Source organism: Bacillus sp. V26, from assembly GCF_034296245.1.
Taxonomy (GTDB): domain Bacteria; phylum Bacillota; class Bacilli; order Bacillales; family Bacillaceae; genus Bacillus; species Bacillus halotolerans.
Genome location: NZ_JAXKQF010000001.1, coordinates 402,423 through 515,939, shown reverse-complemented (window position 1 = coordinate 515,939; position 113,517 = coordinate 402,423). Strand labels below are relative to the sequence as shown.

At 39.1% G+C, this 113,517-nt stretch carries 123 protein-coding genes and 22 pseudogenes (1 of these 145 cut by a window edge); 36 read left to right on the top strand and 109 right to left on the bottom strand.

Going from position 1 to position 113,517, the window contains the following annotated elements; translation table 11 throughout:
• The 8 genes from UJ203_RS02785 to rpsU all read right to left on the bottom strand — a co-directional run.
• Window positions 1–915 carry the 5' portion of a PhoH family protein gene (locus tag UJ203_RS02785; RefSeq protein WP_105953588.1) on the bottom strand. 45 nt of this gene lie to the left of the window's left edge, so only the first 915 of its 960 coding nucleotides appear in the window; the start codon lies at window positions 913–915; the stop codon falls past the left edge of the window.
• On the bottom strand, window positions 912–2,108 hold the full coding sequence (yqfD, locus tag UJ203_RS02780; protein ID WP_024122092.1) for a sporulation protein YqfD: 1,197 nt from the start codon (window positions 2,106–2,108) through the stop codon (window positions 912–914). The genes UJ203_RS02785 and yqfD overlap by 4 nt, the downstream gene beginning before the upstream one ends.
• An 18-nt stretch (window positions 2,109–2,126) precedes the next feature.
• Window positions 2,127–2,408, bottom strand: a complete 282-nt coding sequence (gene yqfC, locus UJ203_RS02775) for a sporulation protein YqfC (RefSeq protein WP_024122093.1) — start codon at window positions 2,406–2,408, stop codon at window positions 2,127–2,129.
• A 55-nt stretch (window positions 2,409–2,463) separates the two neighbouring features.
• Window positions 2,464–2,889: a hypothetical protein gene (locus UJ203_RS02770; RefSeq protein ID WP_322008553.1), complete on the bottom strand. Its 426-nt coding sequence runs from the start codon at window positions 2,887–2,889 to the stop codon at window positions 2,464–2,466.
• Between the two features lie 27 nt (window positions 2,890–2,916).
• Window positions 2,917–3,912, bottom strand: coding sequence for a flotillin-like protein FloA (gene floA / locus UJ203_RS02765; protein ID WP_024122095.1), 996 nt, complete (start codon window positions 3,910–3,912; stop codon window positions 2,917–2,919).
• Window positions 3,913–3,933: 21 nt separating this feature from the next.
• Window positions 3,934–5,247 (bottom strand): nodulation protein NfeD, encoded by a 1,314-nt coding sequence (locus UJ203_RS02760; protein WP_322008552.1) that lies wholly within the window; start codon window positions 5,245–5,247, stop codon window positions 3,934–3,936.
• A 130-nt stretch (window positions 5,248–5,377) separates the two neighbouring features.
• Complete coding sequence (locus tag UJ203_RS02755; RefSeq protein ID WP_010334989.1) at window positions 5,378–5,824, bottom strand: GatB/YqeY domain-containing protein; 447 nt, start codon at window positions 5,822–5,824, stop codon at window positions 5,378–5,380.
• A gap of 14 nt (window positions 5,825–5,838) precedes the next feature.
• The gene (rpsU, locus tag UJ203_RS02750; RefSeq protein WP_003152957.1) at window positions 5,839–6,012 is read right to left on the bottom strand and encodes a 30S ribosomal protein S21; all 174 of its coding nucleotides are present in this window, start codon (window positions 6,010–6,012) and stop codon (window positions 5,839–5,841) included.
• A gap of 172 nt (window positions 6,013–6,184) precedes the next feature.
• Between rpsU and UJ203_RS02745 the strand changes: the two genes are divergently transcribed.
• Window positions 6,185–7,111 (top strand): Na/Pi symporter, encoded by a 927-nt coding sequence (locus tag UJ203_RS02745; protein WP_105953584.1) that lies wholly within the window; start codon window positions 6,185–6,187, stop codon window positions 7,109–7,111.
• Window positions 7,112–7,152: 41 nt separating this feature from the next.
• Here UJ203_RS02745 and mtaB read toward each other — a convergent pair whose 3' ends face one another.
• The 12 genes from mtaB to gpr all read right to left on the bottom strand — a co-directional run bounded on the left by mtaB (window position 7,153) and on the right by gpr (window position 21,085).
• Window positions 7,153–8,508, bottom strand: a complete 1,356-nt coding sequence (gene mtaB / locus UJ203_RS02740; RefSeq protein ID WP_322008551.1) for a tRNA (N(6)-L-threonylcarbamoyladenosine(37)-C(2))-methylthiotransferase MtaB — start codon at window positions 8,506–8,508, stop codon at window positions 7,153–7,155.
• Entirely contained in the window at window positions 8,508–9,278 is a 771-nt protein-coding gene (locus UJ203_RS02735) for a 16S rRNA (uracil(1498)-N(3))-methyltransferase (protein ID WP_322008550.1), read from the bottom strand. Before UJ203_RS02735 ends, mtaB begins: the two co-directional genes overlap by 1 nt.
• A 22-nt stretch (window positions 9,279–9,300) precedes the next feature.
• The gene (gene prmA / locus UJ203_RS02730) at window positions 9,301–10,236 is read right to left on the bottom strand and encodes a 50S ribosomal protein L11 methyltransferase (RefSeq protein ID WP_268509458.1); all 936 of its coding nucleotides are present in this window, start codon (window positions 10,234–10,236) and stop codon (window positions 9,301–9,303) included.
• 24 nt (window positions 10,237–10,260) lie between these two features.
• Window positions 10,261–11,388, bottom strand: coding sequence for a molecular chaperone DnaJ (gene dnaJ / locus UJ203_RS02725; RefSeq protein WP_024122101.1), 1,128 nt, complete (start codon window positions 11,386–11,388; stop codon window positions 10,261–10,263).
• 196 nt (window positions 11,389–11,584) lie between these two features.
• Window positions 11,585–13,420 carry a molecular chaperone DnaK gene (gene dnaK, locus UJ203_RS02720; protein WP_305934810.1) on the bottom strand — a complete coding sequence of 612 codons (1,836 nt, stop codon included), beginning with the start codon at window positions 13,418–13,420 and terminating at the stop codon, window positions 11,585–11,587.
• Window positions 13,421–13,443: 23 nt separating this feature from the next.
• Window positions 13,444–14,007: a nucleotide exchange factor GrpE gene (grpE, locus tag UJ203_RS02715; RefSeq protein ID WP_024122103.1), complete on the bottom strand. Its 564-nt coding sequence runs from the start codon at window positions 14,005–14,007 to the stop codon at window positions 13,444–13,446.
• A 72-nt stretch (window positions 14,008–14,079) separates the two neighbouring features.
• Window positions 14,080–15,111 (bottom strand): heat-inducible transcriptional repressor HrcA, encoded by a 1,032-nt coding sequence (gene hrcA / locus UJ203_RS02710; protein WP_024122104.1) that lies wholly within the window; start codon window positions 15,109–15,111, stop codon window positions 14,080–14,082.
• A gap of 80 nt (window positions 15,112–15,191) precedes the next feature.
• On the bottom strand, window positions 15,192–16,331 hold the full coding sequence (gene hemW / locus UJ203_RS02705) for a radical SAM family heme chaperone HemW (RefSeq protein WP_322008549.1): 1,140 nt from the start codon (window positions 16,329–16,331) through the stop codon (window positions 15,192–15,194).
• 55 nt (window positions 16,332–16,386) lie between these two features.
• Window positions 16,387–18,222, bottom strand: coding sequence for a translation elongation factor 4 (gene lepA / locus UJ203_RS02700; RefSeq protein WP_044154493.1), 1,836 nt, complete (start codon window positions 18,220–18,222; stop codon window positions 16,387–16,389).
• A gap of 133 nt (window positions 18,223–18,355) precedes the next feature.
• Window positions 18,356–18,694, bottom strand: coding sequence for a YqxA family protein (locus UJ203_RS02695; protein ID WP_044154492.1), 339 nt, complete (start codon window positions 18,692–18,694; stop codon window positions 18,356–18,358).
• 16 nt (window positions 18,695–18,710) lie between these two features.
• Window positions 18,711–19,916, bottom strand: coding sequence for a spore autolysin SpoIIP (gene spoIIP / locus UJ203_RS02690; RefSeq protein ID WP_305934812.1), 1,206 nt, complete (start codon window positions 19,914–19,916; stop codon window positions 18,711–18,713).
• 62 nt (window positions 19,917–19,978) lie between these two features.
• Window positions 19,979–21,085: a GPR endopeptidase gene (gpr, locus tag UJ203_RS02685; RefSeq protein WP_044154490.1), complete on the bottom strand. Its 1,107-nt coding sequence runs from the start codon at window positions 21,083–21,085 to the stop codon at window positions 19,979–19,981.
• A gap of 203 nt (window positions 21,086–21,288) precedes the next feature.
• On the opposite strand from gpr, the gene rpsT reads away from it, so the two are divergent.
• Window positions 21,289–21,555: a 30S ribosomal protein S20 gene (rpsT, locus tag UJ203_RS02680; protein ID WP_010335003.1), complete on the top strand. Its 267-nt coding sequence runs from the start codon at window positions 21,289–21,291 to the stop codon at window positions 21,553–21,555.
• A gap of 14 nt (window positions 21,556–21,569) precedes the next feature.
• Here the strand turns inward: rpsT and holA are convergent, their stop codons facing one another.
• On the bottom strand, window positions 21,570–22,613 hold the full coding sequence (holA, locus tag UJ203_RS02675; protein WP_305934813.1) for a DNA polymerase III subunit delta: 1,044 nt from the start codon (window positions 22,611–22,613) through the stop codon (window positions 21,570–21,572).
• A gap of 39 nt (window positions 22,614–22,652) precedes the next feature.
• A complete protein-coding gene (locus UJ203_RS02670; protein ID WP_125825438.1) occupies window positions 22,653–22,802 on the bottom strand; it encodes a hypothetical protein in 150 nt (49 codons plus the stop codon).
• A gap of 40 nt (window positions 22,803–22,842) precedes the next feature.
• Here UJ203_RS02670 and UJ203_RS02665 point away from each other — a divergent pair, with 40 nt between their 5' ends.
• On the top strand, window positions 22,843–22,977 hold the full coding sequence (locus UJ203_RS02665) for a YqzM family protein (RefSeq protein ID WP_010335005.1): 135 nt from the start codon (window positions 22,843–22,845) through the stop codon (window positions 22,975–22,977).
• 38 nt (window positions 22,978–23,015) lie between these two features.
• Here the strand turns inward: UJ203_RS02665 and UJ203_RS02660 are convergent, their stop codons facing one another.
• The 3 genes from UJ203_RS02660 to UJ203_RS02650 form a co-directional block, all read right to left on the bottom strand.
• Window positions 23,016–25,346 (bottom strand): DNA internalization-related competence protein ComEC/Rec2, encoded by a 2,331-nt coding sequence (locus UJ203_RS02660; RefSeq protein ID WP_305934832.1) that lies wholly within the window; start codon window positions 25,344–25,346, stop codon window positions 23,016–23,018.
• Between the two features lie 3 nt (window positions 25,347–25,349).
• Window positions 25,350–25,919, bottom strand: coding sequence for a ComE operon protein 2 (locus tag UJ203_RS02655; RefSeq protein WP_010335007.1), 570 nt, complete (start codon window positions 25,917–25,919; stop codon window positions 25,350–25,352).
• 66 nt (window positions 25,920–25,985) lie between these two features.
• Entirely contained in the window at window positions 25,986–26,603 is a 618-nt protein-coding gene (locus tag UJ203_RS02650) for a helix-hairpin-helix domain-containing protein (RefSeq protein WP_322008548.1), read from the bottom strand.
• Between the two features lie 83 nt (window positions 26,604–26,686).
• Between UJ203_RS02650 and comER the strand changes: the two genes are divergently transcribed.
• The gene (comER, locus tag UJ203_RS02645) at window positions 26,687–27,508 is read left to right on the top strand and encodes a late competence protein ComER (protein ID WP_024122113.1); all 822 of its coding nucleotides are present in this window, start codon (window positions 26,687–26,689) and stop codon (window positions 27,506–27,508) included.
• Window positions 27,509–27,572: 64 nt separating this feature from the next.
• Here the strand turns inward: comER and UJ203_RS02640 are convergent, their stop codons facing one another.
• The 8 genes from UJ203_RS02640 to UJ203_RS02605 are packed head-to-tail and all read right to left on the bottom strand — an operon-like array spanning window position 27,573 to window position 32,583.
• On the bottom strand, window positions 27,573–28,316 hold the full coding sequence (locus tag UJ203_RS02640) for a class I SAM-dependent DNA methyltransferase (RefSeq protein WP_227597810.1): 744 nt from the start codon (window positions 28,314–28,316) through the stop codon (window positions 27,573–27,575).
• Window positions 28,313–28,669: a ribosome silencing factor gene (rsfS, locus tag UJ203_RS02635; protein ID WP_044154484.1), complete on the bottom strand. Its 357-nt coding sequence runs from the start codon at window positions 28,667–28,669 to the stop codon at window positions 28,313–28,315. Before rsfS ends, UJ203_RS02640 begins: the two co-directional genes overlap by 4 nt.
• A 17-nt stretch (window positions 28,670–28,686) precedes the next feature.
• Complete coding sequence (gene yqeK / locus UJ203_RS02630) at window positions 28,687–29,247, bottom strand: bis(5'-nucleosyl)-tetraphosphatase (symmetrical) YqeK (protein WP_322008547.1); 561 nt, start codon at window positions 29,245–29,247, stop codon at window positions 28,687–28,689.
• On the bottom strand, window positions 29,237–29,806 hold the full coding sequence (locus UJ203_RS02625) for a nicotinate-nucleotide adenylyltransferase (protein ID WP_010335014.1): 570 nt from the start codon (window positions 29,804–29,806) through the stop codon (window positions 29,237–29,239). The genes yqeK and UJ203_RS02625 overlap by 11 nt, the downstream gene beginning before the upstream one ends.
• A 10-nt stretch (window positions 29,807–29,816) precedes the next feature.
• Complete coding sequence (yhbY, locus tag UJ203_RS02620; RefSeq protein WP_024122118.1) at window positions 29,817–30,107, bottom strand: ribosome assembly RNA-binding protein YhbY; 291 nt, start codon at window positions 30,105–30,107, stop codon at window positions 29,817–29,819.
• Window positions 30,107–30,943, bottom strand: a complete 837-nt coding sequence (gene aroE / locus UJ203_RS02615) for a shikimate dehydrogenase (protein ID WP_322008546.1) — start codon at window positions 30,941–30,943, stop codon at window positions 30,107–30,109. Before aroE ends, yhbY begins: the two co-directional genes overlap by 1 nt.
• Before the next feature lie 18 nt (window positions 30,944–30,961).
• On the bottom strand, window positions 30,962–32,062 hold the full coding sequence (gene yqeH, locus UJ203_RS02610) for a ribosome biogenesis GTPase YqeH (protein ID WP_024122119.1): 1,101 nt from the start codon (window positions 32,060–32,062) through the stop codon (window positions 30,962–30,964).
• 2 nt (window positions 32,063–32,064) lie between these two features.
• On the bottom strand, window positions 32,065–32,583 hold the full coding sequence (locus tag UJ203_RS02605; protein WP_003226126.1) for a YqeG family HAD IIIA-type phosphatase: 519 nt from the start codon (window positions 32,581–32,583) through the stop codon (window positions 32,065–32,067).
• Between the two features lie 361 nt (window positions 32,584–32,944).
• Here UJ203_RS02605 and UJ203_RS02600 point away from each other — a divergent pair, with 361 nt between their 5' ends.
• Window positions 32,945–33,085, top strand: coding sequence for a sporulation histidine kinase inhibitor Sda (locus UJ203_RS02600; RefSeq protein WP_003226124.1), 141 nt, complete (start codon window positions 32,945–32,947; stop codon window positions 33,083–33,085).
• 137 nt (window positions 33,086–33,222) lie between these two features.
• On the opposite strand, the gene UJ203_RS02595 is transcribed toward UJ203_RS02600, so the two are convergent.
• From UJ203_RS02595 to UJ203_RS02585, 3 genes are all read right to left on the bottom strand, one after another.
• Window positions 33,223–33,357, bottom strand: a complete 135-nt coding sequence (locus tag UJ203_RS02595; protein ID WP_010335019.1) for a hypothetical protein — start codon at window positions 33,355–33,357, stop codon at window positions 33,223–33,225.
• Window positions 33,358–33,434: 77 nt separating this feature from the next.
• The gene (locus UJ203_RS02590) at window positions 33,435–34,166 is read right to left on the bottom strand and encodes an SGNH/GDSL hydrolase family protein (RefSeq protein ID WP_105953571.1); all 732 of its coding nucleotides are present in this window, start codon (window positions 34,164–34,166) and stop codon (window positions 33,435–33,437) included.
• A gap of 246 nt (window positions 34,167–34,412) precedes the next feature.
• Window positions 34,413–35,165 (bottom strand): N-acetylmuramoyl-L-alanine amidase, encoded by a 753-nt coding sequence (locus tag UJ203_RS02585; RefSeq protein ID WP_322008545.1) that lies wholly within the window; start codon window positions 35,163–35,165, stop codon window positions 34,413–34,415.
• A gap of 194 nt (window positions 35,166–35,359) precedes the next feature.
• Here UJ203_RS02585 and UJ203_RS02580 point away from each other — a divergent pair, with 194 nt between their 5' ends.
• The gene (locus tag UJ203_RS02580) at window positions 35,360–35,986 is read left to right on the top strand and encodes a TVP38/TMEM64 family protein (protein WP_024122122.1); all 627 of its coding nucleotides are present in this window, start codon (window positions 35,360–35,362) and stop codon (window positions 35,984–35,986) included.
• Window positions 35,987–36,006: 20 nt separating this feature from the next.
• On the opposite strand, the gene gnd is transcribed toward UJ203_RS02580, so the two are convergent.
• Window positions 36,007–36,900, bottom strand: a complete 894-nt coding sequence (gene gnd, locus UJ203_RS02575) for a phosphogluconate dehydrogenase (NAD(+)-dependent, decarboxylating) (RefSeq protein ID WP_322008544.1) — start codon at window positions 36,898–36,900, stop codon at window positions 36,007–36,009.
• A 320-nt stretch (window positions 36,901–37,220) separates the two neighbouring features.
• Between gnd and UJ203_RS02570 the strand changes: the two genes are divergently transcribed.
• Window positions 37,221–37,949: a DUF308 domain-containing protein gene (locus UJ203_RS02570; protein WP_322008543.1), complete on the top strand. Its 729-nt coding sequence runs from the start codon at window positions 37,221–37,223 to the stop codon at window positions 37,947–37,949.
• 33 nt (window positions 37,950–37,982) lie between these two features.
• Here UJ203_RS02570 and UJ203_RS02565 read toward each other — a convergent pair whose 3' ends face one another.
• Window positions 37,983–38,408 carry a NucA/NucB deoxyribonuclease domain-containing protein gene (locus UJ203_RS02565; protein WP_305934820.1) on the bottom strand — a complete coding sequence of 142 codons (426 nt, stop codon included), beginning with the start codon at window positions 38,406–38,408 and terminating at the stop codon, window positions 37,983–37,985.
• A 176-nt stretch (window positions 38,409–38,584) separates the two neighbouring features.
• On the opposite strand from UJ203_RS02565, the gene sigK reads away from it, so the two are divergent.
• Window positions 38,585–39,313 (top strand): RNA polymerase sporulation sigma factor SigK, encoded by a 729-nt coding sequence (gene sigK, locus UJ203_RS02560; RefSeq protein ID WP_013308023.1) that lies wholly within the window; start codon window positions 38,585–38,587, stop codon window positions 39,311–39,313.
• Between the two features lie 155 nt (window positions 39,314–39,468).
• On the opposite strand, the pseudogene UJ203_RS02555 reads toward sigK, so the two are convergent.
• The 22 genes and pseudogenes from UJ203_RS02555 to UJ203_RS02455 all read right to left on the bottom strand — a co-directional run.
• Window positions 39,469–39,660: pseudogene (locus tag UJ203_RS02555) on the bottom strand (recombinase family protein); the annotation flags it as partial.
• Window positions 39,618–39,796, bottom strand: a pseudogene (locus UJ203_RS02550) (hypothetical protein). The pseudogenes UJ203_RS02550 and UJ203_RS02555, both read right to left, overlap by 43 nt.
• Window positions 39,797–40,483: 687 nt before the next feature.
• Window positions 40,484–41,368, bottom strand: a complete 885-nt coding sequence (locus tag UJ203_RS02545) for an SDR family NAD(P)-dependent oxidoreductase (RefSeq protein WP_322008542.1) — start codon at window positions 41,366–41,368, stop codon at window positions 40,484–40,486.
• Window positions 41,369–41,461: 93 nt separating this feature from the next.
• Complete coding sequence (locus UJ203_RS02540; protein WP_322008541.1) at window positions 41,462–42,400, bottom strand: NADP-dependent oxidoreductase; 939 nt, start codon at window positions 42,398–42,400, stop codon at window positions 41,462–41,464.
• Window positions 42,401–42,526: 126 nt separating this feature from the next.
• Window positions 42,527–43,006: a MarR family winged helix-turn-helix transcriptional regulator gene (locus tag UJ203_RS02535; protein ID WP_322008540.1), complete on the bottom strand. Its 480-nt coding sequence runs from the start codon at window positions 43,004–43,006 to the stop codon at window positions 42,527–42,529.
• 8 nt (window positions 43,007–43,014) lie between these two features.
• Window positions 43,015–44,085, bottom strand: coding sequence for an alkene reductase (locus UJ203_RS02530; protein WP_415859181.1), 1,071 nt, complete (start codon window positions 44,083–44,085; stop codon window positions 43,015–43,017).
• A gap of 1,726 nt (window positions 44,086–45,811) precedes the next feature.
• On the bottom strand, window positions 45,812–46,144 hold the full coding sequence (locus tag UJ203_RS02525) for a thioredoxin family protein (protein WP_322009445.1): 333 nt from the start codon (window positions 46,142–46,144) through the stop codon (window positions 45,812–45,814).
• Between the two features lie 18 nt (window positions 46,145–46,162).
• Window positions 46,163–46,273, bottom strand: a pseudogene (locus tag UJ203_RS20870) (glycine cleavage system protein H); the annotation flags it as partial.
• A 430-nt stretch (window positions 46,274–46,703) separates the two neighbouring features.
• A complete protein-coding gene (locus tag UJ203_RS02520) occupies window positions 46,704–47,165 on the bottom strand; it encodes a GreA/GreB family elongation factor (RefSeq protein WP_322008538.1) in 462 nt (153 codons plus the stop codon).
• A gap of 377 nt (window positions 47,166–47,542) precedes the next feature.
• Window positions 47,543–48,745, bottom strand: a complete 1,203-nt coding sequence (locus tag UJ203_RS02515; RefSeq protein WP_322008537.1) for an MFS transporter — start codon at window positions 48,743–48,745, stop codon at window positions 47,543–47,545.
• A gap of 149 nt (window positions 48,746–48,894) precedes the next feature.
• Complete coding sequence (locus tag UJ203_RS02510; RefSeq protein ID WP_322008536.1) at window positions 48,895–49,395, bottom strand: OsmC family protein; 501 nt, start codon at window positions 49,393–49,395, stop codon at window positions 48,895–48,897.
• Window positions 49,396–49,534: 139 nt separating this feature from the next.
• Window positions 49,535–50,194 (bottom strand): carboxymuconolactone decarboxylase family protein, encoded by a 660-nt coding sequence (locus UJ203_RS02505; RefSeq protein WP_322008535.1) that lies wholly within the window; start codon window positions 50,192–50,194, stop codon window positions 49,535–49,537.
• Between the two features lie 96 nt (window positions 50,195–50,290).
• The gene (trxB, locus tag UJ203_RS02500; protein ID WP_322008534.1) at window positions 50,291–51,226 is read right to left on the bottom strand and encodes a thioredoxin-disulfide reductase; all 936 of its coding nucleotides are present in this window, start codon (window positions 51,224–51,226) and stop codon (window positions 50,291–50,293) included.
• Window positions 51,227–51,269: 43 nt separating this feature from the next.
• Window positions 51,270–51,611: pseudogene (locus UJ203_RS02495) on the bottom strand (thioredoxin family protein); the annotation flags it as partial.
• A 36-nt stretch (window positions 51,612–51,647) separates the two neighbouring features.
• Window positions 51,648–52,082 carry an OsmC family protein gene (locus tag UJ203_RS02490; RefSeq protein ID WP_322008533.1) on the bottom strand — a complete coding sequence of 145 codons (435 nt, stop codon included), beginning with the start codon at window positions 52,080–52,082 and terminating at the stop codon, window positions 51,648–51,650.
• Between the two features lie 54 nt (window positions 52,083–52,136).
• Window positions 52,137–52,472 carry a thioredoxin family protein gene (locus UJ203_RS02485; RefSeq protein WP_322008532.1) on the bottom strand — a complete coding sequence of 112 codons (336 nt, stop codon included), beginning with the start codon at window positions 52,470–52,472 and terminating at the stop codon, window positions 52,137–52,139.
• 141 nt (window positions 52,473–52,613) lie between these two features.
• Window positions 52,614–53,342: a DsbA family oxidoreductase gene (locus UJ203_RS02480; RefSeq protein WP_322008531.1), complete on the bottom strand. Its 729-nt coding sequence runs from the start codon at window positions 53,340–53,342 to the stop codon at window positions 52,614–52,616.
• Window positions 53,343–53,367: 25 nt separating this feature from the next.
• Window positions 53,368–53,732: pseudogene (gene gcvH, locus UJ203_RS02475) on the bottom strand (glycine cleavage system protein GcvH).
• Between the two features lie 84 nt (window positions 53,733–53,816).
• Complete coding sequence (locus UJ203_RS02470) at window positions 53,817–54,341, bottom strand: OsmC family protein (RefSeq protein ID WP_305934100.1); 525 nt, start codon at window positions 54,339–54,341, stop codon at window positions 53,817–53,819.
• 96 nt (window positions 54,342–54,437) lie between these two features.
• Entirely contained in the window at window positions 54,438–55,010 is a 573-nt protein-coding gene (locus tag UJ203_RS02465) for a TetR/AcrR family transcriptional regulator (protein ID WP_010788730.1), read from the bottom strand.
• 1,018 nt (window positions 55,011–56,028) lie between these two features.
• Complete coding sequence (locus UJ203_RS02460) at window positions 56,029–56,154, bottom strand: hypothetical protein (protein ID WP_322008530.1); 126 nt, start codon at window positions 56,152–56,154, stop codon at window positions 56,029–56,031.
• Window positions 56,144–57,274 (bottom strand): aspartate phosphatase, encoded by a 1,131-nt coding sequence (locus UJ203_RS02455; RefSeq protein ID WP_322008529.1) that lies wholly within the window; start codon window positions 57,272–57,274, stop codon window positions 56,144–56,146. The genes UJ203_RS02460 and UJ203_RS02455 overlap by 11 nt, the downstream gene beginning before the upstream one ends.
• A gap of 186 nt (window positions 57,275–57,460) precedes the next feature.
• Between UJ203_RS02455 and UJ203_RS02450 the strand changes: the two genes are divergently transcribed.
• From UJ203_RS02450 to cdiI, 5 genes are all read left to right on the top strand, one after another.
• Window positions 57,461–59,188 carry a T7SS effector LXG polymorphic toxin gene (locus tag UJ203_RS02450; protein WP_322008528.1) on the top strand — a complete coding sequence of 576 codons (1,728 nt, stop codon included), beginning with the start codon at window positions 57,461–57,463 and terminating at the stop codon, window positions 59,186–59,188.
• On the top strand, window positions 59,188–59,742 hold the full coding sequence (locus UJ203_RS02445) for an SMI1/KNR4 family protein (protein WP_069704079.1): 555 nt from the start codon (window positions 59,188–59,190) through the stop codon (window positions 59,740–59,742). Before UJ203_RS02450 ends, UJ203_RS02445 begins: the two co-directional genes overlap by 1 nt.
• 115 nt (window positions 59,743–59,857) lie before the next feature.
• Entirely contained in the window at window positions 59,858–59,971 is a 114-nt protein-coding gene (locus tag UJ203_RS20865; RefSeq protein ID WP_080481045.1) for an HNH endonuclease, read from the top strand.
• Between the two features lie 21 nt (window positions 59,972–59,992).
• Window positions 59,993–60,433: an SMI1/KNR4 family protein gene (locus UJ203_RS02440; RefSeq protein WP_151268164.1), complete on the top strand. Its 441-nt coding sequence runs from the start codon at window positions 59,993–59,995 to the stop codon at window positions 60,431–60,433.
• A 117-nt stretch (window positions 60,434–60,550) separates the two neighbouring features.
• On the top strand, window positions 60,551–60,916 hold the full coding sequence (gene cdiI / locus UJ203_RS02435; RefSeq protein WP_019715070.1) for a ribonuclease toxin immunity protein CdiI: 366 nt from the start codon (window positions 60,551–60,553) through the stop codon (window positions 60,914–60,916).
• Between the two features lie 422 nt (window positions 60,917–61,338).
• On the opposite strand, the gene UJ203_RS02430 is transcribed toward cdiI, so the two are convergent.
• The 6 genes from UJ203_RS02430 to xepA all read right to left on the bottom strand — a co-directional run bounded on the left by UJ203_RS02430 (window position 61,339) and on the right by xepA (window position 65,842).
• Entirely contained in the window at window positions 61,339–61,944 is a 606-nt protein-coding gene (locus UJ203_RS02430; RefSeq protein WP_138921986.1) for a hypothetical protein, read from the bottom strand.
• Entirely contained in the window at window positions 61,919–62,542 is a 624-nt protein-coding gene (locus tag UJ203_RS02425; protein WP_322008527.1) for a hypothetical protein, read from the bottom strand. The genes UJ203_RS02430 and UJ203_RS02425 overlap by 26 nt, the downstream gene beginning before the upstream one ends.
• 2 nt (window positions 62,543–62,544) lie before the next feature.
• Window positions 62,545–63,339 (bottom strand): hypothetical protein, encoded by a 795-nt coding sequence (locus UJ203_RS02420; RefSeq protein ID WP_019715074.1) that lies wholly within the window; start codon window positions 63,337–63,339, stop codon window positions 62,545–62,547.
• A gap of 270 nt (window positions 63,340–63,609) precedes the next feature.
• Complete coding sequence (locus UJ203_RS02415; protein WP_322008526.1) at window positions 63,610–64,428, bottom strand: N-acetylmuramoyl-L-alanine amidase; 819 nt, start codon at window positions 64,426–64,428, stop codon at window positions 63,610–63,612.
• 43 nt (window positions 64,429–64,471) lie between these two features.
• Window positions 64,472–64,894: a holin family protein gene (locus UJ203_RS02410; RefSeq protein ID WP_322008525.1), complete on the bottom strand. Its 423-nt coding sequence runs from the start codon at window positions 64,892–64,894 to the stop codon at window positions 64,472–64,474.
• Between the two features lie 45 nt (window positions 64,895–64,939).
• A complete protein-coding gene (xepA, locus tag UJ203_RS02405) occupies window positions 64,940–65,842 on the bottom strand; it encodes a phage-like element PBSX protein XepA (protein WP_322008524.1) in 903 nt (300 codons plus the stop codon).
• A gap of 189 nt (window positions 65,843–66,031) precedes the next feature.
• Here xepA and UJ203_RS02400 point away from each other — a divergent pair.
• From UJ203_RS02400 to UJ203_RS02390, 3 genes and pseudogenes are all read left to right on the top strand, one after another.
• A pseudogene (locus UJ203_RS02400) lies at window positions 66,032–66,580 on the top strand (MBL fold metallo-hydrolase).
• Window positions 66,581–66,627: 47 nt separating this feature from the next.
• Window positions 66,628–67,041: an ester cyclase gene (locus tag UJ203_RS02395; RefSeq protein WP_322008523.1), complete on the top strand. Its 414-nt coding sequence runs from the start codon at window positions 66,628–66,630 to the stop codon at window positions 67,039–67,041.
• 170 nt (window positions 67,042–67,211) lie between these two features.
• Window positions 67,212–67,640: an OsmC family protein gene (locus UJ203_RS02390; protein ID WP_305935247.1), complete on the top strand. Its 429-nt coding sequence runs from the start codon at window positions 67,212–67,214 to the stop codon at window positions 67,638–67,640.
• Between the two features lie 273 nt (window positions 67,641–67,913).
• Here the strand turns inward: UJ203_RS02390 and UJ203_RS02385 are convergent, their stop codons facing one another.
• The 8 genes and pseudogenes from UJ203_RS02385 to UJ203_RS02350 form a co-directional block, all read right to left on the bottom strand.
• A complete protein-coding gene (locus tag UJ203_RS02385) occupies window positions 67,914–68,690 on the bottom strand; it encodes a sulfite exporter TauE/SafE family protein (protein ID WP_322008522.1) in 777 nt (258 codons plus the stop codon).
• Window positions 68,691–68,752: 62 nt separating this feature from the next.
• Entirely contained in the window at window positions 68,753–68,980 is a 228-nt protein-coding gene (locus UJ203_RS02380) for a sulfurtransferase TusA family protein (protein WP_268477860.1), read from the bottom strand.
• A gap of 33 nt (window positions 68,981–69,013) precedes the next feature.
• Window positions 69,014–70,148 (bottom strand): annotated as a pseudogene (locus UJ203_RS02375) (MBL fold metallo-hydrolase).
• Between the two features lie 30 nt (window positions 70,149–70,178).
• Complete coding sequence (locus tag UJ203_RS02370) at window positions 70,179–70,574, bottom strand: DsrE/DsrF/DrsH-like family protein (RefSeq protein WP_305935249.1); 396 nt, start codon at window positions 70,572–70,574, stop codon at window positions 70,179–70,181.
• A 21-nt stretch (window positions 70,575–70,595) separates the two neighbouring features.
• Entirely contained in the window at window positions 70,596–71,153 is a 558-nt protein-coding gene (locus UJ203_RS02365) for a sulfurtransferase TusA family protein (protein ID WP_305935250.1), read from the bottom strand.
• 64 nt (window positions 71,154–71,217) lie between these two features.
• Window positions 71,218–71,586, bottom strand: coding sequence for a rhodanese-like domain-containing protein (locus UJ203_RS02360; RefSeq protein WP_322008521.1), 369 nt, complete (start codon window positions 71,584–71,586; stop codon window positions 71,218–71,220).
• A 42-nt stretch (window positions 71,587–71,628) separates the two neighbouring features.
• Window positions 71,629–72,111 (bottom strand): DsrE/DsrF/DrsH-like family protein, encoded by a 483-nt coding sequence (locus UJ203_RS02355; protein WP_322008520.1) that lies wholly within the window; start codon window positions 72,109–72,111, stop codon window positions 71,629–71,631.
• 166 nt (window positions 72,112–72,277) lie between these two features.
• The gene (locus UJ203_RS02350) at window positions 72,278–72,538 is read right to left on the bottom strand and encodes a metal-sensitive transcriptional regulator (protein WP_024122213.1); all 261 of its coding nucleotides are present in this window, start codon (window positions 72,536–72,538) and stop codon (window positions 72,278–72,280) included.
• A gap of 359 nt (window positions 72,539–72,897) precedes the next feature.
• Here UJ203_RS02350 and UJ203_RS20860 point away from each other — a divergent pair.
• A pseudogene (locus UJ203_RS20860) lies at window positions 72,898–72,999 on the top strand (AsnC family transcriptional regulator); the annotation flags it as partial.
• A 309-nt stretch (window positions 73,000–73,308) separates the two neighbouring features.
• Here UJ203_RS20860 and UJ203_RS02340 read toward each other — a convergent pair.
• The 4 genes and pseudogenes from UJ203_RS02340 to UJ203_RS02325 form a co-directional block, all read right to left on the bottom strand.
• Window positions 73,309–73,449: pseudogene (locus UJ203_RS02340) on the bottom strand (recombinase family protein); the annotation flags it as partial.
• Window positions 73,407–73,584 (bottom strand): annotated as a pseudogene (locus tag UJ203_RS02335) (hypothetical protein). The pseudogenes UJ203_RS02340 and UJ203_RS02335, both read right to left, overlap by 43 nt.
• 61 nt (window positions 73,585–73,645) lie before the next feature.
• Window positions 73,646–73,801, bottom strand: a pseudogene (locus tag UJ203_RS02330) (ATP-binding protein); the annotation flags it as partial.
• Between the two features lie 129 nt (window positions 73,802–73,930).
• Window positions 73,931–74,476 (bottom strand): TetR/AcrR family transcriptional regulator, encoded by a 546-nt coding sequence (locus UJ203_RS02325; RefSeq protein WP_305935253.1) that lies wholly within the window; start codon window positions 74,474–74,476, stop codon window positions 73,931–73,933.
• Between the two features lie 230 nt (window positions 74,477–74,706).
• On the opposite strand from UJ203_RS02325, the gene UJ203_RS02320 reads away from it, so the two are divergent.
• The 8 genes from UJ203_RS02320 to UJ203_RS02285 all read left to right on the top strand — a co-directional run bounded on the left by UJ203_RS02320 (window position 74,707) and on the right by UJ203_RS02285 (window position 81,787).
• Complete coding sequence (locus UJ203_RS02320; protein ID WP_305935254.1) at window positions 74,707–75,834, top strand: alpha/beta hydrolase; 1,128 nt, start codon at window positions 74,707–74,709, stop codon at window positions 75,832–75,834.
• Window positions 75,835–76,245: 411 nt separating this feature from the next.
• Complete coding sequence (locus UJ203_RS02315; protein ID WP_305935255.1) at window positions 76,246–76,761, top strand: cyclophilin-like fold protein; 516 nt, start codon at window positions 76,246–76,248, stop codon at window positions 76,759–76,761.
• 85 nt (window positions 76,762–76,846) lie between these two features.
• The gene (locus UJ203_RS02310) at window positions 76,847–78,016 is read left to right on the top strand and encodes an MFS transporter (RefSeq protein ID WP_322008519.1); all 1,170 of its coding nucleotides are present in this window, start codon (window positions 76,847–76,849) and stop codon (window positions 78,014–78,016) included.
• Window positions 78,017–79,128: 1,112 nt separating this feature from the next.
• Entirely contained in the window at window positions 79,129–79,206 is a 78-nt protein-coding gene (locus tag UJ203_RS02305) for a hypothetical protein (protein ID WP_305935265.1), read from the top strand.
• A gap of 200 nt (window positions 79,207–79,406) precedes the next feature.
• Entirely contained in the window at window positions 79,407–79,709 is a 303-nt protein-coding gene (locus UJ203_RS02300; RefSeq protein WP_322008518.1) for a carboxymuconolactone decarboxylase family protein, read from the top strand.
• Between the two features lie 116 nt (window positions 79,710–79,825).
• A complete protein-coding gene (locus tag UJ203_RS02295) occupies window positions 79,826–80,689 on the top strand; it encodes an aldo/keto reductase (RefSeq protein ID WP_322008517.1) in 864 nt (287 codons plus the stop codon).
• 19 nt (window positions 80,690–80,708) lie between these two features.
• Complete coding sequence (locus tag UJ203_RS02290) at window positions 80,709–81,113, top strand: cupin domain-containing protein (protein WP_305935258.1); 405 nt, start codon at window positions 80,709–80,711, stop codon at window positions 81,111–81,113.
• A 365-nt stretch (window positions 81,114–81,478) separates the two neighbouring features.
• Window positions 81,479–81,787, top strand: a complete 309-nt coding sequence (locus UJ203_RS02285; RefSeq protein WP_322008516.1) for a cyclophilin-like fold protein — start codon at window positions 81,479–81,481, stop codon at window positions 81,785–81,787.
• Window positions 81,788–82,785: 998 nt separating this feature from the next.
• Here the strand turns inward: UJ203_RS02285 and UJ203_RS02280 are convergent.
• From UJ203_RS02280 to UJ203_RS02230, 11 genes and pseudogenes are all read right to left on the bottom strand, one after another.
• A complete protein-coding gene (locus UJ203_RS02280) occupies window positions 82,786–84,198 on the bottom strand; it encodes an MBL fold metallo-hydrolase (RefSeq protein WP_305935260.1) in 1,413 nt (470 codons plus the stop codon).
• A gap of 66 nt (window positions 84,199–84,264) precedes the next feature.
• Window positions 84,265–85,464, bottom strand: coding sequence for an FAD/NAD(P)-binding oxidoreductase (locus UJ203_RS02275; RefSeq protein ID WP_322008515.1), 1,200 nt, complete (start codon window positions 85,462–85,464; stop codon window positions 84,265–84,267).
• A gap of 148 nt (window positions 85,465–85,612) precedes the next feature.
• Window positions 85,613–86,257 (bottom strand): response regulator, encoded by a 645-nt coding sequence (locus UJ203_RS02270; RefSeq protein ID WP_305935261.1) that lies wholly within the window; start codon window positions 86,255–86,257, stop codon window positions 85,613–85,615.
• Entirely contained in the window at window positions 86,232–87,320 is a 1,089-nt protein-coding gene (locus UJ203_RS02265; RefSeq protein ID WP_322008514.1) for a PAS domain-containing sensor histidine kinase, read from the bottom strand. The genes UJ203_RS02270 and UJ203_RS02265 overlap by 26 nt, the downstream gene beginning before the upstream one ends.
• A gap of 18 nt (window positions 87,321–87,338) precedes the next feature.
• Window positions 87,339–87,511 (bottom strand): annotated as a pseudogene (locus tag UJ203_RS02260) (thioredoxin); the annotation flags it as partial.
• Between the two features lie 127 nt (window positions 87,512–87,638).
• Entirely contained in the window at window positions 87,639–88,418 is a 780-nt protein-coding gene (locus UJ203_RS02255) for a sulfite exporter TauE/SafE family protein (protein ID WP_322008513.1), read from the bottom strand.
• Window positions 88,419–88,852: 434 nt separating this feature from the next.
• On the bottom strand, window positions 88,853–89,119 hold the full coding sequence (locus tag UJ203_RS02250) for an ester cyclase (protein ID WP_322009443.1): 267 nt from the start codon (window positions 89,117–89,119) through the stop codon (window positions 88,853–88,855).
• Window positions 89,120–89,127: 8 nt separating this feature from the next.
• A complete protein-coding gene (locus UJ203_RS02245) occupies window positions 89,128–89,265 on the bottom strand; it encodes a hypothetical protein (RefSeq protein WP_322008512.1) in 138 nt (45 codons plus the stop codon).
• 47 nt (window positions 89,266–89,312) lie between these two features.
• Window positions 89,313–90,074, bottom strand: a complete 762-nt coding sequence (locus UJ203_RS02240) for an MBL fold metallo-hydrolase (RefSeq protein ID WP_322008511.1) — start codon at window positions 90,072–90,074, stop codon at window positions 89,313–89,315.
• Window positions 90,075–91,635: 1,561 nt separating this feature from the next.
• Window positions 91,636–92,481, bottom strand: a pseudogene (locus UJ203_RS02235) (BglG family transcription antiterminator).
• 75 nt (window positions 92,482–92,556) lie between these two features.
• Window positions 92,557–93,123, bottom strand: coding sequence for a cysteine dioxygenase family protein (locus tag UJ203_RS02230; protein ID WP_305934490.1), 567 nt, complete (start codon window positions 93,121–93,123; stop codon window positions 92,557–92,559).
• 217 nt (window positions 93,124–93,340) lie between these two features.
• Here UJ203_RS02230 and UJ203_RS02225 point away from each other — a divergent pair.
• Window positions 93,341–93,517, top strand: a pseudogene (locus tag UJ203_RS02225) (ImmA/IrrE family metallo-endopeptidase); the annotation flags it as partial.
• Window positions 93,517–93,915, top strand: a pseudogene (locus UJ203_RS02220) (sigma-70 family RNA polymerase sigma factor); the annotation flags it as partial. The pseudogenes UJ203_RS02225 and UJ203_RS02220, both read left to right, overlap by 1 nt.
• Before the next feature lie 133 nt (window positions 93,916–94,048).
• Here the strand turns inward: UJ203_RS02220 and UJ203_RS02215 are convergent.
• The 3 genes and pseudogenes from UJ203_RS02215 to UJ203_RS02205 form a co-directional block, all read right to left on the bottom strand.
• Window positions 94,049–94,283: pseudogene (locus UJ203_RS02215) on the bottom strand (recombinase family protein); the annotation flags it as partial.
• Window positions 94,241–94,418: pseudogene (locus tag UJ203_RS02210) on the bottom strand (hypothetical protein). The pseudogenes UJ203_RS02215 and UJ203_RS02210, both read right to left, overlap by 43 nt.
• A gap of 529 nt (window positions 94,419–94,947) precedes the next feature.
• Window positions 94,948–95,505: a helix-turn-helix domain-containing protein gene (locus UJ203_RS02205; protein ID WP_024122190.1), complete on the bottom strand. Its 558-nt coding sequence runs from the start codon at window positions 95,503–95,505 to the stop codon at window positions 94,948–94,950.
• A gap of 143 nt (window positions 95,506–95,648) precedes the next feature.
• On the opposite strand from UJ203_RS02205, the gene UJ203_RS02200 reads away from it, so the two are divergent.
• Window positions 95,649–96,866: a CynX/NimT family MFS transporter gene (locus UJ203_RS02200; RefSeq protein ID WP_322008510.1), complete on the top strand. Its 1,218-nt coding sequence runs from the start codon at window positions 95,649–95,651 to the stop codon at window positions 96,864–96,866.
• Window positions 96,867–96,993: 127 nt separating this feature from the next.
• Here the strand turns inward: UJ203_RS02200 and UJ203_RS02195 are convergent.
• Together UJ203_RS02195 and UJ203_RS02190 are read right to left on the bottom strand one after the other, a co-directional pair.
• A pseudogene (locus tag UJ203_RS02195) lies at window positions 96,994–97,172 on the bottom strand (recombinase family protein); the annotation flags it as partial.
• Window positions 97,173–97,212: 40 nt separating this feature from the next.
• Window positions 97,213–98,595 carry a PLP-dependent aminotransferase family protein gene (locus UJ203_RS02190; RefSeq protein WP_322008509.1) on the bottom strand — a complete coding sequence of 461 codons (1,383 nt, stop codon included), beginning with the start codon at window positions 98,593–98,595 and terminating at the stop codon, window positions 97,213–97,215.
• 348 nt (window positions 98,596–98,943) lie between these two features.
• On the opposite strand from UJ203_RS02190, the gene UJ203_RS02185 reads away from it, so the two are divergent.
• Window positions 98,944–99,642, top strand: a complete 699-nt coding sequence (locus UJ203_RS02185; protein ID WP_305934493.1) for a GNAT family N-acetyltransferase — start codon at window positions 98,944–98,946, stop codon at window positions 99,640–99,642.
• Window positions 99,643–99,741: 99 nt separating this feature from the next.
• Window positions 99,742–100,086 (top strand): annotated as a pseudogene (locus UJ203_RS02180) (GNAT family N-acetyltransferase); the annotation flags it as partial.
• Between the two features lie 271 nt (window positions 100,087–100,357).
• Here UJ203_RS02180 and UJ203_RS02175 read toward each other — a convergent pair.
• The 3 genes and pseudogenes from UJ203_RS02175 to UJ203_RS02165 form a co-directional block, all read right to left on the bottom strand.
• Complete coding sequence (locus tag UJ203_RS02175; RefSeq protein WP_322008508.1) at window positions 100,358–101,527, bottom strand: MFS transporter; 1,170 nt, start codon at window positions 101,525–101,527, stop codon at window positions 100,358–100,360.
• Window positions 101,528–102,184: 657 nt separating this feature from the next.
• Window positions 102,185–102,460, bottom strand: a complete 276-nt coding sequence (locus tag UJ203_RS02170; protein ID WP_010789289.1) for a barstar family protein — start codon at window positions 102,458–102,460, stop codon at window positions 102,185–102,187.
• A 17-nt stretch (window positions 102,461–102,477) separates the two neighbouring features.
• A pseudogene (locus UJ203_RS02165) lies at window positions 102,478–102,741 on the bottom strand (ribonuclease domain-containing protein); the annotation flags it as partial.
• Window positions 102,742–102,916: 175 nt separating this feature from the next.
• Here UJ203_RS02165 and UJ203_RS02160 point away from each other — a divergent pair.
• A complete protein-coding gene (locus tag UJ203_RS02160) occupies window positions 102,917–103,183 on the top strand; it encodes a hypothetical protein (RefSeq protein ID WP_322008507.1) in 267 nt (88 codons plus the stop codon).
• A gap of 629 nt (window positions 103,184–103,812) precedes the next feature.
• Here UJ203_RS02160 and UJ203_RS02155 read toward each other — a convergent pair.
• The 3 genes from UJ203_RS02155 to UJ203_RS02145 are packed head-to-tail and all read right to left on the bottom strand — an operon-like array spanning window position 103,813 to window position 105,660.
• Window positions 103,813–104,373, bottom strand: a complete 561-nt coding sequence (locus UJ203_RS02155; protein WP_322009440.1) for an ABC-2 transporter permease — start codon at window positions 104,371–104,373, stop codon at window positions 103,813–103,815.
• 49 nt (window positions 104,374–104,422) lie between these two features.
• Window positions 104,423–105,283: an ABC transporter ATP-binding protein gene (locus UJ203_RS02150; protein ID WP_322008506.1), complete on the bottom strand. Its 861-nt coding sequence runs from the start codon at window positions 105,281–105,283 to the stop codon at window positions 104,423–104,425.
• Window positions 105,283–105,660 (bottom strand): GntR family transcriptional regulator, encoded by a 378-nt coding sequence (locus UJ203_RS02145; RefSeq protein ID WP_059293556.1) that lies wholly within the window; start codon window positions 105,658–105,660, stop codon window positions 105,283–105,285. The genes UJ203_RS02150 and UJ203_RS02145 overlap by 1 nt, the downstream gene beginning before the upstream one ends.
• 781 nt (window positions 105,661–106,441) lie before the next feature.
• On the opposite strand from UJ203_RS02145, the gene UJ203_RS02140 reads away from it, so the two are divergent.
• Both UJ203_RS02140 and UJ203_RS02135 read left to right on the top strand, forming a co-directional pair.
• A complete protein-coding gene (locus tag UJ203_RS02140; RefSeq protein ID WP_202853929.1) occupies window positions 106,442–106,558 on the top strand; it encodes a YjcZ family sporulation protein in 117 nt (38 codons plus the stop codon).
• Between the two features lie 169 nt (window positions 106,559–106,727).
• Window positions 106,728–106,817, top strand: coding sequence for a YjcZ family sporulation protein (locus tag UJ203_RS02135; RefSeq protein ID WP_024122253.1), 90 nt, complete (start codon window positions 106,728–106,730; stop codon window positions 106,815–106,817).
• 201 nt (window positions 106,818–107,018) lie between these two features.
• On the opposite strand, the gene UJ203_RS02130 is transcribed toward UJ203_RS02135, so the two are convergent.
• Both UJ203_RS02130 and UJ203_RS02125 read right to left on the bottom strand, forming a co-directional pair.
• The gene (locus UJ203_RS02130; protein ID WP_322008505.1) at window positions 107,019–107,390 is read right to left on the bottom strand and encodes a YrdB family protein; all 372 of its coding nucleotides are present in this window, start codon (window positions 107,388–107,390) and stop codon (window positions 107,019–107,021) included.
• 46 nt (window positions 107,391–107,436) lie between these two features.
• Window positions 107,437–107,592 (bottom strand): hypothetical protein, encoded by a 156-nt coding sequence (locus UJ203_RS02125; protein ID WP_180950485.1) that lies wholly within the window; start codon window positions 107,590–107,592, stop codon window positions 107,437–107,439.
• Between the two features lie 194 nt (window positions 107,593–107,786).
• Here UJ203_RS02125 and UJ203_RS02120 point away from each other — a divergent pair.
• Both UJ203_RS02120 and UJ203_RS02115 read left to right on the top strand, forming a co-directional pair.
• Window positions 107,787–107,858 (top strand): annotated as a pseudogene (locus tag UJ203_RS02120) (transcriptional regulator); the annotation flags it as partial.
• Between the two features lie 221 nt (window positions 107,859–108,079).
• Window positions 108,080–108,439, top strand: a complete 360-nt coding sequence (locus UJ203_RS02115; RefSeq protein WP_322008504.1) for a hypothetical protein — start codon at window positions 108,080–108,082, stop codon at window positions 108,437–108,439.
• Window positions 108,440–108,516: 77 nt separating this feature from the next.
• On the opposite strand, the gene UJ203_RS02110 is transcribed toward UJ203_RS02115, so the two are convergent.
• The 5 genes from UJ203_RS02110 to UJ203_RS02090 all read right to left on the bottom strand — a co-directional run bounded on the left by UJ203_RS02110 (window position 108,517) and on the right by UJ203_RS02090 (window position 111,904).
• Window positions 108,517–108,927, bottom strand: a complete 411-nt coding sequence (locus UJ203_RS02110) for a hypothetical protein (RefSeq protein ID WP_322008503.1) — start codon at window positions 108,925–108,927, stop codon at window positions 108,517–108,519.
• A 247-nt stretch (window positions 108,928–109,174) separates the two neighbouring features.
• Window positions 109,175–109,930: a ZinT family metal-binding protein gene (locus UJ203_RS02105; RefSeq protein WP_322008502.1), complete on the bottom strand. Its 756-nt coding sequence runs from the start codon at window positions 109,928–109,930 to the stop codon at window positions 109,175–109,177.
• Window positions 109,931–110,223: 293 nt separating this feature from the next.
• Entirely contained in the window at window positions 110,224–110,580 is a 357-nt protein-coding gene (locus UJ203_RS02100) for an SH3 domain-containing protein (RefSeq protein WP_322008501.1), read from the bottom strand.
• Between the two features lie 58 nt (window positions 110,581–110,638).
• Window positions 110,639–110,983 carry an SH3 domain-containing protein gene (locus UJ203_RS02095; RefSeq protein WP_415859180.1) on the bottom strand — a complete coding sequence of 115 codons (345 nt, stop codon included), beginning with the start codon at window positions 110,981–110,983 and terminating at the stop codon, window positions 110,639–110,641.
• Window positions 110,984–111,253: 270 nt separating this feature from the next.
• The gene (locus UJ203_RS02090) at window positions 111,254–111,904 is read right to left on the bottom strand and encodes a VOC family protein (RefSeq protein WP_322008499.1); all 651 of its coding nucleotides are present in this window, start codon (window positions 111,902–111,904) and stop codon (window positions 111,254–111,256) included.
• A 373-nt stretch (window positions 111,905–112,277) separates the two neighbouring features.
• Between UJ203_RS02090 and UJ203_RS02085 the strand changes: the two genes are divergently transcribed.
• Window positions 112,278–112,628 carry a CotD family spore coat protein gene (locus UJ203_RS02085; RefSeq protein ID WP_322008498.1) on the top strand — a complete coding sequence of 117 codons (351 nt, stop codon included), beginning with the start codon at window positions 112,278–112,280 and terminating at the stop codon, window positions 112,626–112,628.
• Between the two features lie 199 nt (window positions 112,629–112,827).
• Here the strand turns inward: UJ203_RS02085 and UJ203_RS02080 are convergent, their stop codons facing one another.
• Together UJ203_RS02080 and UJ203_RS02075 are read right to left on the bottom strand one after the other, a co-directional pair.
• Window positions 112,828–113,106, bottom strand: coding sequence for an HPr family phosphocarrier protein (locus UJ203_RS02080; protein ID WP_322008497.1), 279 nt, complete (start codon window positions 113,104–113,106; stop codon window positions 112,828–112,830).
• 135 nt (window positions 113,107–113,241) lie between these two features.
• Window positions 113,242–113,463 (bottom strand): annotated as a pseudogene (locus UJ203_RS02075) (aldo/keto reductase); the annotation flags it as partial.
• Window positions 113,464–113,517 lie beyond the last annotated feature (54 nt).

The window sequence follows — 113,517 nt, the reverse complement described above, 5'->3', positions numbered from 1 at the left end:
ATGTCTGACCACGTCTGTCTGGTCCAGTTCAATCACAGAAATGCCGTCGATTTCTTTCAGCATCTCTCTCGCTACTGCAAGTCCCGATTTGACGCCTTTCGGCAGATCAATTTGGCTAACGTCACCTGTAATGATCATTTTAGAGCCAAAACCCAGTCTCGTCAAAAACATTTTCATTTGGGCAGGCGTAGTGTTCTGTGCTTCATCAAGTATAACATAGGCATCATCAAGCGTCCGGCCTCTCATATAAGCGAGCGGAGCGATTTCAATGACTCCTCTTTCCAGCAGCCGTTCTGTATGATCAGTTCCAAGCACATCATGAAGAGCGTCATACAGCGGGCGCAAATAAGGATCTACTTTCTCTTTGAGGTCACCTGGTAAAAAACCGAGGCTTTCACCGGCTTCTACCGCAGGTCTTGTTAAAATGATTTTTTTAATATGTCCGTTTTTCAATGCGTGGACTGCTTTTACGACAGCAAGGTACGTTTTTCCGGTTCCCGCCGGGCCGATGCCAAATACAAGATCATTTCGTTTCATGGCGGCTACGTATTCCCGCTGTCCCATGGTTTTCACACGAATCGGTTTGCCTTTAGCGTTTTTTGTAATTTCTTCTTCATACATGCTTTCAAAATATTCAAGTTCATTCTTTTTTGCCATCTTGATGGCGGAAATCACATCACGTTCAGAGATCTCTATCCCCTTGCGAATTAATGCGAGAAGTGATCCCAGAAGCCTGTCGGCAATCTGAAACGATTCTTCATCGCCTGAAATATAAATCGTTTCGCCTCGCGTAATGATATTTACATCCAGATCTTTCTCCATCAGTGTCAAAAAAGAATCTTGATTCCCGAACAGTGAAAGCGCCTCGTCCGGGCTTTTCAGTTTTTGATTCATCGCAAGTAAATGTTCTGTCATTCTTCAGTCTCCCTGACAATAGGTGTGGTTTGAACGATATCTTCTATAACTTGGTAGAGAATAATCAACTTTACTTTACCATTCTCGACTGTCTGGTGCAAAACTTTTTCACTTTTCACCTCGCCGTCCTCGCCTATTTTACTCTCTACATCCCGTTTACCCATTTTGATTCCTTCTTGAACTGCTTCTTCTTTCGTATATTTTCGCAAAGCCTCTTCACTTTCTCTCGTTTGCTCTTTGATATAAGAAACAGGGAGCTCCAAACCGAGAAAATGAAGCGAATGCTTCTCTTGTTCTGTTTTTGGATGTTTTAATTCTTCTTTTTTAAGCGTTATCCCCCAGATTGGGAAAGCCCATGAGCCAAAAGAAAGCTTGTGCTTTGTCCTTACTTTGCCCGTATAGACGTTAAATAATGTTTCAAGGGGCACTGTTACTTCAGATCTGTACCAGGTCTCGCCGTAAATTTCAGCTTTAGAGGCGACTTCCTGCTGCTCATCTTCGCTTCCGATTAAGCCGGAGACAAGCATTTGCCCCTTTTCCACATGATCATGGATTGCGGCCATGGGCTGTCCTTTCTGGACAAACATTCTTGTAATGGTTGCTTTCTTTTTGGCGACAATGTGGCGCGGACTGACATACTTTTCTTTTTCAGGCTCATTTTTCTCTACAACTTTCATGTGGATGGTCGTGCCTTTCAAATCGACTCCGACCCACGTGATATTGTCTATTCCGTTGGTTAACGATTTTTGTATTTTTTCGGGAGACTGCATTAAAAATTGCAATCGCCCTTTTTTGACGCCGATTTCCTTCAGATGCTGCATCATTTGGTGCTCCGTTTCAGGCTTTGCACCAGTCACTTCAATTTTCCACACCATATTGGAGAGCAAAAACAATAGGATAAAAAAAAGCGCAAAACCAATGGTAAAACCTAAATTCAGTTTGGATTTCAGCAATAAGAACGGGAACCCTTTTCGATTGATAAAACGGGCTTTACAGTCAAATTCTCTTCTGACACGCCGAAAGGCATGTACATCCTGAAGCTGTATATATAACAAGACGGCTTCTTTCTTTTTTTTCAGATGAAAGATTGGAATCCCTCTTCTTGTGCATTCATTAAGGAGCCGTTCAATGCCTCGTCCCGTCACTTCAAGCTGGACCTTACCACCAAAAAAAGACAGCCATTTATTTTTCACAACATTTCCCCCTCGGCTTTATGACTCAACATATCGAACGACATCAATCGTACCCTCCAAAAGTATTTCTTCCGGAAGGATCGCTTTGATAACAAAGTTTTTTCCAGATATGATGCACTGGCCCTGCTTCAGCATCAGCCTCACTTCATTCTCACTGAACAGCAGAAGGCCTCTGTGGTTTTCTATGTAGATATGAAGTCTGCCGACCATTGTGATCCGCGGCAGATCCATCATAACGTCCGGGGGAATTTCCAATGCTCTTGTCAGCCAAGCTTTTAAACGATTCTTTCTTTGCCCCATACAAAAAGAACCCCCTTTCATCTCATATGTATGATTTGAAAGAGGGTTCTAACACTTAATTTTTGCGGGCTGCACGCATTGTGTGATGAGGTTTTTTTGCCCTTGGCGGACCGAATACCTCGCCTAAGACAATGCCTTGCACCACCGTGTCTTTATTGACCTGGAGCAGTTTTTGCTTGGTATACACAGCTTTATGTTTGGCGGCAGTAAGATCCCGCTCAAGCCCTTTCAGGTTTCTTTCCGTTTCCTTCCGTCTGTCTTCAGCTTCTTGTCTCATCTGTTCCAAGCGGTTTGGAATAAGAGCTGGCGTTTCTTCAGCTGATTGTTTATTTTGAACAGAAGCAGGTTTCATTGTCTGCGGCTTTTTTCTTTTTTGATTTTGATTGTTTTTTTCTTCTTCTTTTTTCACTTTGCCGAAAATCGTGGAAATAATTCCGATAATCGCTGCAATAACAAGCGGATTCGTCAGTATATCTTCCATCACTATTCTCCCTTCTGCATAGAGAGATTATGATTTGCGGTCTTCATCCGATTGGTCTTTCGTTAATTTACCGAATGAATCACGCATATCTGTGTCTGCATCAATGTTTTTAATATTCATGTAGTCCATGACGCCGATATTTCCTTCGCGCAGGGCTTCCGCCATCGCAAGCGGCACTTCCGCTTCGGCTTCAACCACTTTAGCTCGCATTTCTTCTACACGTGCGCGCATTTCCTGTTCTTGAGCAACAGCCATTGCACGGCGTTCTTCGGCTTTGGCCTGTGCAATATTTTTGTCGGCCTCTGCCTGGTCCGTCTGCAAGATTGCCCCAATATTTTTACCAATGTCAACATCAGCAATATCAATCGAAAGAATTTCAAAGGCGGTTCCTGAATCCAGGCCTTTACCGAGAACCGTTTGAGAAATCATATCAGGGTTCTCCAGCACTTTTTTGTGATTTTCGGATGAACCGATTGTAGAGACGATCCCTTCGCCTACACGGGCTACAATCGTTTCCTCACCCGCACCCCCGACGAGGCGGTCGATATTGGCTCTTACTGTAATTCTCGCTTTCGCCTTCACTTCAATTCCGTCCATGGCAACACCTGCAATAAACGGTGTTTCAATGACCTTCGGATTAACGCTCATTTGCACGGCTTCCAATACATCACGGCCGGCAAGGTCGATGGCTGCACAGCGTTCAAATGTAAGCTCAATATTAGCACGCTGAGCTGCGATAAGTGCGTTAACGACTCTATCTACATTCCCTCCGGCAAGATAGTGGCTTTCAAGCTGGTTTGTTCCAACGTCGAGTCCCGCTTTATGCGCTTTAATCAGCGGATTAACCACCCGGTTCGGTATGACGCGGCGAAGTCTCATCCCTATTAGAGTGAAAATGCTGATTTTAACTCCGGCTGCTAAAGCTGAAATCCAGAGCATAACAGGTACAAATGTAAAAAATACAGCTAAGACAATGATCCCTACTACGACAATAGCCAGTATCATTAATGTTGATGGGTCCATGCTACTTCTCCTCGTTTCTGTTTAAATTTCTCTCACGACAATGCGCGAGCCTTCCACTTTGATTACTTTTACTTTTTTATCTTTCTCTGTAAATAATCCTTCAGATACCACATCAAGACGTTCGTCATCGATAATGACGGTTCCCGCGGGGCGCAGCGGCGTAAAGGTCACGCCCTCCTTGCCGATTAAGTCCGTGCGCGTTTGGTTTGATACATAACCGCTCTCTGTATTTGTAGAATCATTTAATATAAACTTCTTAAAGAATTTCATACGCTTTCCCAACACCCTTGTCAGTAAAATGAAAGCTGTAATGGAAACAGCTGAGGCGATCAAGAGAGAAACCGCCATGACTGTGAAGCTTCCCGCGGCTAAAAATAAGCTCGCAACAATTGCTCCCAAGCCAAGTAAACCAATAATTCCTCCGGGGAGGAATATCTCCATCAGGATCAGAATCACCCCTGCTATAAAGAGAAGAACCGTTTCATATCCGGCTAGACCCGTTGCAAGATGTCCGTAAAAAAACAGGATCAAAGCGATAAATCCTGCTGTTCCAGGCAGACCGACACCAGGAGAAAAAAGCTCAACAGTAAGACCTAAAAAGGCAATTGTCAATAAAATAGGAACAACAATCGGACTGGTCAGCCACCTTGCTGCCTTTTCTGCAAAGCTTTCCTCAGCATAGCTGATATGTGCATCTTCGTATCCAAGCTTCTTCACAAGCGCGGAAAGATTTTTAACAGTTCCTTCTGAATAGCCTACGTCAACAGCTTTTTCCGCATTCAGCGTAAGCAGATCTCCCTTCGGCGCGCCCGCTTCTCTTGCATCTACATCAGGGTCTGCCATGGCACGCGCGTATTTTGGATCACGGTTGTTTTTTGCTGCAGCATCTTCCAGCTCCGCAAGCCAGAATGATTCAGCTTTTTTGTCAGCAGCATTGCCTTTACCGTCTATGATCGCCGCGGCTCCCATCTTTCCTCCGGGCGCCATATAAATGGCGTCAGCCTGTAACGCGATATATGCACCAGCAGACAATGCCCGTTTGTTTACATAAGCAGTTATCGGGATATCCGTTCCATTGATCGTGTCCGCTATATCAATAGCTGATCTCACCAGTCCTCCCGGTGTGTTGATATCAAGAATAATATGGTTTGCATGCTGAGCCTCTGCATCTTGTAGCGAACGCGACAAAAACGAGGCGAGACCCTGTTCGACATTTTTTTCAACGGGAATGACGTAGACGGTTTGTTTTTCTGCTTTTGTGTGCAGCTGAACTCCTAATAATGATAGTAGAAATATGCTCAAAAGAGCCGCTCGGAATCCTTTTGTTTGAAGCAAGGGCGATGTATCCCTCCTTCCTCGTATATTAAGTGCCTTCTCTTCATACGTAACAAATGTATCAAAGGTTTCATTTTTTTATGTATAAAAAAAGACATCTCTCTTAGAAAGATGTCCTTTTCTTCGCCATTTAAGACAGTTGACTGCTCACAAGCTTATTAATTAAACTTCCGTCAGCTTTACCTTTTACTTTAGGCATAATTGCCCCCATCACTTTGCCCATGTCCGCTTTTGAGCTCGCACCGACCTCCGCAATGGTTTCATTTACGATTGTACGCAGCTCTTCTTCTGATAGCTGCTGTGGTAAATAAACTTCTAAAATGTCCAGCTCTTTTTGAACTTTATCTACTAAATCTAAACGATTAGCGTTTGAAAATTCCTGGAGGGAGTCTTTACGTTGCTTAAGTTCACGAGAAAGGACAGTGAGTTCCTCATCCTCGGTCAAACTGTCTTTCTTAAGCTTAATTGCTTCGTTTTGAAGTGAAGCCTTAACCATTCGAACGACAGTCAGTTTGTCTTTCTCACGGCTTTTCATATATAGCTTCATATCTTGGTTAAGTCGCTCAAGAAGACTCATAAATCCACCCTCTTTTAGAATTTGCGTTTTCTAGCAGCTTCAGACTTTTTCTTGCGCTTTACGCTAGGTTTTTCATAAAATTCGCGCTTTCTTGCTTCTTGCAAAGTACCTGTCTTTGATACACTGCGTTTGAAGCGACGAAGAGCATCTTCAAGCGATTCGTTTTTTCTAACGACCGTTTTTGACATTCTCTTTCCCTCCCTCCGAATACACCAATCGACTACCTTTAAGTTACACATATAAACATGTACTTTGACATTATAATATAAGCCTTCAGTCAGGTCAACTAAGTGAGTTCACTTTTCCGTCATGAGCGGGACTGCCTGTCTATATAATGATAGAAAGGGGTTGGTGAATAAAATGTTGCTTCTGATTAGTTTTACTGCTCTTATATTATTCTTTCTCGCAGGAATGAACATGCTTCGGAAAGGTTTAATTTCGCTGACGTATTCAAAAATTGAAGAGCAGCTGCTGATTTTTACGGATCATCCATTAAAAGCATTCCTCATCAGTATTGTTTTTACAGGATTTCTCCAAAGCAGCTCCGCCTTTATGGTAATTGTCATCGGATTTGTAAGTGCGGGGGCCCTTTCTTTCAAACGGACAATACCGATGATCCTTGGAACAAATGTCGGATCTACCTTTACAACCGAATTTCTTGCAATCAAAATGGATGTGTTGATTTGGATTCTATTGATTGGCGGTTTGCTGTTTTTTCTGACTGGCAGGTATCCGTTCAAGCAGCTGGGAACAAGCTTCCTCGGACTCGGAATTATCTTTTTTTGCATCAGCGGCTTCAGCCGTCTTGCAGAACCGCTTACTCAGCTGAAAACAGGTGCAGGGATTCTTCATCATGTAAACGACTCAAACTGGTCTGCTTTGCTTATCGGCATGGTGTTAACTGCAATCATTCACTCAAGTTCTGTCTGCGTCGGCATTTTAATGAGCTTTATGAATGAAGGCGTTATTGGACTGACACAGGCAATGAGCGTTGTGCTTGGGTCAAACATCGGGACATGTATTACAGCTGTCATGGCTGCTGTATCCGGCGGATATGCCGCAAAACAGACAGCGTGCGCCCATGTTTTGTTTAACATAATCGGCGTAGCAATTGTATTCCCGTTTTTGGCAGCAGCGACCGGCTTTGTTGAACAGCTCTCGGCAGACCCTGCCCAAAGAATCGCCCATTTCAGCCTGCTATTTAATGTCGTATCAGCTCTTTTGTTTTTGCCGCTTACCAACTTGTTCTACAGCTTTATTAAACTGCTTATTCCAGCTAAAAACTGAACATAAAAAACCGGCACATTCAGATGCACCGGTTTTTTAGATTAAGAAGACATACGCATTTGTTCTGTTATGTCATCCTCAACAATACGGACAAACTGTCCTTCGTTGTATGGATAGCCTGCTTTTAGTATTTTTACTTTCACGATTTTTCCGATCATGTCTTCTGTACCTTTGAAAACAACTTTCATGTAGTTGTCTGTGTAGCCGACATACATGCTTTCTTCATCTGATTCTTTAAATGCTTCCTCAGGGATAATTTCAAGGACTTCATTTTCATAATCAGAGGCATATTCCTTCGCAAGCTGGTCAGAAAGTGCAATCAGGCGGTGTACACGTTCGTTTTTGACGTTTTCATCCACTTGGTCTTCCATCCGCGCAGCTGGCGTTCCCGTACGTTTGCTATAAGGGAAAACATGCAGTTCAGAGAATCTGTTTTCTTTGATAAAGTTATAGGTTTCCATAAATTCTTCTTCTGTTTCACCAGGGAAGCCTACAATGACATCGGAGGTTACGGCTAAGCCCGGAAGTGCTTTTTTCAGCTTATTTAAACGGTCAGCGAAAAATTCCATAGTGTATTTGCGTCTCATCCGTTTAAGCACTGTGTTTGATCCGGATTGAATCGGAATGTGCAAATGGCGCACAATCTTATCTGAACGGTCTAAAACTTCAATCACTTCGTCTGTGATCTGGCTTGCCTCGATGGACGAAATTCTGATCCGTTTCACACCTTGAACACGGGCGTCAAGTTCTCTCAAAAGCTTGGCAAAGTTGTAATCTTTCATATCTTCACCGTAGCCGCCTGTATGAATACCAGTAAGTACGATTTCTTTATAACCCGCATCAACAAGCTGCTGTGCTTGTTTAATAACTTCCTCCGGGTCGCGTGAACGGAGAAGTCCGCGCGCCCACGGAATGATACAGAACGTGCAGAAGTTATTGCAGCCTTCCTGTATTTTTAATGACGCTCTTGTCCGGTCTGTGAAAGCCGGTACATCAAGCTCTTCATATACTCTAGCTTTCATAATGTTGCTGACGCCATTGATCGGCTGACGCTCTTCACGATATTGATCGATGTAGCCAAGCATTTTTTCACGATCCTGAGTTCCGACTACAATGTCTACACCCGGGATTGCCATAATCTCAGCTGGCGAGGTTTGCGCATAACAGCCTGTGACGCAGATGACGCCGTCAGGATTTTGACGAATGGCGCGTCTGATCACTTGGCGGCTTTTTTTATCTCCAGTATTTGTTACCGTACATGTATTAATGACATATACGTCAGCTGTTTGTTCAAAGTCTCTTCTTTCATAGCCCGCATCTTTGAAAAGCTGCCAGATTGCCTCTGTTTCATAATGATTGACTTTGCAGCCAAGCGTATGGAACGCAACAGTTGCCATTATTGATCACCTCTTAATAACTCTGTATGATAAGAAATTGCGCTCAGCGCGTATAGCGGAGCGGTTTCTGTCCTTAAAATTCTCGGTCCGAGGCCGCACGGAACAGCGTTTTTCGCCGTGAGCCGCTCAACCTCCGCTTCTGTTAAACCGCCTTCGGGACCGAATACGATCAAAAGGGATGATCCTTTCGGAAGGCTGCTTACAACTGCGCTGAACGAGCTTGTTTCTCCTTGCTTCGATGACTCTTCGTATGCAACGACACATTTATCGAAATTCTGCACCTTTTCAAGAAGCTGCTGAAAGGAATGGATATCCAGCACTTGCGGCACTTCGTTTCGGTACGATTGCTCCGCCGCTTCCTTCGCAATTTTTGTCCATCTTTCCCGCTTTTTCATAGCTTTCTTGTCATCCAGCTTGACAACAGAGCGTGCGGCTTGCAGAGGAATAAAGGCATGAGCTCCCAGCTCAGTCCCCTTTTGGATAATCCATTCAAGTTTATCCCCTTTCGGGAGGCCGCTTGCAATATAAACCTTTATCGGAAGCTCTCTGTTTTCATTCGTCCATTCTATCATAAGACAGGACACTTTTTCTTTGGAAACAGATTGAAGTTCACATTTTGCTTCGAAGCCGTCCTGAGAGCAGCAGATAATCTCGTCTCCCTCGTTCATTCTCATGACATTTACAATATGATGAACATCTTCTCCGGTAATTGAAATAGCCGGCGCTTCCTCCATTTCCTGCTTCGTGAGCTCGATAAAATATCGTTGCATACGCTGTGACACCTACTAACTGTTATTTTTTCGCAATAATGCTGACCCAATCTTCCATTGAGAGAATTTCCACAATGGTAAAGCCAGCCTGTTCCAATGCTTCTTTTACCTCTTGCTTTTTATGGCTGATAATTCCTGAAGTAATAAAATGCCCGCCGTCTTTCAGCAGGTGGTATGCCTGTGAAGTAAAACGAAGAATGACTTCAGCCAAAATGTTGGCAACAATTACATCATGTTCTCCTTCAATCCCGTCTAACAAATTGTTTTGCTTCACTTGTGCAATATCGCTCACTTTGTTCAGCTTGAGATTGAGGCGTGCGCTTTCTACAGCAACGGGATCAAGATCATAGGCATGAACCGATTCGGCCTCTAGCATTGCAGCCGCAATACTTAAAATTCCGGAACCTGTACCGACATCAATCACCTTATCACCCTTTTGCACAAAGCGTTCAAGCGCCTGAATACAAAGTACGGTTGTCGGGTGTGTGCCTGTTCCAAATGCCATTCCCGGGTCCATTTCAATAATCAGCTCATCCGTATGTACCGGCGTATATTCCTCCCACGTCGGCACAATCGTAAACTTTTCAGAAATTTTCACAGGGTGGTAATACTTTTTCCAAGCAGTCGCCCATTCCTCTTCGTTCACTTCAGAAATGGTGATATGGTTTCTGCCCAAATCAATATCATAAAGAAGCAGATTATTAATTGTTTCTTTAATGCCCTCTACCGTTTCTCCAAGAAAGCTGTTGACCGGCAGATACGCTTTGACAATGACACCCTCGTTCGGATAATCATTGGGGTCGAGCTGGTAGATTTCCCCGTACACATTCTCACGTTCTTTAATTAAATCAAGCGGGTCCTCTATCACAACCCCACTCGCACCAGCTTCATGCAAAATATTTGAGATAGGTTCGACCGCTTCATGTGTTGTGTGAATGCTTAATTCGGACCATTTCAAAACTACCAACTCCTCATCCAATAATTAATCGCCTTTAAACGCGCGTTTTACCTTATCAAAGAAACTCATTTCCTGTTCATCAGGCAGATTTCCGCTGACTTCGGCAAATTCGCGGATAATATCTTTTTGTTTATCTGTCAAGTTTGTCGGAGTGACAACGCGGACGACGATATGCTGGTCACCCTGTCCATAGCCTCTGACATTTTGAACGCCTTTGCCTCTTAATCTGAATTTTGTTCCTGTTTGTGTACCGGCAGGGATTTTCAATTTCACTTTCCCGTGAAGCGTCGGAACTTCCACTTCATCTCCAAGCGCGGCTTGGGCAAACGTTAACGGCATTTCACAGTAAATATCATCTCCGTCGCGCTCAAAGAATTCGTGGGCGCGCACGTGGAATACGACAAATAAATCCCCGGCAGGGCCGCCGTTTACGCCTGGTTCACCCTGACCTGAAAGACGCAGCTGCTGCCCGTCATCTACACCGGCAGGAATTGTGACGTTGATTTTTTTGCGTTTTTTGATTTTTCCTTTGCCGCCGCAATCCGCACATTTGTTTTTAATGATTTTACCTGTACCTTCGCAGTGGTGGCAGACTCGTCTGTTGACAACTTTACCAAACGGCGTGTTTTGCTCCACATTTAGCTGACCGGAGCCTCCGCAGTGTGAGCACGTTTCCGGATTTGTACCAGGTTTCGCCCCTGAGCCTTTACATGTATCGCATGTTTCCTCACGCGGAATCTCGATGGTCGTTTCTTTTCCGAAAACGGCATCCTCAAATGACAAAGTCATCGTATATTGCAGATCCGCCCCTTGGCGCGGTGCATTCGGATCTCTTCGTCTAGTGCCGCCGCCGAAAATACTTGAAAAAATATCATCGAAACCAAAACCGCCGAAGTCGCCGCCGCCAAAACCGCCGCCGCCGAAGCCTTGGTTAGGATCAGTATGGCCAAATTGGTCGTAATGAGACCGTTTTTGGTCATCAGACAGCGTTTCGTATGCTTCTTTGACTTCTTTAAACTTTTCATCTGATCCGGCTTCTTTGTTAATGTCAGGATGATATTTTTTTGACAGCTTTCGATAAGCCTTTTTTATTTCATCCTTTGAAGCGCTCTTACTTACACCCAGCACTTCATAGTAATCACGCTTACTCATCTACTTCACTCTCCCGAATTTCTCACATAAATTAGATTGTATCATTTTGAATTATGATTTTTCAATTCCTTTTATCCCGGGCAAGAAAAAAAGTCAAAGCCAAGAGATGCCTGACTTTGACTTTCTAACCATTGAATCAGATTATGAAATATGTTCTTTTCGGCCAGCCCAAAAGCGGGCTGACTCAGAAAGAAACTTATTTTTTGTTTTGGTCGTCGTTTACTTCTTCGTATTCAGCGTCGACAACGTTGTCATCAGCTTTGCCTTCAGCGTTTGCTCCTTCTTGAGCTTGCTGTGCTTTAGCAGCTTCTTCATAAAGCTTCATAGAAAGCTCTTGAACGATTGCTTGAAGCTCATCTTTTTTCGCTTTGATCTCTTCAAATTCGTTTTTCTCAATCGCTGCTTTTAATGCGTCTTTGGCATCGTTGGCTTTTTTCACTTGTTCTTCGTCCACTTTGCCTTCAAGATCTTTTAATGTTTTCTCAGTTTGGAAAACAAGCTGATCTGCTTCGTTGCGGACTTCGATTTCTTCTTTTTTCTTCGCATCAGCGTCAGCATTTTCTTCCGCTTCTTTTACCATGCGTTCGATCTCATCATCAGAAAGACCTGAAGAAGATTTGATTGTGATGTTTTGTTCTTTTCCTGTGCCTAAGTCTTTTGCTCTTACATTTACGATACCGTTTTTGTCAATATCGAAAGAAACTTCGATTTGAGGCACGCCGCGCGGTGCTGGCGGGATATCAGTAAGCTGGAAGCGGCCGAGTGTTTTGTTGTCGGCAGACATTGGGCGCTCACCTTGAAGAACATGGATATCAACAGCTGTTTGGTTATCAGCAGCAGTTGAGAACACTTGTGATTTGCTCGTCGGAATTGTTGTGTTGCGGTCGATCAGTTTTGTGAACACGCCGCCCATTGTTTCAATACCGAGAGAAAGCGGTGTAACGTCAAGAAGAACAACGTCTTTTACGTCACCAGTGATAACGCCGCCCTGAATCGCAGCGCCAAGCGCTACAACTTCATCCGGGTTTACGCCTTTATGCGCTTCTTTTCCAGTTTCTTTTTTGATTGCTTCTTGTACGGCAGGAATACGAGTTGATCCGCCGACAAGGATGACTTTGTCGATTTCGCTTGCAGAAAGTCCTGCATCTTGAAGCGCTTGACGGACAGGGCCCATTGTGCGCTCTACTAAATGAGCAGAAAGCTCTTCGAATTTAGCGCGAGTTAATGTAAGTTCAAGGTGAAGCGGTCCTGCTTCTCCAGCTGTGATAAACGGTAAAGAAATTTGCGTAGAAGATACGCCGGAAAGATCTTTTTTCGCTTTCTCAGCTGCGTCTTTCAAACGCTGAAGCGCCATCTTGTCTTTTGACAGATCAATGCCGTTTTCTTTTTTGAATTCAGACACAAGATGATCGATGATGACTTGGTCAAAATCGTCTCCGCCCAGACGGTTGTCACCGGCAGTTGAACGAACTTCGAATACACCGTCGCCAAGTTCAAGGATGGAAACGTCGAATGTACCGCCGCCAAGGTCGTATACTAGGATCGTTTGATCTTCATCTGTTTTATCAAGTCCGTATGCAAGCGCTGCTGCAGTCGGCTCGTTGATGATACGTTCTACTTCAAGACCTGCGATTTTACCAGCGTCTTTTGTCGCTTGACGCTCAGCATCGTTAAAGTATGCAGGAACTGTGATAACTGCTTTTGATACTGTTTCGCCAAGATAGCTTTCAGCGTATGATTTAAGGTGTTGAAGGATGATAGCAGACACTTCTTGAGGAGTGTAATCTTTTCCTTCAATTTCAACTTTGTAATCTGTACCCATATGGCGTTTGACAGACATAATTGTGTTAGGGTTTGTGATAGATTGGCGTTTAGCCACTTCCCCTACTTGGCGTTCGCCGTTTTTGAATGCGACAACTGATGGAGTTGTGCGGTTTCCTTCAGCGTTAGCAATAACTTTAGGCTCGCCGCCTTCAAGCACTGCCACACATGAGTTTGTTGTACCTAAGTCGATTCCGATAACTTTACTCACTTGAATAACCTCCTGCTATGTAATTATTGATTCACTTTTACCATGGAAGGGCGAATGACGCGATCCTTCAGCTTGTAGCCTTTTTGCATTTCCTCAACGACAATGTTGGAGCCGTAGTTTTCATCTTCAGCCTGCATAACGGCTTGGTGAAGGTTCGGATCAAATTCCTGTCCTACAGCTTCGATTGCTTCTACGCCTTCTTTATTCAAGGCTTCTACGAGCTGGCGGTGGACCATTTCCATTCCTTGGAGCAAACTTTTCGTCTGTTCATTGTCGGCTTCAACCTGAAGCGCTCTTTCAAAGCTGTCAAGAGCCGGCAGCAATTCAGTAACGATGTTTTGAGAACGGTATTTCTGTGACGCTTCCATTTCTAAGCGGCTGCGTCGTTTATAGTTTTCAAAGTCTGCTTGAACACGCAAAAGTTTGTTTTCCTTTTCCTCAAGCAAACCTTGCAATTCGTTAATTTGATTTTGAAGAAGTTCGCTTTCGTTTGTTTCTTCCTGCTGTTCTTCAGCGGCAGCTTGTTCTTCAATTACTTCTTGCTCTTCTGTTTCGTTTTGTTCCGCGGTTTGTTTTTCTTCTGACATTGTGTTCACCTCCCTCAAAAGTGTAAGGAGAAGGGCGGGTGATGCCCTTCGATAAAATTTGCCAAATTTCCCTTACTCATCATACAAACTTGTTAATGCTTTTGACAAGTCTGAAGTCACATGCTGAAGCAGACTGACGACCCGTGAATAATTCATGCGGGTTGGTCCGATGATCGCAATTGAGCCTATTTGCTTCTTATCTACTGAATAAGAGGCTGTAATCAGGCTGCAGTTTTCCATCTCTTCATAGTCATTTTCTTTTCCGATTTTAATCGAAATGCCTGTATCTGAAGATTGGACGAGCTTCAAGACGTCCTGCTCCTTTTCGATTAGAGAAAGCAGCGACCGCACCCTGCCGATATCATGGAACTCGGGCTGGTTCAGCATATTGATTTTCCCGCCGAAAAACAATTTTTCAACGTGACTTGTCGAATGAAATGTTGACCGCAGCGCTTCAAGGATGTTGTCGTAGTTCTTAATGTGCTGCCTTAAGTACATGACAACTTCTTTAAAAATGCGTTCATTCAGTTCATCCATCGGAACACCGGTTAAACGGTCGTTCAGTATATTTACCAGCTTTTCAATATCAGACAGATCCATTTTGGTTGGAAAATTAATCGTTTTATTTTCAACATGCCCCGTATTGGTAACGAGAATGGCTACCGCTTTATCAGGCTGAATCGGTATGATTTGAATCTGTTTAAGATAATTCTCGCTCAACTTCGGCCCGAGTACGATAGACGTATAATTCGTAAGATCGGACAAAATTTTTGCTGATTTTTGAACTGTCTTTTCCAGCTCGAATATTTTTTCTTTGAAGATCGAGTGGATTTGGTCTAGGTCGGTTTTTGTCAGTTTGACGGGCGACAGCAAATGATCCACATAATACCGGTACCCTTTTTCCGACGGAACACGTCCTGAGGAAGAGTGGGTTTTCTCAATAAAGCCCAGTTCCTCCAAGTCAGCCATCTCGTTTCTTATTGTTGCAGAGCTAAATGTGATTTCATCTTTTTTCGAAAGAGTTCTAGATCCGACCGGCTGCGCCGATTTAATAAAATCGTTGATTATGACCTGAAGGATCAGCAGCTGACGATTTGTTAACATCATCATCACCTCTGTTAGCACTCTCAACAAGCGAGTGCTAAATCTATAACAAAAGTATCAAACCACAAGAAAAATGTCAATTATAACTCACCCAAAAAAGCGCCAAAAACTTCATTACCCAATAATTTTCCCTGATGAGTCAAACAAACGGCAGATTCTGTGTTAAGAATCAGTCCCTTTTCAGAAAGCTCTTTTAAAACGCCGGGAAAAAGTTTATCAAGAGAACGACCGTATTTCTCTTCAAACCGTTTTTTGCTGACTCCGGATGTTTTTCTTAATCCCAAAAACATCTCTTCTTCAATTTGTTCTTCCATCGTCACTTCATGTGTATCGCGATAAGGAAAACCTTTTTCAGCTATCAGGTCAATGTAATGTTTAACAGGTCCGACGTTTACCGTTCGAATTCCGCCGATATACCCGTGGGCACCTGCTCCGAAACCGAAATATTCCTCGTTGCTCCAGTACGTCAGATTGTGCTTAGATTCCATGCCTTGTTTTGCAAAATTGCTGATTTCATATTGATGAATACCGGCAGCTTCCATCCGGCTCATCACCGTTTCGTACATTTCGGCTTCCTGTTCCTGCGCCGGCAGATGAAGCCGCCCTTTTTGCATCAAATTATAAAATACCGTTTTCGGTTCTACAATGAGAGAGTAAACGGAATAATGCTCTGCGTTCAGGGATAAAGCAGTTTTTAAAGAATGATCCAGATGTTTAAGCGTTTGTCCGGGAAGACCGAACATCAAATCGAGACTGATATTATCAAAACCAATTTCCCTTGCACGTTCAAAAGATGTAAATACGTCTTTTTGTTTATGCACCCGTCCGATTTTTTCTAGAAGGTCATCTTCGAATGTTTGCACACCGAAGCTTAAACGATTAACGCCCGATTCCTTGAGTATTTTCAGTTTTTCTGCCGATAGGTCGTCCGGGTTCGCCTCAACAGCGAATTCCTTTAAAGTGTCTGAAGGCTTCAGTACACGGCTGACCATGTCCATCAATTTTTTGAGCTGGTCCTCTGAGAGGGATGTCGGCGTGCCTCCTCCGATAAAAATCGTATCCAAATCAGGCTGCCCCGTTTTTTCTATCGTATTTATCATTTCCTTCTCGAGTGCGTTTAAATACTCGCCGACGGGCTGGCTTTGAATAAAATATTTATTGAAATCGCAGTAGTGGCAAATATGCTCACAAAATGGAATATGGATATAAGCTGATTTCAATGTATTCACCTTCTTTACAGAAAGAAGCCGCAGTACAGGACTGCGGCGGCTTCTATTATTTTTTCGGACTGTCGTCCATTTTCAGGACCGCCATAAATGCTTCTTGCGGCACTTCAACTGAGCCGACCTGCTTCATTCGGCGTTTTCCTTCTTTTTGTTTTTCAAGAAGCTTCCGTTTCCGCGAGATGTCTCCGCCGTAACATTTAGCCAATACGTTTTTACGCATCGCTTTAATGGTAGAGCGGGCCACGATTTTCTGGCCGATCGCCGCTTGAATCGGTACTTCAAAGTGCTGGCGCGGAATAAGCTCTTTCAGTTTTTCTACAATTACTTTTCCGCGTTCGTACGCGTAATCGCGATGCACTATAAATGAAAGGGCGTCGATTTTTTCTCCGTTCAGCATAATGTCCATCTTGACAAGTTTAGACGGTTTGTAGCCGATCAGTTCGTAATCAAAGGACGCGTAGCCTTTTGTGCTTGATTTCAGCTGATCAAAAAACTCATAGACGATTTCCGCTAAAGGCATGTCATAGACAATGCTGACACGATTTGCGTCTAAATATTGCATGTCGATAAAATTGCCTCGTTTTCCTTGGCAAAGCTCCATCACCGCACCGACATAATCGTTCGGCACCATCATTGTCGCTTTTACATACGGCTCCTCGATTCTTTCGATCTTTTGTGGGTCAGGCATGTTGGACGGGTTGTCGACTACAACCTTTTCGCCGTCTGTCATATACACGTCGTAGATAACACTCGGTGCCGTTGTGATCAGATCGATTTTAAACTCACGCTCAATCCGCTCCTGGATGATTTCCATGTGAAGCATACCTAAAAATCCGCAGCGGAAACCGAATCCGAGCGCTTGGGATGTCTCTGCTTCATATTGAAGCGATGAGTCATTCAGCTCAAGCTTTTCAAGAGCTTCCCTTAAATCGTTGTATTTGGCCGTATCGATCGGATACAAACCGCAATACACCATCGGGTTCAGCTTGCGATACCCAGGCAATGCTTCGGCAGCCTGATTGGCCGCGCTTGTTATCGTGTCACCGACGCGTGTGTCACCGACATTTTTGATCGCAGCAGTTAAAAAGCCTACATCACCGACGGTCAGTTCATCTGTCGGAGTTGCTTTCGGCGTGAACACACCGACTTCTGTCACTTCAAACTCTTTGCCGGTTGCCATCATTTTGATTTTTTGCCCCGGCTTTACCGTTCCTTCAACAACTCTTATATAAGCCACGACACCGCGGTAAGCGTCATAAAGCGAGTCGAAGATCAGCGCTTTAAGCGGCGCTTCTGGATCTCCGGTCGGAGCAGGCACCTTTTCCACGATCTGCTCTAATATCTCCTCAATCCCGATCCCGGCTTTTGCTGAAGCGAGCACGGCTTCCGATGCGTCAAGGCCGATGACATCCTCCACCTCTTGGCGAACTCGTTCCGGCTCTGCGCTTGGCAGATCGATTTTATTAATGACTGGAAGAATTTCAAGGTCATTATCAAGCGCCAAGTAAACGTTCGCAAGCGTCTGCGCTTCAATTCCTTGCGCCGCATCCACGACAAGTATCGCACCTTCGCAGGCAGCAAGGCTTCGGGATACTTCATATGTGAAATCGACGTGTCCCGGTGTGTCAATCAGGTGGAAAATATATTCCTCTCCGTCTTTCGCTTTGTATTTAAGCTGAACAGAGTTTAATTTAATGGTGATGCCCCGTTCGCGTTCAAGATCCATAGAATCAAGCAATTGTTCTTTCATTTCTCGTTGAGTGATTGCCGACGTTTTTTCTAAAATACGATCCGCTAAGGTCGATTTTCCGTGGTCAATATGGGCGATGATGGAGAAATTCCGAATTCTCGACTGCCTCTCTAAACGTTTTTCTTTATCTGTCACAATCTATCACTCCTACTATTAAACGCAAAATACACTAGCTTAGATTATATCAATAGGATTGTAAAGATTCAATGTAAAACAAGAAAGAGAAAAGTTCCCTCTCATACTGGGGCTGCTTTTCTCTTTCAAGCACTTATTTTCTCATATCCCGTACCCATTCATACATCGATTGGGCTGTGTTGGTCACTGTGTCAGAAAGCGTTTTTCCGGCTTTAGAGAAAACGTTAAAGGTTTCCACCTGTTCCAGCTCTTTTTGTTTCTCTTCTAAATCTTTCGAGGTTACTGTTTCCCCTAAAACGGTCGCTTCTTTTTCATTATTTTCTCCGTCTGTGAGCGTAAACGCGCCTTTCAGTGAAGGATCATGATAGCCTTTCATGCTCAGCATGCCGTTATTCGCCTGCTGCATGCCGAACAGGACGCCTATAAACATCATCGTCACAAGAAGCAAGCATTTGCCAAGATATGCAATCAACTCGACCACCTATTTCTTATTGTTTTTTCGTCTCGCCGCTTTCAGCATTAACCTTTTCAGCATCCCAGTACATTTCGCTGAATACGTCAGCGGTTGCGTCAGCCGCCCGCTGCAGCTCTTCGAGATTGTTATCCACTCCGCCGAATTCAAGCAAAAGCGCTCTGTCGTTTAAGTCTTGGTTGTAAACTCCGTTATCGCCTGGTGAGCCTTTAGAAAAGACCCCTGTGCTGAGTCCCGGGTATTTTTTCTCCATCAGATTGTGAAGCTCACTTGCAATTTTGTAGTTTTCTTCGAAATTCTTGCTTTTTTTGCCGACCACAAACGCCACCCGGGCATAGCTTTTCCCTTTAATGGTTGCCGTCGTATTTTTCTTGCGCCTGGAGTCTCTATGGATGTCAATGATATATTGCAGATTTTTGTTTGACGCAAGGGCTTCCTGTACGACCGGCCTTGATTCATCGTAGGATCTGGCATAATTCAAACCTTTTTTGCTCAGTTTTGCCTGTATATCCGTTTTGTTAACTGTGGCTCCGATACCTTGAGATTGCAGCGCTTTTCCGAACATGTCCCCCACGAGGGTGACGTTAGCTTTAGAATGACGCGCCATATCGGGGTCGGTTTCACCTTTTAATAGCGGGAGATAAGATTCCGTATTATGCGTGTGATAGATAAAGACAACCTTCTTATCGCCGGTTGTTTGTTTTGGCGGGTCTTTTTGCGTATTGTCTGTTTGCGTCTGCTGTTTTTCAATCTCCGCCAAATTCGCTTCTCTTTCTTCCTGCATCACCTTTGAAGGCGGCGGGGATTCCGACGGCATGTTTGTATAATCGGTGCCCTGTCCCGCTAAAAGAATTTCTGTGTCAAATTGCGCAAACCCAGGCAGCTCGCGTCCAAGAAAACTTCGCGGATCTTCGAGATTAATACTTGTCGCCAGCTTTAAAGAAAGACGTGATAGATGAAATGAGCTGTCGGTTTGAGAAAGGTCAGAAGCGAAATAATGGTTTTCCATCCGCAGCAAGTGTGCAAATACGTCACCCGGCAGTTCGTCGGCAATCCCGTAAAAAGAGTCAGACGAAGGCCTGAGTTCCGGCCGGAGAGACGTCAGCACACCAGATAAAACAAAAATCACTACTAGGCTTGCGATAAATAGAAAGATCGCCTTTATCGCTTTCCCGCCATTCACCGCAACAACAATTTGTCTGTTTCTGCGTTTATTTCTCATTGAATCCCTCCAGCGCTTGTCTAGTAATTACTCTATGAACAAGCTAGAGGAAGTAGAACCGTTTAGTGATTATAGGAGCCTTTGTTTTCTTGAGACACCTTTTCATGAAGCGCTGTATTTAATCCGTTTGCCAGCACATTTGCCATATCGTCAATAAATGAATCGACTTCCTTCGGCGTGACCATCAAATTATGGCCCAGAGGCGCCAGCACCTCATGAATGAGCTGCCGCTTTTCGTTTTCTTCAAGAGTCCCGACAATGCCGAGAAACGATTGACGCTGTTTTGGGTCGGGAAGATCCTCTTCAGTAAGCACTTTCTTTTTCCCAAACGTCATCCCCGCCGGAACAAGCGATCTCGACGGACTGTCATCTCTCATTTCTCTGCCAAAATGCTTTAATATGTAGTCAACCGTATCGCTGGCAATTGTTACCGCGTCAACGACCGTCGGTACACCGATTGCAATGACAGGTACGCCCAGGGTGTCCTTGCTCAAGTCTTTACGTTTATTTCCGACGCCTGACCCCGGGTGAATTCCTGTATCTGATATTTGAATGGTTGTGTTGACCCTTTCTACCGCACGTGCCGCAAGTGCATCAATGGCAATCACAAAATCAGGTTTTGACTGTTCGATTACCCCTTTAATAATGTCGCTTGTTTCGATACCTGTAATTCCCATAACACCAGGAGCAAATGCGCTGACAGGCCTGTAGCCCTCCTGCACATTTTCAGGCTGGAGTTTAAATAAATGTCTTGTCACCAATAGATTTTCTACAGCCATTGGACCGAGCGCATCAGGTGTCACGTTCCAGTTGCCGAGGCCGACAATTAAACAGCTCGCATCCTTTGAGATCTTAAGGCTTTCCAGAAAGGCTGAGAATTCTTCCGCAAATACAGCAGAGACTTTCTCTTGCATTTCCGAGTCATTTTCTCTGATCCCTTGGGCCTCAATCGTTAAATAACGTCCTTCTTTTTTTCCTGAAAGCTCAGCGCCTTCCTTCGTGATATCAACAGTGCGGATTTTTATTCCGCCATGATCGCGTTCTTTTTCGATAAAACCTTTTATCTCTTTTGCAGGCACAGCCTGCTGATTAGCCATGGCTTCCTTTGTTTCAACCGCTAAATCCGTACGTACCAAATACTGATTTACATCCAGCTCACTCTTTTTCATACAGGGCCTCCTTCGATATTCAGTATCCATATTGTTTCCATTTATAAAATGAATCATGCTTAAAAGCATTCCTTCAATGAAAAATACTTTACATTTATATTGCAATCTAAAGGTGTGTTTGATAGAATACAATTTGTTCTATTGTGAAGAAGATTTAACCTTAAGACACTGTGCTACAGGTTGTATCTTAGGAGGTGAAACACATGCCAAACATTAAATCAGCGATTAAACGTACAAAAACTAATAACGAACGCCGCGCTCATAACGCGACAATCAAATCTGCTATGCGTACTGCAATCAAACAAGTTGAAGCTTCTGTTGCAAACAACGAAGCTGACAAAGCGAAAACTGCTCTTACTGAAGCAGCTAAACGTATTGATAAAGCAGTGAAAACAGGTCTTGTACACAAAAATGCCGCAGCTCGATACAAATCAAGACTAGCGAAAAAAGTGAACGGACTTTCTGCATAAAACAAAAACGATCCTCAATTATGAGGATCGTTTTTTTCATTTCTTTTTAACAGCTGCAAGAGAAAAAGCTCTAGTAAAAGCTGCTTGTCCTTTTTCCCGGTTTTCATCTCATAGTCCATAACGGCAAGCTGTTCAATAATAGACCGGAGCTCGGCTTCTGAAAAAAGCCTCGCTTGATCCATCGCCAGCTTTACCCGGAATGGATGCACCTTTAAATTAGAGGCAATCTGTTTTTGGCCGTACCCTTGTTCCGCGAAATATTTCGTCTGCAGGATCAGCCGGAACTGGTTCGATATAAGAGCCATAATTTTGATCGGTTCTTCATTTTGTTTGAGCAAATCATAAAAAATTTGCAGACTCTCAGTTCGTTTCCGATTGACGATTTTATTAATCAGTTCAAAGATATTTTGTTCCAGGCTTCTCGCCACAAGCATTTTCACATCATCCAGCTTAATTTCTTCACGGTCTCCAATAAACGTGCAGAGTTTCTGAATCTCCTGAAAAAGAGATGACAGATGCCCGTTTACAAGCAAAACCAAATGCTCTGCCGCCTCGGTGCCGATCGTTTTCTGCTCGGTTCTCGCCAGATTGATCGTAAAGTCTGTCGTTTCCTTCGCGTTTAATTCCTTTGCCTCCATCATGAACGCCTGCTTTTTTAGCGCTTTGGTCAGTTTTTTCCGCTCATCCAGTTTTTCATAAGGCGCAAGCAGAACAAAGACCGTATATGGTGCCGGTGATTGTATATACGATTCAAGCGCGCTGATGTTGTGCTCAACTTTTTCTTTCTTTTTCTCACCCGTTAAAAAATATGGATTTTTCACAATGACAAGGCGCCGCTCCCCCATAAACGGGAACGTTTCAGCGTCGGCAATCGCCTGATCCAGCGGGTCTTCTTCCAAATCAAAAACAGACAGGTTGAAATCTTTTGTCTCTTGATCAATCACCGTCTGTCTGATCCTGCTGACGGTTTCTTGGAGCAGATACGTCTCTTTTCCGTATAAACAATAAACCGGATGGACTTCTCCTTTTTTCAGGCTTTTCCACACATCAAATACCATTGTTGTACGACTTCCTCTCTTTCATCATCCCCTTCTATCCTAAATTGTGTTTGCAAAATAGTAAAGAGGAAGCCTGACAGCTGCTTCCCCATTTATATTAAACGCCTGTTCGCAAGCCCCCGGGACAGCTTGTAAAAAGGCGATAATCACCAGAACAGAAAACGTTACCTTAGCTTCTAGATTTTTCAAAACGATTCCATTATACTTAAGTCAGTCAGGGGGGATGAAATTGAATGATTTTGAAAAAAACGTTCAAAGCAAACGAAATGATGCTGTAGATTCAGCGGTTGGTTTTGTTGTGTCCTTCGGATTTTTCGCCTTATTGTTTGTCATGGCAACGGTTATTCACCTGGTTGGTTCATAACACGACTGCCCGGGCTGCTGATTTCTCGGCAGTCTTTTTTAATTCGTCTCTGTCATATCTGATGTATCATATGGAGGATAAACAGAAAAGGTTCCAGATCCGCTTTTGTACGTGTATTGGATCGTGCCGCTTTGATCAGTGCGCAGCACACGGATGGATCGGCTCTTTAACAATTGAAGAACTTCTTGATGCGGATGATGGTACCTATTGTTTTCACCCACTGAGATGACCGCCGTTTTGGGCTGAAGCTGTTTGATGAATTCTTCACCGGTCGAGCCTTTGCTTCCATGATGCCCCACCTTTAACACATCCGCTTTTATATTCGGGAACACATTGATAACCTCCTGTTCCCCCTCTTTTTCCAGATCACCCGTCAGGAGCCAGCTGAGCCTGCCTGTTTTCATCCATAGAACGAGAGAAGAATTATTTTTACTTGCCGGATCAGGCGTTTCCGGTGACAGCACATGAAACTGTAAGTCCTTTATTTCCAATACATCACCCCGCTTCACCTCTTCAATTGCCACACCCTCCTGTCTGGCAGTCCGCAGCACCTTCTCATCATGAGATTCAGAAACAAATCCTTTCGGAATGATGAGGCGCTTTACTTTATGATGCTTCAGCAAAACCTCTGCCTCTCCCATATGATCTTGATCTGCGTGCGTCAGTATCAGCGCATCAAGCTGCTTGATGCCCTTTGCCGTTAAAAAAGGGATCAGCACCTTTTCCCCCAGTGAAAAAGGATGCTGTTTTTCCCGCCAAGGCTCTGACGAATAAGACAAAGTGCCTCCCGTATCAATTAAGACACGGCCTCTCTGATACGGTGCACTGACAAACATACTGTCACCTTGTCCGATATCAATCATATCTACTTCTCCCTCGGAACTAACATAAGGGAAAACAAAGAGCAGGATAAGTGTTGCACAAAAAAGGCTTGTGGACACTGTCAGCTGGGGAAACGAGGGTTTCTCAATATTCATAAGCAATATGATGACAGTGAGCGTGAACAAGAGAAGAAGAGCAGGTGCAGGGCGAGAGATGATGATTGTGAATATTTCTATATCAGCGATTTTAGTGATCAGTCTGTTGGTCCAGGTCATCATTACATCAAACCAATAGAACAGAAATTGACCGACGGACGCTGAAAAAAATAATAGAATAACCCCTATAATAGCAGCCGGTAAAATACAGAATGTATAAAAAGGCACCAACACCATATTCATCGGAATGCTAATGATAGAAAACTGCTGAAAATGATACAGAAGAATGGGTAGTGAGCCTAGCTGGGCAATAACAGATACAATCGTCAGCTGTCCCAGACTCGTTTTGATATGCTGAAAAATAGACGATGAGAGAATTAAAGAAAAACTGACCGCAAATGAAAGCTGAAATCCAGCTTCACAAAGGTAGTAGGGATTAAAAAGCAAGAGGACAATATACGAAAGACAGATTATCCCGGCAGAATTTACCCGCTGCTGAAAAAGGCTTCCCGCTAAGTAGATGCCCGACATCAGAGCGGCTCGGAGAACAGAGGGCGCTGCACCTGTCAAAATAACATAGATCGGCAGAAACAAAAGCAATAGGATTGACGCATTTTCTCTTGATAGGCCCAGACGGATCATTGCGTAAAAGAGGCCTGCTGTCAAAATCCCGATATGAAGTCCTGAGATGGCTAACAGATGGACAACACCTAGACTTTGGTAAGCATTAAGCACATCGTCATCCAAATAAGATCTTTCACCTACTGTAAGCGCCTGTACGATTCCTGCTGAATCTGGCGGAAGCTGTGTGTTCGTGAATGATACGATGTATTTTCTCAAACTGAGAAGCTTATACCGGACACCTGAAGGCTCGCTGCAACTTCCAATAGATGTGACAGAATAGCTCCAATGAATATGCTGCCGGTAAAGATACTGTTGATAATCAAATGTTCCCGGCACTGTTGCTTGTTTTGGCTTCTCCAAAGCACCAGTCAATTCGCATGCCATACCCGGCTCTAGATGTGACAGTTTGTCTTTTTCAGCTAAAGACTGAATCCGATAAGAGGCAGCCCATTTTTCGCCATCGGGCGTCTTGATCAGCATAGACATCCGATCCCCGTCAATTTTAGGAATACTATGAATGACCGCCTTGAAGTGATAGCTGCCCTGCTGATACGAAGAAGTATTTTGAGAATCTGTGATCTTAAACAGGGCAAAATTGAGTACAAAAGAGAATAAACAAACAAAAATGAGTGGAGCGTGCCTTGTTTTGATTGACACAATAAGGAGAAAGAGGAAGAAGAGAAAGACAGCGGAGAAATAAGAGGCGGCAGCAATTCCAGCCGTTGCTGAAGCTGCCGCCAAAGGCAATAATAGACGCGAATTCCGCATCAATCACACATAACTCGTAAAAAGTTTATTAGCCTGTTCATGTATTTTCTTCAAATCTTCCTCTGCAAGACCGGCATCCGCTAATTTTTCTAAAAGCCCCGCTACAAATGAAAGCTTTTCTCTGTTTTTCAGATCAACGATCATTTCATCGAGTTCAACCTGTTCAACCGTAACGCCTGATTGCTCAAATAGCTCCTGGGCATATGGATGTGTTTTATAATCCTCAGCGTAATATACTGTTTTGATACCGGCTTGAATGATAGACTTACAGCATTGAATACACGGATAGTGCGTGACATATATCTCCGCTCCATCTGTCGGCACTCCAAATTTAGAGCATTGAAGAATCGCATTCATTTCCGCGTGAATCGTTCTCGCGCAATGATCGTCTATCATTAAGCATCCTTCGTCCGCGCAATGTACGCCGCCTGCGATTGATCCGTTATAGCCTCCTGCAATCATGCGTTTATCTCTGACAATGGTAGCACCGACAGACAATCTCGGGCAGGTGCTGCGCAGTGCCAGTAAATGGCTTTGAGCCATAAAATATTGGTTCCATGAAATTCGTTCCACGTTGTTCCCTCCAAATGTTGTGTTGCCTGTTCTTTAGTTTACCTATCATCATGCATGACCGTCAATTCACTTTACTGTAATGGAAGACTTTATTTTTTCAAAAGATTTTTCGCCAATTCCCGAAACCTTTGTGATATCTTCAATTGTTTGGAAACGTCCGTTCTCTTCCCGATATGCAATAATCGCTTCAGCTTTTGAAGGCCCTACTCCCGATATGTTTTGTAAATCCTCTAATGTTGCTGTATTGATATTGACCAATGTCTCCTTCCCCTTACTGCTTTGTACAGCGCCGCCGGCCGCTTGCTGTGCCGCCTCTTCTCCCTCACTCGGTATATACACCACTATACCGTCCTGTAAAAGTTCCGCCAAATTCACTTGCGTTTCATCTGCTTTTTCACCAATGCCGCCTGCTTTCTCAATAGCCTGCGATACTCTGTCTCCCGTATGCATTTCATAAACGCCGGGATGCTTAACAGCGCCTTTTATATCAATTACAATATTTTCTTCCACTTTGTCTTTTACCGCTTTCTGCTTGACCTCCGCATTTTCCTTTTCATTAGATACAACTTGTTTTACAGGCTCTTTGTTATGTCCGCTGAAAAAAAAGAGGCAAAGAACTGCAATGAGAACAGCAGCAGAGCCAACTGACATGATTATCGTTTTATGTTGATTCAACCAATTCAACTTGCATGCGCCCCGCTTTCGTCATATTTTGTTTCTTTATCACATATGGTTTAGAGGATAATAGCTCAAAGGAGGGGAAATTATTGAAGATTGGCTTTATCGGCACTGGAAATATGGGTACGATCCTTATAGAATCATTTATTGAATCACAAGCAGCCGATCCCTCAAACATCACAATCACAAACCGCACAATTGAAAAAGCGTTGAAGATAAAAAACCGCTACAACAGCTTAAACGTAACAGAGAGCCTTGAAAAGCTTGTTGCAGAAAATGAGATCATTTTCATCTGTGTAAAGCCGCTTGATATATATCCATTATTGTCAAGGGCAGTCCCTTATTTAACAAAGGATCACATTCTCATTTCAATTACAAGCCCGCTTCAGACTGATCAGCTGGAACAGTATGTGCCATGTCAAGTGGCACGAGTTATCCCGAGTATTACAAACCGGGCGCTTGCTGGCGTTTCTCTTGTCACCTTCGGTAAAAGCTGCGGGGAGGCAGCAAAAACAAAAATCAACGAGCTGATGAAGCACATTTCTAATCCGCTGCAAATTGAAAGTGACATCACAAGAGTAGCGTCAGATATCGTAAGCTGCGGACCCGCTTTTATGAGCTATCTGGTTCAGCGGTTTATAGATGCAGCCGTTACGGAAACGTCAGTGTCTAAACAGGACGCTATACTCATGTGTAAAGAAATGCTTGTCGGTCTGGGAAAACTGTTAGAAACCGAATTGTATACCCTTCCTGCATTACAGGAAAAGGTTTGCGTAAAAGGCGGCGTGACAGGAGAAGGCATTAAAGCACTCGAAAGCGGTGTACAGGATATGTTTCATCGGGTGTTTCAAAATACGCATTTGAAGTACGAAGAGGATATTTCCGCGGTGAAGAAGCAGTTTCATGTGTAAACGAGTATGTCATAGCCGTTTGTTGTATGCAAAAGGGTAAAAAGGCATTTTAAAAACCATCGTCTTAGTAAACGATGGTTTTTGATTTCTGTGCTTTAAAGAACAGGCGTTCAGATTGTGATGACGGCGCTGAATCGGTAAAATCAGCGGTGACCTTATGAAGCTGAAAGCCGCAGCTTGCCAGCATTTCTTCGTATTCATCCACTCGGAACGTTCTTTGCTCATGTGTTTCATCAAAGCGGTCGTACGCCTCTCCGTTCCAAACAAAAAACGACATATCATGAATGGCGGAAAGCTCTTCACTTCCGGCAAAGCTTTGCCAAATATAGCTGATATCTTCGTCCTGATCAGCAAACGTGCTCCCAGGAAAAACCTCGGTTATTTTATACGGTGAATGAACATCAAACAGCAATATGCCGTCCGGCTTCAGCACCTGAAATACACTTTTAAAGGTATTCATTACGTCATTTTTCGTTTTTAAGTAATTCAAGGAGTCACAGCAGATCACAACCGCGTCAAACTGGCCTTCAAATCCGGTAATCTCTCTCATGTCCTGCTGAAGGAAAAGAATCGGCTGTTTAGCTGGTCCTTTTTGCTGGGCGTAAGAGAGCATTTCTTCACTGAGATCAATCCCGGTGACTTCAAAGCCTTTTTCGGCAAGCCGGATTGAAATCTCTCCGGTGCCGCATGCCAAATCGAGAATACGGCCTTTTTCCGGTAGAGATGCTTCAATCCACTTTGTCCATTTGTCGTAAGGTGCGTGAGACATTAACTCGTCATACACGCTTGCAAAGCCTTGGTAAATCATTGGTTCAATCCAAGTTCCAGGTCTGCGAGCGGAGCGTCTCCCCACAGTTTTTCTAGGTTGTAATAGCTTCTTTCATCCTTATGAAACACATGGGCAATGACATCCCCAAGGTCAACTAATACCCATCTTGCTTCATCGAAGCCTTCCATCTTTTTGACTTCAATGCCGTTTTCTTCAGCCTGGTCCTTGATTTCACGCGCAATGGCCTGCACTTGTTTGTCTGAATTACCATGGCAGATCAGAAAATAATCAGCAACCAGAGAAATTCCTTCCATATCCAGTGCTAAAATATCCTCTGCCCGCTTATCGTCGCAAGCCGCAGCTGCAATCTTTAAAATGGACGTTTGATTCATTCACATATTCCTCCTGTTCATTTGCCAGACACAAGCCAGTTATAAGTTAAACATGTATCTGGGAAAACCTGTTGATTTTTTTTCATTAGAAAAATCATTGTATTTTTGATCGACTGAATCAACGCTTGATTCAAATCCGTTTCTGCAAGTTCACGCACCTCATCGACACCGGGAAATTTACGGCCTGGTTCAATATAATCAGCAACGTAAATGACTTTTTCCAAAAGCGTCATGCCCGGACGCCCAGAGGTATGATATCTGATCGCGTCAAGAATATCTTCGTCATGAATTCCCGCTTCTCTCTGGACTAGGTAAGCGCCGACCGGAGCATGCCACAGCTCCGGGTTGTGATCCAACAGATGCGCGGGCATTTTTTCTCTGGCTATAATTTGTTTCATTTCTTCTTTCGGGCGGAATTTGGCGTAATCATGAAAGATAGCCGCCGTTTCCGCTTTTTTGGAGTCGGCGCAAAAGCGCTCCGCAAGTTCAATCGCCGTGTTCATTACGCCAATTGTATGGATATATCGATGCTCGGTCAATTGCTGCTTAACGCAGGCAAGTGCCTCCTCACGATTCATATAAACCATTCTCCTCTACATACTTCTTCACTTTATCAGGGATTAAGTAGTCAGTGGGCTTCTTGCTTTTAAACCGTTCCCTTATCATAGTCGATGATACCTCAAACTCCGGAACGTCTGCAAAGAGAAGCGGATAAGGGGTTTCAACATGAAAACCGGGGCGCTTTACTCCGATAAATTGAATAAGGTTCAGCAGCTCGTCCAGCTTATACCATTTAGGCAGGTATTCAATCATGTCAGCACCGATAATAAAGAAAAGCTGATCATTCGGATATCGCTGCTTTAGTAAAGAAACGGTATCAAAAGTATATGACGGCCCTTCTCTTTCCATTTCAGCAAGCTGCAGCTTAAAGGATGGATTAGACTGAATAGCAAGCTTCAGCATTTCCACCCGATGAGTGCTGTCTGTATAGTCTTCATCCTGTTTATGCGGAGGAATTTGATTGGGCATAAACCAAATTTCGTCGAGCTCCGCCTGATACAGCACCTCATTCGCCATTAAAAGGTGACCGTTATGCGGAGGATCAAACGTGCCTCCGAAAATTCCGATTTTCTTCATTTCAACCACCTTAAGGAAGCTCGATTTGTTTATTTTCCTTTGATTCCTTATATAAAACAATCGTATTGCCGATCGTCTGAACCAACTGTGCGCGGCTTCCTTTTACAAGAGCTTCCGCAACATCATTTTTATCGTCTTCGCAGTTTTGAAGAACGCTGATTTTAATCAGCTCTCTCGCTTCAAGCGCTTCAGAAATTTGTTTAATCATGTTGTCATTGACTCCGCCCTTTCCTACTTGAAAAATCGGGCTTAAATGGTGCGCTTTTGAACGCAAGAAACGTTTTTGTTTTCCTGTTAACATTATTTTCCTCCTAATTTCCCTACTACAATAGATCTCATTTTTTCAACATCAGGCTCGCGTCCCGTCCACAAGCGGAAAGACAATGCCGCCTGCTCAACAAACATGCCGACTCCATCCAGTATTTTCAGACCTTTTTGCTTTGCTTCTTTTAATAGTGAAGTCTGAATCGGATTATACACGATATCGCAAACAACCGCACTGCTTGCAGCACGCTGCAATGAAAGCGGAATATCTTCCACGTTTGGATACATGCCTACAGATGTTGTATGGATAATTACATCATACTGCTCAAGCCGTTCTTCTGCTTCTTTTATGCTTAACACTTCAACATTGCGGAACGAGGGAGCAGATTCTGCGAGCTGTTTGGCTTTTTCTATCGTTCGGTTGCAAATATCAAACTTTTCCGGATTGTCGCGGACGATCGTTGTAAAAATCGCTCTCGCTGCCCCGCCCGCGCCGATCATTAAGAAAGACAGTTCGGAGATTGGTTTGTCCAAAATTCTCATTAAAGATTTCACAAAGCCTTCTCCGTCTGTATTATATCCGACAAGCTTGTCTCCTTCTCTTCTGACAGTGTTAACGGCACCAAGCACTTTTGCGCTCTCATCAATATGATCGAGATGATCCATGATGGAAACCTTGTGCGGAACAGTCACATTGATGCCTTGTACACCAAGAGCTCTTATCCCTTTTACCGCATCTTCCAGACGATTCTCTTCCACCTTAAATGCATGGTAGTGTCCGTCCAAACCAAGATCCTTCAAAGCCGCGTTATGGATATCCGGCGACATGGAATGCGCAATCGGATTTCCGATAACCCCGTACAGCTTCTTCATACTCCTCTCCCCTTTTTGTTAAATTAATGAACGCCGAACAAATACGTGAACGCCTTTTGGCGCATAAGCCGTTATTTTCTTATTCGCGTCATGCACCGTTACCCAGCCTAACCCAGAGAAAACGATATCTGTCTTTTGCTCTTTCATCGTAAACGTATGGGCAACCAGCTCTGGAAACTCATCCATATCATCTTTTCCCGGCGGTGTGAGCAATTCTCCTGCGTGCTTTTCATAAAGCGCGTCTGCATTTTCCAGTTTCGTTCTGTGAATCATTAATTCATTCGGCATATAGCAGACAAAGGCAGCTCTTTCACCTGAAACATAATCAAACCTTGCCAGTCCGCCGAAATACAGCGTTTGCTGATCGTTTAGCTGGAATGTGCGCGGCTTCAGTTCCTTTTTGGGCGAGAGTACTTTTAAATCCTTTTTGTTTACATAGTGCGCCATTTGATGGTGATTGATGATTCCCGGTGTATCATAAAGCGCAGAGCCGTCATCTAACGGAATTTCAATAGCATCAAGAGTTGTGCCCGGGAATTGGGATGTCGTGATAATGTTGTCTTCACCTGACACTTCTTTAATAATACGGTTAATGAACGTTGATTTTCCTACATTGGTACAGCCGACAACGTAAACATCCTTGCCGTTACGGTAATGCTCAATCGCATCAATGACTTCTCTGATTCCCTGGCCGCGTCCCGCACTGACCAAAAATACGTCAATCGGTTTTAAGCCAAGCTCTTTCGCCTCGCGCTTCATCCACTGGATCAGCCGTTCTCTTTTGAGCGATTTAGGCAGAATATCTGCCTTGTTTCCGACTAACAATATAGGATTGCCTCCGACTAAGCGCTGCAATCCATTAATCCAGCTGCCGTTAAAATCGAAAATATCAACAATTTTAACAACAAGAGAATCAGTTTCTCCAATTCCATGAAGGATGTTTAAAAAGTCATCATCCGTTAAGGAAACGTCTTGTATTTCATTGTAGTTTTTCAGTCTGAAGCAGCGCTGGCAAATCACACTTTCTTTAGAAAGCGAAGCCGGCGGCGCGTATCCCAGACCATTTTTGTCTTCGGTTTGGATTGTGACTCCGCAGCCGATACAAACAACCTTTTCCATTCTTACTCCTCCCACTGAATGTGCCCTTTTCGTTTAAGAGCACTCAGTATTCTGCGTTCGACCTGGCGGTTAAAGCGCGTAATAAAGCCATCCGAGGAAGCGACAGGCACGACCAGGATCGTATGGTAGCCGTTACGGTTCCCGCCGAGTACATCAGTCAGAAGCTGGTCTCCGATGACAACACAGTCCTCTTTTTTCAGCTCCATATTGCGCACTGCTCTATTAAAGGCTTTGCCCATCGGTTTTCTTGCTTTATAGATGAATGGTATGCCGAGCGGTTCCGAAAAAAGTTTTACTCTTCGCTCATTATTATTAGAGACAATCGTCACTTTAATGCCGTGCTCTTTCATTTCTTCAAACCACTCGATCAATCGCGGTGTCGCGTTTGGTCTGTCCCATTCAACAAGTGTATTATCCAGGTCAGTGATAATTCCTTTTACATTTCGTTCCTTTAATTTTTCAGGTGTAATATGAAAAATATTTTTAACAAACTCGTCAGGTAAAAAAAACTTTTTTAACAAAACCCGCACCCTTCCCTTTTCTTTCTCTTAAAATTCATGTCGAAAAAAATCGAACTTGCGCTTAAAGAAAAACTGAGCAAAAAAATTTCGACAAAAATTGGGTTTCTTCACCAGGTGTGGATAAATTTACACACACTATCCACTCTTATTACATCACTCTTTAGACAAATTATAAACACGATACTCACAAGTTATCCACTTTTTGGTGTGGATAACAGAACGATTGTTCTTATATGCAATTCATGGTAGATTAAAGATAATCTTCAGCTTCAGATGAACGCAACCTATAAATGTATGTCACAAAGTCATGAATGATTCCAACTATGAAGGAGGTGTCTCTCCCATTAATTGGGTTCCTAGCATGAGAAAATTGTCTGATGAATTATTAATAGAATCTTATTTCAAAGCCACCGAAATGAATTTAAACCGCGACTTTATCGAGTTAATCGAAAACGAAATAAAAAGAAGATCGCTCGGACATATTATTTCGGTATCTTCTTAATAGGAATTTATCTATTTTTTCCGGGCGTATTTCCTTTTTTTACTCAGATGACTGATATTATATCACTTCAGTTACGCGCTTTACTACTGTTTTCAGCAAAAAACACCCCTAAAAAGAGGTGTGTCCAGGGCTGGATTTCATGTGAACCAATACACTCCGCCCACAATCAGGAGAACAACAATCAAAACAACGATAAAAGCGTATCCGTATGCTCTGCTTGCGCCATATGGCCAGCCGCCGAAAGGATACGTGTATAAATAACCGCTGTACATGTGAAGCGCGCCTCCTTAAAAATGTTTCTATAACAGCCTATGTAGGAGAAATAAAACGGCTTAGGCCTTTGTCCGGATCAGCGCTTCAGAACCTGCCCATCTTGTATTCCTTCATAAACTATCCTTGCTCCTTTAGGTGTCATATGATTGCCTGAAGGATCTATCAAGCCGGATTGGATCAGCGCTTCATCAGTAGCTTTTCCGCCGTCTGCTTCTATAAAGTGCTTCCAGTTGTCTACAAGAGGCACATTCATATGTTTCGCGACATCTCTTGTAATATCATTGTATGAGTTATGCCACTTTCTCGCCCCGCCTTTTGATTCAAAAGCAGCCGCTTTATACCTGGAATAGTAAAAGAGGTGATGCTTCCCGTTTCCTTCAATAATAGGGATACACGTCATTAAAACAGGCTTGATGCCGTGTTTTCTGCTTTCTTTTATAAAGTAAACCAGATTCTCTCTGAAACGCAGCTTTGACACTCTTGGCTTTCCTTCAGCCAGAATCCCAGCGTCATTAGTGCCAAACATAATAAAAAGATGCTTAGGTTTTTGATCGAGTACATCTGTTTGAAACCGTAAACGGGCATCTTCAGTCGTTTGTCCCCCAATTCCTGCATTGAGGATATCAAGATTCCCGCGTTCAGCCGTTTTTAAAATATTGACCCACTGCTGCGCTTTTGGATAGTCACGATAATCCCAATTAGAGCCGCGTGTATTGCTGTCACCAAATGCTACCACGTCTTCGTATCCCTTTCCTTCACATCCTGCTGTAACGAACAGCAGAAGGAAAAGGATGAACATATACTTCATCTTTACACCCCCAAAAGCTTCATCTTTATGTTATACCTCTGTTCTGTTTCATTCAACGCAGAGTTTTTTCGTTATAGCGTTCTCTTTATTGTTAACGTGTCCCTCTCAACTAAAATCATTCTGTTTCCAGTAAGGGGTGAGATATCTATTTCAGTTCCCGTCTTTTTCTGCGAAAAAACACCTCAGAGAGTTGAATGCAATAACCTGCTTCCGCCAGAGGAAACAGGCTACTGATTACCTCTGCATTTATTTTAATTTCGCTTTAAGCTTGGCCTTTGTTTTTGGTCCGTAAATACCATCAGCTTTTAATCCATTCATCAGCTGAAAACGTTTCACGGCATTTGCTGTTTTCGGTCCATAAATGCCGTCAATACCGTTATTCTTCGCGCCTTTATCGGGGTAAAAATGAAGGGCGGCTAAAGCCTTTTGCAGCTGAAGAACTTTAGTGCCTTTTCTATAAGGCGCAGTGAGTTTTATTACTCCTGAAGGCAGAGGATAAGATTTGGGTGATTCTTTAGATGGCGTATCAGAGGAAGAAATTCCGTTTTTGAAAGCACTCCATTGATGTAAGAGTTTGCGGGGACATTCTTTTCCAGACCATTTTTTATGGGGAACAACACGATCCAGCGAAATATTGTGATCCTTCATTAATTTTTTGATCAGCCACTGCGCATTAGCTACTGCTTTGTCAAAATCGCCGTCTGCATTTTCACAGATTTCAATCCCGATTGATTTGCGATTCCCTGTCCCATTGGTGCCGTCGCCAGCATGCCACCCGTTTTCAGTAAGAGGTAGATGCTGATAGATGTCTGAATCGTCTACTGTAAAATGCCAGCTGACAGATGTACTTGGGTTTTTCACATAATCAGCGTGCATTTTTGCATCGGCACCTTGGGCGGTATTTGCTGTATTGTGCACGGTAATATATGCAGGTGTCATCGCATAGCCGGGACGGTTATCGTTTGATTTTGGTATAAAATCCTTTTTTATCGCTACCATTTCTATCCCTCCCTGCTATTAAAGAATGCAGCAACAAGAGAAATGGACAGCCTATTTTACTAGATAAAAAAGAATTGTATTTCCCCCCACTGGTATTACAGTTGAACCATCGAAACGGTACAAGTTATACTAACGTAGATGCCGGAGATTCTGCCTCCTGACATCGCCACAAGTGTTGGGAGTGGATAATTGATATGTTAAAAAAGACTTTAGGTATAATCTTGATCATCGCCGTTATTGCAGTCGGTTTCTATCAGAAAGAAGCTTGGCTTGATGCTATAAAAGCAGGCGGATTGATCTCCGTTTTATGTAGTATGCTGCTGATAGCCGCCGACGTCTTTTTCCCGATTGTGCCGTTTGCAATCATTGCAGCTTTAAATGGCGCTGTGTTCGGAATTGCAAATGGTGTTTGGATTACACTGGCCGGTTCAATGCTTGGCACGATATTGCTGTTTTTTCTTGCGAGGTACAGCTTTCGAGATTGGGCCAGAAAAAAAATAAAAGCTTATCCTGCTATACAAGGCTACGAGGCTTCATTCGATAAAAATGCGTTTACCGCTGTTTTATTGGGAAGGCTTATCCCTGTTATCCCTTCTCTTGTCATGAACGTTGTATGCGGACTAAGCAGTGTTCGGTGGCATGTTTTTTTCTTCGCCTCTTTAATAGGAAAAATTCCTAACATTTTAGTTGTTACCATTGCCGGCGCCAATTTCTCCAGCAACAAATTGCTTTCTTTCAGTATTTACGGGGCCTACGTTCTGATCCTGATGCTAATCATATATATAAAGTTTCCTCATCTAGTGAAAGCGTCAAAAAAATAAGGGCGGCCCGCTTCGCCCTCTTACTTTTTTTCTGTTGCATGTCCTCCAAATTCATTACGGAGCGCAGCAACGACCTTTCCTGTAAACGTATCGTCTGTTAACGAACGGTATCTCATCAAGAGGGACATCGCGATCACCGGAGCTGCTGTCTGCAGATCTAGTGCCGTTTCCACTGTCCATTTCCCTTCCCCGGAGGAATGCATGACGCCTTTGATCTGATCCAGCCTCGCGTCTTTAGAAAAAGCGCGCTCAGTCAGCCCCATAAGCCACGACCTTATGACAGAGCCATGATTCCATACCCTTGCAACTTTCTCATAGTCAAATTCAAACGGACTGTTTTCCAGCACTTCAAATCCTTCACCAATGGTAGCCATCATTCCGTACTCAATGCCATTATGAATCATTTTCAAAAAGTGGCCGCTGCCCGCTTCTCCGGCATATAAATATCCATTTTCAACAGCAGTATCCCGAAACAGCGGCTCCGCGATACGCCATGCTTCCTGGTCTCCTCCAACCATATAACAAGCCCCGTGACGCGCTCCTTCCATTCCGCCCGAAGTTCCGGCGTCGAGATAATGAAGACCGGCTTCTTTCAATTGATTGTAGCGCCGTATCGATTCTTTATAATGAGAATTTCCAGCCTCAATGATAATATCCCCTTCGTTTAATAACGGTGCCACATCACTCAGTACAGCATCTACAACGCCATGCGGCACCATCACCCACAGAATTCGCGGCGTATCTAATAAAGAAATCAATTCTTTTATATTTGTTGTCCCCTCAGCTCCATATGATATCAGTTCATCAACAGCCGCTTGATTCACGTCATAACCGATTGCTTGATGATTGCGGTCGATCAATTGTTTTCCTATGTTTATGCCCATTTTCCCTAAGCCGATCAATCCTATTTTCATGTGAGTTCCTCCTGGTTGTCTAAACTCTAAAGCCATTACTCTTTATGTTCCCTGTGAACTGCTATGTGATACGTCCTGTTTTCTCAAATAAAAAACAAAAGCGGGCCGCGATCAGCAAGAGTATTTCCTTTTATCCCCAGAAACTTACTGCTCCGTGTCATATCGTTTCTGTATGATCTTTATCATAAAGAAGGCTTGATAATCATTTGGCGGCTTCATGCATGACAGCAAAAACCGCGGAAACATTCTTGATTTTCTCTCTATTTAAGTTAAAATATGGGAAGGGAATTCAACTTATGTCTAGCTAAGAAGGTGACAACTTGCAGGATCAAACACAAACTATCATTGGAATTACGAAAACCGCGAAATGTTTATTATACGGTACACTTGCAATCATCGGTCTTCTCATTGGTTATTTTTTTCATCAGCTTGCGAAATGGGCATTATCCCTGCCGTGGATTCCATTAGAAAGCCCTCTTCGGCTTGTTACCTCTTTTCACGGATCACCGGTTAAGTTTATCACCGCGCTGCTTGGCCTGATTGCCGGTATATGGTTCGCTCATTCAATCATGAAATTGCTATTAACTGTACAGATTACAAACGACTCCGTAGCATTAATGAAAGGCAAGCATGTTCAAACGATCAACTCCGAAGACATTGCTCTGGTATTTATTGATCACAAACGGCTTGTCCTCTTAGGAACAGACGGATATGAACTGGCACGTGAAGAAATAGATGAAAAACCTAAAATCATTGAGCAGGCCTTTAAAAAGCACCATTACGTGTGGTCGGCTGAAGGTGACCCGTTTAAAGACAAATTTCGGCGATGGGTACCTGAATCACCCGATCTCTCTCCAAGCGCTCATGCTATATTGAAGGCTCGTCAGAAAGCACTGAAAGAAGAGGAAACAGACGACATTGAAGATTTCCGTCTTGAACTTGCAAAGATCGGGATTGTTGTACGTGAAGAAGGAACACGCCAGTATTGGCGAAAAGCAGAATCGTATCCTCCTCAGGAAAATCAGCCTAGCGGCAAAATAGGATCATAGCAAAAGAGGCTCAGAATTGAGCCTCTTTTTTTATTACTGAACAATAAACAACACTTTGGTGCCATCTGGATAACTGCTCATTTGATTTCCTACCCATGAACCGGCACCGCGATTATCAGAAGGCGTTACATATCGGACATCGGCTTCAGCGCCTCCTTCTTCACAAACTGCCATCGGCCATTCATCCCGATCGTAGCCAGGCTTCGTCGGAATTCCTTTTAATGATTCCTCCCGCCTTTTGTCCGCTCCATCACGATCAATTGTACATATATCAGAATGTCCTTGGGCAATCGCATCTCTTATATGATCCCCGGTTTCCGGATAACGAGACAACGGAAAGTATAAAATTTTGTCATATAAAGCAGCCCCCTTGACCTGTTGCGGAGCCGTCATATCCTTTCCCAACAAACAAAGAAAAACTGCTGCCGCCAGAAAAAGCATTGCCATCCATCTTTTCATCCTCATCCCCCCATACAGTTTCGTTCATTTAAATGTATGGGAGCAGCGTAAAGATTATTTTAAAAAACAAAACCTCAGCTCTCCATTGAGAAATTTCCCGGTACAGACACAGACAGCCTTCCGATCACATACATTGACATATAGGCTTTTGCCTACATAATCATGTGGAGGTGACGATGGTGACAGGTGTTTTCGCAGCGCTCGGTTTTGTAGTTAAAGAGCTTGTCTTTTTAGTATCTTACGTGAAAAACAATGCCTTTCCACAACCGCTCTCAAGCAGCGAGGAAAAAAAATACTTAGAGCTCATGGCTAAAGGGGATGAACATGCCAGAAACATGCTGATTGAGCATAATCTTCGCTTGGTCGCCCATATTGTAAAAAAGTTTGAAAATACAGGTGAAGACGCAGAGGACTTAATCTCCATCGGAACAATCGGGCTGATCAAAGGAATTGAAAGCTATTCCGCCGGAAAAGGGACAAAACTGGCGACGTATGCTGCGCGGTGTATTGAAAATGAAATCCTCATGCATTTGCGCGCACTGAAAAAGACAAAAAAAGACGTCTCCCTTCATGATCCGATCGGGCAGGATAAGGAAGGGAATGAAATAAGCCTGATTGATGTACTAAAATCAGAAAATGAAGATGTGATTGATACAATCCAGCTCAATATGGAGCTTGAAAAAGTGAAGCAATACATTGACATTTTAGATGACCGTGAGAAGGAAGTGATTGTCGGGCGTTTTGGGCTAGATTTGAAGAAGGAAAAAACACAGCGTGAGATTGCCAAAGAACTCGGTATCTCGCGCAGCTATGTATCGCGGATTGAAAAGCGGGCGCTGATGAAGATGTTTCATGAGTTTTATCGGGCGGAGAAGGAAAAGCGGAAGAAAGCGAAAGGGAAATGATGTGGAAGAGGCCGGATCTGACATTCCGGCTTTTCTCTATTATATATACATTTCTATATAGGCAGAATAGATGAGAAAGAGACGTAGCAGTGATGAGAATTTTTTTCAGCTTGCTGCCGCAATGCGGTAGCACCACTGGCTCAACGATCTACTTCCGAGAAAGACGGTGGACCGTAGCAGATGACTTGACTTATATGTCCTTTGCTTGCATCCTCCCTCAAGCGATTCAAAGCCGGACGTTCTAAAAGCTCTCCAGAAAATCCTTCATCGGCATACTTCAGCACATCCTTAGTCCCTGCTTTCTTTATGCAGGCTTCGATCTGGCTGTCGATGCTCGACCCCTTGATCGCTTGTTCCTCGGTCGATACCCTTACATATATTGCTATCACCCTGGATCTCCTTCCTGTAAAGTTTTATTAAATAATGATAGCAATCGTTAATGCATTTGTCAGCTTGCGGTCTCTCGGTGATAATTACCTTCATAAAAATGCATCACCCCTTGGGTAATGCTATGTAATAACTGTTTGTCCTAATGAGGTGATTTTCAGTGAGTATGGAAGCAAATAAAAAAACCGATGGTTTGAATCATCGGTTTCTTTTCTGACATATACCACGCCCACTAGTTCCTCAACATAGTAAACCCATACCACTGGTTATGAAAGCTTGTTTTCATTACACTTCTTATATTCATTTGCCATCATTTCTCTATACGTTTATATTAATTATGGTTAAAAATGGTGAGCCAAAACAATAAACGTCCGTCCAAGAGTTTTGATATCGATGCCAATCATTCCATTAACAAGGACAGAGAATTTCTTTGAAGGCACCTGATTGGTGCCTTTTTTTTCGTAAATTCGGTGTAACGTGTAACGCTCGTAACGATGCGGTTTGAGTCACGTCGTTACTGCTGTTTAGGTATGATTGGGATTATGAGGATTTATCGGCTAAAGAGTTTTTACATAAAGCGTTTGAGCGAGTAAAAGGGCTGGAAGTATTACGCTAACGGATGAGCATACTGCCGCAACGTTCTGACGTAAAGAGCATATAGTGTAATATCAAACGTTTCACATCGTTCCTGACTTTACCAGAAAATAAACAAGACCCTAAATAGGGTCTTGTTTTGATTGAGAAGTTTATTCGCTATTAGGCCAAGCAAGATTGTTACTATAGTCAATTAGTTTTAACACGATCAACAAGTTCTTCGGAAGCTTTTATAAAAGCATCAACATACTCATTAGTCATCGTAGTTGATGGATGAATTGCAAGAGCCTTTCGATTAAACATCGCACCGTTGTAGCCTTCAATCTCAAGAGTGAAAAGTAGTGGCACGATTCGCTCAGCATATGCCTCTGGACTTTGCGACAAAAGACCAACTAGAGACTCAATAAATCGAAATTTTATGCTGTCTTTACCTAGCGTATTGCTGCGAATATTTGTTTTAATTAGTCCAGGATTTAGACCATAAAAGTTAATGTGAGGATACCGTTTCGCGGAATCAAGAACGAGTGCTTCGTTACCAATTACAGTATTCATATGTGCAACAATGGGTTTGTAAGTGCGTTCGGAATTTAGATCATCTATGCTCGCGGATTGGTTTGAACCTGGAAAACCCATAATAAAGACTCGGGGTTTACTTTTAGCGTTTAATCGATCATTGCCAAGCCGTGGGGCAATTTTCCGAAGCAATACAAGCCTGTTTAAAAAACTTACAGCCATATCTCGTTCGAGACCCTCGCTTGTTTCTTGGCGTTTCGGGGCGGCCATGATTCCTGTAGTCAGGACAAGTAGGTCGAGAGTTTCCACAGGTAACAGATTGCTGACACGTTCCGCTTCTGAAAGTAGACTCAGGTCGGCCTTGATGAACGAAATGCCTTTTATATCTTTATCTCTGAATGTTTGTCCTACTACAGTAACATTCGCACCTCTTAAAGCCATCAGGCGACTGAAGGCTCGACCTAAGCCGCCAGTTCCACCAACTACTGTAACGTTTTTCCCTTTTAGGTCAAGTTTATTTGCAGCAATTGCATTCCATGTAATGTTTTTATTTCGTTTCATATTGAACACCCTTATTTCATTTAAGTTAGGTACTGAAAGTGGACCGGAGGCAGCGCCTCAAGTTTTTTAATAGGATGGGACGTTTTGGAATTATCAGAGTGAGTTGATACGCAGCAAAATTCTTCCACGTCCATGTCTTGCTTCACTTTTCTCTAGTGCTTTGTTGGTTTGGCTTAGCGGGAATATAGAATCGATTTCTGCTTTGATCGTACCGTCGGCAATTAATTGCGCTATTGTTTGCAAATCCTCGTAGGTTGGGAATTTGGTGTTGAATTTGGCTGTAACGCCATGCTTTTGAGCGTTCTCTTGAGACGGAGGCTGCGTCAAGGAAACGAGAATACCGTCTTGTTTCAGAACGCCCCATGACCTGTTCTCGGTATCTCCTCCAACGGAATCAACGACCAGATCGACTTCTTTGATGACATCTTCAAAAGCCGTTGCAGTATAATCGATAACTTGATCCGCGCCCAAAGACTTGACGAAATCTAAGTTTCCAGTTGAAGCAGTACCAATCACATTGGCTCCCTTCCATTTGGCCAACTGAACGGCAAATTGTCCCACGCCACCAGCGGCGGCATGAATGAGGACGGTTTGACCGGCTTCCAGCTCGCCTTCGGTAAACAAGGCTTTCCACGCTGTATCAGCGCCGGCCCCAATCGAGGCTGCATCCTCGAAAGATAAACCGTTCGGCATTTTTACAAGTTCATTCACTTTTGCAATGCCATACTCCGCATAGGCTCCATCAACTTGTCCGAAGACACGGGCGCCAACAGGAAATTCAGTCACTCCCGGGCCAACTGATGCGACAATTCCGGATGCGTAAACCCCAGGAATGTAGGGAAAGGTCTTAGGGTATACGTCCTGTAACCATCCGTTGCGAATTTTCCAGTCTAGGGGAATGACTGCCGCGTAATGGATGTTGACAAGAACTTCTCCGGCTGACGGGTTAGGGCGATCGACTTCTTCGAGTTTCAATACTTCCGGACCGCCGTATTCATGAATAAGTATTGTGTTCATCTTGGTTTCAGACATCGTATTTTCCTCCAATGTATATCGTTATTTTTCATTTCGTCAATCTTAATTGCTACTTTACCAAATTACTCCACAAATAACATTATTTTGTACTCCATATTAGTGATCTTGATGGATTAATTACAATTAAAACGGAGATTCAACATTGGACACCATTTTCCATACCAAATTGAGGAATAACGTCTTTTCTTGTTCTGTAAGTCCATCAGTGGTGATTGTTTCAAGTCTGCTCCAAGCATCTAAAATTTTCGCCATCAAATCACGGCCAGCTTGTGTAAGAGAAACGATCGTGACACGTTTATCTTCCTGCGATCGGCTTCGAGTGACGAGGCCCGAATCCTCTAGTCGTCGAACGGATTTTGCGACAGTTGAATGGTCGAGGCATAATGTTTTTCCTAAGGAGTTCTGAGACTGGTTGTCTTTCTGCCATAACTGCATTAACATAATTTCTTGTCCAGGAAACAATCCCATCTCCCGAAGCAGATTTGCCGCTAGGGCTCGGTGAGAACGTGCAAGAGCAAATATTGAAAAGCTAACTGGAAATTCAGGGGAGTTAAACCCTCCCTGAATTCCCCTTGTATCCGGCATGTTTTTATCTTTATTCATTCATACACTCAACTTTCCTGGGTTCCTAGTTCATTCAGTGTTGGATAATCGGTATAGCCTTTGGTACCTCCACCGAAGAAGGTCGTCCGATCTGGCTCGTTTAGCGGAGCATCGTGTTTTAGCCGATCAACCAAATCCGGGTTCGCCAGCGCCCATACACCGATTGGTGCAACATCCGCAATTCCAGCTTCAATATCAACATCAATATCCTCAAGAGGTCTTCCTGAACGATTCACCAACAACGCATTCGGCCAAAGGGAACGAATTTCTTGGAGAAACTCATCATTTCCGAAATGCATAACATGCAAATAGGCAAGATTAAGTTTCGCTAATTCCGGTATTAGATATCTGTAAAGGTCTGGGCCACTTTGTCCCTCGTCAATGCCACCGTACGTCATACCAGGAGAGATCCGGAAACCCGTACGGTCTGCTCCGATTTCCTCTGCCACTGCCTTAGCCACCTCAATGGCGAATCTAGAACGGTTCATGATCGAACCACCATAGTTGTCCATGCGGACGTTTGCACTTTCAGCAATGAACTGTTGAATTAGGTACCCGTTTGCTCCGTGAATTTCAACACCATCCGCTCCAGCACGAATCGCTGCAGCCGCGGCTTTGCGAAAATCGTCAATAGTGGTTTTAATCTCTGCTGTGCTCAATTCACGTGGCACGGGAATTTCCTGCATACCTTTGGCGGTGAAAATTTGATCACCCGGTGCAATCGCCGAGGGTGCAACTGGTTGACGATGATGAGGGGTATTGTCCGGGTGAGCCATTCTCCCCGCATGCATTAACTGAATGAACATGTAGCCACCTGCGGCGTGTACGGCATCAGTTACCTTTTTCCACCCTTCAATATGCCTATCGGTGTAAATACCAGGTGTCCACAAATAACCTTGTCCATCATCAGATGGTTGTGTTCCTTCACTAATAAGCAAACCAAGTGATGCTCTCTGTGCATAATAAAGAGAACTAAGTTCGCCCGGAGTACCATCATCTAGCGCTCTACTACGGGTCATCGGGGCCATCGCTAGACGGTGCGGTAGTCTTAATCGTCCAACGTTCACTGCATTCCACATCTTTTTCAAATTCAACACTCCTTCAAAAGAAAATATGTTTCCGACCACATATATAATATAACATCATTTTACGTTGCCGGCAACATAAAATGATGATGTTTTTGATTGAACACAAAAAGTGCCACTGCATTGCTGTAAAAATGCTGGACAACATGGGAGTAATTAAGGAACAATTTCGATCAGTAAGGTTAAACGAGCATTTAGACTCCAATTTGGGTATTTTACCAGCGTAATCTATTAGCAGTTAGAGCCAATTTATATTGAACAAACGAGTTCGAAAGCTCAAAGCCAGTTGCTTTATTTTCGTATTTGACAGCCCTTTTTAAGGAGGGATTGAGCAGTATAATACTTATTTTTCTAAGGAAGAGCTTTTTTATTCTCCACATTTACTTTGCGGTCTACAGCAAGAACCCTTCACTCCTGCAACGCTTGTCTTTCTGTTAACATTTATATCTCCACTTTATTTCGGGATAGAACCAGCAACTGAACGATAAAGCGCAGTTTCAAAAAAATAGAAAACCAATGTCAAGTTAATTTTTTTAGGCTTGATGATGATTTTCATCATTTAACATTTATTATGGGCAGCAAATGGGCACTATCTCCTTTACTTAATTCTTCTTTCATTTGTTTCTTCAACGTTATTAATTTATTCTCAATAAAATAATATCCATTTTTTACTATACAACTTACTACTATTGGAAATTTGTAAATATGCCATTTGAGTTCCATAAATATCTTTATTCACATCTATTATTTCTTGAGTAATATTAGCGATTTCATCACTAATATAAAGTTCATTGTCCGTAAAAAATATAAAAGCTTGCTCAACGGCAATAAACGCTTTCTCTAATTTTTTATGATCAATTATTTGCTTTACTTCTGTTTTTATAATCTATGCTTGTTAGGTAAGTGGACAGTTTGTGGGCGGTAGGTCATTTAAAAATAAGCACAAAAAAATACAAAGGTACTCAAAACCCTTGGTATCATTAATGCGGCCGAGAGAACTTGAACCTCCACGGGTTATTCACCCACTAGGCCCTCAATAAAGGGAAAGCTTATCATCATTTACAAGAGACCAGCATTTCATGTCAGTCATTCATCTATTTACACCGTTTTATATCCATTTTGTACGCAAAATCGGCACAGAATGTGGATATTTTTCAGCATTGATTGGTGTATCAATTGCACCTGACCAGTATTATTTACACAAATACCTTTTGATGCATATTCTAAAGCTAGAGTTTTTAAAATAAGGACATGTTTGTATTTGAATGGCTCTAGAGGATTAGTCTCCAATAGTTTTTAGAAAAGAAACATCAATATCATATAGACAACCAAACGACCATATGAAAGACTCAACTCGAAAAAGTTTCCATTCAAACCTTAAAAAATCATTCACTAAAATATAAATAATAGTGTTATGGGATCTTTATCTGAAAGTAGCTAAAAAGAACCCATTTTGAAAAAAATCAATCAAATGGGTTCTTTATTATTTTTTAAGCTATTTAATATAATATTTCAATTGCTCACGCGTAAACGGAATTAATTCTTCTGTTCGTCCATCTCGTATTTTGTTTGCCCAGTCAGGCTCAGCCAATAATGCGAGCAACTTCTTCTTTGGAATCTCTATGTTTTTTAACTTGTTTAACATCGTCTTGACTAATAATTCTTCCCTCTAATTCCTTTTATTTGTACCTTCCGTTCGGTACAATTTTATGTTAGCAGATTAAGCGGACAAGCTGTTAAGAAATGTTTCGATTTCTTCTTGTGTTTTCCGAGCCTTGCTAACAAACCGCCCTGCTTCTTCTCCGTTATGATAAGCGATAAAACTTGGAATACCAAATACATTCAATTCGATGCACAAATCAATAAAGTCATCCCGGTCTACATAAATAAACTGATATTCCAAATAATTTGCTTCAATATCCGGCAAAATTGGCTCGATCGCCCGACAGTCTGGGCACCAGTCCGCTGAAAACATAAAGACAACACGCTCTGTTTTTTTAAACTTCTCATATTGATCCATTGATTGTAATTTTTTCATCATGATTCCCTCCATTTTTTCATATACATAATCTTTGTATTCTTTAGCACGTATAAGATGTTGGATATCATCTATATTATCCATTTGAACTTCTCGCATCCATCCTGAATCATAAGGGGATTCATTTACATATTCAGAGACTATCCTCTAATTCTGTGTTTACTTTTAGAATTTAAAGGATAGATAAGTTCGGAGTAGTTTTAATGGACTCCACATCACCACAGCTATTGTTTATCGTTAATGAATTCCCTTCCTTCTGGGGATCTAAGAATACAATTTCATCAAATCGTTGTTTGAGCATAATCTGTAATCCCTAAACGTACTCGATCTTCAACTTTTGCCCAAATAGGGTCCTTGGAATAATACAGTTCTGTTGGTGTAATCACTTAACCTCCTTCTATCAACAACTAAACTTTTATACTATTAGTATGCCTTTTTAGATTTCAACCCTGTATCTTTAAAATAAAAAGACTAGTATTCACCATTTTCATTTACAAAGCACAATTGTTACTACCAACCATCAATTATCTACCTTATTTAAAATAGAGTACAACAGAGTAGCTTAAGAAAAAAATCACTGTATTTCAGTGATTAATAAATGCATCATTCCAGAAGGGGTCATGACTATTACATCATCATTTAATTTGTGACCAATTAGACTTTTTCCGATTGGAGACTCATCTGATATATAGTTTTCAGATAAATGTGATTCTGCGGGACTAACAAGTTTAAGATGCATTTCATATTTTCCTGTCATTTCTTTAACAGTGACAATGGATCCGATCCCTACTTCTCGTATTTTTGCATTTTTAATTATTTTTGCTTGCTTTATAATGTATTCTAAATCATTTATTTTCTTTTTAAGTGTAGCAAATTCATCTACTGAAATTTGATACTCAGGATCTTTATTAAAATCACAAAAATTTCTGCTCTCTTGAACTTTTTCACTAACTTCTTTCCATCTTTTTTTCTTTAAACAAAGTAATTCTTTCTTCAACGCATTATAACCAGCTTCCGTAAGTAACTTCTTGTCCATCAATCATTCACCCTCCTTTACCCAAACTACTTTTCTCGGCACTTATGCGATAATCAGTAACGGTAGGGAAATCCGGAAAATCCATTGCTAAGTTAAAGTTTTTAAAATTAAGCCTGATACAGTACTGTTAGTCCAACAGTTGGTTTGACCTTAAGCTCCATAATTCCATGGAACTTCCGCACTTATGCAGTGGAATAATAACAAGAATGGTGTTAAATTAAAGGGGGAAAGTAAAGCTGTTCCTATTCAACTAAAGGATTGCTTTAATTAAAGAATAAAGATTAAACAGGTAAAAATGGAAAGAGAATCAGTCAAGTTCTCTTAAAAACGAAAAATACAAGCCATTACTGTGCTAAAAAACAAAATGAGTACATCGTTTAATGTTTATAACGGATAAGAGAAATCATTGCCCAAACTCCTATAATAGGACCGATCGCTAGGATGGAGAATGCCCATTTCCACCCTACGATATCTTCAAAGACCGGAATCAAATAAATAGAAAAGACGGTAATAAGAAAACCTATAGCCATTTGAAATGTCAAGGCAGTTCCTGCACATTCTGATTTTGCGAAATCTGCAACCATTGCAGAAAATTGTGCTGAATCTGCAACAACTGATATCCCCCAAATGATTGCTACAATAACGGTAATCCATATAGAAAGACCAAAGGTAAGTCCGATACATAAAGAAGATAGAGCACTCACAATCATGGCAATCATAGAAAGTCGTGCTTTCCCAATTTTATCAGCATATAATCCACCTATTATCGAACCTATAGCCCCCGAAATTCCAATTGTTAAAAATGCGAACAGTGTACTAATCTCTTGTAAAATTGTTCCCTTTAAGGATGCTTTAAAGCTGGCTGTTAAGAAATATGGAAGCCATGTCCACATAGCATACAATTCCCACATATGACCAAAATATCCATAGTTAGCTAACATTACAGGTCGATCTTTTAAGATATATTTGAGTGTATTCATCGACACAGTAGCTACTTCTTTTTTAGACTCCGGAGCATCCGGAAGACCCCAATGCATAACACCAGCTGCGACCAATGCTAATAAAGAGCTGACTAGCATTAATATCTTCCAGCTGACATTTGGAATAAATAAATTAAAAAGATGTGGCAATGAAGAACCTAATGTCAGAGCTGCAATTAGGATTCCAATACCCAATCCTCGTCTATCTTGAAACCAAGTAGAGAGTAGTTTCACGGCAGTAGGATAAACACCTGCCATAGTAATTCCTGTTAGAAAACGTAAACTTAATCCCACTACCATTCCAGTGCTTAAAGTAAATAAACTATTGATGACAGCTCCGAATATACAGGCAATAGCAAATATTTTTCTTGGGTTATAACGGTCTGCCAACCCTAGAAAAGCAAAACAAATGGCTCCAATAATGAACCCAACCTGTACGGATGTGGTCATCCATGACCCTTCTGTTGCACTCATTCCCCATTGATGTTTTAATTGGGGAAGAACGGCTGAAGCGCTAAACCATAAACTGAGGGCAAATAGTTCAGCCAATGCAATCAAAAATAGAGCCTTCCATCTATTAATACTGTTCACATCAGACATAATGGGGGTTTTTCCTCCTCTCGCATTTCCAATTCTACCTGCAACGTATGAGAACGTAGACATTACGCATGTAATATGATCGTATATCTACGTTTTTTTAAAAAATTAGTTATACAAAATAAATAAGATCGACCCTGTCATAAAGTTTTTTACTTATTACGTTTAAAAGTTGAATTTACTTGAACATTTCTTTCTAATGAATTTTTCATAGGCGAAATTTCCATTGCTTTTGAAACTAATTCTTCAAGTTGTTTATCGTCTGCACCACTATCTATTATGAATTGAACATCAATTTTTTTAAAACCTGGATTCCCTTCTTTTAAGCCCAAGAATACATTTAAATCTAATTGTCCTGAAGCGTTAACTTCTAGTGAATTTACCTTAATCCCCATTAAACTAGCTGTTGCAATAAATCCAATTGATAAACAACCACCCAATCCACTTAATAAAAGTTCAACTGGATTTGGACCCTTATTAGATCCTGATAACCAACCTGACTCATCAATCAGAACGGGTTTGTGATCATCTACTTGCGCTTCAGCGTAAAATCCATCTTTCCCTTTTATCGAAGAAGACCATCCTGCCATTCCTTCCTCAGGATTTTTCTTATAATTTTCTACTAAGTCTTCAATAACTTTTATCGACTCCATTAATTTTTGTCATTTTTATATCTCCTTCATTTTGTTTTTTATAAGGATTATCTCTTTCTACTCTTGTTATCTAATAAAAGTTATTATGATTTTTAGGGGGAATGACACAGCTGCCAACAGTACATAATCCTGCATAAGATTATTCATCATATGCAACTAATGCATTAACTCCATGAGAAAGAGCAGATCCAGCTTTCAAGGCAGTTGCTACCATAATTGATTCAGCAACTTCTTCTCTCGTTGCTTTCGCTTTTTTGGCTGCTTTAGTGTGGATATCAATACAGTAAGGGCACCCTGTTGTATGCGCCACTGCTATAGCAATCAACTCTTTTTCCTTAACACTAAGTAATCCCGCCTTCATAGCTTGTTGGTCAAATGTCATAAACGCTTTAAAAGCATCTCCATCTAACTGAGAAAACTCTTTTAGTCGGTTGATATAAGGAGCTCTAAATAATTCATCATCAGCTGTTCCATCGTAAGCGTTTAAAGCATTGACACCATGAGCAAGAGCAGACCCTGCTTTCAATGCTGTTGCTACCATTATTGATTCAGCCATTTCCTCCTTAGAAGTTCTATGTTTTTTAACTTGTTTAACATGAAAATCAATACAATGGGGACATCCAGTCGTATGAGCAACAGCAACTGCAATTAATTCCTTTAATTTAGCTGTTAACTTTCCTTCAGATAACGCTTTTCTGTAAAAAGCTACAAATGTTTTAAAGCTTTCAGGTGAAAGTGTACTAAATTCACCTAAACGGTTAAAATGTGATTTTTTGTATAAACTATCGTTCTGATTCATAATTTTCCCCTCTAACTTTTTTATTCCACACCTAACTGTACCTACTATTTGGTACAGTTAGGTGTGATTATAATATTACTAAAATAATGTTGTTTCTTATGAATTCTCAAGGTTTTCAATATAATGTTGGACGCTTTGAGCTGCTATTGATCCATCACCCGTAGCTGTGACAATTTGGCGCAGGGTTTTTTCACGGATATCTCCAGCTGCATAAATACCAGGAATCTTTGTAGCCATTGCTTCATTCGTCATTACATAACCTTCTTCATTGGTTATGTCTAAGTTTTTGAATGCACCATTTAACGGAAGTGTCCCCACGTAAATAAATACACCATTTGCAGGGAATTGAGATTGTTCCCCTGTTTTTGTATCTTTTAACGTTACTGTATTCACTGTTCCATTTCCTGCGTTTATACTTGTAACTTCTTTATTCCAAATGAATTCAATCTTTTCATTGCTAAATGCTCTTTCTTGGAGTATTTTTTGCGCACGCAACTGATCTCGACGGTGAATAATGGTGACTTTTGAAGCGAAACGTGTAAGATACACAGCTTCTTCTACAGCTGAGTCTCCTCCACCCACAACAACAAGTTCACGTCCTTTAAAGAAGGCTCCATCACACACGGCACAATATGAAACTCCTAGACCACCAAGCTCATTCTCCCCTGGAACTCCAAGCTTTTTATGGTCTGCCCCAGTAGCGATAATAACAGATTTTGCATAAAATTCTTTTTTTGTAGTTACTACTTTTTTTAAACGGCCTTCATCTATAATTTCTGTTATATCTCCATATTCATATACAGCACCAAACTTTTTGGCGTGCTCAAACATTTTATTAGAGAGGTCTGGACCTAAAATATGATCAAAACCAGGATAATTCTCTACATCCTGCGTATTAGCCATTTGTCCACCAGGTATTCCACGTTCAATAAGCAATGTGTTCAAATTAGCACGTGAAGTGTAAACTGCTGCTGTCATTCCCGCAGGACCTGCCCCAACTATGATGACATCATAAATTTTCATTTCCTCCAATATGTTCTCCCTCCTTTAAAAGAATCCATTAATGCACATTTGATTAAAGGGACTTAATTTTTGAAACTTCTTCTTTTAATTGCGCAATACCAACAATACCAGCAAAAGGTTTTTCGAATTTATTATTAGAATAGAAGCGTGTATTAGGGATACTCATTACACCAAATTCTGCAGCAAGCTCCGGATTCTCATCCACATCAACTTTAACAACTTGTACTTTATCACCATACTCTTTGTCAAACTCCTCTAATGTCTCAGCAAAAACCCGGCATGGTCCACACCAAGATGCTGAAAAGTTTAGTAAAACCACTTTATCTGTATTTAAGTTCTTTTCTAAATTACCATCTGTTACTTTGATTATAGTCATTTTGTTTTTCCTCCTGAGTTGTAAAAAGCTTTTTTAATAATTAATTGAATCGGATTAAAGAGTAGACACTTTACCTTTGACTTCTATTTCTACGCCTGCTTTTTTGATCATGTTACCTACTTTACATGCTCTATCAGCTGCTTCATTCACTCTTTGCATTGACTGTACTTCTTTTTCTGTTGCATCAGCAGATAAAACAACACGAGGATAATGGATAATATCAAAACTACTGTCAGAAGCAACCATCTCAGAATCAACCTCAATACTCACTACTGGCAGTTTTCTTGATTCAACCATAGACACTAATGTTGCTACATAACAAGCTTGTACTGATGACACAAGGATTTCTTTAGGTGATGCTCCTTCCCCATTACCTCCATACTCTGTTCCTATAGCAATGGGTGTATCAATATATTGAGATTTGATGGTGCCGTTTCCTTCTACTCCTCCTTTCCAAACAGCATTTAGTTTTACATTCAAATTAGACATGTTAAACACTCCTTTAGTTTTTGATTGCCATATTTTTTTAACATTGTTAAAACATCAGGTTGTATATATTTCACTTACTCTTTCTAGTCTTTTTTCTAATTGTTCAATATGAACAAAGCGTGCTTCTCTCAAATATTCAGTTCCTTCAATGAATAAAAGGAGTGCAGGAACTGTAAGAATTGAAAACCTTGAGGCTATCTCCTCTACGTTGTAAGCATTGATATACCCTAATTTGATATGTGGAAATTTATCCAGTAATTCTCTGAGTTGAGGCAAGACTGCATGGCATACTCCACAATCCGGCCTTGAAATATACAAAAAACTAAATTTATTATGATGGATAAAGTTATCTATTGAATCTAAAGATGTTAATTCAACTGTTTCTACCATTAGACCTCTCCCTCCTAATACTAGTCTTTAATAGATTTAAACTTAAAACTGCCATTGCTAAACAGACCAGATCTAAATTTAGTTTTGGAAGAGAAGTTAGAGTTTTAAAAAACTCATCTAAGAAAAAATTGGTTGCCCCACTTATTTTTTTCTTGGAGGAATTCCGCAGCTTCCATCAGTACAAAGTGTGTCATCCTCACTATTCACTGATAGATTCTTAAGTTTCAATAACGGATTTTCTTCTTCCCATATCTTGTTAAGTGCCTCTAAGAAAGCCTCTGCTGGTTGTGCCCCAGAAACGGCGTATTTCTGATTTATAATTAAAAAGGGAACTCCAGAGATACCATAACGCTTAGCTTCTATTTGATCTGATCTTACCTCATCTGCATAAAGAGACTTGTCATTTAGGACCTTCAGAGCCTCTTGTCTATCTAAACCAGAAGCTTCTGCTAAATCTGCAAGGGTTTCATGATCACCTACATCCTTAGAATCAGTAAAGTGTGCATAAAGCAGAGTTTCCGAGATATCAGCTTCTTTTCCTTTTGTTTTTGCCCATTTTGTTAAGCGATGGGAATCAAACGTATTAGTTGGTTTCAAACCTTCTAAATTAAATGTTAATCCAACCTTTTTTGCACTTTGAGTTAAGTTTTCAAGGAACTGTTTTGTTTGTTCGGAATCCCCAAATTTAGGGAGTAATTTTTCATAATAACTTTGCCCGTTATATACTGGCGCACTAGGATCTAATTCAAAGCTTTTATATTCAACTTTAACTTCATCTTTAAAAGGGAATTGTTTCAATGCTTTTTCTAAATTTTGTTTACCTATATAACAAAAGGGACATGCTACATCAGACCAAACCTCAATATTCATATGAACACTCCTTTAATAAAATTATTTAAATTTGGCTTACGTAATTATCGTATTCCTCCGCATTTAGAAGTTCTTTTATCTCCTCTGTGTTAGAAGCTTTTACTTTCAGTAACCACCCTTTATCATAAGGTGATTCATTCACAAATTCTGGACTATCTTCTAATTCTGTATTCACTTCTATAATCTGTCCGTTAATCGGAGAAAAAGCTCAGATGTAGTTTTAACTGATTCAATACTCCCAAAGCTAGCATCTTTCACTGTTGAAGTTCCCATTTCTGGGAGTTCCAGAAATACAATTTCTCCAAGCGTTGATTGAGCATAATCAGTAATTCCTAAGGTAGCAATGCTGTTATCAACCTTTACCCATAAATGTTCTTTAGAATAATACATATCTGTTGTACTCCTTCAGTCAGTTATAAGCAAGTTACTGTACCTACTATTTGGTACAGTAACTTTTGAAAAATACGCTTATAATTATTCTTTTTTCTTATTGTGACTTAAAGATGCCTGAACATGAACATTTCTTTGGATTGTATTTTTTACAGGTGAAAGTTTCATGGCCTGTGCAACAAGTTCTTCAATCTGATGTTCATCCGCATCACTATCGACATTAAAATGCGCATTGATTTCATCAAAACCAGGATTTCCTTCCTTTAATCCTAAAAAGACATTCAAATCTAGTTGTCCTGAAACCTCTACTGCTAATGAGTTTATCTTGATTCCCATTCCACTAGCAGTTGCAATAAACCCCACTGACAAGCAAGAACCTAGTGCGCTTAATAAATATTCCACTGGGTTTGCTCCCTTATTGGAACCTGCTAACCATTTTGGCTCATCAACATGAATAGGAGCATGATCACCTACTTTTGCCTCAACATGGAATCCGTTATCCCATTTTACAGAAGATGACCAACTTCCAGTACCTTCAGCAGGATTTTTTTTGTATTGCTCCACTAAACCTTCAATAATACTCATATCAACACCATTTAATTTTGCCATTGTTTATCTCTCCTCCAGCACAGAATTGTACCTACCAGTCGGTACAGAAAGAGCTTAACATAAGAAAAACAATATTGCAAGAAAAAAAACAGTTGACTATTCTAGATTAAATTGTTTTCGGATTACTTCTATAATGTCACTTAAAAAGTTGACGTTTTGTTGGTTTTTCATTAGCAAGATTCCTCCTTCAATCATAGCTACAATTGCTTGAGCATCTTTTTTAGTATCAAAGGAATCTAACAGACCTTGTTCAACCATTTCATTTAATGTAATCTCTATAGCCCCTATCCAACATTCAAATAAATGTTGAATTTTTACACGAAACGTTTCATCATGCTCACTCATTTCAATGGCTAAGTTTCCTATCGGACAACCTGATTTATTCTTCACTTCAGTATGAAAAGTAAGGGTTCTGTCCAGCATCATATTTAACTTATTTACTGGAGTATTATCTGACTGAAGAATATCTGATATTAACTCTGTTTGCCATTCATGGACTATAGATTCCACTACTGCTAATCCTAAATCATATTTAGATGAGAAGTAATGGTAAAATTGGCCTTTTCCAATCTCTGCAGCCATAAGAATATCATTTATAGAGGTTGCTTGATATCCCTTAGAATAAATAATCTCTCTTGCAGCTGATATTATTTCATGCTTTTTAGACAAATTTCTCACACCTTAATCGCAAAGTTTAGTTTATATATTATATGATTCCATTAGGTTTTGCCAAGTAATTTAGGAATGGTTCATATTTCTATTATCCAGTATAATCATCAGAACATTGCTTTCAAGTAATGAACAGTTAAGAAATACCTTAAAATATAAATGTAGAACAAGTAGGAGAAGTTTTAACGGCTACCTTGCTCTAGCACCAAGTAAATAAAAAACAACAGGAATTCTGTTCCTGCTGCTCCCAATTGTGTATGTTTTCGGAATGAGCTGGATCCACCAGTACCTTTCCCCTGTCTAGATAGAATTAATATTCCCCAATTAATCATTCTAAAATTTACAGTACGTACACCTGCCATATTTAAGTTGTCCCACTTTCCAAAAGCCGTACAAACAAATACGTTTCAAGGGCAAATCTTTAAATTCACCTTAGATTTGTTTTTTTAGTTAAAATTTCGATCGTTGTTTTGGAAATTAATTTGATCGGCTGTTGGATGGTTGTCAATTCCAGCAGAATAGCCTGAATTGTTTCTGTGCCGTCATAACCTGACGGGAGATGTCTTTTCCGCGTTTTTGGCATCCGTAATGATTGCAACTGCCATGATATCATCACCAGCAAAAATTTCATCAGAAGATAGTCCATACATTAACTGGATTCGTTCAACTGCTTTATTGTTTTTGATCCATATACTCCGTCTATACCGTTATTTTGCGCCCTTTTCCGAGTAAATTATAGGGGCTGCCAGCGCTTTCTGAATTTATGTAACCTTCCCCTCTCATCTTCGAGCTTTTCTCTTAAGAGCTGGAAGGTATTAATTAATCTAGTCACCAGGTTTTATAGAGACGGCTTTTTACGAGGCAGAACAGGGTATTTGAAATTACATAAACAAACTAAAACAGAGACTAAATATGGAGAACTTAAAAGGAAGTACAAATTTTATTCCTTTTGACTCAATTGTCAATGTTGAACCAATACATAAAGAAAAACCCTCAATTGAGAGGGTTTAATCAATTCTCATGTTTGATTCCGGTCAGAAAGTTGATGATATGCTGCATTTTGCTCTACAGTAAAAGTTGTAACCAAGCCTAAACTTAAAGTAACTGCAGTAAGAATAATGATTACACCTTTTTTAAAATTCATACAGGCATTCTCCCCTCTGAATTTGTTTTTGCGTTTCAAGCATTTTTTGATGATAAATATAAGATGTTTCAAACTCCTTTGATTTTGCAAAAACTTCAGCAGTATCAATTGCGATATCTTCCACATACGCATAATTCTTATTTCTTTCTAGGTAATCAATAGTTTTTTTGATTCCCGCTTGATCTACTGCATTAATATAAAGTGCTTCCAAGTATTTTTGCAGGGACATAAAAAGTTTATCACCTTGGGATATCGCAGCGGATAAACCCTTTTTACTCATTTTTATTGCTTCACTTGTTTTCCCCTGCTTAAAAAGAAATTTAGCGTATGTAAACAGGGAATGTGGTAAATTGCTCAACTTAGCACTTTCTGATACCTTGGCAGCCTCATTTAAGAAATGGTCTGCTTTATCATTTATTCCTAAATCTGCGTAATTCTTTCCGAGATTGTAGTAAGCCGAGCTAAGCAGCCTTTCATTGCGCTCTAATTGTTTGGACAACTCTAAGGCTTTTTCAAGGTGCGGCAAGCTTTTCTCGAAATGTTTAAAATCAACGTAATTTCCAGATATCACGAAATGACATTGTATTTTTCGCACTTTATAAAGTTCATATTGATTATAAATGTCCATCGCTTGTTTAACATGGTGCATCGAGATATGATTTTGCTTCATAATATAGTAAGCTTCAGCCAACTTAAAATGAAATTCCGCCTTCTCAATATCATCATTAACATGAGTAAGGTGTTTTTCTGCTTCTCGATAAAAACCAATTGCTTTGACATATTCCCTCTTATCAAACTCATACATTCCACGAAAAAACAGAGAGTAGTAAGACAACAGACCAGTTATCCCCTTATTGGATGCTTCTATTTTATCAAGCAGTTCATCAATAGTTGGCCTGATTCTTGTTGTAACTGGTTCCAAATAATCTAACATAAGCTGATGACGAAATTTCATTAGAGAGAAGTAAATAAGTAAATACTCATCTTCCTCCATCTGATTGATCTCTTGTTCCACCTCAGCCTTTAAAATCTCTGCATCCGGGACACTAAATTGACGTATCATTTTATACCATTCATTGATCTTTACGCCAACTTCTGACGATGATAAAACCGGATTCACAGGACCCCTCCTTTTATGTCTTTTTATGTAATATTCTAACATTTCCAAAAAGTGTTTGAACCGCAAAAAAACCGCAAACTTTTTTCTCTGTACCTTGGATATGATTAATCAAGATAATTTTAAGTTCGTTTCATCTTTCTTCCATGGTAATATTTTGTTATACGATTAAATTGAAAGGATATGATCATGAAAGTATTTGAAGCTAAAACACTTCTATCTGAAGCTACAGACCGCGCCAAAGAATATAAAGAACTAAGGACGCAAATGGTCAACTTGAGAAAAGCTTTACAAAGCGTCGCTGAGCTGGACGACAGCGAATTCTCAGGTAAAGGCGCTAATAACATTAAAGCATTCTATTACGATCATGTTGGTGTGACTGATCAATGGATCGACTACATTGACATGAAGATCGCATTTTTTAACAGCATTGCCAGAGCTGTCGAGGACAAAGGTCTCTCTGATGCTTATATTGAAGAATCTTTTTTAGAACATGAACTGGCTAACGCCCATAAAAAATCAAAATCCATCATGTCTGAACAGAAAAAAGCCATGAAAGATATCCTAAACGACATTGACGACATCCTTCCGCTCGACTTGTTTTCAACAGAAACCTTCAAGAATGAGCTTGCAGATGCCAATGACAAACGCAAAAAAACAATTGAAAAACTAGGTGATCTTGACGAAGATTTACTGACAGAATATGCTATGTCAGAACCAAATGAACAATTCATCAAGTCAGATTTCCAAAAGCTCCAAGAAGCAACTGCCAAAGGCAAAAACGCTACGCCCATCCACTACAACGCCAAGGCATACCGTGAAAGCGACATACATAAGAAAAAAGGCGATATTGAGAAGCGAACGGAAGCTTATTTGACGATTAAGAAGAAAGAAGAAAAAGAACGGGAGATTGAAAAACTGAAAGAAAGACTGAAGAATTACGATTATGCGGATGCCGATGAATTTTACTCAATGGCAAAAACCATTGGTTATGACAATCTTACTAAAGGTCAACAAAGGTATTTTACACAGATTGAAAACACACATGAGTTAATGGCTGGTGCCAAAGGTACTGTTACAGCCCTTTATGATATGACAGCTGAAACATTAGACTATATGGCACACAATCATCCTGTCGACATGCTTATTAATTCTGCAGTTGCAGTTTATCACTATGATTCCACATTTAATTCAATTAAAGATGCAATTATAACCTCCTATGTAAGAGACGTAAAGAACGGTGACACTGAATCAAAGGCTCATTGGTTTACATATGCAGCAGTAAACATCTTTGGTTTAAAAGGTGCTGGTTCAGTTGCTAAAATAGGAGTGAAAACAGCCGGAAAAGCTGCAATCAAAAAAGTGTCAAAGAAACTTGATACAACTCCTGATCCTCTTTCAACTCTGAAACCATTTGTTATGAGAGAAGAAGTTGTGACAGTTGAGGGCTTTCCCTATAATGTTATTAATGATGTAAGTTTGAAGGATCGTTTGCTTCAATTAATTGAAGCTGCTAATCCAAGAAAAAGGCTACCTAGAACTAACGGCAGATGGGAAGGAACTCCGGGTAACGGAAAATGGTATTCGGATAAACCAGAAGTAAACGAAGTTACCAAAGGGGAACCGGTTGCTTTCAAGAATGGTCGTCCTGATTTTTCTCCTTGGACAGAAGCAACAATAAAATTTAAACCGGGGGAATTAAATGGGAGCCAAGATGACTTTACTAAAGTTTATGAGAGAATTAAAGAAATGAAGGGATTTAAAAGTAATAATCAAGCAAAAGAGTGGTTAAGGGATGTTAAAAAAGTTACACCTCATCATTTTGATGGGAATACTATTCAACTAGTACCAACCAAACTCCATAAAAACATTCCACATATAGGTTCAGCGTCAGATTTGAGAGGAGGATATAAATAATGAGTTTTGATGTTATTAAAAACAAATTAGAGCAATTTGATATCAAAAAATACGGTGAGAATACATATTCAGAAAGTGACGTCATTGCTATTGAATCGAAGTATGGTTTTACATTGCCGCTAGAATATAAAAATTTCCTTCTGGAGTATGGAGAGTGTGCATTTAATGAAGATGACATTTATTGCAACTCTTTAGAAGAAAACCCTTGGGTTAAAGATAAATTAATAACGGTCGATTTATTTTATGGATTAAATAATAATGATAATTCACTTGTCTACAACATAGAGGCATATAAAGAAGAATTCCCTCAAGGAAGAATCCCGATTGCAAGTTGTCCAGGAGGAAATGAAATAAGCTTAACTATCGAGGGCAATTCGATAGGGAGAGTTCATTTTTGGGATCATGAATCTACAAATGAACGGGAAGCATTTTATTTGGTTGCGGAAAGCTTTACTGACTTTATCATGAGGTTTAGTAAGCAGATAAAACATAAGTCTTTTGATGATTCAGGAATAGAATCAATGGAATTTAAAGATGGTTTTTTTGATGATTAAAATAAGATTTATCCAATATGAATGACTTTAAAAAGAAGAGTCACTTACAAGCCCCTCTCAATGAGAAGGGCTTATTCTATTTACAATCTATAAATGGCTATATTAACGAAGTTTTATAAACAATAAACGTCATACTTGGCATCATCATCAAAATCCAAGGAGAATACAATTAGTTGACCAAAAGGTGCATCGGAAAACAGGCCATACACCTTTGAGGTGGAGGAAGTAAGAACAGATAGGAGTCGGTAATATGACAGAATGGAGATTTGCCGAAGAGCCAATTGGGGAAACAACTGTTAAAAAAATCGAAAAGGCATTAGATATTAAGTTTCCAAAAGACTACGTTACAACTATATTAAACAACAATGGGGCGCGCCCAAGTAAAAAGATATTTGACTTTGAAAATACAAAAGGCGCGGTTTTTAATCGATTACATGGTTTAACTGAGGATAGTTCAAGTTTTATTTTAGAGGTCTTTGAAGATTACCAGGATGGAAGGATGCTTCCTGGGATAGTTCCTTTTGCTTGTGATCCTTTCGGTAACGAAATCTGCTTCGATTATCGTCTGAACAAAGAGAATCCGTCCGTAGTTTTCTGGGATCACGAGATTGCATATGAAGATCCTGATAAAGCTTTGAGTCATATATGTGATTCATTTACAGAGTTGGTTAATAAACTATACGAGGAATAAACGAATAAAGCCTTTCCCCTTCTTTTTGAGCAGAAAGGCTCTTTAATACTTTCTCCGGTATAAAAAGATGGAAAGCCCTTCTCGTTATAGAGGGCTTTAATTGGGAGTGAAAATGAAATGGATAATAAAACTAAAGAATTAATTAACTATTTCTTTAAGGTTATGGGTGATGAACGATTTTTACGAATTTTAGAGAAATTCGCCAACGGAGAAGGTTATGGTATAGAAAATGTCTGGTGTGTATTTGCTGATGACTACGAACAGTGGGAAGAAGATTACTTTGGAGATGAGGGTATAGCTTTTTATTACAATTACCCAGCAGTCGAAGAAGATGAAGAAGTCATATTAGATTACGAAAATTTCTATAAATATTTAAATGAAATTGTTGGTCAATATGTAGAACGACACCCAGAAAATAAATCAGAAGTAGAAAAATACATGGGAACCATTAAAGAGAAATATAAGGGCTATAACTGGACATGATAAGTTCGTTCAAAGAAAGGCGAGAACAGAGCCTCAGTAGCACAAAATGTTGGTTCCTTTTGGAGTTCGCAGAATCAACAAAAAACTTAACTCCAGGTCATGTTTTCATGTTAACGAATCCTAAACTAATAACAAAAAATCCAGAGCTTTATCAACCTGAATTACCTAATGTCCTAAGGGGTTATACTTTGGTGATTAAGATTTTTGAAAAGTTTTCAATCCCCCTATGATTTTGCGCTATTGTTTAGTGACGGAAAACTCCTCTGACTTTACTATGAGTTTTAGGTGAGTATGTGAAAATAAGTCCTATAGTGATCTAGGAATAATAGAGACAATGGAATTTAAAAATGGATTTTTAACAATAAAAAAGCCCCTTTTATGAGGCTTTTTTAAATTCTTATAAATATAACTTTATAAAGCTATTAAGACGGTCTTATAAATAAATCATTATTCAATTCACAATTAAATTCTCCATTATTAAATAAAATATAAAATTTTTGAACTCCTGGTGTACTGATTTCCACGTCAAAAGAATACTTAATATACTTATTTTCTCTATTTAGTATTATAGGCTGACCAATATTATATTCAAATCTTTCTGCATAGTTGATAAAAGATATTTCTTGCTGTCCATTGTATACTTTCCACTCATTTTCAGTTATTAATTTTAAGTCTGGAACTCTGTTTAACTCAATTATAGATGTTAGATATAATTCGATTGTAAAAACTTCATTAGAGTATATAGGCTCTTCAACACTTTTTGGGAAAAATGAAGCTTGTAAAACCCCATCATTCTGATGAGTATTTTTCGTTATTGTTAAAGCTGATACTTTTCCCTCAGCTTCTGTGATAGTAACTTCTAAATCAGAATTTTTATTTAGTAAATATTCGATAATTAATGCATAAAGAATTAAGGATAATAACCAGAGCAAGTACAACCTATCCTTATATCCATCTCCTAAGAGTGCTCCTAATATAATTAATGAAAATGTAATAAATATATTAATTACTGTTTTTAATCGCATCAACAATTTCCCTCGTGAATTTAATTAAGTATTGATCATCACTATTATTTACTGAGATTTTACCTTTTTGAAAAATTGAGATAAACTCATCTTCAACCAACATTGTGATTTTTTCAATTTCATAATTATTTGCGATATTTTTTAATTTCTCTTCACTAACAAAGTCAAGGAAAAAATCTCCTTCCTCTTCATCATAATATTCAAGGTTCTTAATTGAGCCACCCAATTTTAATTTAACATTCAAAAATTGATTATTGCTGATAAAATGCTTTGATATTTTAACTTTTGTTTTATTTGAAATATGCTTTACCACATCTGATTCATATTCTGAAGTGACTTTCTCAATTAAAAGATAGTCACTGTCTAAAAAGAAGAAACAGTTTATTAAAGAGGAATATGTAAAATTATGTTGATTCCCCATCCTCTTAGTTCCAATCTGATAAACATCACTGATATTCAGAACAAAATGAAACATATTTTTTGCAACTTGATTAAAATGAAATAAACTTATCTCTTCGTTTTTCTTAAAAAAGTTAATTTTATTTTTACTTAGCAACTTTAATTTAGAAGGTTTATCTACTCTAAACAGTGAGAAGTTCATTTCTATACCTCCTCTTCTTTAATCCCCTTCAACTTAGACATTAAATATACAACAAAATCCATTAGAGATGAACCACAAAGCTCTTCTTCATCAATAACAATTCTGTTCCCCTGATTATAAAGTTTAACTGTAACTTTGTTAGGGGCTCCTTTTGCACTATATGGAAGCTGAAATTTTATATGTGACATTTTTCCATGATTACGATAATCATCATCTACTCTCGAAGGATGCTTATCATCAGCTAAATCAATTTCATAAGAAACTCTTTGAGTCCTATCTCCATCCTTATCTATTTTGTCTATTTTTACAGCAGACCATTCAAAAATTGGATCCTGTTGTATTTTTCTTAATAAATCATTATCTAAACGAAGAGCATTAGCCTCAAAACCCAATTCTTCAACTAAAGATTTCACTCGACTTTTTGATCTTTCTTCAGTTGAATTATCAAATTTTAGAATAAGATCGCTTTCATTCGTAATAATAAGCGAAGCTTTTGAAAAATATCGATGTTGTGTCTCAACTGTTGTTAACTGGTCATTTTCCAGACGTGCTTCAAAGTAATTACCAAGATTCACAAGAGAGGTGCAATAACTCTCTATAACCGGTAATCCATTTCTAATATTTTTACGTGTGTTTATAAATCCTTCTCCATTTATTGTTTTGCCATCATTATCTATTGGAGCACTTTTCTTTTTCATTTCTTTAATCACTTCATCTAAATTCAGCTTTCCTTCATGACTAAAAAACAAATCCAATTGGTCAGCTGTATTTAATCTATAAATTGTTAGAGAAGCCATCTCTTTCCCCCATTTACCTTTTCCTCTTTAACATAATTATGAACCTCGTTAAAAAAATGTCAAGAAAAGCAAGTAAATAGGTCTTTTCTAATTTATTTAATTAACAACTTAAAAAATTAACTACTCAAAGAAGCCTCTCTCTTCCTAAAGAAAGAGGCCTATTCTAACAATAAAATTATTTCAATAAGTTAAGTCTTAGCAGTTAATTAATGTATGTTGTTTAGTAATCCACTCCTTTCTTAAAGAGATGGCAAAAGTATGACGAATCTTTTATGATAAGAAATACTCGAGCTTTTCTTTAGTCTTAGGTCCATAAATTCCATCAGCAGTTAGTTCATGCATCAACTGAAATCGTCTAACTGCATCTGCTGTTTTCGGACCGTATACGCCGTCAATACCATTATTCTTCGCTCCTTTATCCGGGTAGAAGTATAGTGCAGCCAGTGCTTTTTGAATTTGAGTTACCTTTTCCCCCCTCATCATTGGGCTCTTCACTTTGAAAATACCGGAAGGCAGCGCATATGATGTCTTTTTGCTGCTTGAGTTTGTTGTTTTCTTTTTAGCTACACTTACTTTGCTTGAGCTTGTTTCCCCACCTAGCGTTTTTAATTCTTTTTCAATGGCAGCCTTAACTTGATTCCATCTTCCCTCTGACAAAATACGGTGCGGGCAATACTTCCCGTTCCAGTCTTGATGCTTGCGGACACGATCAATGCCCCATCCGCGTTCTTTAAGTAGCTGCGCCACAAACTTAATAGCAAGCTTTTCCGCTGCCTTATATCGCGCCCCTCCTGACTTGCTATAACAAATTTCGACACCAATCGACTTACGATTCCCTGTACCGTTTGTTCCATCTCCTGTGTGCCAAGCGTTACGATTCGTTGGAATCCCTTGAATAACTTGTTTATCGTCTACTGCAAAGTGAAAACTCGTTGAGCTAGAGTTATTCTTCATGTAAGAAATCTCATTGGCTGCTGAAGCATCATTCGCAGTGTTGTGAATAGTGATGTATTCAGCTTTCATTGGATTAGGACATTTCAATCCATATTTTGATTTAGAGACTAGATTTTTAACAACTTTGATTGGCATATATCCTCTCTCCTTCTGTCTACATAATAAAAAAGCCACTGGCTTAGCCAGCAGCTTTGTCTGCGTTATCCTTACTCTGTTCTTTTTCGTTCTCAATTGTCTGTAATCGATCTGTTATCGTTGAAGGGATTTTAACACCGATCTGTGCTAAGTTTTCAGTTATTGACAAGCCTTCATTAGCAATATAAAAAAGAACGGTACCAAAGGTTAGGACACCGTTCAAATTGAGTACTGTATCAATAACGTTTGCTAAAATGACCGCAAAGAAATTGAGTAGCTTGCGGACATAGCCAAACCATGCGCTTCGGCTTCGCAGTTTCTTGAATTTCCATGCCCTAATTACTCCTGTTAAAACGTCAATTATGCTAAGTACTAGAAGTAAATCAAGGTACTTCACCCCTCCAAATAAATATACTCTTGCTAAATCTAATGTTTCAAAATTGATAAACAAACTTGTCTCCTCCATTTCTAATCACCTCCTCCGAGGCAAATAAAAAAGGACAGCCGGATCTTATGAGACGGCCGTCCCTCTAACTGAAAAGTTTCCATTTGTTAAAGCTGTAAGCTCCATAACAATTTCTTTAAAACCAGTAATGTCAAAAGACCAGGCTTCAGATTTTCCTTTTGTGCTAGTGGCAAACGTTCCGTCATCCACTTTCTGCCCTCTAAGGGCTCTTATTGTTCCCGATAAGGATTTACCCCAGAACTTCAATTCACTTGTCTCAGCCGTCCCATAAACCTCAATGAGTAACGTTTTGAATGATCCAACGGTGAATGGGTTACCCTCACCTGTGGTTTCCGTTTTATCGTGAAAGACAATATCCATTGTTTTTGATTGAGTGTCTAATGAGCTAAGGTTCAGGCCTTCAGTCTGAACTTTTAAACGACCATCATCAGTTAAGCCGCTTTTATCTAGCTGGACTGAGAACGGAGCAACTGCTGTAATAGGAACAGCTTGTTTAATATTTATATCCTCTTTATCCTCTTCACCTGCGCCCAATGACTGGTAAAGTAAGAATTCAGATTGCTGTAGGTTACCATTTACGTATCTGAAACGGAAATAGCGTTTAGTTAAATGAATCCATTCAGTCTCGCCAAGTGTATTTGCTTTAACAAACAACGAAGAGACTGTAGTCCATGAATTCATATCGTTACTTTCTTCAATGAATAAGGTACCTTCACGATCAGAATAAGCGTGACCTTTTACTTTTGAAATTAAAATCTGACCTAATCGATCTTGGCCATATTGCGTGTACACTTCAGTCGCTTTTATAACTGCGATCGTCAGCAGCTCCGCATTACCTGAAATAGTAGCCACGGGTACTACAAAATCCCTGTTCCCTTCTCGATAAGGTTTAGCCGCTCCTGGCTTACCGGTTGCATCTGTTGGAAATTGAAAACTATATGATGCCATTAAAAATCCTCCTTGCTATAGTAGATCATTAGTGGTGAGCATGGGTTTACAACGGAACCACCCCCGTTCCGTTTCCTTTAAGGACTTTCAAAAATCAAGTTAAATTGCAAAAAGACTTGATTTGTTCCATGTATTTATTTAGTTGCTGTAGTTAAACTATACATATACTAAAGTATAGGAGTTTTACACATTAATATTCAACAAATTCGTAATGCCACACTTGTAGTCGAATATGCAGGCAAAACATTTTTAATAGATTCCATGTTAGCTGAGTAGGGGGCTTACCCTCCATTCCCAAATGCGCCAAGACAAGATCAAAACAACCCTTTGGTTGAATTGCCAACATCTGTTGACAATATTATTAAAGATATTGATGCTGTTATTGTTACTCATCTATGCGGTGTTGTGTTCAAACATCAAAGTAAGAAAACGTTATATATCGCTGGAGATACAGTCTGGTATGATGCGGTTCAAGAAGAGATTGAAACACATCAGCCGGACATCATTGTCGTGAACGGCGGCGATAATCAATTCTACGAAGGCGGTTCTCTCATCATGGGTAAAGAAGATATCTATGCAACATATAAAGCTGCTCCAAATGCAAAAATTATCGTGAGCCACATGGAAGCTGTCAACCATTGGGGATTATCAAAAGAAGAATTAAAATCCTTTATTAAGGAAAAAGGAATCGCTTCTGATGTTTTAGTGCCTGAAGATGGAGAATCATATTCATTTTAATCTAATACATGAGATGAAGTTTTTAACTAAGGGAGGGAGCGTTCATTATGTCCGTTGAAAACAATAGAGAATTAGTGCGTCGTTACTTTGAAACGATTGAACAAGAAAAATACGATGACTTAAAAGACTTTTGCCATAAAGACTTTGTATTCTATCCACAATTAGATACACCGTATCCAGGAGTAGAGGGTTTAATTGAATCAGAAAAGAAAAACTTTGATTCTTTCCCAGGTTTCAAAATGCCAATTAAAGCAATGGTAGCTGAAGGCGGCCTTGTTGCAGTATATTTTATATTTGAAGGCAAGCATACAGGTATTCCATTTGCTGGAGTTTCTGCAACGGGAAAAACCGTTAAATTCTCTCTTATGATGTTATTACGTATTGCTGACGGTAAAATTATTGAGCATAGATCTCATGTAGATGTGCATGATATTCTCCGCCAGCTAAACAGTGATGCCTAAAGCTTTAAAAGCTTGAAGTGTGTCTAGTTTTGATTTATCAATATATGTAGTTAGAAGATTCTTCTTTTGAGGGTCTTCTTTTATCTAAAACGATCTCAATAAGTTCAAATTTCTCGGAGTTCAATAAAGCAAAGGAAAAATTGCAAAAATTACTTAAGGAAGTGTTTATTTTGAAATCAAATGTTAATATCGTTTGGAAGAGTGGTTTAAAAGGGAACGGATTTCTTGAAACAGAGTTTCTAGATACAAAGATTGCTATTCCTGCTGAATTTGGCGGAAGTGGAAATGGAGCCTCTCCAAAAGAGATTCTTGTAGCATCTGCAGCAGCTTGTTATACCTCAGTTCTTGTATCAATGATTGAATCAAGGTATCTTCCTGTTGTGGATTTGACTGTAAATTCTGAAGGAATTAATTCTGACGATGAATTTAAAATCATCCACTATCCTCATATTGTTTTATCCGGAAAAGCAACAGAAAAACAAATTCAAGCAGCCAATAGAATATTTTCACTTGCAGATAAAGGATGCACTGTAGGAAACTTATTAAAAAAAGCTGGTGTCAAGATTGAGATACAAGGAAATATTTCTTCTACTAACTAGTTTGAAGTATTGATAACTAAAAGGCAAAAAACATTCTGATCAAAAGTAATACTATTTTTTTATATTGTTTTTAGATCAAGCAATTGCTTGGTCTCTTTTCTAGCTAGTCTGTTTTATATATTCTCTTCTTTTCTACATATTATTATGACACCATTAATCCTTCATTCAAAATAATCACATCCTTAGCGTCTTTACATAAAAAAGAAAGGCCAACGTATGAAACTGTCTGTTGGTCTTTCTTTTTATCTACCCCTTAAGAAAGTCAATCTATTTTCATAGAATATCTAACCAAATTTTAACGGTAGTCACTAAAATCAAAAGAGCTAAAATCCATTGCAGAAACTTAGTCTCTACCTTTTGTCCAACTTTTGCGCCAACAGGAGAAGCAATTAAACTAGCAATAATAAGAACCATAGCTGGTACAAAAAGAACCTGGCCCGTGATTACTTTTCCAACTGTTGCTCCAATAGATGAAAGAAATGTAATCGCAAGAGATGAAGCGACGGTGATTCTTACAGGAATATTTAAAATCGATAACATAATGGGGACTAGGATAAAGGCGCCGCCAGCTCCTAAAATACCTGATACGCCGCCAATGATAAAGGCTATGGACGAAGCTAACCATTTATTAAATATCACTTCTTCGCCTTCTTTATGTGCTTGTCCTCTTTTAGGTATCAACATTAAAATAACCGCTATAATAGCCAGAATTCCATATATAAAGTTAATTCCTTTTTCAGATATGAAATGAGAAAAGTAACTCCCAAATACACTCCCTATAAGAATACTGGTTCCCATGTAAATGATTAATTTTTTATTTAAAAACCCGCTCTTACGATAAGCCCAAACACCACCAAGTGTTGCAAAGAAAATTTGAATAGCTCCTATCCCTGAAACTTCATGGGCTGTTAATGACAACACTCCCACTAAAGAAGGAATGTACAATAACATTGGATAATTAATAACAGATCCGCCAATACCAATCATTCCAGAAATAAAGGAGCCAATAAACCCTATGATGAAAAGAGTGATAATAAAGGCAATGTCCATTTAGGTTTCCTCCTTTTCAAAGGAAAAAGGGTATCTTTTTATTCGATACCCCTTCATATTAATTAGCCTTTTTTAATCCAGAATTTTAGTACATCACCTTCTTCAGTTTTCTCTAAAAGGTCATGCCCACCTGATTTAGACCAAGCCGCTAGATCACTTTTGAATCCTTTATCCGTTGCATGTACTTCTAATATTTGACCTGATTCTAATTCATTCATCGCTTTCTTTGTTCTGACGATTGGCATTGGACATGCCAACCCTTTTGCGTCTAATACTTTATCTGATTTCATGTTCATCTCTCCTCTTTTTAATAGAAACTTATATTACCGTATTGCACAGCGGTTTGGACCAATCTCCATTTCACGCTGTTTTTCTTCATCCGGGCTGATTTTCCCCATGTTTGTTTCTCGAATCTCTTGGTATGCATTTGGTTGCGGAGGCAAATGATCTGTTACTAGGTGTCTAAATTTTGTTTCATCCGCAATGTTCAAACCATGGTTCTCGGCAAATAATGTACTTAGTTTTTCACCAACACTTCCATCTTCATTTAGCTCATCAATGATCATAAAGTGTGCAGGTAATACAATTAAATCCTTTGATAACGCTTTGTAACGGCTATAAAGGGTTTCTCTTAAATCTCCTACCCAATCTCCTGCCATACCGGCTAAATCTGGTCTGCCAATTGAATCAATAAACAAGATATCACCTGAAAGAAGATACTGATTATCGACAATGAAAGAAGTGGAGCCAATGGTGTGCCCCGGAGAATAAATCGGTTGAATTTTAATCTTTGTATTTCCAATGATAATGTCATTTCCTTCTTCCAACGGCTGATAGTCGAATACCACTTCTTCAGCATCTTTAGGCGGTAACCAGTAGGTTGCTTTTGTTTTTTCAGCAATGATTCTGCCACCCGAAATATGGTCTGCGTGAAGATGTGTATCAAATACATGAGTAATCGTTACACCTTTCTCCTTTGCAAAATCTATAAACACTTCTGCCATACGCGTAGCATCTACTATGGCTGCTTCTCCATTGGATAATATCATGTATGATAGGCAGCCTTTCCCAATTCGAACAAACTGATAAATTTCCCCACCATCTTTTAAATCCCCGACTTTTACTGGCTCTAGATGTTCACTCCATGCTTTCATTCCGCCTTTAAGATAGAATACAGAAAGACCTGCTTCTGAAAGCATCTCGGATACCATTACTGATGAACCTTCTTTTGCGCAAACGACTAGGACTTCTTTATCGGAAGGAATTTTCTCTAATATATCTTCTACGCCATCTAAAAGATCGAAATAAGGAACATTCAAATGGTCAAAGTCATGCCCTTCAATCTTCCAATCACTAAAATCATTTTCATTACGCACATCCAAAATAAATAAAGGTTCATTGTTAAAGATTTTTTTTGTCACTTCTTTTGGGGTCATTGCCTTTACAGTCATGTTTCAATGCCTCCTATATCGAATTTTTTTAACTGGATTAAAATGTTAAGGATACATCAGCATCTTTAGCAAAATCTAAAAAGGTAACAGCCCCGCCTACTTCAATTCCTTCTACAAAATCATCTTTTGTTAAACCCATAGCGTCCATCGTCATTTGACAACCAATAAATCTAACACCCATCTCTTGTGCTGTTTCAATCAGTTTAGGAATAGACGGCACGTTTGCTTTCTTAAATCCTTCCGCAAAGTGTTCTTTCCCTTTCGGCATTTCTAATTCTTGATGCGCTTGCTTATAAATCAGATTTAATCCCTCGAATGTAAAGAAGATAGATACTTCTTGATCACTTGCTGCTGCGGCAGTCGCAATATTAAAAACTTTATAGGCATCAAATAGACCACCATTTGCCGCAATAATTGCTACTCTTGTACTCATTTGTTATCATCCTTTTCTTATTTATTCTGTTTTACCTGTCCAACCACGCATACCAGGGACAACATTAATAACCTTTTTAAAACCTTGTTTTTTCAGCGTTTGGGCTGCTATTTCACTCCTTCTTCCTGAATGGCAAATAATATAAATTTCATCATCTTTGTTTAACTCGTTAGAGCGCTTTTCTACTTCACCAAGAGGGATATGCACAACTCCCGGGATATGAGCGTCTTCATACTCATCTACCTCTCGGACATCTAAAATGTTAAGAGGCTCGTCACTTTCCACTTTCTGTTTGAAAGCTTCTAGTGAAACCTCAGCAATAGAAGGTGCGCTTTCTGATGAATGCACTCCTCCTTTACGAAGAAAATGATGAAGTATTTCTCCCTCTGTTTCAGTACCTAGATATTCGTGACCTGTGCTATTTGCCCATGCTTGCAGATCTGCTGTAAATCCTTTGTCTGTTGCTTGAATTTCTAATACTTCACCAGCTTTTAAATCCTTCATTTTCTTCTTCGTTTTTACAATGGGCATTGGACACGTCAAGCCTTTAGCGTCTAACACAATATTTGCCTTCACCATTTTTTCCTCCTTTTCAAATAGGGGTGGGGGTATATAAATATACAAAAAAATAATATCTAAGGTTTTATGGCCATGTATTCATACCACCTTTAATATTTGTGATATTTTTAAATCCTTGTTTTTTCAATACCTTGCTCGCCTTTACACTTCTCATTCCGCTTTGACAAATAACAAAAACTTCTTGGTCTTTCGAAAGTTGACTTGTTTGATGAGCCAATTTTGACAAGGGAATATTTTTGAACCCTTTAATATGCCTTGTACGAAACTCATGAGGTGTTCGTACATCGATAAACTGTTTTCCTTTATTTTTCAGCTCTGACTTTAAATCAGTAGTTGTTATCTGTTTAACACCTTGCACTGGTAAAAATCGTCGAAATACAATCCAAAGTAAAAATAAAATGAGTAAGGTATTGATGATTATCCCACTATCCATTGTGTTTCACCTCCTTCATTTATTTAACTTGTAATGGATATATTAAATAAATAAGTTGACGTTGCCTTCTTCAGCATCTGCTAAATAAGCGGCTACACCAGCATAGTTGATCTCATTTAATAATTCTTTTTCCTGTAAACCAAGAAGATCCATTGTCATCGTACAAGCTACGAGATTTACACCCTGTTCTTGAGCCATCTCAATTAACTGAGGCAATGTTAATGCATTATGCTTTTTAATAACATTTTTAATCATTTTAGGGCCCATACCTGCAAAGTTCATTTTAGATAAGCCCATCTTATCAGCACCGCGAGGCATCATCTTTCCAAACATTTTTTCAAGAAACCCTTTTTTTACCGGAACCAGCTCTTCTTTACGCAAAGCATTTAATCCCCAGAAAGTGTGAAATATAGTAACTTCATGATCGTAGGCAGCTGCACCATTCGCAATAATATAGGCTGCCATTGCTTTATCATAATCTCCGCTAAATAAGACAATTGTTGTACGTTTTGTTTGTTCTGTCATGTCTCTCCTCCTAAACTAAATTACCCCCGTGGGTATTTAAAATTCTAAAAATTTTTGAATGAAAGATATACAATTACGCAATCCGTTAAAACTATATACCCGTAGGGGTATATTATTACACAAATAAAAATTCGTCAACCTTAAAGATTATAGGTTGATGAATTTTTTATCGACTCTTTACTAATAAATCTACTGCCTCTTTTACTAAGTTTGCTGTGTCTTCTCCCTGTTCTATGCTTTCACGAACACAATGTTCAAGATTTGTACTAACTATAACACCTAATGCTCGGTCGATAGCATTGCGTGATGCTGCCAATTGAGTCACAACTTCTCTACAGTCTTTTCCTTGCTCCATCATAGTCAATACACCTTTAATTTGTCCTTCTATCCGTCGTAAACGATTTTTAATCTTTTGATCATACTCCATATGGATGAAATCCTTTCTTTAATTTATTTCTACATTTAAATGTTGCCAACTCATAACATTTCACATGAATACCTTTAAGCTTTAGGAAATGAATTCCTCAATTCAGTTCTCTCCTATCATGAGTTATTATGTGTATTTTACCACGTTGTATCTTTGAATAAAAACATTTAGATAAGCATATGGAAGAAATCTAGTCTTGTTGCAGTTTGGCTTGATTTTTGAAAGTGTGTATCTTATATGTTTAACAAGTGTATTATATCCATTCGAATGGGAGTATTATGTAATTTCAAAATACCTAGTGAATTCTTACCGCATTTAAAAGTGATTGGTATAGTATACTTAGGAAAGGATTTGATTTTATGTTGGATCACACTGATATAAATATATTGAAAGAATTGTCCAAAAATAGTCGCATAACAATGAAAGAATTAGGAGAGAAAGTTCATTTAACAGGACAAGCAATGAATTGTTAGACCAATTTCTGATGGACTTAAACAAGCATGTAAATTATAAATTGTCTATTGTTATTAATAAGTAGTAGCAAATTGGTTAGCAGTTAAATTTTCTCTAGTCAGTATTTGTTTAAATGTACAACCCCCTTCCAAAGTTTCTTTTTTATTGAATTTGTATATGATTACTGTAGTAATCTAAGGATATTCTTTAAAGAAAGAAGGAGATCCCTTGCCAAATAAAAGAAAACCCAATAGATTAATCGAGGAAAAGGTTTGACACTCTTCCTCTTTATGCACCAACTCGAATTGCGGCAATTTTGAATCCTTCCTTAAGCGATTCAAAGCCGGACGTTCCAAAAGTTCTCCAGAAAATCCTTCATCTGCATACTTCAGCACATCCTTAGTCCATGCTTTCTTTATGCAGGCCTCGATCTGGCTGTCGATGCTCGATCCCTTGATCGCTTGTTCCTCGGTCGATACCCTTACATATATGGCTATCACCCTGGATCTCCTTCCTATAAAGTTTTATTAAATAATGATAGCAATCGTTAATGCATTGCCAGCTTGCGGTCCCTCGATGATTATCACCTTCATAAAATGCATCACCCCTTGGGTAATGCTATGTAACAGCTGTTTGTCCAAATGAGGAGATTTTATCAAAATGAATCAGCTTTTCTCTCCAAAAGATGAACATAGACAATAAAAGACAGGCACAAAGACAATTGTGCCTGCTTATTTTACGTTGTTTCTCATGTAGGGGCGGATTCGCTGTCCCCAATACTTAAAACCTTTTATTTAAGAAATCACTTATATTACCTTCAGAATTCATACCCTGATGATTCCTCTCTAAATAAGAGTGACAATACGTACTATACACGTATCCTTTCAGGACTTGTACTTGGTAATACTCTACTGCTTTGTCATCATCACAACACTATCACTATATAATCCTCTCTAACAATTCTCCCACTTTTTCTGCCATAACACGAGGTGGATAAGGCATTTCATTTTTTAGCCACCATTCCACTACTCCCACGTAAGCATTTGCAACAAATTCAACAATGACATCTTCACTTTGGCCGTAATTTTTGCCTTTTGTTATATCTACATCTTTCTTAAACTCTTCGATATTAAACTTAAGGAACTGACTGCGAAAATATCTAGCTCCCTCACTGGCCAACATCGTCGAAAAGAATAAATAATGACTCTCAAGATATTCCATACAGTGAACAGTCGATTCAATCCAATCCATTTCAGTTGCTGACTCGCAAAAATCCCCCATATTGTTTATATGTTCTTCCATAATCTTATCTAATAGATCAAATTTATCTAAGTAATGAAGATAAATGGTTCCTCGATTAACATTTGCTCTGTCAGCAATATCCTTAATGGTAATGTGATCAAAACTTTTTTCAGTCATTAGCTCAATCAGAGCACTCTTAATCGCTTCTTGGCTTTTGGTTATTCTTCTATCCACTTTGGACATGGCTGGTCACCACACTTTCTTAAGATAATCAACAATTTAGGTTGAAGTGTTGATTAATCAACGAATTGCGTTCATTTAACCATTGAGAGCTTCGTGTATCTATTTATAATTATAAACAAATGTTGATTAATCAATCAACGATGCTTTCTTTTTTAACAAAGTCAATATACACCATTTAATTACAAGAAAATTATTTTTAAAACAAAAATAAGAAAGGGTGTTATTTGAAAATGAAAAAAAAGTTTACTATCACGTTTGTACTCACAGTGATATTATCGGGCTTGCTTTTATCCGCGGTTACCTTTGCATCAAAGACTAGTGTTGAGGTTGCATCAAAGGCTAGCGTTGACACTGTATCCAAGACCGCTGTTGCATACAAGCCGGATCTGTCCAATGGAGCAGACAACTTTTACAAAAGCAACAAGGTAAACAAGAAGAAGGTTTCGTTTGAAAATCAATACAACATGAAAGTTGCAGGGAATCTTTTTATTCCTAAAGGTTTGAATCAGAACACCAAAAATCCCGCAATCATTGTCGGGCATCCTATGGGCGCAGTAAAAGAACAAAGTGCGAATCTGTATGCACAAAAATTGGCTGAAAAGGGATTTGTTACGTTGTCCTTGGACTTGTCTTTCTGGGGAGAGAGTGAGGGTCAGCCTCGCAACGCTGTTTCGCCGGATATCTATGCCGAGGATTTCAGTGCTGCGGTGGATTACCTAGGCACCCAGCCATTTGTTGACAAGAATCGGATTGGTGTTCTAGGGATTTGTGGCAGCGGGAGCTTTGCTATCAGCGCAGCCAAGATCGACCCGCGCATGAAAGCAGTTGCGACAGTCAGTATGTACGACATGGGTGCTGCAAACCGTAACGGGCTTAAACACTCGCAGACTCTCGAGCAGAGAAAGAAGATTCTCGAAGAGGCAGCGGAGCAACGCTATGTAGAGTTCACAGGTGGCAAAACCAAATACACCAGTGGGACAGTACATGAACTGAATGAAAAATCTACCGCCATTGAGCGAGAGTTTTATGACTTCTACCGCACTTCAAGAGGTGAATACACGCCTAAAGGATCGTCGCCAGAACTCACAACGCACCCGACGCTCACCAGCAACGTCAAATTCATGAATTTTTACCCATTCGAAGATATACAGACGATTTCTCCTCGTCCAATGCTTTTCGTCGCGGGTGAAAACGCTCATTCTAGAGAGTTCAGTGAAGAAGCCTACAAACTAGCGGGCGAACCTAAGGAACTCTACATTGTTCCAGGCGCAGGTCACGTGGATCTATACGATCGGGTGGATTTAATCCCCTTTAACAAGCTTGAGTCCTTCTTCAAAGAAAATCTGAAGAAAAAATAAAACTTGTATTGGAAGAGCTTAGAGAACTTTGCAAGCCCAAAGTAAACCCCACAGTGTGAATCCCTGCTTATCTTGTAAGGATTCACACTTTTTTGTCTGAATAGAATTCGTAACTTTAACAGGAAAGGATATCAAATAAATTTTTTGGTTGGATTTTCAGGAGTTTGTGTTTAATAATGAACGAATTTCATTTACCCATTGAATACAACATGTATCAATTTAGGAATAATAGACTAACGTTAATTAATCAATCGAGGATGGTTTTCTTTTAAGTAAACTCATTGATGATTTCAATTTGAAAAATAGTGAAGTAACCCTATCAAGTCAGACAACTTATTTCACAAATGTATGGATAGCATCATCAATTCTTCATTCTATTTATAAAATGCCTAAATAGAGGAGGCTAACAAGATGAAAAAACTGTTAGGTCTGGCTCTTATTTTAGTAATGAGCTTTGCCCTCGCTGCTTGCAGTAGTAATGACAATAATTTATCTGAAACCGACAGAGGTCATATTGCAACTGATAATTCAAACCGTGCACAAGAAGGACCAACAGAAGATAGTATTTCAAATATAAGAATAAAATTAACGTTTAACCAAGAGGAAGTAATTATTAGGATGTACGATAATCCAACAAGTAGGGATTTTTTAGAAAGACTCCCACTAACATTAACATTTGAAGATTATGCAGGAACGGAAAAAATTAGTTATCCATCAAATAAATTATCTACAGAAGAGGCATCATCAGGAATTGACCCTACAGTTGGAGACTTCACTTATTATGCTCCATGGGGAAATTTAGCTATATATTATAAGGATTTTGGATATTCAAAAGGGCTTATTAAACTAGGAAAGATCGAATCTGGAGTAGAGAAATTACAAGGTATCAACAGTGATTTCACAGTTACAATTGAACAAGTTGACTAATTGATAAAGGTAAGATAGTTCCTTAAATAACTCACCTTTATGCAACTAGAAAATGATACTTTTAAGAAAGAAGGAAGTCTATTTTATGTCTAAACGAAATAATTTACTTATATTCACATTGACCTTAGGGGCTTTCGGCATCATAAATACCGAAATGGGGGTTATAGGGATATTACCCTACATTGCCGATCACTTTCATGTCAGCGTATCAAAAGCAGGCTTGCTGGTGAGTCTTTTTGCCCTTATGGTTGCTGTATCCGGTCCAACTATGCCGTTATTATTTTCAGGAATCAATCGCAAGAAGGCAATGTTAATTGTACTTGGTATTTTTGTTCTAGGTAACATTGTCTCTATATTTACATCTAATTTTGCCATTGCCATAATTGCGCGTGTGATTCCAGCCATATTTCATCCAATCTATTTTTCAGCAGCTTTTACAATGGCTGCTAACTCAGTTAGCAAAGAAGACGCTCCAAAAGCTGTTTCAAAAGTCTTTATTGGAGTATCTGCAGGTATGGTACTTGGTGTACCAATCGCAAGTTTTCTTGCAAGTACAGTTTCATTTCAAATATCAATGACATTTTTCGCTATCGTGAACGCTATAGTATTTATTGCTACATTAGTATTTTTCCCTTCTATGCCTGTTAAAGAAAGACTTTCTTACGGAGCACAGTTAACCGTATTAAAAAAACCAATTACTTGGCTTTCCATTTTTGCTGTCCTCTTACTCAATTCCGCAGTATTTGGGGTGTATAGTTATCTTGCTGAGTATCTTAAAACGGTTACAAATATCTCTGGGAGATTAATTAGTTTTATGTTAGTCCTATTCGGTGTGGCAAATATTATTGGAAATATTATGGCAGGGAAGTTACTTACGAAAAATGCCATCAAAACTGTAGTAGCTTTTCCTTTTGCATTGGGGGTCGTTTACATCATTTTATTCTTCACAGGGCAGTTTGCTGTACCTATGGCTATCATGACTTTGGTTTGGGGAATCCTTGCTGGTATAGGAACGAATATTAATCAATATTGGATTACATCTGCAGCTCCCGAAGCTCCTGATTTCGCTAATGGATTATTTTTATCATCCGTTAACTTAGGAACAACTATTGGTACTGCTTTAGGTGGATTATTCATATCAGAAATGGGTACACAATACATCATACTAGTGGGATTATTATCGTTAATATTGAGCTTGATAACGATTTTATTGAGAAATTACATGTATAGTACCACAAAACAATTTTTTAGATAAACTCAATATCTCAAGTAACTTCCATTTCGTATTCTCTTAAAGAAAGAGCCGATTATCCTTTAGATGGATGATCGGCTTTTTTTAACCTTATATTTTCAACAGATAAATCATGTATTTATATTTGACAATCATATGAACTGTAAACAGTCACTCACTATAAGTTAGTGGCACTTTTAGTCACAAACACATTTTCTTCTAAGACATAAAAAATACCAAAGGTGTTAAAACTCTTGGTATCATTGATGCGGCCGAAAGAATTTGAATCTTCACGAGTTATTCGCCCACTAGGCCCCAAAATTATAATTTCTTATTATGGTTATAAAAGTTTATTTTCATTACATTCTTTATATTCACTAAAAAATGATGATCCAAAAAATTGAAGAATAACTACATCATTTAAACCTTTATGTTTTCCTTCTGTTACATCACTTGAGCTTTATACTCTTCTATAACCAAATCACGACTGCGAAAATAAGGGGCACCTTTACTCGCTAACATCGTTGAACAGAATAAATAATTACGCTCAAAGTATTCAAACCAGACATAATTTCTTTCTTTCTTGAAATGTCATTTCGATGTCGTATTTATCCGTGTAATGAAGATAAATTGTCCCTCGATTAACATCTGCTTAGTCTGCAATATCCTGAATAGTAATGTCATCAAAACTTTTTTCGGACATCAGTTCAATTACAGCATTTTTTATAGCTACTTGGCTTTGGGCTATTCTTCTATTCATCAATCTTTCCAAAGATACTCAACAATTTTGGTTGATTTGTTGAGTAATCAACGAATTGCGTTAATTTAACCATTGAAAGCGTGAAGGGCTTTTTTATAATTATAAACAGGTGTTGATTAATCAATAATTATTTTTACAAACATCATGCTTTTCTACTTTTGGAACAGTATGAGTAATGTAAATTTAAGCAGGAGGGTTATTTATGGATCGTGTTGAAAAGAGCAAAGAAAAGTACAAACAGCTATTTGGAAATGGAGCACCAGCCGCATATGCTACCGATCCTGATTTTTAAGACATCCTTAGCTGCTTCGTATTTAGTTAAATTTTCCATAAAGGAAATCTAGATGACAGGCAACGCGAGTTGATTACCCTGGTAGTGCTTACTGCCAACCAGACATTGCCTCAGTACAAGGCACATGTTGCTGCGGCACTAAACGTTGGGCTCCACCAGTAGAAATTAAAGAGGCAGTTTACCAGTGTGCTCCATATATCGGATTTCCAAAAACATTAAACGCCATCAATGAAGTTAATGAGGTTTTCAAAGCGAAGAATATCACTTTACCAATAGAAAGCCAAAAGACTGTAGATAAAGAAAATCGCTTTGACAAGGGACTATCCGTACAGGTAGAGATTTTTGGCGATGTCATTACAAAAATGCGTAAGTCTACTCCAAAAAATCAAAAGCATATGCAGGATTATCTTTCCTCTTTTTGTTTTGGAGACTTTTACACCCGTGGAGGACTTGATTTGAAAACACGGGAGTTGTTGACACTCTGTATTATCAGTACGTTGGGTGGTTGTGAAAGCCAAGTAAAGTCACATGTGCTGGGTAACAAGAATGTAGGCAATGGTAAGGAAACATTGGTCACCGCCATCACTCACTGCTTCCCATATATGGGCTTTCCGAGAACACTAAACGCATTAGCTTGCATTAATGAAATTATTCCTGGAAATTAAGGCAAACGGTTAAAGATTAAGTAAATGATGGAGAGTCAAGCATCTCTGTTTCACTTGAAGAAACTCCTTAAGAGAAATGTGATTCAAAACCATAACAATGTAAAGGAGACAAAAGCATGTTTAACGAAACTTACAAATTATCAAATGGTATAGAAATTCCCAAATTAGGTCTTGGTACCTGGCTGCTAGACGATGCACAGACTGCACAGGCAGTGCGTGATGCGGTTTCTATCGGATATCGTCATATTGATACTGCTCAAGCTTATATGAATGAAACTGGTGTAGGCGAAGGAATCCGTTCCTGTGGTGTTATAAGAGAAGAACTTTTCATTACGACAAAGGTTGCTGCAGAAGCAAAGACCTATGATGCAGTTACGCAGTCCATTGATGAGTCTTTAGCAAAATTGGGATTGGATTATATTGATCTTCTGATAATCCACAGCCCACAGCCTTGGGGCGAATTCCGCGAGGAGAACCGTTACTTCGAAGAGAACAAAGAAGTGTGGAAAGCAATGGAGGATGCTTATAAGGCAGGCAAGGTAAAGGCAATCGGTCTTTCTAATTTCCTTCAAGATGATATAGAGAATATTCTTGAAAGCTGTGAGATCAAGCCTATGGTAAATCAGATATTGGCACATGTGAGCAATACTCCTTTGGAACTAATTGAATTCTGCCAGAAGAATGACATTTTAGTAGAGGCATATTCACCAATTGCACACGGTGCAGTTCTCGATAATGCAGAGGTTAAGGTAATAGCTGATAACTATGGAGTATCTGTTGCTCAGCTTTGCCTACGATATGATATCCAGCTTGGTCTTGTAGTCATTCCTAAGACGGCAAATCCAGATCACATGAGAAACAATGCAGAACTTGATTTTGCAATCAGCGATGCAGATATGGAGACTTTGAAGAATGTAGAGCAAATCCAGAATTATGGTGAGCATAGCTTCTTCCCGGTATTTGGCGGGAAGTTAAAATAAACAGGTGGAGGAATTAAAAATGGCAAAACATGAAGAAGTAAAAAGTGGCGTTATTTTCCCAGCGGGTCAAAAAAATCCTTTTTCACATTTTTTTGTGGGTCAAAGTTATCTTAAAGGATTAGTGTCCGACCCTAAAATAAGTGTCGGTGTTGGGAATGTCACTTTTGAACCGGGATGCCGTAATAACTGGCATATTCATCGTGATGGTTATCAAATTTTACTAGTAACTGGCGGTGAAGGTTGGTACCAAGAGGAAGGAAAACCTGCTCAATTATTAAAAGCTGGTGATGTTATAGTCACTCACGATGGTGTTAAACATTGGCATGGCGCTACAAAAGATAGCTGGTTTGTACACATTGCAATCACTGCAGGTAAGCCGGAATGGTTAGAACCTGTCGATGATGAATCCTATAACAAATTGTAAATAACAAACGCATCGAATCATTTGATTCGGTGCGTTTGTTATTATGACGGTCTTACAAATAAAAGGACGGAAAAGTATTGAAATTGGTACAGCCGTTACCTTAAGCCAAGAAGTTATTAAAATAATGCAGCGATTGGTTGATGATATGCATATTAGACATGCTACTTAACCAACCTTTTATAGATACTCAACAATTTTAGTTGATTTTTTGAGTAATCAACGAATTGGTTGCACAATTAGCACACCGGAATCTGTTGCTGTAAGTGAAATCCTAATTCGTCCAACAAAATCAGTGAATAAATAAAAGAAGGCGTGAAATAAATGAAAATAAGATTAACTGTTGGTGAGGACTTATATACTGCTACTTGAATGACAGCAAAGCAACAAGTGATTTTATAAAACTTCTTCCTCTTATGTTAACATTTGAAGACTATGCGGGAACGGAAAAGATTAGCGATCTTCCAAAAAGATTGTCTACTACCGATTCTCCAGATGGTACCGATGCTTCTTTTGGGGATATTACGTATTATGCTCCTTGGGGAAATTTAGCTATATTTTATAGGGATTTTGGTTATGCAAAGGGACTTGTTAAATTAGGTAGGATAGAGTCCGGAACAGAAAAGCTTGCAAGTTTTAAAGGTAATATTACAGTTACAATTGAAAAAATTGATTAAATTAAGAACAAGCTGTGGGCTATATCCTTCACTAAAAACAAACTTAAGTTCTCATATATTGTACGGTGTTATCAACATTTTAAAGCTACCTTTTTAGATAACATCGTTCTCAAAAAAATTGAGAAAAATGCTCCATTTATTCTCACGCAGGAAAAATAACGCCATTTTTTACTTCTTCATATTTTGCCATTTGAATTCTTCCAATAAATTTCAATTTGTTTTTATTAACCAACTTTGATAATCTCCATAACTATTTTGGCTGCATCTGCTTTGGTTGCATGAACTGTGCCAAATGGATTGTTCCGATCGGTGCGGCCACCATGCTGGTGACTACCATGATGAGAGAGGGGCTAGCCAGAATATTACGTCACCAGTCAACATTTTCCCGATGACCATCCAATTGAAGAAATGAAAGTAATGGCAGTGAAGAAGACGATGGTGATATCAATTGGTACCAAGATAAACACGCCCGCAGCTCTAACGGTTCCAGGGCGATTTCCAACAATCAATTCGGATAACATCGCTGTTGTTTTATAGAATGTTACACTGGTCAATTCTCGATAACCGGTTCCACTTAGATGAACATCATGATCTCAGCAATAGTGGCCAAGATGACATAAACGACATTGATGGCATCCGCCGAGAGAATTTGCCACCATATCCTCCAACAGAATCCCGTTAATGATCGTGCTCCCTATGTACAACATCAACTAAAAATGGATGCAGAAAAAGCTTGAATTAAAATGATCCCAAATACATCGTACTGCAATCCACGTGCTAGTGGAATGTACACAAGCATAGGGTAATTGATGTTCGATCCCCCGATTCCGAAGAGACCGGATATATACGATCCTATGAAACAGATCAAAAACAAGTGATAATAAAGCTTACTGTTATATGCTCCCCTTCCACTCACAAGGTAGTTAGAAATAAAAAAGTCGGTGCCCTCCACTTGTGTTGAGAAGACAACTTGAATAGAGACAAGGGATTGAACCTTGTCACACTATTGCAAGACCGTCTTTCTGCCACTGGACAATGCCGCCGCTCAAACTCAGTACTTGTTTGAACCCGCCGTTAGCTTGCAGGATGCTAGCCCCAATGGCAGATCGGGCTCCGGAACGGCATTGCACAAGGATCGGATAGTCTCTTTTAATTTCATCCAGCCGTTCTTGGAGCGTTCCCAGCATGATGTGTTGCGCATTCGGAATGTGACCTTCCTGCCACTCAGTCAGATTGCGGACATCAAGTACGTGCACGAACCCGTCTTCCACCAATTTAGCAATATCAAATGGTGCTATTTCCGTGTACGATTCAAGTGTAAAAGTGCCGCTTGCCAAGATTTTGTCACTGTCCATAAACCTTGCCACATTGTCAATACCTATAGAGCGCAGCGCTTCCAGGAGTTCGTTCACTTCATCCGGATTCGTTATGAAGTACACAGGTCGATTGTAGTCGATGAGCCAGCCTGCCCAGTTCGTAAACGACTTGTTAAATGGAATGTTGATTGTGCCTTTGAGATGCCCTTTTGCAAATTCTTGGAAGGGACGGGTATCTACAATTTGTTCGCTATCCAGCAATCTTTTCACTTGTTCCATTGAAGCTATCTCTGGCGCAACAGGTAAATCTTTAAGCAATGCAGGGCCTTCTTTATTAACTTGTTTCATCACGGAGAAATAGTTTGGCGGTTCTGGTTGCCCTTCAAGCAAGGCTTTTACAAAATCTTCTTCGTTGGTGTATGCCATTGACCAGTTAAATAGCTTTTCGTAACCAACAGTGGAAGAAGGAATCGCCCCCAATGCCTTACCACAAGCGCTTCCCGCACCATGAGCCGGCCAGACCTGCAGATAATCTGGCAGTTGTTTGAACTTCAAGAGGGACTTGAACATGGCTCTTGCGCCACAATCTGCCGTTCCCTTGATGCCAGCCGCTTTTTCCAGCAAGTCGGGTCTGCCGATGTCGCCTACAAAGACGAAATCCCCCGTAAAGATACCAATTGGACGATCCGCATTTCCTCCGCGGTCCGTCAAGAGGAAAGAAATGCTTTCCGGGGTATGGCCGGGGGTATGCATCACCTCAAACATCAGGTTTCCGATGGAAAAGCGATCGCCGTCTTTCACAAGTTGATGTTTCAATTCATCTACATATTGATATTTCCAATCTGCGCCGCCTTCATCGGAAAGATACAGCTTCGCTTGGTGTGTCACGCCGAGTTCGCGGGCACCGGAAACAAAATCGGCGTGAATATGGGTTTCTGCGGCCGCCGCGATGTGTAGTCCTTCTTCTTTGGCTACTTGTAAATATGGGTTTAGATTGCGGCCGGGGTCAATCACAATCGCTTCCCCTGTTTTTTGGCAGCCGACCAGATAGGATGCATGGGCCAGCTTTTCATCGTAAAAGTAGCGCAACAACATATTGGATTCCTCCTCTTGGATCATCAATTATTTTTTTCTGCATGGCTGTTTACACTTTGTCCTCCCTTACATCAGTCCTTTCAACATGCCATTCCAATACATGATGGGAAGCAATCTTCTTTTTAACAGGTACATGCTGAATCGTTCTTTGGACTGATCAAATGGAAACGTTTCTTGCGGCACCTTGTGATAGTTAAACTCGGCCAGCACGAGTTTGTTGTATCCTGTAACCAGCGGGCAAGAGGTATATCCATCGTACTTTGCATCTAATGAAGATCCCTTTATCATAGACATCAGATTTTGCACCACAACCGGAGCCTGTTTACGAATTGCCGCCCCTGTTTTGGACGTCGGCAGGTTGGCACAGTCACCAATTCCGAAAACATTGGCAAACTTTTTGTGTTGCAGAGTGTACGGATCAACATCCACCCATCCGCCGGCATCCGCCAATGTACTTTCTTTTATAAATGCAGGCGCTTTCATCGGTGGAGTCACATGAAGAAGATCGTATGTTAATACCTCCTGTTCCTTGGTCTCCAGATTCTCGAACAAAGCTTCTTTTGAATCCGGCCGAATTTCGATCAGGTTTCGTTTGTACATCGTTTGAATGCTCTTGCGCTGGACAACTTTTTCGAGCGCATTAGCGTATTTCGTGACTTCAAAAATGGTTGATTTCGCCGAGGCAAAAATAATTTCGGATTGATTGCGAACATTCGACTTGCGGAAATAATCGTCTGCTAAGTACATAATTTTTTGCGGAGCTCCTCCGCATTTTACAGGAGAATTCGGGTGAGTAAAAATAGCGGTTCCGCCTTTAAAGTTGCGGATGTTTTCCCAAGTGCTATCTACCGTTTGGTACGAGTAGTTGCTACAAACCCCGTTTTTTCCGATCGTACCTTTCAAGCCTTTGATCCCGTCCCAATTGATTTGCAAACCGGCTGCTGCAACAAGATAATCATAGGAAACGATCGTTCCTTGTTTTGTAAGAAGTATGTTCTGATTCGGTCGAAACTCTGTTACAGCATCGCCAATCAAGTCGACACCAGCGGGAATTAAGGAAGCCAGATCTCGTTCAGACTCTTCCTTCTTCGCTGCGCCGCCTCCAACTAATGTCCACAAAGGCTGGTAGTAGTGCTTTGTTTGCGGGTCAATGATGGCAATTTGTCCTTTGAGTTTTTTAGAAATCCGGACGAGACGGGCGGCGACAGAGATGCCAGCAGTCCCAGCTCCTACAATGACAATGGAATAACGAGCGTGTTTTGACATAGTCAACCACCTTTTGTTTTTAAAGTTGATGTTTTTCTTAAAGATGCGTCTCTGTTTTTTAAGTTAACATCAATCTTCCTTTATCTATATAGGGGAACTCCCCTACTTTCATGTGAGCCTCGTCTTGATAAGTTTAAGGAGCAGTATGTTAGAGCGTCAGGTCGAGATATTTATTTTTGATCGCATATTGGATCAATTCGTGTTTCGAGTCCAGTTCTAATTTCTGCATCATATTCGTTTTATGGTTTTCGACGGTTTTGACGCTGATTGAGAGTTTATTGGCAATCTCCTTATTGGCATAACCCAGCACAATGAATCTGAGAATCTCCTTTTCCCGAACAGTTAGAACAGAAGGTGGCTTTTTAGACTCTGAATTCAGCCATTGATCAATGATGTCTTGCGATACACATGTCTTGTAAAAGAGATTGCCCCTGTACACTTCGACAATCGCTTGATAAAGCAACTGATAATGACTGTTTTTCAAGACATATCCATGGGCACCCGCCTCTATCGCTTTTTGGACAAAAATTTCCTCGTCATGCATTGTCAAAATCACGATTTTAACAGATGGGTTCAACTTTCGAATCTCACTGCTCGCTGTGAATCCGTCCAGCCCGTTCGGCATCGACAAATCCATCAGCACGACATCAGGTTTCAATTGTCCAGTGCTAAGAACGGCTTCGTTGCCATTATTCCTTTCTCCCACAATTTCGATTTCAGAAAAACCTTCCAAAAGTACACGGATGCCCTTGCGAATCATCATGTGGTCATCGACCAGCAATACCCTGATCACTCTCCTCCCCCTCCTTATACTGTACTTTCACTTTAATCGTCGTACCTCTCTGAAGTACGGAATGAATACGAAGACTTCCTTCCATCTGATCGACTCTCTCTCTCATATGTTTGAATCCAAGACCTTCCTCTGTCAGCCCGCGTTCAAAACCGAGACCATTGTCCTGAATTATCAAAACGAGATCGCCATCTTCTTTGTACAGTATGACTTCAATAAGTAATGCCTGCGAATATTTCAGGGCATTATGCAGCGCCTCCTGAATGATGCGGTACAAATTGATTTCCAAAATCGGCAGCAAACGATTGTTGACATTACTTGAGGCAAACGTAATAGAAACATCCTGATGAGCCTTGTTCAATCTGGAAACAAGGTGCTTGACAGCAGGGATCAGCCCCAATTGATCGAGACTGTGCGGGCGCAGCTGGAGAGAGTAGAGCTTGACATCTTGGATTGCTTTTTCCAGCTCATCGATAATTTCCTGCATGTACTTTTTAAATGTTTCTTCTTGCTTCATACGCGATTGAATCGCTTGAATGCCTACTGAAACCGAATATAGCGATTGCCCTACACCATCGTGCAGTTCCTGAGCCAGCCGCTTGTGTTCGTTTTCCTGGGCTGCTAACGTTTTTTGCAGAACTAGCTTGGAAATTCTAGCTTCCTCTTCCTTTTTCTTCATCGTTAAATCTTTCAGGACCAAAAGAACTTCCATTTGATCGCCGTTTTCTGAAATAACAGCAGTACTCATCTCCATGTCGACGAATCGTCCCTCATAGGTGGGCATCGAGGAAAGAAAATAAGGAATTTCCCGCTTGGCCAGCAAATAACAACGCTCTTCTCTCGCTTCCAACTTTCTCATTTGGCAGTAGGAACAGTAGGGAACCTTTTCCCCTAATTTCCATCCCGTCATCTTCTCTGCGGATGGATTCATCACCAGAATTCTACGTTCCTGATCCATCATGATGATTCCATCCTGCAAATGATCGAAGATCTGCCTTAAATAGCCGCTTTCCATTGACTTTCCTTCTTTATACCGTTCAAAGAAATTCGGGTTTTGACACATCATGGACCCTCCCTCAGCTATCTATTCCTCGTACAATTGACAGACTCTTTTTAACTTCTGTTCAAGCTGAACAAAACGTGCTTCTCTTAGAGATTCGGTTCCCTCAATAAATAAAAGAAGCAAAGGAACTGTGAAGACCGAAAACCTTCCTGCAACTTCCATCACTTTGTCAGCATTACATGTCCTAATTTGATCTATTGACACCATTGAAGTCAGCTCTGTAGCCCTTCTTTCGTCCACTCCCTCCTTCAAATGAAATTTTCTCTGATCTGCCTATGTTACGCTTTCATTAAAAAAAGATTTTCTCTTACACCTTAATTATTAATTAAAGATATCAAACCAAGTTTTCACTGTTGTAATCATAATAACGAATATCAAAATACCTTGAAGAACTTTAGCATTCACTTTCTTGCCAATGAAAACACCTAGCGGGGCTGCAATTAGACTGGCAGCCATTACAACCAAAGCCGGCATAATAGGCACCTGTCCAATGACGAGCTTTGTAGCTGTTGTTCCAATCGATGAAATAAATGTAACTGCGAGTGATGTTGCAATTGTGATTCGTGCAGGTATTTTTAAAATGACTAACATCAGCGGAATAAGTAGAAAAGCTCCGCCCGCACCGACTATACCTGAAGCCAAACCGACAACAAAAGTCATGATTGAGGTTAATATCTTTGGAAAGCGAATGTGATCACTTTGATTACCTTCTGTTCCTGTCTTTGGAATAAACATAATTATGGCAGCGACGATCGCCAATATTCCGTAAACTAGGTTTATGACATCTTCGGAGAAAAAATGTGACCCATAACCACCGATTAGACTTCCAAGCAAAATACTAAACCCCATGATGAAGATAAGTTCTTTATGTAAGTAACCGCCTTTCCGGTAAGCCCACACACCGGAAAATGCAGCAACAAAAACCTGGACTGCCACTATACCTGAAACCTGGTGAGCGTTAAAACCTTCAAACCCCAATAAAACAGGTATGTATAACAACAAAGGGTAATTTATAATTGCCCCACCGACACCAAGCATTCCGGACATAAAAGAGCCAACTGATCCGATTAAAAATAGTAGAAGAATAAAAGATATGTCCACTACCTTTCCTCCTTTCCATCAATAAAAAAGACCGCCTGACCTTAATATCTGAGGGTGGGGAGCTTAAAATGTTCCAATTCCTTTTTTAATACTAGTTATTTATCAAAAACATTATTTAGTAAGGTTTTCCCCATGAACCTCAATATTGACATCAACTTTTTTCAATAAATTTCCTAGAGTGCATCCTCACAATGATTTGCTGGTTGAATTTCTGGTAGGCTTAAATAAACATATAAGCTACAATTGCCGATTGTTGTTAATAAATAGTGCAAAAATTCATCTAAAAAACATACCATACGATGTTGGTATGTTTTTTTCAGTCTTATTTAGAATTGGGGAGGAGCTATCCTCATAACAATCGTTTCATGAAAAAAGAGATCATGATTACTTGATCTCTTTAGTAAAATGGTTTGCATATTTCTCCACCTAACTTTTTAAGCATTAACGCCAAGCTGACGGAGAATATCATGCATATCCACATGGGATCTCTGTTCAATAATTTTACCGTCTTTAATACGCAAGAGAATCATGAGAGAAAATTTAACAGAGTTTCCCGTTGCAGGAACGCCAGCAAATGGAGTTCCTGTATGCTTGCCTTCAAAAATAAAATAAACTGATACAAGATCGTCTTCAGCGACCATCGCTTCAATTGGCATTTTAAAACCTGGGAAAGCATCAAAGTTTTTCTTTTCAGACTCAATTAAACCTTCTACACCCGGAAATGGTTATCCAATTGTGGATAGAATAGAAAGTCTTTATGGCAAAAGTCTTTTAAGGCATCGTAATTTTCTTGTTCAATTGTTTCAAAGAAACGACGGACTAATTCTTTATTGCTTTCAACGGTCATAATGATGCTCCTCTCCTACACTTTAAAATAAACCTCTCTGTTTTCATTTAAAATGAGTATGATTCACCATTATCGGGCACTAAAACATCAGAAGCGATTCCTTTTTCCTTAATAAAGGATTTTAATTCTTCTTTTGATAATCCCCAATGATTGACAGCCTCCATGTGGCTCACGATGATTTTGGCTTCTGAAGCAGCCTTATACGTTTCATAGATATCTTCTTTACCCATGACGAGAGAACCGCCTTCATAGAATTGATTATCGCCGCCGTTCACGACAATGATGTCCGGCTGATGTGTTTCAATCTCTCCTTGAACCGCATCATACCAGACTGTATCTCCAGCGATATATAACGTTTTCTCACTTTGGTGTTTGAACACAACACCGCATACAAGACCTGCAAGTTTTAAAATTTCTCCTCTTCCGTGTTCGCCTTTTGTTTTAATCAGTTGAATGCCTTCAAAGACTGTGTCTTTTGTTAACACTTCAACGTTTTTGAATCCAGCATTTCGTATTTCTGCTGCATCTTCTTCATTTTGGGAGAACAACTTGATATCTTTTGGCAACAACTCTTTAGCTGCCTCATCCCAATGGTCGTAATGTAAATGAGTAACAATAACAGCATCAATATCTTTAATAATATTGTCAACAGATGTTGGCAATTCAACCAAAGGGTTGTTTTGATCTTGTCTTGGCGCATTTGGGAATGGAGGGTAAGCCCCCTTCTCAGCTAACATGGGATCTATTAAAAATGTTTTGCCTGCATATTCGACAACAAGTGTAGCATTACGAATTTGTTGAATGTTCATGTATAAAACTCCTTTTCTTTAGTATATATATGGATAGTTTACCTACATCCAACTTATAAATACATGGAACAAATCAAGTCTTTCTATCGTTTGACTTGATTTTTGAAAGTATGTATTTCATTTTTTATGAATTGAGCATCAATTAGACTAAAGGAACAATGAGCCTGAAAAGTTATATGAAATCATTTACATAACAGTAAAGGTCGAATTTTAAAGTGAAGGTGTAGAAACTATACTTAGTCATTGTATGCACTTTTCGTTTTTTTAACTAAATATAAAAATAATGAATCAAGACAATTAAAACCAATGAAATAGATTAAAGTGACAGGAGCCATATAACTTTTTATGATAAGTAGCATGATAGGCAGTGAATCTACCATGATGATAATCACCCCCTCACGAATTGCTGTTATTCTTACCAATTTTACTTGGAACGGGAATCATGACACTTTCACGAACATTGGTGGAAAAAGTGAAAATACTGATGTATGGTTAATGTTTACTAAGGGGGTTACAATTACTGTGGCGTATGATAATAAATTTGAAATAGACAATTCACGTCTGATAGTGGGTTAGGGGTCATTAAAAAGGCTAAAAACGACAACCCAGCTTATATGGGCATTGACATCGTACCTTTTTGAAAAGCCGGATAAATCGTTTAAAGCTGCTCCAATAGGGATGGTTTTCCTAATCTATTTTACATGATATCGGTCATTCTGATAATCGGAGTATTTTCTATTGACGGTGTTGTGACAAGGATATTGCCGGCGGATTGAACTGATAAGAGGTTTTGAAATTATCGGCTTAACGGTTTGAATCTATGCTGCTTGTCATCTGGATCATGCAAATTTATGAAAACTACGCTGGAGCAATAGGTCTGGTCTCAGCTTTTTAACAAAAACATTAAGTCCGTTATGTTCGGTTTGCTTCCGCGCTCGTCTATTGCTAACGCCGAAAAATGTCAATCAAGTCTTTCAGCTTGGAGGTCCAATCGGAACCAGTACCTTTTATTTATTCGGCATAGTCATTCCGTTGCTTCTTTTGATTTCGGAAACGATAATGAGAAACAAAAATGAAACAACTCGCTAAAAAATGCGTTTCCTAGCTTTTATTTTTCTTCTATTTTTAAATGGATGCTGAACATCCATGAAATTGAAGGATCCTTACTCGTCATGACAATGATACTGCTATTGAGAAAGAGTGATGAGTAGAAGTAAGGTAGACCTAGGCGGAAAAAGAACGGATTATCATGATAACAATGTTTACCGGTAGGAGTCGGGTTCAAAAACAAGTGGAATAAGAGGAGATCATTGGATCCGAGAAATCTATTCACCTCGAAAGAAAAGCATCAAAAATGAGATGGCTGTTATCCTAAGGTCTCTGAGCAAAATCGTCAATTTTTTATTACTATTACTTTATAACAACAAAACGGATAACATCCTTAGTTTTAATGAAATTTCGCTCACCAGTATCTTTAAACAAGATATTTTAATTTGTTCTAAAAATCAGAGGCACCTATTTATAGATAAGGCCTCTGGTTCATTACTTATTCAGTTCACGTTCAATCCAAACTATTATAAGTCATTAATCTATGGATGTGAACCGCAAGATACGCTAATTCCTCCTCAGGAATGGTTTTGCCATTAATCTGTTTGATATAGTCCTTTATTTTAAAAGCACCATCCATAGCTTCTGGATACAGACTGGCGATTTGCCCGAATAACATATTATCTTTATCATCTAGCATCTTATCTGAATAGAAACGTTCTACAAAAATTTAATATGTGTGATAAACCGAGTATAATGAACGTTTTCTGTATCCGTATTGATATTAAAAGTATATCGAACTAAGTTGACAATACTTCCGATCATTTTAGCAAACTTCATACCATCTTTAGATTCTTTCTGTTCTCCTTGAGCGTTAATTAAATGGAATGCGATACTTGCCGCTTCTTCAATTGGTAAATCGATATGAAGCTTTTCGTTTATGAGCTTTACGGCGAATTTCCCAACTTGATATTCTTCGGAATAATAGTTTTTAATTTCCCAATATACTAGGTTGGCGATGTTGATCTTTTTTTATATCTCTCTACTGCAAAATTCAAATGATCCATCAACGTAAAATAACTGCCGGTATTAAGTTTCGTATGAAGTGTTTCCTCAGCATATCTTATGATTTGTCGGGTCAATTCTATCAATCCAGGAGAAATAGCATCTAATAAACCAAGAAACTCTTTCACTTTGATATTTTCAATAGGGATAAACATTTGATCAGCCTGGTGTTCCTCAATGATATTACCGGCTTTTTGTCCGTAGCCAATTCCTTTGCCAAGAAGAATGAATTCTTTTTTTGTTTATCTTCTGCCAAGACGACACTAGAATTTAGGACCTTTTTGATTTTAATCATTTCATCACCTTACCTTTTGCATATCCAGAAAGTTAATCAAGATTAGGATTATATCCTTAGGCGTAAAGATGCGACTTACTGTCGGGAAGCTGGTACAGGAACCCATTGACTAACCGCTACCCGTTTTTTCCCCGTATGTGTATCGTAGATATGACGCTCTATTTTTCCAATATTGCCGCCGTACACATGAATTCCTACACACGGATCATTGGAGGCACACTCCACTTTGTGAAGGTCTTGGTCAGTGGAGCAACAGACGACAACCTCCCCTTGCAGAATATAACGGTCATTACATGCTATCAGTTCCTCATGCTTATTAGTAGGCGATGCATACTGTATTTCATGTTCTGTTCCTTGCACTACTCCAATTACGCCCCACGTTCCATGATCATGGACAGGAGTGGATTGCCCAACATCCCAAACCGCAACCGCGATAGAAAAACTCTCATCGTCAGCAATATACAACGGATACAGAGCGTATTTTGGGTTCGGTTGCCGATACTGTGAAGGGAGAATATTATCTGCCTGTAACAGATGTCTCATCCTCTCCGCAATCTTGCCAGTCAAAACCTCTTCAGTCCCGCCGTCATGAACAATTCGATCCACATCCTTAATAAAAGACTCAATTTCAGGATTTTTCATTAACAAACACCACCTAAACCAAATTTTATATACCCTACCCCTGTATTGTATATGAATTTCACGCTGAGTTTCAAGGATGTATTCCCCTCCTTATCCAATTCGAGGTAATAAATTTTATTCGAAAAAGTACTTTTGTTAATGCGTATATATAAAAGATGTGCTTCTGGTCTTCAACAATTAAGATAGGAGATTGATTATTAACATTCTGTTTAAACACATGTTGCGTAATATTAATCTATCGTACATACAATCACATGCAATTGAAAATGTAGCTTGGTTATTTAAGGTATCCCCTTCATTCGCTAAGAAACGTTTGAGCATTTATTACAGGAAGCTGACTCAACATTTATTTAATCAAACAGTTACGGGAAATCTGCGCTCCCCCCTTTTGTAATGAATAATGAGATCCTCATGCATTTGCGCGCATTGAAAAAAACAAAAAAAGACGTGTCTCTTCATGATCCGATCGGGCAGGATAAAGAAGGGAATGAAATAAGCCTGATCGATGTCTTGAAATCAGAAAATGAAGACGTGATTGATACGATCCAGCTCAATATGGAGCTTGAAAAAGTGAAGCAATACATTGACATTTTAGATGACCGGGAGAAGGAAGTGATTGTCGGGCGGTTTGGGCTTGATTTAAAGAAGGAAAAAACGCAGCGTGAGATTGCCAAAGAACTCGGTATTTCGCGCAGCTATGTATCTCGGATTGAGAAGCGGGCGCTGATGAAGATGTTCCATGAGTTTTATCGGGCGGAGAAGGAAAAGCGGAAGAAAGCGAAGGGGAAATGATGTGGAAGAGGCCGGATCTGACATTCCGGCTTTCTCTCATTCATTTACATGCTTCTTTTAAAACTTTCGAAACTAATGGAGACAGAATATACGATAGAGGTATGAAAATGCTTCCAGCTAACCGCTTGTCTCACTCTCTCAACTCGTCAGCACTGATAAGCTCAATTATCATTTCCGTAAAGACGATCAGGATCGTAGCAGATGACTTGACTTATAAGTCCTTTGCTTGCGTCCTCCCTCAAGCGATTCAAAGCCGGACGTTCTAAAAGCTCTCCAGAAAATCCTTCATCGGCATACTTCAGCACATCCTTAGTCCATGCTTTCTTTATGCAGGCCTCGATCTGGCTGTCGATTCTCGATCCCTTGATCGCTTGTTCCTCAGTCGATACCCTTACATATATGGCTATCACCCTGGATCTCCTTCCTATAAAGTTTTATTAAATAATGATAGCAATCGTTAATGCATTGCCATCTTGCGGTCCCTCGATGATTATCACCTTCATAAAATGCATCACCCCTTGGGTAATGCTATGTAACAGCTGTTTGTCCAAATGAGGAGATTTTAAATTAAACTACAGTGTTATTAAACGTTTCAATGTATATGCAGAAAATAAAAAACACCGATAATTTGAAACAATCGATGTTTTGTTGAGACATTTCTACACTCCTTAGATCCTCAATAGGAGAGATTTTATTTTCTAATCAAAGCCTTAAATCAAAATTAGCTTATTATCGTTTACAAAGATTTATTCTCATTTTAAAAATGAAGTAGCGTTTTTATTGCCAGTTATTAATGTAATTTCAACAATACAAATTTTTGTTGAGGGGACTATTTAAGAAAACAGAAGTAGGGCAAAAATTAGAAGAAACCCTCGTATATAACAGAATACTGCCCCTATAGTAAATAAAAAAGCTACCACATTGGTAGCCTGATCTTAATTTAACTTGCTTTTCGAATTAAGATTATCCTTCTCCGATAGTATTAAAATAACCAGTGATAAACAAAAAATCCCTCTCTTGAAAAGTTTGGGCTTAAGGGCTTGTATAGGTTAAAGAAATCATTAAGTACACTTTTTCGTCTGAACGGTTTATGTACGTATGAATCTCTTCGCCTTTAAATTTAATGACGTCCCACTTGTTGAGTTGGTGTTTTTCCTCTCCAACTTTCATTTCCAATTGACCATTTAATACAAGTACGATTTCTTCAGATCCAGCCAAATGTGACTCACTGTACTCACTGTTTGGATCGATACATGCTCTATACCATTCAACCGTGCCAAGTGCCTTAAACAATGGGTTGATAAACCAATCATTATTTTGTCCCGCAAAGTGATGGGGAGGCACAAATCGGTGTACTTCAATTTCCTCTTCAAAAGTTAGTAAAGATGCTAATGGAATATTTAATCCTCTACATATTTTCCATAAGACATTTATTGTTGGGTTCGCTTCGCCTCTTTCAATTTTACCTAGAGTTAATTTACTGACATTGCTTAAGTTAGACAACTCTTCCAAGCTAATTTTTTTACTTCTTCGAATTTCTCTAAGTTTAATCCCTACCTGATTGGATAAGTCAATATTTTCTTCCTTCACTTTTTCACACCTTTCGCATTGATTCTATCTACAAAATATATTATAGTATACCAAAGATGTAACTATAGTATACATTCAAACAAAAAAGTTAACTATATTGTATCAAATAATCATCTAAAATCATAAAAGGAGCGTTTATAATTATGAAAAAAAAGGGAAACATTTATATAATTTGGAGCATCTTTTCTTTGTTTGTAATATCCATGAGCTTACGTGCATCCATTACATCAATCTCTCCAGTTTTAAAAACTATTCAGGCAGACTTACAAATGTCTAATGTTTCGGTTAGTTTACTTACAGCCCTCCCAGTTTTTTGTATGGGGGTATTTGCTCCTGTGGCTGCAAAGCTTAGTCAACGATGGGGAATTGAATTGACCATTGCATTTTCAGTCTTATTAATTGGACTAGCAACAGCGTTGCGCTTTATGGCAACCTTCCCTTTTCTATTATTAATGACGGCTGTACTTACCGGAATTGGGATTGCAATAGCCGGTCCACTTATCTCTGGATATATAAAAAAACAATTTCCTAAATATTCATCTTCAATGATTGGTGTTTATTCAGCTGGCATGGGCGTTGGAGCATCCTTAAGTTCTGGGTTGGTAGTGCCCGCTATGCATTCTTTTAATAATTCTTGGAACATCGCTTTAGCAATATGGGCTTTATTTGCTGGAATTGGAATAATTGTTTGGATGCCAATCATTAAAAAATCTAAACTAAAGAAAAGTGTAGAAGGGGAGTCTGTAAAACAAAAAAACCAATTACCTTGGAGAAATCGATATGTATGGCTGCTAATGGTGTTTTTTGGCCTACAGTCTGGCATGTATTATTCTTTTGCAACATGGCTAGCTCCAAAAGTACAAGAAGTAGGTTTTAGTGCCACATATGCAGCAACAACTGCTACTGTTTTTTCAATCATACAGATGATTTTCAGCTTCATCATCCCTATTTTAATTAATAATAGTCCAAATAGAAAACCTTGGATTATTCTATGTGCTTTATGTTATTTTATCGGGATAATCACGTTAATAGCTGGAAGTATTTCACCCATTATTAGTGCTATTTTGACTGGGATTGGTGCCGGAGGGTTATTTCCAATAGCGATGATCCTTCCTTTAGACGCAACAACTACACCAAGAGATGCTAGTCAATGGACTGCTATGATTCAATTCGGTGGTTACATTATAAGTGGCGCTGTCCCTATACTTGTTGGGGCTGCAAAAGATATAACAAACTCTTATAATTTTGCATTCTTTTTATTACTTTTTATTTCAATCATATTAATGCTATTAACTTTAAAAGTTAGAAAGAAGAAAGAATCTAATTTTCAAATAAATGAGTTGAAAACAACAAGCACGTAATATTTTTAACACTTTAAAAACTACCTGACATAATAAACCCAGCTTCTATTGTAAAGATGAAGGTGGGTTTATTATTTGGAAAATTACTCAAAACTATGTTATGCACCAACTCGATCTGCGGCAATTTTGAATCCATCCTTAAGCGATTCAAAGCCGGACGTTCTAAAAGCTCCCCAAAGCTTCATCGGCATACTTCAGCACATCCTTAGTCCCTGCTTTATACAGGCCAGGCCTCTATCTGGATGTCGATGCTTGACCCCTTGATCGCTTGTTTCTCGGTCGATACCCTACATATATCGCCATCATTCTTTAAGCCAATATGTTTATTACTTACTGTTCTCCCTCTTCATGGGATGCAGCTAGCGAGTAATCTTACTCCATTTTCAATTTCTTCAGTTGATAATCCACCAAATCCCAACATGATATAGGAATCATTTTCGGGGTTTGGATTAAGCCAAAACCTTGACGGAGAATAAACTTTGACACCTTTTTGGAAACCAGCTTCGATCAACTCGAAGGCTGTTACGCCTTTTAGTTTCAATAAGATATGTAAGCCTGACTTTTCTCCAACAATTTTTACTTGATTGCCCATATACTGTTCAATGCTCCTTAACAGAGTCTGATGTTTTCTTTGATAAATCTTGCGCATTCTTCGTATATGCCTCTCAAATTCCCCGGATTGCATAAACATGGCCATAGCCCTCTGAATAATAGGAGAAGCAGATTGTTTGTAAGCTGCGAACTTTCGTGAATATTGAACCATTAGAGAGGATGGAAATACAATATAACTTAATCGAGCTGAAGGTAGAAATGATTTAGAAAACGTACCTAAATAAATAACCCTTTCCTCTTCATCCAAAGATTTCAGTGAAGGAATCGGCTGTCCCCTGTATCGAAACTCGCTGTCATAATCATCCTCAATAATGTATCCCCCAGTTTGATAAGCCCATTTTAGTAAACGCATTCTTTTCGCTATGGACATAATCATACCAAATGGAAATTGGTGAGAAGGCGTTAAATACACTGCTTTTGCCTTGCTCATTTGAATATGCTCCATTGACAATCCGTCCTTCTCAAGAGGCACTGGTTCAATTTGGCATCCTTGGTCTTTTAAGACTGATCGAACTCCACTGTAACCGGGTTCTTCCATGGCCACGGTTTTTTCCTGGAGTTCTAAAAGACGGCAGATTAACGCCATGGAGGCTTGTGTTCCGGCCGTTACAAGAATCTGTTCCGGTGTAGAGCGTACACCTCTGGATTGCAGTAGATAGTTTGAAATCTCTCTCCTCAATGCAAAGTCACCCTGATTTTCTCCATAATGAAATACTTGATCAACTGCGTCTGACAGACATTTTTTCCACTGCTTCAAGGGAAACTTGTCAAGATCGATGTTTCCATATTTAAAATCCACAATGACCTCGCTTGATTGTTTACTTTCCAACCTAATAGGATGTTTCACAACAATCGGATGTAGTAAAGATTTCTCAATCTCAGCTACCCATATCCCACTTTTAGGGACACTTTCTAGATATCCCTCTGATTGTAGCTGCTGATATGCTGTCTCAACCGTGTTTCGGCTAACCTTTAAATGAGCCTTTAGCTGACGTATTGATGGCATCTTCATTCCTGGCAAGAGCCTACCTTCTTCAATTTCATTCTTAATCCAATGATACAATTGACTATATAACGGCTCGGACGACTCCCTATGTAAAAATGGGGTAATTTCCACTGTTAATCCTCCATCTGTCCCTATTGTTTTTTAAATTCTGTCACTTTTATTAGGTACAGAAATTCTCTAAAATGATTTTATCATTTATAAAGAAAGTTGGGATAAAAAAAATGCATAAGATCCGCCAATAAAATTAGTATGTACAGATAATAAGAGGATTGATTTTACTCAGATACGATCGGTTAAATTGTTTGGATTATTCTTGAACTAGGTACTTTATTGTGAGAATTCTTACGCTGATGAAATCCCCAAAAGTTAGAGAAATCAATCTTATTAAACATTCAATGTAATATTAACAAGCATAAGTTCCCTACTTCGTGGGTTGATCTAAGAAAGGATATGTTAAGTATGCAAATTAACCAATTTGGACAAAAAATCGGTGAGCCAGTTGAGGGCTATCAACATCCACTAGTTCCAACAAGAAACACAATAGCAGGGAAATACTGTACGTTAGAAAAGGTATCAATGAAGCATTTTGATGATCTGTACAAAAATGTTTATGGACCTGAGAGTGACGATAAACAATGGACCTATCTGCCAACCGAAAAATTTACAAGTGAAAAGGAATTCGAAATTTTCTTATCAAAATTAATAAAATCAGAAGACCCTTTTTACTATGCAATAGTTGACAATGACACTAACGAAGCACTGGGCTCTTTTTCACTAATGAGGATCAATATCGAAAATAGTTCAGTGGAAGTTGGACATGTAATATACTCTGAAAGACTAAAAAAAACTAGAATTGCTACTGAAGCACAGTTTCTACTGGCGCGTTACGTATTCGAAGAGCTGCACTATAGACGTTATGAATGGAAATGTGATAGTTTAAACGATCCTTCTAGAAAGGCAGCTCTAAGATTGGGATTTCAATATGAAGGAACTTTTAGGCAAGCACTTGTATACAAACAAAGAAATAGAGATACAGCTTGGTTTTCGATAATTGATAAAGAATGGCCCAATATAAAAAATCGGTTCGAAAAGTGGCTTTTGGAAAGCAATTTTGATGAATATGGAAATCAAATTTCAAAACTAGACAACCAGTTTTAAAATGAGAAATTACTTTATCCATTTTTATGATGTTTCAAAACAGAGCCGTGGCTTCTTGCTCTTGAAGTTTTTTCATGGCCACCTGGCGTTGCAAGTGGGACTTCCCCTACAGATTTGACTCCACCAACCTTGGCAGAAATCGGTAGCACCTGGTATGGGGCTTCATTTCAACGTACTGGTGTTAATACAGAGTGCAAGCTTCTGATGCTTGCACATGCATTTGATTCGTGGAATATGATCAGAGTCACACTGAAAACTGACGCTCGTAACATACGTTCACGTTCTGCTATACAAAGGCTTGGTGCTACTTTTGAAGGCATTCGCAGGGCACATCTCCCTGGAAGTAATGGTAGCTTTAGGGATACAGCTTATTTTTCAATCATTGCCGAGGAATGGCCTGCTGTCCGCACAAATCTCAAAAATCGGCTTGAAAAATATAACTGAGTAAAGCGAACGAGAATCAGAGTGTAATGAACATAAGCCGGATCCTCTAGTTGAACAGGAATCCGGCTTTAATGAAAAGTGGCTTAGCGTGCGAAATCCGCATTTCATAAAAAAAGTCAGCCTCCTTTGACACGAAATTTGACTTTTTTTAGTTGAAGTTAAGCTTTGTGCAAAAAATCCATGTTTCCTAATGTCACTTTTGATATTTTAGGATTTGGAACCCCTTTATATATATTTCTCGGCTGAATCCCAAATAGACTTTGTACCGTGGTCATGTATCTGTTGAAAAAGCTGAATCTTTTTTGGCTTCTTGTACCTTTTGGGTACTAAGCACAAAACTTACGATTGCTGCAATGCTACAAACATATGGAAGTGAAGAATATCCCCAATTAGATATAACATAACCCCCAATCATTGAACCAATGGTAATACCAATATACAGAGCCGTATTATTCCATGCCATAACAATTCCTCGTTCTTTTGGATATTCCACTGCTAATCTTGCTTGGTATGATGTAAATCCTGCATACCCAACTAAAGCCCATATAAAAAGAAAGAAATAAATCCAATCACCAGATGAGAAGAATATCCCTAAACAAATGAGTATTAAAATTAAGAAAATTAGCGTAACCTTCGAAATTTTCTCTTCTCCAAATTTATCTGTTAATTGCCCACTTGTAAGGCTCCCTAAAACAGCACCGACACCATAAAAAGCAACAGCTAATGCGATTTCTGATGACGAGAATTTATTTTTGGAGTAAAGAGCTGCACCTAAATAAACATAAAGGGTATACATTGAAATCGCCCAAATGGTAGTAACACTTACAGAACCAAGCATTCTTAGCAGATTTCCTTGTAACAGGTTTCTTTTTAAACTTTTTTCAGGAATAGATTCCCATGTTTTAAAATTCACTGCCGCCAATATGGTTCCTATGATTGCCATTACGACAAATACTGAGCGCCATCCAAGAAAATGCTCTAATAACGTACCGATTGGCGCTCCTGCCCAAAGAGCCGTCAAGTGTCCTGAGACAACAATCGAAAGCCATATTCCTCTTCGGTTAGGCGGGGCAGTATCTCCAATAATTGCGTATATCAAAGGAGTGATTGAAGCAACGGATAAACCAGCTAATATACGGCTAACAATCAACAATAAAAATGAAGGAGAAAATGCAGTTAGCATATTAGAAATAGCGAACAGCAACAAGCCAAATGTAATCAATGTTCTCCGTTCTTTTAAATCTGAAAGCCAACCGAAGAAAGGAGCCGAAAAAGCATATGTAACTGAAAAAACAGTTACCATCCATCCAGTGGTCGATGCACCAACTTTATATACTTCTGAAATAAACGGTAATAATGGAGATACAACAAATAAATCAGTACCCATTAGAAACAAAGTTATCCAACCAACGCTTAAACTTATCCTCCCTTGCAACTTCATATAATCCCCCATATGAAAAAATATTTTTACATGTATATTCTCTAGGGGGCATAAAAGAACTTTATGTAAGTGGTACACTCCCCATAAAATGAGACAAATAAAAAACACCGATAGTTTGAAACAATCAGTGTTTTCTCGGACAATTACTTCGGCCATAGGTCCTAAGTAATTTTGAAGTCATTCATTACATCTTTTTACACAGTTTTATATTCATTTTATGCACAAAAATGGGTACAAGTTCAGCAATCATCCTAAATAGAAATAAAAGGTCTGATCACCTTTCTCTTTATGCATAACTTGTTCTGCAGCAATTTTAAAATCACTTTTGAAGCACTGTCTTCATCTACGAAGTGAGTTTTTAATGAGCAAAAATCCAAAACCACCTATTTCTCCATGAGAAACAAAAAGTTATTGCGGTCTCACCGAAAATTTAAATTACGGTGCCCTATTGCCTTTTCCTCTCCCAAAAAAATAAGGTTATGCCTCAAGGATTTAAAAGGGGATACTAATTTTATCGCATTTAATTCCATTGTTTCTGTTGATATCAAATAAAAAACCTCCATTTAAAAGGAGGTTTTAATAAAAATAAAATACCTCAGCAACATTCTTGAACCCAAGTAACGCCGCTAAGGTACTCTTTTCAAATTCAAAAAAAGTCTACTCTACTATTATTTTAAACTCATCTTCTAATTCCTTTTGAGCCCTTTGTAAAACTTCTAATGTATTATCAGCGTATGAACCTAAAAACTTTTTACTAGACTCAAAATTTCTCCAAACTAAAGTTTGCGGCAACTCTATCCACCCTGTAAGGCAATCCCATAAAGCGTCTAAATTTTTCCCATAGTAGTCCGGTAAGTCTAATTTATCTTTTAATACATCATGTAACCCTTCTTTATTTTCAAAGTCTTTTCCATCTACAACTATTTTTTTCATTAAAATTATGTCCTCCATTATTTTATCTTAACAAACGTTTTATAATGATCTGTTGTTTTATATATTAATCCATCATTCGAATAGAGTAATCTGTCATTCCCTCTGTAACCTGTGGTATAGTTTATATCAGCTTCGCGCCACACTCTATTTTTAGCGTCAGGAAGACGTTTTTCTGTGTTGTAGTATATATCTCCCCCATACTTTCCCCGGTGCTACTTACCTTTTTTGCTTTCCCATCCTAATTTTCTTGCTTCTTCTTTATTTATGTAATTATCCGGCACCGCCATTGATCGCCATCTCATCCATACTGAGCAACACTCCAATTTGACAATAGAGTTGCTGAACCATAAAGTACTTTCTGCCACTGTTGAACCTCTTTCACCATCCAGTGATAGCTGATGATTAGATTTTCCGTTATCCTTGAAGAACTAATACATTTTTAGCGGGGAGCTAGCCATGATTGAAAAATACACAACTGAAGTTTCTTTAGACTTTTTTAATGGTGATGAAACAGATTTAAAGGATACAATTGAGGAGGTTAGACTTTTTGCAAAGACATATGAGAACGATAAAGTAACCGTCCTAAGTGTTACTGAATATGAATCTTCAAAGGGAAAAAACTTTAAAGTTCTTTTGCAGCACGAAAGAGATACAGATAATCTAGGACGTAAATATGAATATGATGAAGAAAAACTATTCGGTTTCTTTGAAGATGAAGAATAGGGAATACCACGTTAGCGCATACAAAGAACCACATTTTAGTGGTTTTTTTAAATTATTCATTTACATAACCTTAAAGTCTATCTCATGATTAAACCTGCTCAAGGCTGCCCTTATTTGAATCACTGTTCTGCCATTCTCAGAAGCTTCTAAGACATGCGCAGTACCCCGTTTGAACATGTATTACATAAAGCTGCCCCAACATTTATTTAATCAATCAGTGACAGGAAACTATGCTCCCCCCTTTTGTAATAAATAAAGATATCCTCATCATGCATTTACACGTATTGAAAAAAACAAAAAAAGATGTGTCTCTTCATGGTCCGATCGGGCAGGATATTGATTACGAAGATAAAAATGAATTGCTGCATTCGAAAAAGCTATGTATCACTCAGAAACTCATGTTAAATATGTGGATAGCCCTTCTCATAAAAGGAGATGGGCTCTTTTTCAGGATTTCGCTTTTTTGGACCGTAAATTCTATCAGGTAATCCATTGTATGAGTAACATCTAACTTCAAAATACATCACAAACATTGATTTAAGATACCGTTCCTTTTGCAACATATGAGAATAGGGATGATTAAACCACTCAGTAAAAATCTCTTTCTGTAGAATTTCTACACCTTTCCTTTAAAATGCTTTATTTCTATAAATACGAATCGACAGAAGCCAAGAACAAACATATAGAATAATAACCGAAAATAGAATTAACAAATAAACATTAAGATTTTGTAATGATAATAATATTCGAACATTTTCTCTGATTATATCGTTCATATTTCGGAACAAGGTATTAATCAACACCATATAAATACCAAGTAAAATAAGTGAACCTATGAACAAATATCGGCTTTTAAACTGATAACTAAATGGAAAGATAAATGAAGCAGATACCATAACAAGGCATACGATAAACATAAGATCGATCCATATTGTTAGTTCTCTATGAATGATCAAATTTCCAAAAAAAATTGTAAGCACTACAATAAAAGTAAAAACAAGTACTCCAATGTACTTTGAACTGACGATTTCCCTGCGTGTATAAGGCAGTGAATTCAGCAGGGTATTTATTCGGGCTTTTTCATCCATTGAAAAAGCGTTCATTATAATGACGATACTAAATACAAAGCCTGACCAGATATATGATATATTTAACGTTAAATAAACAAATAAAGCCGGCAGTAAAATCATAAGAGATTTCTTTTGTAAAATGATATCTTTTCTTATTAAGTTAAACACCTTACTTAACCCCTTTCTTTGTATAAATCATCAACTCTTCAATCGTTGGTTTTTCGATTAATACTAAATCACCAAACACATCTTCTATTCGTGTTCTATTGGCTGTTAATGCCTCAAAACCAGCATTAGATTTCCGAATGGAAATAAACTCCTGTTCTGTATCTCGATCTAATAACTCCGCGCCTCCTTTTACAATGGCATACTCTTCTTGAATTTGATAAGATTTCTTTGTGAAAATATGCTCACCATTATGAATAAAAGTAATATAATCTGCAATACGGTCTAAATCTGTTGTAATATGTGTAGAAAAGAAGATCGTTTTCTTTCCATCTTGCATTATATTATGTAGTATATCCAGAAACTCCCTGCGAAATATTGGGTCTAATCCCGATGTGGGTTCATCCATAATAATTAACTCTGCATGATGTGATAAGGCTATTGATAAAGAAGCTTTCATCATCATTCCTTTAGAAAATGATTTGATTTTTTTATTTAACGGCAGTTCAAATTTTTCAACATAGTAATTAAATAGGCGATCATCCCATTTCATATAGCAGGGCCTTATAATCTCCTTCATTTCTGCTAATGTTAAATGTGCGTAGAAAATATTTTCATCAAATACAAAACCAATCCGTTGCTTTATTTCTTTTTCATGTTCTTTATGATCTAACCCAAATATTGAAATCGATCCGCTATCTGGTTGCAATAAGTTCATCATAAGTTTAATCGTTGTAGATTTTCCAACACCATTACCACCGATAAAACCCGTTATAAATCCTTTTTTAACTGTCATTGAAATATCTTTTAGCTGAAAATCACCAAATGATTTATAAACATGTTTGAATTCAATAACATTTTCCACTATTCTTCCTCCCTATATAACAGTGTAAGTATGCCCTTTAATTCTGTAAGTGAGATGCCAATTTCTTTACTGTTTTGAATTGCCGTCAACAGTTGCTCTTCAATTACCTTCATTTTTCTTTCTTTAATCATCTCACTATCCTGCTCCGATACAAAAGAACCTTTCCCAACAACCGAATATATGAATCCGTTCTTCTCAAGTTCCTCATAGGCACGTTTTGTTGTAATAACACTTATATCCAAATCCTTCGCTAACTGTCGCATTGAAGGTAAGGATTGCCCTGCATGTAATTCATTGGTCAAAATATGTTTTTTAATTTGAGCATAAATTTGCTCATAAATAGGTTCTTTTGAATGATTTGAAATGATAATTTGCATATAAAACCCCACTATCATATTGTATATATACTTTATATACAATATATCCAAATTAATATCAGAATACAACTCTTTTTTAATCCAATTCTTCGAGTTTATCGTTTGGTTAAGTGTAGGGCTATAATGCTTCATTCACTTGTAAGGTGCATGAATCGTTGCCAAGACAACAGAGGGATAGTTGAGAAGGTTTATTTCTTCACAATTTAAATTTAAATTGCTACTAATTATATATAGAAAGTTAATTATGTATACACTCCAAATCAGAAAGAAACACAAATTACATAAGAATTAGGATAAAATTTTTAATAATGTACACATTCATTTATAGAGATAATAGTGGTTCGGTAATGTAGTTCTCATGATCAAGAATCTTCTTTAAGGAGTGTAACAGCCTGGAAAATCCAAACAAAAATAAGCACCCCCTACTTAGAACATAACATCCAAGCAGAGGTGCATATAAAAATGAGCAGATATATAATTATGTGCCAATGTATTTTCTCGGTTTTTATGCTGCTTGGGCATAATGTTTTTTTCTTGGCGGCATTTGTTTTGCATGAGCCTGATTTCCCGCCCGGCGCCTTCCATTCTGTTTCAATAAGCGGTCTAAACCTTTCTTCCTCGTGCCTCTGGCAAGATGCCATGTGGACGTACTTGCCGTCCCAATCGCCTCTATTTCAACTTAGACTAAAAAATCATTTTAAAATTCATTTCAACTCGCATCCCTATCGAAGTAATTCGACCCGCATATCATGTACTATCTCTTTTTAAGGGAGGTGGACATATGGGATACTCATATGGTTATGGTAACTCCTTTACATTAATCGTAGTGCTATTCATCTTATTAATCATTGTTGGAGCAGCTTTCTTCGGAGGCTATCCAGAAGGCGTTCCTATTTAATTGATATGTAGGAGTACTCCATGTTCTGTTTGACGCCATAAGAAACCTTTATGGCGTTTCCGTTTATTTTTTAGACAAAAAATTCATTTTTTCTTATTTAGACGTAAATCTATGTCGAAAACTATCGTTTAGCATATCTTATACTATCCTCACTAAAGGAGGTGGCCATATGTCTAATGGTTACGGTAGTTCCTTCGCGTTAATTGTGGTGCTATTCATCTTGTTAATCATCGTTGGAGCAGCTTTCTTTAGATATTAAGTTAATAGACTAACTCCTCCGCAGCAGCACCTCCCTGTTCGGCTAAACGCCATAAGAAACCTTTATGGCGTTTTGTTAAGTGATTAACTCACCTTATGCTGACAAAGTTTCTGAACCAAGGAAATATAAAATACCAATCTTCATCTTTCTGAAGCTCTATGAGCTTTTTTAAAATTGTCCACAGCTTTAGCTTAATATAATTTATTGATTTAGAAGCCATTTTATACGCCCAGCTGAAGTTATATAGTGTAGTAATATGAGACAAAAAAAGATGGTACAAACTGTTTTTAAATTACTAAAATAAAGCGCTGCAACAGCCATTGCAAAGATCAATAATTCAATAAATAATCTTATAACCCCGTTCACGGCTATTACAGTTTGACCGCTTCGGCTAGGGTCATTGGGCACTGCAAACACGGACCAGATAATCATAACTGCAATTGGTAAAACTAAAGTTAAAACATATTTAAAAAAACCATTGAAGTGAGTCCAAGCAAACACACCTATGAAAATCAATGCCGCAACTTCAAGTGAAAATCTTAGAAGTAAATTCATTTGACTCAGTTTTTCCAACTCCTCTGATTAAAAAGCCCCCCGCAGGAGATGCTCTTTCTCCACTTTATTTCAGCATATAAAAACTTTTCTGTTCTTCTCCTTTTGATTCTCTTTGAGTTTTTGGAGAGATCATCTCCACTTTTGAAGATATGATACCGACTACTGCTGTTACTAATGCTCCGATTAATGCAACAATTATAAGTATAGTGACATATGACAACTTATCTCCTCCTATCCAGATAATTATCCAAATAATCAGGAAGTTGTCTACAATTCGCAAAATTTGTCGAACGAAATTGTTGAACAATACCATATTTTGTTATGAAAATGAATTCAGCATATTCCGTTTACATTTCCTAATAATGCCTCCCAGCTGAGTTGGAGTCAGATGATTAAAATGTGCTCCGAAAACTTGAAAAAGTGTTCAAGTATGAAGCAAAAAAAGGACTGAACGATCCTGAAACGTTCTTTGCAGCAAAAGACGGAAATTAGATAAATAAACGCAGCTAGTTTATTATTATTTATTTCTGTTTATTTAATTCTGTTTACTAATAAGATTTAGATTCTCATTTATAAAGTGATTTTAGAACCACTTAGAAACCCTTACAGGACATAGGTTTTTGTTGTTTTTCTCATTTATATTTTTCATTTAGGTCTCTTTTACATTATCATATATAAAAATGAAGATTACATAAGGAGCGTTTATTGTGAAGAGAACCATTGAGTTTGTTTTAAGTTTAATAGGGAGCATAATGGGTGTTGTAGCATCTATCCTAGCTTTAGGTATCGCTTACCTTGATTTATTTTTTCACTTGATCAGATACTTTGATATGACAAGCGACCTCCTTGTTAGGGCATGGATATCTTTGATCTTTTCATGCATTGGGTTTACCGCTTCAATTGTTGTCTTATTCAAACCAAAGTTGAGCAGTGTTCTACTTTTTGTCTCAGGGATTGGAGGACTTATATGTATTGATTGGTTTTACTTAATACCAGCTATACTTATGATCACCCCTGGAATCATGGTGTTTGTAAGGAAAGGAAAAACTGCTCCTAAAGCAATTTAGAGCAGAGTATAATTCGACCGAACCGCAACTGGCGGTTCTGTTAGTGTATAGTCATATTTTAGATAAACTAATTGTTATTATTGGACAGTACCATAATCAAAATCAATATCTTTCTTGTCTAAATCCCCCTTGAAATTTTTAGCATAAGTCATTGTTAAATGTACGCTTTTATCTATCCACCAAGTTCCATCATCAGTATTCGTATCCCAAGTAACATTTATATCTCTGCTCAAATTCTCAAAAAACACCAAATTCCCAACAGCTACTGTTTTTCCGTTGATCTTGTAATATATTAAAGCAATTTTATTATCGAATATACCTGTCCCGTGCTTTACGATTGTTAAACTATAAGGCTTATTAGGACATTGCTCTTCAAGTATAATTTCAGGATTTAAAAATAAAACATAACAGATGAATAAAATTGGAACAATCATTAACCTTTTTAAAAATTTTCTATTGATATTAAACCGTTTAACAACCCATTTCATTTGGGATACACCCCCATCTTTTGAACGTACAGCTCAGGCATAGGCTTAAAAATAAAGCGTGTCATTCGTATTATAAGGCAGGGAGATGGTAAAACGGAAGAAATGTAAAGAGGGAAAAAAGCTGCTGACGAGGAGTCAGCAGCTACACATGCATCTATCTGTAGAAGTCCTTATCAATAATAATGTATTCAATATCAAGTCCGTTATTTCCAATTGATGAGGAAACGATCAAGACCAAGGGCCGTTTTTAATGAGCCATCATCTCATGGGCAATATCGTGTCCATCCATTTCTGACGGGTAATAGGTAGGCCAGTTTTTGACTTCATCAAGTAAAGCTTCACGGTCGTCACCCCAATACAGATGGTAATGATTGGATTTAGTCGGATAGATACTATGATCACTAAACTGAATATACTGAGGAAGTCCTTCAGCTTCTTTAGCAAGTTTGAATATGTATCTTACCCCTCTATTGCCCGCATCATATGTCAGAATTTCGTACCCGTCATAAATATACTGACCAGAATATTCTTTTCCATTTTTGAAGAACGTTACAGTATCTGGTTGAATTAAGATACGTTCAACATCTGTTTTATACCCTTTTTTATAATATTCTTTATATTCTTCAGCTGTCATGTCACCTTCATGTTCTGCTTTATAAGAAAATACTTCGTCAAGAGTACCATCTTGCAGGTATGAATATACAGATTGCCAGTCTCCTTCCCAGTCAGAAAGCGAACGATCCTTTACTTGACTGTTTTTAAAATCGCCTTCATAAATTTTTTCTGTTTCTTCATCATGTGCATGACTATGATCGTGAACATGTCCGTGTGTGTGACTTTCAGATGATTGCTCTTGCGTTTTAGAAGAGTCTTCTGCAGCTGCTGAGGATGATGCTGTTTTATTAGACTCACCTTTAGGTGAACCTGAAGTCTGACATCCTGCCAATATTAGTAATGAACCAATCGCTAATATCCCTAACCTCTTTGCAAATAAAATTCCCATTACGTACACTCCTTCTCTTCAAATCGAAATTATTACGATTTGTATTATACATTTATCTTATGCAAAGATCAAAGGGAAAATGAGATGTTTTCATGATTTATCATCTTACTTTCTGTCCTCTTGACTGTTCCTACAAAATACTAAAACAATTTCCTCGGTCTTTCATTTATGTACTTAAAGTTAAAGTGGGCTATCCTAGCGATTGAGTTATTTATAAACAGGAAAAACCACACCAGTTGGTATGGTTTTTCAGGTAGGCCCTAAAAAGAGACTCTATTGTTCGGAGTATACAGCTAGTTGCAACGGTAACCTACAGGGCCGTCCGATCCTGTGTAAACATATGTGTCAGAAACATATCCAATATTCACAATACCCCGGGAATCTTTCCACTGGATTTGGTCCCAAATGTTACTCGTTCCATACTTTCCGGTTACAGTTGTTCCATAAGCATAACAATAGTAAGGAACACGCGAGCCGCTAGGAATGGAAAGCATAATAGGATAATTTGTACCTGGACCGCTGCGCATATTGACAGGCGCACCGCTGCTTGTTGAGACAGTAAAGTACTGAACTGCAAGTGCATGACTGGAAAAGATGAACAATGATGCAATCATAACGGTTAACATACTCAACGTTTTTAGTTTAGTCAATTGAATCCCTCTTTCTATGAAAATATCACTATATTAGTTTTTTGATTTGCAGCTAAGACTACCAGCTGCATTTAGGAACAACCGGACCGTCTGAGCCTGTATACATATATGTATCAGAGACAAATCCAGGAACGATCTCCCCGCTTGCAAGCGTCCGCTCTGTGTAATTCCAAATATTACTTGTTCCATACTTTCCAGTTACAGTTGTACCGGTTTTGTAGCAGTAGATCGGGATGCGGGTTCCGCTCGGAATAGTCGTTACAATCCCCCAACTTGTACCTGGGCCGCTGCGCATATTTACGGGAGCACCGCTGCTTGTTGAGACAGTGTAATACTGAACTGCTTGTGCATGACTAGAAAAAATGAAGAATGACGCCAACATAACGGTTAATAAACTTGCCATTTTTATCTTTCTCAACTTATATCCTCCTCACAATAAATGTCCTGCGTCTGGTTTTCTAACATTCAGTTCAGGAATGATTCGGCAGACCATCTTCGCCCCTTTCGTTTACATATATTGATATCATATTACCATCAAACAGGTATATGAGAAGTGCCATTATTACTGAATTTTCCGACAGAAGAGAGGATGAAATTTGGGAATATAGGGATTGCAATGCAATCCGAAATAATGAGTGAAAGATATGTCACACACCAATTAAAAGCTTGATTACTAATCAAAATTTTTGATGATCCCTCGGTCAGTTTCCATCATGAGTGGTGCATCTATACTGTATTTATCCGAGAATATCCATCTTCTCCCGAGAGGACCTAATAAAATATAGACTCCTTCTTTATACTCTCCCATGAAAAGTAAATGATTTTTTGAGAAAGGTTCATCATTTCTTTGCCGAATTCCCAGCTTTAAAAGGTAATCAAAACATTCTTTAACATGATTTGTAGATAAACCAATCTCGCTTATCCCTATTACATTGTCGGGCGTGAATACTTTTGACTTCGTTTCCGGAGAGGTTTCTAATCGAGAAATAAACTCAACAATATTACCTGCAGGATCTTCAAAATATATCGATCTTGCCTTTGTATTTGAAAAATACGCTTCATCGTCACCATCTTCTTCAAGTAAATCAACCTTCTTTTTCAGCCATTCTTTAGCTTGTGCGAAAATATTCGAATGGATATTAAACGCAAAATGATAGTAATAGCGATTCACTTCGTCTTGGTGCAAGGTTAAAATGCTTTCTCCCACTTGAAATATGGCTAATGTATCAGTTAACGCCAGCCTTTTAAATTGAAGGATATCTTTGTAAAAGCTTACAGTTTGATTAAAATGTGAAACGAATATTTCAAGATTTTTTATTTTCACTATTTCTCCCCCCTCTCTTAATATATCTAAAATGAGAAACAAATTCTTTCTACATTTAGCTTATTTAAGCTATATCATTAGACTGAAATATAGAACCACCTGCACTTGTTTTTCATCCGCATTTCCGTAGCTTTAAGGATACATCGTATGCCTCTTCTATCAGCCAGCAGCCGTAGGATATCAATTTTTATAGCTTCAGTCACATTGTTATCTAAAAAACCACTTTTTGAACTCATCCGCCTTTCTTGTCATGTGTATCGAAACCCTAAAATAATAGCGGATTTTTTATAATACGAGTTTCTTGTCTAGGACAACCTTTTTTCTTCATCATAACTTATATTGTAAGACAAGATTTTTTGAAAGGGTGATTTTGATGAGCTGCAATAACGGTGGGTTTAGAATTGTGGACGAATTCATGTTCGGCTCTCGTCGCGGGAACAACGGTACCAATAGCTTCAATGGTTTTAATGGGGGCAATGGAGGCAACAATGTAGAAACAATTGTTTCTCCCACAAGAAATGTTGTAAATACGACAACCAATGAACGTACTGTTAGACGTGTTCAGCCGACTCACATTGTTAATGTTAATAGAAATGTTACAAGAGTAGAAAATTACTATCCAGTGACACAATCTACAGAGAATGAAAATATCGTTGAGGAATATGATTGTGGAAGTGACTTAAGAAATCCATGCTGTAAACCAGTAAAAAGATGCAATAGGTAATCATTCAGTAAAGATTCATTTTAGGCATCCTTATGGATGCCTTTTTTATTACCCTACCCTTTCAGATTTTCGGCTTTAAAATGAAGAGAAATGAGTTGGTTTCTTTTGAAGATAAGCAGTTAACAAAACGCTCGTATAAAAAAGGGGACTTGGAGCGAGTCCCTGAAAATGATAATAAAAAAAGAGAAGGTTTTCTTCCTCATTTCTTTGTGAACTTGTTTTTTTGCAAATGATCTTCTATCACTTGTAAAGCCTGTTTCTCGTCAACGCCATTAGCTCTTATCCTAATGTGGGTATTAGGTTTAATTCCTAGTGACATCACATCAATGAGGGACTTGGGTGTATTTTTCAGATCGACAGCTTGCCCTTGATATTCAAGATATATACTGGAGGTGAATTGACAAGCCGCACGTACTAACAAGGCCGCTGCACGGGCGAAGCCTGTACTCGCGATAATTGTATACTGTTTTTCTATCATTCTCCCTGCTCCTTAGGCCTGAAATTCCCTTAAAGAATTGGAATAAGCCATTTTTTTATTCTTGAGCCCTCTATTCTTTCTCTCAATCCGAAAGCGTAGTATCTTGTTGATTAGCAATATCGTTTTCGACCATAATTAATGATGACCAACTATTCGGTGAGGTACATATGGTTCTTCTTGAAACCTAACTTCTTCAGGCGTCAATTTAACTGCAAGAGCACCTACGGCATCTTCAAGGTGTGACATTTTCGCAGCACCGATAATAGGAGCTGTTACAGGCTCTTTCTGCAGCAGCCAGGCAAGCGCGGTATGAATACGGGGAACACCGCGTTTTTCTGCGATTTCCCCTGCTCTTTTATGATAAATGTAAACAAAGAAGGAATTGTTTAATTCATTCTAGCCTTACTGGTA

Excerpts from the sequence above, each read along its gene's own strand:
- yqfC (WP_024122093.1), bottom strand. The coding sequence starts at position 2,408 with ATGGGGCAAAGAAAGAATCGTTTAAAAGCTTGGCTGACAAGAGCATTG.
- UJ203_RS02770 (WP_322008553.1), bottom strand. The coding sequence starts at position 2,889 with ATGGAAGATATACTGACGAATCCGCTTGTTATTGCAGCGATTATCGGA.
- floA (WP_024122095.1), bottom strand. The coding sequence starts at position 3,912 with ATGGACCCATCAACATTAATGATACTGGCTATTGTCGTAGTAGGGATC.
- UJ203_RS02755 (WP_010334989.1), bottom strand. The coding sequence starts at position 5,824 with ATGAGTCTTCTTGAGCGACTTAACCAAGATATGAAGCTATATATGAAA.
- rpsU (WP_003152957.1), bottom strand. The coding sequence starts at position 6,012 with ATGTCAAAAACGGTCGTTAGAAAAAACGAATCGCTTGAAGATGCTCTT.
- UJ203_RS02745 (WP_105953584.1), top strand. The coding sequence starts at position 6,185 with ATGTTGCTTCTGATTAGTTTTACTGCTCTTATATTATTCTTTCTCGCA.
- mtaB (WP_322008551.1), bottom strand. The coding sequence starts at position 8,508 with ATGGCAACTGTTGCGTTCCATACGCTTGGCTGCAAAGTCAATCATTAT.
- UJ203_RS02735 (WP_322008550.1), bottom strand. The coding sequence starts at position 9,278 with ATGCAACGATATTTTATCGAGCTCACGAAGCAGGAAATGGAGGAAGCG.
- dnaJ (WP_024122101.1), bottom strand. The coding sequence starts at position 11,388 with ATGAGTAAGCGTGATTACTATGAAGTGCTGGGTGTAAGTAAGAGCGCT.
- grpE (WP_024122103.1), bottom strand. The coding sequence starts at position 14,007 with ATGTCAGAAGAAAAACAAACCGCGGAACAAAACGAAACAGAAGAGCAA.
- hrcA (WP_024122104.1), bottom strand. The coding sequence starts at position 15,111 with ATGTTAACAAATCGTCAGCTGCTGATCCTTCAGGTCATAATCAACGAT.
- spoIIP (WP_305934812.1), bottom strand. The coding sequence starts at position 19,916 with ATGAGAAATAAACGCAGAAACAGACAAATTGTTGTTGCGGTGAATGGC.
- gpr (WP_044154490.1), bottom strand. The coding sequence starts at position 21,085 with ATGAAAAAGAGTGAGCTGGATGTAAATCAGTATTTGGTACGTACGGAT.
- rpsT (WP_010335003.1), top strand. The coding sequence starts at position 21,289 with ATGCCAAACATTAAATCAGCGATTAAACGTACAAAAACTAATAACGAA.
- holA (WP_305934813.1), bottom strand. The coding sequence starts at position 22,613 with ATGGTATTTGATGTGTGGAAAAGCCTGAAAAAAGGAGAAGTCCATCCG.
- UJ203_RS02660 (WP_305934832.1), bottom strand. The coding sequence starts at position 25,346 with ATGCGGAATTCGCGTCTATTATTGCCTTTGGCGGCAGCTTCAGCAACG.
- UJ203_RS02640 (WP_227597810.1), bottom strand. The coding sequence starts at position 28,316 with ATGATTTACCAAGGCTTTGCAAGCGTGTATGACGAGTTAATGTCTCAC.
- rsfS (WP_044154484.1), bottom strand. The coding sequence starts at position 28,669 with ATGAATCAAACGTCCATTTTAAAGATTGCAGCTGCGGCTTGCGACGAT.
- yqeK (WP_322008547.1), bottom strand. The coding sequence starts at position 29,247 with ATGAATCGTGAGGAGGCACTTGCCTGCGTTAAGCAGCAATTGACCGAG.
- UJ203_RS02625 (WP_010335014.1), bottom strand. The coding sequence starts at position 29,806 with ATGAAGAAAATCGGAATTTTCGGAGGCACGTTTGATCCTCCGCATAAC.
- yhbY (WP_024122118.1), bottom strand. The coding sequence starts at position 30,107 with ATGTTAACAGGAAAACAAAAACGTTTCTTGCGTTCAAAAGCGCACCAT.
- aroE (WP_322008546.1), bottom strand. The coding sequence starts at position 30,943 with ATGAAGAAGCTGTACGGGGTTATCGGAAATCCGATTGCGCATTCCATG.
- yqeH (WP_024122119.1), bottom strand. The coding sequence starts at position 32,062 with ATGGAAAAGGTTGTTTGTATCGGCTGCGGAGTCACAATCCAAACCGAA.
- UJ203_RS02600 (WP_003226124.1), top strand. The coding sequence starts at position 32,945 with ATGAGAAAATTGTCTGATGAATTATTAATAGAATCTTATTTCAAAGCC.
- UJ203_RS02595 (WP_010335019.1), bottom strand. The coding sequence starts at position 33,357 with ATGTACAGCGGTTATTTATACACGTATCCTTTCGGCGGCTGGCCATAT.
- UJ203_RS02590 (WP_105953571.1), bottom strand. The coding sequence starts at position 34,166 with ATGAAGTATATGTTCATCCTTTTCCTTCTGCTGTTCGTTACAGCAGGA.
- UJ203_RS02585 (WP_322008545.1), bottom strand. The coding sequence starts at position 35,165 with ATGGTAGCGATAAAAAAGGATTTTATACCAAAATCAAACGATAACCGT.
- UJ203_RS02580 (WP_024122122.1), top strand. The coding sequence starts at position 35,360 with ATGTTAAAAAAGACTTTAGGTATAATCTTGATCATCGCCGTTATTGCA.
- gnd (WP_322008544.1), bottom strand. The coding sequence starts at position 36,900 with ATGAAAATAGGATTGATCGGCTTAGGGAAAATGGGCATAAACATAGGA.
- UJ203_RS02565 (WP_305934820.1), bottom strand. The coding sequence starts at position 38,408 with ATGAAAAGATGGATGGCAATGCTTTTTCTGGCGGCAGCAGTTTTTCTT.
- sigK (WP_013308023.1), top strand. The coding sequence starts at position 38,585 with ATGGTGACAGGTGTTTTCGCAGCGCTCGGTTTTGTAGTTAAAGAGCTT.
- UJ203_RS02545 (WP_322008542.1), bottom strand. The coding sequence starts at position 41,368 with ATGAAACGAAATAAAAACATTACATGGAATGCAATTGCTGCAAATAAA.
- UJ203_RS02540 (WP_322008541.1), bottom strand. The coding sequence starts at position 42,400 with ATGTCTGAAACCAAGATGAACACAATACTTATTCATGAATACGGCGGT.
- UJ203_RS02535 (WP_322008540.1), bottom strand. The coding sequence starts at position 43,006 with ATGAATAAAGATAAAAACATGCCGGATACAAGGGGAATTCAGGGAGGG.
- UJ203_RS02530 (WP_415859181.1), bottom strand. The coding sequence starts at position 44,085 with ATGTGGAATGCAGTGAACGTTGGACGATTAAGACTACCGCACCGTCTA.
- UJ203_RS02525 (WP_322009445.1), bottom strand. The coding sequence starts at position 46,144 with ATGGAGGGAATCATGATGAAAAAATTACAATCAATGGATCAATATGAG.
- UJ203_RS02520 (WP_322008538.1), bottom strand. The coding sequence starts at position 47,165 with ATGGACAAGAAGTTACTTACGGAAGCTGGTTATAATGCGTTGAAGAAA.
- UJ203_RS02515 (WP_322008537.1), bottom strand. The coding sequence starts at position 48,745 with ATGTCTGATGTGAACAGTATTAATAGATGGAAGGCTCTATTTTTGATT.
- UJ203_RS02510 (WP_322008536.1), bottom strand. The coding sequence starts at position 49,395 with ATGGAGTCGATAAAAGTTATTGAAGACTTAGTAGAAAATTATAAGAAA.
- UJ203_RS02505 (WP_322008535.1), bottom strand. The coding sequence starts at position 50,194 with ATGAATCAGAACGATAGTTTATACAAAAAATCACATTTTAACCGTTTA.
- UJ203_RS02490 (WP_322008533.1), bottom strand. The coding sequence starts at position 52,082 with ATGTCTAATTTGAATGTAAAACTAAATGCTGTTTGGAAAGGAGGAGTA.
- UJ203_RS02485 (WP_322008532.1), bottom strand. The coding sequence starts at position 52,472 with ATGGTAGAAACAGTTGAATTAACATCTTTAGATTCAATAGATAACTTT.
- UJ203_RS02480 (WP_322008531.1), bottom strand. The coding sequence starts at position 53,342 with ATGAATATTGAGGTTTGGTCTGATGTAGCATGTCCCTTTTGTTATATA.
- UJ203_RS02470 (WP_305934100.1), bottom strand. The coding sequence starts at position 54,341 with ATGGCAAAATTAAATGGTGTTGATATGAGTATTATTGAAGGTTTAGTG.
- UJ203_RS02460 (WP_322008530.1), bottom strand. The coding sequence starts at position 56,154 with ATGAATTTTAAAAAAGGTGTAATCATTATTCTTACTGCAGTTACTTTA.
- UJ203_RS02450 (WP_322008528.1), top strand. The coding sequence starts at position 57,461 with ATGAAAGTATTTGAAGCTAAAACACTTCTATCTGAAGCTACAGACCGC.
- UJ203_RS02445 (WP_069704079.1), top strand. The coding sequence starts at position 59,188 with ATGAGTTTTGATGTTATTAAAAACAAATTAGAGCAATTTGATATCAAA.
- UJ203_RS02440 (WP_151268164.1), top strand. The coding sequence starts at position 59,993 with ATGACAGAATGGAGATTTGCCGAAGAGCCAATTGGGGAAACAACTGTT.
- cdiI (WP_019715070.1), top strand. The coding sequence starts at position 60,551 with ATGGATAATAAAACTAAAGAATTAATTAACTATTTCTTTAAGGTTATG.
- UJ203_RS02425 (WP_322008527.1), bottom strand. The coding sequence starts at position 62,542 with ATGAACTTCTCACTGTTTAGAGTAGATAAACCTTCTAAATTAAAGTTG.
- UJ203_RS02420 (WP_019715074.1), bottom strand. The coding sequence starts at position 63,339 with ATGGCTTCTCTAACAATTTATAGATTAAATACAGCTGACCAATTGGAT.
- UJ203_RS02415 (WP_322008526.1), bottom strand. The coding sequence starts at position 64,428 with ATGCCAATCAAAGTTGTTAAAAATCTAGTCTCTAAATCAAAATATGGA.
- UJ203_RS02410 (WP_322008525.1), bottom strand. The coding sequence starts at position 64,894 with ATGGAGGAGACAAGTTTGTTTATCAATTTTGAAACATTAGATTTAGCA.
- xepA (WP_322008524.1), bottom strand. The coding sequence starts at position 65,842 with ATGGCATCATATAGTTTTCAATTTCCAACAGATGCAACCGGTAAGCCA.
- UJ203_RS02395 (WP_322008523.1), top strand. The coding sequence starts at position 66,628 with ATGTCCGTTGAAAACAATAGAGAATTAGTGCGTCGTTACTTTGAAACG.
- UJ203_RS02385 (WP_322008522.1), bottom strand. The coding sequence starts at position 68,690 with ATGGACATTGCCTTTATTATCACTCTTTTCATCATAGGGTTTATTGGC.
- UJ203_RS02380 (WP_268477860.1), bottom strand. The coding sequence starts at position 68,980 with ATGAAATCAGATAAAGTATTAGACGCAAAAGGGTTGGCATGTCCAATG.
- UJ203_RS02370 (WP_305935249.1), bottom strand. The coding sequence starts at position 70,574 with ATGAGTACAAGAGTAGCAATTATTGCGGCAAATGGTGGTCTATTTGAT.
- UJ203_RS02365 (WP_305935250.1), bottom strand. The coding sequence starts at position 71,153 with ATGGTGAAGGCAAATATTGTGTTAGACGCTAAAGGCTTGACGTGTCCA.
- UJ203_RS02360 (WP_322008521.1), bottom strand. The coding sequence starts at position 71,586 with ATGGATAGTGGGATAATCATCAATACCTTACTCATTTTATTTTTACTT.
- UJ203_RS02355 (WP_322008520.1), bottom strand. The coding sequence starts at position 72,111 with ATGACAGAACAAACAAAACGTACAACAATTGTCTTATTTAGCGGAGAT.
- UJ203_RS02350 (WP_024122213.1), bottom strand. The coding sequence starts at position 72,538 with ATGGAGTATGATCAAAAGATTAAAAATCGTTTACGACGGATAGAAGGA.
- UJ203_RS02325 (WP_305935253.1), bottom strand. The coding sequence starts at position 74,476 with ATGTCCAAAGTGGATAGAAGAATAACCAAAAGCCAAGAAGCGATTAAG.
- UJ203_RS02320 (WP_305935254.1), top strand. The coding sequence starts at position 74,707 with ATGAAAAAAAAGTTTACTATCACGTTTGTACTCACAGTGATATTATCG.
- UJ203_RS02315 (WP_305935255.1), top strand. The coding sequence starts at position 76,246 with ATGAAAAAACTGTTAGGTCTGGCTCTTATTTTAGTAATGAGCTTTGCC.
- UJ203_RS02310 (WP_322008519.1), top strand. The coding sequence starts at position 76,847 with ATGTCTAAACGAAATAATTTACTTATATTCACATTGACCTTAGGGGCT.
- UJ203_RS02300 (WP_322008518.1), top strand. The coding sequence starts at position 79,407 with ATGCGTAAGTCTACTCCAAAAAATCAAAAGCATATGCAGGATTATCTT.
- UJ203_RS02295 (WP_322008517.1), top strand. The coding sequence starts at position 79,826 with ATGTTTAACGAAACTTACAAATTATCAAATGGTATAGAAATTCCCAAA.
- UJ203_RS02290 (WP_305935258.1), top strand. The coding sequence starts at position 80,709 with ATGGCAAAACATGAAGAAGTAAAAAGTGGCGTTATTTTCCCAGCGGGT.
- UJ203_RS02280 (WP_305935260.1), bottom strand. The coding sequence starts at position 84,198 with ATGTTGTTGCGCTACTTTTACGATGAAAAGCTGGCCCATGCATCCTAT.
- UJ203_RS02275 (WP_322008515.1), bottom strand. The coding sequence starts at position 85,464 with ATGTCAAAACACGCTCGTTATTCCATTGTCATTGTAGGAGCTGGGACT.
- UJ203_RS02265 (WP_322008514.1), bottom strand. The coding sequence starts at position 87,320 with ATGATGTGTCAAAACCCGAATTTCTTTGAACGGTATAAAGAAGGAAAG.
- UJ203_RS02245 (WP_322008512.1), bottom strand. The coding sequence starts at position 89,265 with ATGACCGTTGAAAGCAATAAAGAATTAGTCCGTCGTTTCTTTGAAACA.
- UJ203_RS02240 (WP_322008511.1), bottom strand. The coding sequence starts at position 90,074 with ATGAACATTCAACAAATTCGTAATGCTACACTTGTTGTCGAATATGCA.
- UJ203_RS02230 (WP_305934490.1), bottom strand. The coding sequence starts at position 93,123 with ATGAAAAATCCTGAAATTGAGTCTTTTATTAAGGATGTGGATCGAATT.
- UJ203_RS02200 (WP_322008510.1), top strand. The coding sequence starts at position 95,649 with ATGAAAAAAAAGGGAAACATTTATATAATTTGGAGCATCTTTTCTTTG.
- UJ203_RS02185 (WP_305934493.1), top strand. The coding sequence starts at position 98,944 with ATGCAAATTAACCAATTTGGACAAAAAATCGGTGAGCCAGTTGAGGGC.
- UJ203_RS02175 (WP_322008508.1), bottom strand. The coding sequence starts at position 101,527 with ATGAAGTTGCAAGGGAGGATAAGTTTAAGCGTTGGTTGGATAACTTTG.
- UJ203_RS02170 (WP_010789289.1), bottom strand. The coding sequence starts at position 102,460 with ATGAAAAAAATAGTTGTAGATGGAAAAGACTTTGAAAATAAAGAAGGG.
- UJ203_RS02160 (WP_322008507.1), top strand. The coding sequence starts at position 102,917 with ATGATTGAAAAATACACAACTGAAGTTTCTTTAGACTTTTTTAATGGT.
- UJ203_RS02155 (WP_322009440.1), bottom strand. The coding sequence starts at position 104,373 with ATGATTTTACTGCCGGCTTTATTTGTTTATTTAACGTTAAATATATCA.
- UJ203_RS02145 (WP_059293556.1), bottom strand. The coding sequence starts at position 105,660 with ATGCAAATTATCATTTCAAATCATTCAAAAGAACCTATTTATGAGCAA.
- UJ203_RS02140 (WP_202853929.1), top strand. The coding sequence starts at position 106,442 with ATGGGATACTCATATGGTTATGGTAACTCCTTTACATTAATCGTAGTG.
- UJ203_RS02135 (WP_024122253.1), top strand. The coding sequence starts at position 106,728 with ATGTCTAATGGTTACGGTAGTTCCTTCGCGTTAATTGTGGTGCTATTC.
- UJ203_RS02110 (WP_322008503.1), bottom strand. The coding sequence starts at position 108,927 with ATGAAATGGGTTGTTAAACGGTTTAATATCAATAGAAAATTTTTAAAA.
- UJ203_RS02105 (WP_322008502.1), bottom strand. The coding sequence starts at position 109,930 with ATGGGAATTTTATTTGCAAAGAGGTTAGGGATATTAGCGATTGGTTCA.
- UJ203_RS02095 (WP_415859180.1), bottom strand. The coding sequence starts at position 110,983 with ATGGCAAGTTTATTAACCGTTATGTTGGCGTCATTCTTCATTTTTTCT.
- UJ203_RS02085 (WP_322008498.1), top strand. The coding sequence starts at position 112,278 with ATGAGCTGCAATAACGGTGGGTTTAGAATTGTGGACGAATTCATGTTC.
- UJ203_RS02080 (WP_322008497.1), bottom strand. The coding sequence starts at position 113,106 with ATGATAGAAAAACAGTATACAATTATCGCGAGTACAGGCTTCGCCCGT.